The sequence below is a fragment of the Acidovorax sp. Root70 genome, assembly GCF_001428225.1.
In the GTDB taxonomy this organism is placed as follows: Bacteria; Pseudomonadota; Gammaproteobacteria; order Burkholderiales; family Burkholderiaceae_C; genus Acidovorax.
Genome location: NZ_LMHQ01000001.1, coordinates 57672 through 170022 on the forward strand (window position 1 = coordinate 57672; position 112351 = coordinate 170022).

111 protein-coding genes and 1 tRNA gene (2 of these 112 only partly in view) are annotated in these 112351 nt (G+C 66.2%); 45 read left to right on the forward strand and 67 right to left on the reverse strand.

Annotation, left to right across the window (positions count from 1 at the left end):
- From ASD94_RS00235 to ASD94_RS00260, 6 genes are all read left to right on the forward strand, one after another.
- Positions 1 to 156, forward strand: partial view of a 6-carboxytetrahydropterin synthase gene (locus ASD94_RS00235; RefSeq protein ID WP_056636973.1) — the 3' end only. 219 nt of this gene lie to the left of the window's left edge; only the last 156 of its 375 coding nucleotides appear in the window; the start codon falls outside the window, past its left edge; it ends in the stop codon at positions 154 to 156.
- 62 nt (positions 157 to 218) lie between these two features.
- On the forward strand, positions 219 to 599 hold the full coding sequence (gene panD / locus ASD94_RS00240) for an aspartate 1-decarboxylase (RefSeq protein WP_056636975.1): 381 nt from the start codon (positions 219 to 221) through the stop codon (positions 597 to 599).
- 2 nt (positions 600 to 601) lie between these two features.
- Positions 602 to 1927 (forward strand): adenosylmethionine--8-amino-7-oxononanoate transaminase, encoded by a 1326-nt coding sequence (gene bioA, locus ASD94_RS00245; RefSeq protein ID WP_056636978.1) that lies wholly within the window; start codon positions 602 to 604, stop codon positions 1925 to 1927.
- Positions 1927 to 2598 (forward strand): dethiobiotin synthase, encoded by a 672-nt coding sequence (gene bioD / locus ASD94_RS00250; RefSeq protein ID WP_056636980.1) that lies wholly within the window; start codon positions 1927 to 1929, stop codon positions 2596 to 2598. The genes bioA and bioD overlap by 1 nt, the downstream gene beginning before the upstream one ends.
- A complete protein-coding gene (gene bioF, locus ASD94_RS00255; RefSeq protein ID WP_056636984.1) occupies positions 2595 to 3815 on the forward strand; it encodes an 8-amino-7-oxononanoate synthase in 1221 nt (406 codons plus the stop codon). The genes bioD and bioF overlap by 4 nt, the downstream gene beginning before the upstream one ends.
- 76 nt (positions 3816 to 3891) lie before the next feature.
- Entirely contained in the window at positions 3892 to 4251 is a 360-nt protein-coding gene (locus ASD94_RS00260; RefSeq protein WP_015015454.1) for a 5-carboxymethyl-2-hydroxymuconate Delta-isomerase, read from the forward strand.
- A gap of 21 nt (positions 4252 to 4272) precedes the next feature.
- On the opposite strand, the gene ASD94_RS00265 is transcribed toward ASD94_RS00260, so the two are convergent.
- The 7 genes from ASD94_RS00265 to nadC all read right to left on the reverse strand — a co-directional run bounded on the left by ASD94_RS00265 (position 4273) and on the right by nadC (position 11445).
- Positions 4273 to 5346, reverse strand: a complete 1074-nt coding sequence (locus ASD94_RS00265; RefSeq protein WP_056636987.1) for an SDR family oxidoreductase — start codon at positions 5344 to 5346, stop codon at positions 4273 to 4275.
- Between the two features lie 75 nt (positions 5347 to 5421).
- A complete protein-coding gene (locus tag ASD94_RS00270; RefSeq protein ID WP_056636989.1) occupies positions 5422 to 5898 on the reverse strand; it encodes a CBS domain-containing protein in 477 nt (158 codons plus the stop codon).
- Positions 5899 to 6066: 168 nt separating this feature from the next.
- Positions 6067 to 6837, reverse strand: a complete 771-nt coding sequence (locus ASD94_RS00275; RefSeq protein ID WP_056636992.1) for a hypothetical protein — start codon at positions 6835 to 6837, stop codon at positions 6067 to 6069.
- A 134-nt stretch (positions 6838 to 6971) separates the two neighbouring features.
- Entirely contained in the window at positions 6972 to 7172 is a 201-nt protein-coding gene (locus tag ASD94_RS23430; protein ID WP_056636995.1) for a hypothetical protein, read from the reverse strand.
- Positions 7173 to 7586: 414 nt separating this feature from the next.
- Positions 7587 to 9392, reverse strand: a complete 1806-nt coding sequence (gene pabB, locus ASD94_RS00285) for an aminodeoxychorismate synthase component I (protein ID WP_056636997.1) — start codon at positions 9390 to 9392, stop codon at positions 7587 to 7589.
- 74 nt (positions 9393 to 9466) lie between these two features.
- On the reverse strand, positions 9467 to 10597 hold the full coding sequence (gene nadA / locus ASD94_RS00290) for a quinolinate synthase NadA (protein WP_056637000.1): 1131 nt from the start codon (positions 10595 to 10597) through the stop codon (positions 9467 to 9469).
- Positions 10594 to 11445 (reverse strand): carboxylating nicotinate-nucleotide diphosphorylase, encoded by an 852-nt coding sequence (gene nadC / locus ASD94_RS00295; protein ID WP_156391305.1) that lies wholly within the window; start codon positions 11443 to 11445, stop codon positions 10594 to 10596. The genes nadA and nadC overlap by 4 nt, the downstream gene beginning before the upstream one ends.
- Positions 11446 to 11611: 166 nt before the next feature.
- Between nadC and panB the strand changes: the two genes are divergently transcribed.
- The gene (gene panB / locus ASD94_RS00300) at positions 11612 to 12493 is read left to right on the forward strand and encodes a 3-methyl-2-oxobutanoate hydroxymethyltransferase (RefSeq protein WP_056637007.1); all 882 of its coding nucleotides are present in this window, start codon (positions 11612 to 11614) and stop codon (positions 12491 to 12493) included.
- Between the two features lie 46 nt (positions 12494 to 12539).
- Positions 12540 to 13379, forward strand: a complete 840-nt coding sequence (gene panC, locus ASD94_RS00305) for a pantoate--beta-alanine ligase (RefSeq protein ID WP_056637010.1) — start codon at positions 12540 to 12542, stop codon at positions 13377 to 13379.
- Positions 13380 to 13452: 73 nt separating this feature from the next.
- Here panC and ASD94_RS00310 read toward each other — a convergent pair whose 3' ends face one another.
- Positions 13453 to 14175 (reverse strand): alpha/beta fold hydrolase, encoded by a 723-nt coding sequence (locus ASD94_RS00310; protein ID WP_056637013.1) that lies wholly within the window; start codon positions 14173 to 14175, stop codon positions 13453 to 13455.
- A 162-nt stretch (positions 14176 to 14337) separates the two neighbouring features.
- On the opposite strand from ASD94_RS00310, the gene ASD94_RS00315 reads away from it, so the two are divergent.
- The 3 genes from ASD94_RS00315 to ASD94_RS00325 all read left to right on the forward strand — a co-directional run bounded on the left by ASD94_RS00315 (position 14338) and on the right by ASD94_RS00325 (position 21661).
- Complete coding sequence (locus tag ASD94_RS00315; RefSeq protein WP_056637015.1) at positions 14338 to 17835, forward strand: DUF2126 domain-containing protein; 3498 nt, start codon at positions 14338 to 14340, stop codon at positions 17833 to 17835.
- Positions 17836 to 18074: 239 nt separating this feature from the next.
- Positions 18075 to 20720, forward strand: a complete 2646-nt coding sequence (locus tag ASD94_RS00320) for a circularly permuted type 2 ATP-grasp protein (protein WP_056637018.1) — start codon at positions 18075 to 18077, stop codon at positions 20718 to 20720.
- A gap of 2 nt (positions 20721 to 20722) precedes the next feature.
- Positions 20723 to 21661, forward strand: coding sequence for a transglutaminase family protein (locus tag ASD94_RS00325; RefSeq protein WP_056637021.1), 939 nt, complete (start codon positions 20723 to 20725; stop codon positions 21659 to 21661).
- 110 nt (positions 21662 to 21771) lie between these two features.
- Here the strand turns inward: ASD94_RS00325 and ASD94_RS00330 are convergent, their stop codons facing one another.
- The 5 genes from ASD94_RS00330 to ASD94_RS00345 all read right to left on the reverse strand — a co-directional run bounded on the left by ASD94_RS00330 (position 21772) and on the right by ASD94_RS00345 (position 25985).
- Positions 21772 to 22932: a putative zinc-binding metallopeptidase gene (locus ASD94_RS00330; RefSeq protein ID WP_056637024.1), complete on the reverse strand. Its 1161-nt coding sequence runs from the start codon at positions 22930 to 22932 to the stop codon at positions 21772 to 21774.
- A gap of 190 nt (positions 22933 to 23122) precedes the next feature.
- Entirely contained in the window at positions 23123 to 23440 is a 318-nt protein-coding gene (locus tag ASD94_RS00335; RefSeq protein ID WP_056637624.1) for a BON domain-containing protein, read from the reverse strand.
- Between the two features lie 175 nt (positions 23441 to 23615).
- Entirely contained in the window at positions 23616 to 24008 is a 393-nt protein-coding gene (locus ASD94_RS00340) for a hypothetical protein (RefSeq protein ID WP_056637027.1), read from the reverse strand.
- An 81-nt stretch (positions 24009 to 24089) separates the two neighbouring features.
- Positions 24090 to 24254 (reverse strand): DUF1328 domain-containing protein, encoded by a 165-nt coding sequence (locus ASD94_RS22950; RefSeq protein WP_010463174.1) that lies wholly within the window; start codon positions 24252 to 24254, stop codon positions 24090 to 24092.
- A 324-nt stretch (positions 24255 to 24578) separates the two neighbouring features.
- Entirely contained in the window at positions 24579 to 25985 is a 1407-nt protein-coding gene (locus tag ASD94_RS00345; protein ID WP_056637030.1) for a CHASE3 domain-containing protein, read from the reverse strand.
- A 124-nt stretch (positions 25986 to 26109) separates the two neighbouring features.
- On the opposite strand from ASD94_RS00345, the gene ASD94_RS00350 reads away from it, so the two are divergent.
- On the forward strand, positions 26110 to 26742 hold the full coding sequence (locus ASD94_RS00350; RefSeq protein ID WP_015015475.1) for a response regulator transcription factor: 633 nt from the start codon (positions 26110 to 26112) through the stop codon (positions 26740 to 26742).
- A gap of 128 nt (positions 26743 to 26870) precedes the next feature.
- On the opposite strand, the gene ASD94_RS00355 is transcribed toward ASD94_RS00350, so the two are convergent.
- The 4 genes from ASD94_RS00355 to gpmA form a co-directional block, all read right to left on the reverse strand.
- Positions 26871 to 27308 carry a response regulator gene (locus ASD94_RS00355; protein WP_056637033.1) on the reverse strand — a complete coding sequence of 146 codons (438 nt, stop codon included), beginning with the start codon at positions 27306 to 27308 and terminating at the stop codon, positions 26871 to 26873.
- 111 nt (positions 27309 to 27419) lie between these two features.
- Positions 27420 to 28169: a HesA/MoeB/ThiF family protein gene (locus tag ASD94_RS00360; RefSeq protein ID WP_056637035.1), complete on the reverse strand. Its 750-nt coding sequence runs from the start codon at positions 28167 to 28169 to the stop codon at positions 27420 to 27422.
- A 105-nt stretch (positions 28170 to 28274) separates the two neighbouring features.
- Positions 28275 to 29711, reverse strand: a complete 1437-nt coding sequence (locus tag ASD94_RS00365) for a S41 family peptidase (RefSeq protein ID WP_056637038.1) — start codon at positions 29709 to 29711, stop codon at positions 28275 to 28277.
- A 122-nt stretch (positions 29712 to 29833) separates the two neighbouring features.
- A complete protein-coding gene (gene gpmA / locus ASD94_RS00370) occupies positions 29834 to 30577 on the reverse strand; it encodes a 2,3-diphosphoglycerate-dependent phosphoglycerate mutase (protein ID WP_015015479.1) in 744 nt (247 codons plus the stop codon).
- A gap of 86 nt (positions 30578 to 30663) precedes the next feature.
- Between gpmA and ASD94_RS00375 the strand changes: the two genes are divergently transcribed.
- The 4 genes from ASD94_RS00375 (at position 30664) to ASD94_RS00390 (ending at position 33043) form a co-directional block, all read left to right on the forward strand.
- Positions 30664 to 31071 (forward strand): rhodanese-like domain-containing protein, encoded by a 408-nt coding sequence (locus ASD94_RS00375; protein WP_056637041.1) that lies wholly within the window; start codon positions 30664 to 30666, stop codon positions 31069 to 31071.
- 78 nt (positions 31072 to 31149) lie between these two features.
- Positions 31150 to 31407: a glutaredoxin 3 gene (gene grxC / locus ASD94_RS00380; RefSeq protein WP_015015481.1), complete on the forward strand. Its 258-nt coding sequence runs from the start codon at positions 31150 to 31152 to the stop codon at positions 31405 to 31407.
- A 108-nt stretch (positions 31408 to 31515) separates the two neighbouring features.
- Entirely contained in the window at positions 31516 to 31974 is a 459-nt protein-coding gene (gene secB / locus ASD94_RS00385; RefSeq protein ID WP_056637043.1) for a protein-export chaperone SecB, read from the forward strand.
- A 52-nt stretch (positions 31975 to 32026) separates the two neighbouring features.
- Complete coding sequence (locus tag ASD94_RS00390) at positions 32027 to 33043, forward strand: NAD(P)H-dependent glycerol-3-phosphate dehydrogenase (protein WP_056637046.1); 1017 nt, start codon at positions 32027 to 32029, stop codon at positions 33041 to 33043.
- Positions 33044 to 33369: 326 nt separating this feature from the next.
- Here ASD94_RS00390 and lysA read toward each other — a convergent pair whose 3' ends face one another.
- Entirely contained in the window at positions 33370 to 34614 is a 1245-nt protein-coding gene (gene lysA, locus ASD94_RS00395) for a diaminopimelate decarboxylase (RefSeq protein ID WP_056637049.1), read from the reverse strand.
- A 113-nt stretch (positions 34615 to 34727) separates the two neighbouring features.
- Between lysA and ASD94_RS00400 the strand changes: the two genes are divergently transcribed.
- Entirely contained in the window at positions 34728 to 35699 is a 972-nt protein-coding gene (locus ASD94_RS00400) for a LysR family transcriptional regulator (protein ID WP_056637053.1), read from the forward strand.
- 111 nt (positions 35700 to 35810) lie between these two features.
- Here ASD94_RS00400 and coaD read toward each other — a convergent pair whose 3' ends face one another.
- The 4 genes from coaD to ASD94_RS00420 form a co-directional block, all read right to left on the reverse strand.
- Positions 35811 to 36317 (reverse strand): pantetheine-phosphate adenylyltransferase, encoded by a 507-nt coding sequence (gene coaD, locus ASD94_RS00405; protein ID WP_056637056.1) that lies wholly within the window; start codon positions 36315 to 36317, stop codon positions 35811 to 35813.
- A gap of 132 nt (positions 36318 to 36449) precedes the next feature.
- Positions 36450 to 37154, reverse strand: a complete 705-nt coding sequence (rsmD, locus tag ASD94_RS00410; RefSeq protein ID WP_056637058.1) for a 16S rRNA (guanine(966)-N(2))-methyltransferase RsmD — start codon at positions 37152 to 37154, stop codon at positions 36450 to 36452.
- A complete protein-coding gene (locus ASD94_RS00415; protein WP_056637061.1) occupies positions 37151 to 38509 on the reverse strand; it encodes a pitrilysin family protein in 1359 nt (452 codons plus the stop codon). Before ASD94_RS00415 ends, rsmD begins: the two co-directional genes overlap by 4 nt.
- 22 nt (positions 38510 to 38531) lie before the next feature.
- Positions 38532 to 39965 (reverse strand): pitrilysin family protein, encoded by a 1434-nt coding sequence (locus ASD94_RS00420; RefSeq protein WP_056637063.1) that lies wholly within the window; start codon positions 39963 to 39965, stop codon positions 38532 to 38534.
- Between the two features lie 28 nt (positions 39966 to 39993).
- On the opposite strand from ASD94_RS00420, the gene ftsY reads away from it, so the two are divergent.
- The 6 genes from ftsY (at position 39994) to ASD94_RS00450 (ending at position 48459) form a co-directional block, all read left to right on the forward strand.
- Positions 39994 to 41382 (forward strand): signal recognition particle-docking protein FtsY, encoded by a 1389-nt coding sequence (ftsY, locus tag ASD94_RS00425; protein WP_056637066.1) that lies wholly within the window; start codon positions 39994 to 39996, stop codon positions 41380 to 41382.
- 115 nt (positions 41383 to 41497) lie between these two features.
- Positions 41498 to 44146, forward strand: a complete 2649-nt coding sequence (locus ASD94_RS00430) for an EAL domain-containing protein (protein WP_056637068.1) — start codon at positions 41498 to 41500, stop codon at positions 44144 to 44146.
- Positions 44147 to 44261: 115 nt separating this feature from the next.
- Positions 44262 to 45335 carry a hypothetical protein gene (locus tag ASD94_RS00435; RefSeq protein ID WP_056637071.1) on the forward strand — a complete coding sequence of 358 codons (1074 nt, stop codon included), beginning with the start codon at positions 44262 to 44264 and terminating at the stop codon, positions 45333 to 45335.
- Positions 45336 to 45522: 187 nt separating this feature from the next.
- Positions 45523 to 46464, forward strand: coding sequence for an RNA polymerase sigma factor RpoH (gene rpoH / locus ASD94_RS00440; protein ID WP_056637076.1), 942 nt, complete (start codon positions 45523 to 45525; stop codon positions 46462 to 46464).
- Between the two features lie 114 nt (positions 46465 to 46578).
- Positions 46579 to 47616, forward strand: a complete 1038-nt coding sequence (locus tag ASD94_RS00445) for a tripartite tricarboxylate transporter substrate binding protein (RefSeq protein ID WP_056637079.1) — start codon at positions 46579 to 46581, stop codon at positions 47614 to 47616.
- A 138-nt stretch (positions 47617 to 47754) separates the two neighbouring features.
- On the forward strand, positions 47755 to 48459 hold the full coding sequence (locus ASD94_RS00450; RefSeq protein WP_056637082.1) for a Crp/Fnr family transcriptional regulator: 705 nt from the start codon (positions 47755 to 47757) through the stop codon (positions 48457 to 48459).
- Between the two features lie 22 nt (positions 48460 to 48481).
- On the opposite strand, the gene ASD94_RS00455 is transcribed toward ASD94_RS00450, so the two are convergent.
- The 7 genes from ASD94_RS00455 to ASD94_RS00485 form a co-directional block, all read right to left on the reverse strand.
- Entirely contained in the window at positions 48482 to 50281 is a 1800-nt protein-coding gene (locus tag ASD94_RS00455; RefSeq protein WP_082576693.1) for a bifunctional diguanylate cyclase/phosphodiesterase, read from the reverse strand.
- Positions 50278 to 51882, reverse strand: coding sequence for a PAS domain-containing methyl-accepting chemotaxis protein (locus ASD94_RS00460; protein WP_056637084.1), 1605 nt, complete (start codon positions 51880 to 51882; stop codon positions 50278 to 50280). Before ASD94_RS00460 ends, ASD94_RS00455 begins: the two co-directional genes overlap by 4 nt.
- 251 nt (positions 51883 to 52133) lie before the next feature.
- Positions 52134 to 52745 (reverse strand): SCO family protein, encoded by a 612-nt coding sequence (locus tag ASD94_RS00465; protein WP_056637631.1) that lies wholly within the window; start codon positions 52743 to 52745, stop codon positions 52134 to 52136.
- Between the two features lie 8 nt (positions 52746 to 52753).
- Complete coding sequence (gene cyoE, locus ASD94_RS00470; RefSeq protein ID WP_056637086.1) at positions 52754 to 53656, reverse strand: heme o synthase; 903 nt, start codon at positions 53654 to 53656, stop codon at positions 52754 to 52756.
- On the reverse strand, positions 53653 to 54834 hold the full coding sequence (locus ASD94_RS00475) for a heme A synthase (protein WP_056637090.1): 1182 nt from the start codon (positions 54832 to 54834) through the stop codon (positions 53653 to 53655). The genes cyoE and ASD94_RS00475 overlap by 4 nt, the downstream gene beginning before the upstream one ends.
- Positions 54831 to 55586: a hypothetical protein gene (locus ASD94_RS00480; protein ID WP_056637092.1), complete on the reverse strand. Its 756-nt coding sequence runs from the start codon at positions 55584 to 55586 to the stop codon at positions 54831 to 54833. The genes ASD94_RS00475 and ASD94_RS00480 overlap by 4 nt, the downstream gene beginning before the upstream one ends.
- The gene (locus tag ASD94_RS00485; protein ID WP_056637096.1) at positions 55528 to 56316 is read right to left on the reverse strand and encodes an SURF1 family protein; all 789 of its coding nucleotides are present in this window, start codon (positions 56314 to 56316) and stop codon (positions 55528 to 55530) included. The genes ASD94_RS00480 and ASD94_RS00485 overlap by 59 nt, the downstream gene beginning before the upstream one ends.
- Positions 56317 to 56331: 15 nt before the next feature.
- Here ASD94_RS00485 and ASD94_RS00490 point away from each other — a divergent pair, with 15 nt between their 5' ends.
- Complete coding sequence (locus ASD94_RS00490) at positions 56332 to 56553, forward strand: twin transmembrane helix small protein (RefSeq protein ID WP_056637099.1); 222 nt, start codon at positions 56332 to 56334, stop codon at positions 56551 to 56553.
- A 130-nt stretch (positions 56554 to 56683) separates the two neighbouring features.
- Here ASD94_RS00490 and ASD94_RS00495 read toward each other — a convergent pair whose 3' ends face one another.
- The 8 genes from ASD94_RS00495 to ASD94_RS00525 all read right to left on the reverse strand — a co-directional run bounded on the left by ASD94_RS00495 (position 56684) and on the right by ASD94_RS00525 (position 63054).
- On the reverse strand, positions 56684 to 57565 hold the full coding sequence (locus tag ASD94_RS00495; protein ID WP_056637102.1) for a cytochrome c oxidase subunit 3: 882 nt from the start codon (positions 57563 to 57565) through the stop codon (positions 56684 to 56686).
- Between the two features lie 65 nt (positions 57566 to 57630).
- Positions 57631 to 57858, reverse strand: a complete 228-nt coding sequence (locus tag ASD94_RS00500; protein WP_056637105.1) for a DUF2970 domain-containing protein — start codon at positions 57856 to 57858, stop codon at positions 57631 to 57633.
- Positions 57855 to 58493, reverse strand: coding sequence for a cytochrome c oxidase assembly protein (locus ASD94_RS00505; RefSeq protein ID WP_056637108.1), 639 nt, complete (start codon positions 58491 to 58493; stop codon positions 57855 to 57857). Before ASD94_RS00505 ends, ASD94_RS00500 begins: the two co-directional genes overlap by 4 nt.
- A 16-nt stretch (positions 58494 to 58509) precedes the next feature.
- Positions 58510 to 58620, reverse strand: a complete 111-nt coding sequence (locus ASD94_RS23925; RefSeq protein WP_225581085.1) for a cytochrome oxidase small assembly protein — start codon at positions 58618 to 58620, stop codon at positions 58510 to 58512.
- 11 nt (positions 58621 to 58631) lie between these two features.
- The gene (ctaD, locus tag ASD94_RS00510) at positions 58632 to 60263 is read right to left on the reverse strand and encodes a cytochrome c oxidase subunit I (RefSeq protein ID WP_056637110.1); all 1632 of its coding nucleotides are present in this window, start codon (positions 60261 to 60263) and stop codon (positions 58632 to 58634) included.
- Between the two features lie 30 nt (positions 60264 to 60293).
- Positions 60294 to 61463 carry a cytochrome c oxidase subunit II gene (gene coxB, locus ASD94_RS00515; protein WP_056637113.1) on the reverse strand — a complete coding sequence of 390 codons (1170 nt, stop codon included), beginning with the start codon at positions 61461 to 61463 and terminating at the stop codon, positions 60294 to 60296.
- 59 nt (positions 61464 to 61522) lie between these two features.
- Entirely contained in the window at positions 61523 to 61999 is a 477-nt protein-coding gene (locus ASD94_RS00520) for a DUF2244 domain-containing protein (protein WP_056637117.1), read from the reverse strand.
- Positions 62000 to 62151: 152 nt separating this feature from the next.
- A complete protein-coding gene (locus ASD94_RS00525; protein WP_056637119.1) occupies positions 62152 to 63054 on the reverse strand; it encodes a hypothetical protein in 903 nt (300 codons plus the stop codon).
- A gap of 35 nt (positions 63055 to 63089) precedes the next feature.
- On the opposite strand from ASD94_RS00525, the gene ASD94_RS00530 reads away from it, so the two are divergent.
- Entirely contained in the window at positions 63090 to 63812 is a 723-nt protein-coding gene (locus ASD94_RS00530) for a ComF family protein (protein ID WP_056637121.1), read from the forward strand.
- Between the two features lie 93 nt (positions 63813 to 63905).
- A complete protein-coding gene (gene trmL, locus ASD94_RS00535; RefSeq protein WP_056637124.1) occupies positions 63906 to 64433 on the forward strand; it encodes a tRNA (uridine(34)/cytosine(34)/5-carboxymethylaminomethyluridine(34)-2'-O)-methyltransferase TrmL in 528 nt (175 codons plus the stop codon).
- Here the strand turns inward: trmL and ASD94_RS00540 are convergent.
- The 4 genes from ASD94_RS00540 to ASD94_RS00555 all read right to left on the reverse strand — a co-directional run bounded on the left by ASD94_RS00540 (position 64426) and on the right by ASD94_RS00555 (position 67346).
- A complete protein-coding gene (locus ASD94_RS00540) occupies positions 64426 to 65367 on the reverse strand; it encodes a LysR family transcriptional regulator (protein WP_056637127.1) in 942 nt (313 codons plus the stop codon). The genes trmL and ASD94_RS00540 overlap by 8 nt on opposite strands.
- A gap of 32 nt (positions 65368 to 65399) precedes the next feature.
- Positions 65400 to 65864, reverse strand: a complete 465-nt coding sequence (locus tag ASD94_RS00545) for a MaoC family dehydratase (RefSeq protein WP_056637130.1) — start codon at positions 65862 to 65864, stop codon at positions 65400 to 65402.
- 96 nt (positions 65865 to 65960) lie between these two features.
- Positions 65961 to 66578 (reverse strand): ParA family protein, encoded by a 618-nt coding sequence (locus ASD94_RS00550; RefSeq protein ID WP_015015513.1) that lies wholly within the window; start codon positions 66576 to 66578, stop codon positions 65961 to 65963.
- A gap of 129 nt (positions 66579 to 66707) precedes the next feature.
- On the reverse strand, positions 66708 to 67346 hold the full coding sequence (locus ASD94_RS00555; RefSeq protein WP_056637133.1) for a LysE family translocator: 639 nt from the start codon (positions 67344 to 67346) through the stop codon (positions 66708 to 66710).
- A gap of 262 nt (positions 67347 to 67608) precedes the next feature.
- Here ASD94_RS00555 and kefC point away from each other — a divergent pair, with 262 nt between their 5' ends.
- From kefC to ASD94_RS00575, 4 genes are all read left to right on the forward strand, one after another.
- Positions 67609 to 69519, forward strand: a complete 1911-nt coding sequence (gene kefC / locus ASD94_RS00560; protein WP_056637136.1) for a glutathione-regulated potassium-efflux system protein KefC — start codon at positions 67609 to 67611, stop codon at positions 69517 to 69519.
- Positions 69520 to 69618: 99 nt separating this feature from the next.
- Positions 69619 to 70263 carry a trimeric intracellular cation channel family protein gene (locus tag ASD94_RS00565; protein ID WP_056637139.1) on the forward strand — a complete coding sequence of 215 codons (645 nt, stop codon included), beginning with the start codon at positions 69619 to 69621 and terminating at the stop codon, positions 70261 to 70263.
- A 104-nt stretch (positions 70264 to 70367) separates the two neighbouring features.
- Entirely contained in the window at positions 70368 to 71054 is a 687-nt protein-coding gene (locus ASD94_RS00570; protein WP_056637142.1) for a transglutaminase family protein, read from the forward strand.
- A complete protein-coding gene (locus ASD94_RS00575) occupies positions 71054 to 71515 on the forward strand; it encodes a PaaI family thioesterase (protein ID WP_056637146.1) in 462 nt (153 codons plus the stop codon). The genes ASD94_RS00570 and ASD94_RS00575 overlap by 1 nt, the downstream gene beginning before the upstream one ends.
- Positions 71516 to 71563: 48 nt before the next feature.
- Here ASD94_RS00575 and ASD94_RS00580 read toward each other — a convergent pair whose 3' ends face one another.
- The gene (locus tag ASD94_RS00580; RefSeq protein WP_056637149.1) at positions 71564 to 72451 is read right to left on the reverse strand and encodes a LysR family transcriptional regulator; all 888 of its coding nucleotides are present in this window, start codon (positions 72449 to 72451) and stop codon (positions 71564 to 71566) included.
- 131 nt (positions 72452 to 72582) lie between these two features.
- Between ASD94_RS00580 and ASD94_RS00585 the strand changes: the two genes are divergently transcribed.
- Positions 72583 to 73185 carry a short chain dehydrogenase gene (locus ASD94_RS00585; protein ID WP_056637635.1) on the forward strand — a complete coding sequence of 201 codons (603 nt, stop codon included), beginning with the start codon at positions 72583 to 72585 and terminating at the stop codon, positions 73183 to 73185.
- A 98-nt stretch (positions 73186 to 73283) separates the two neighbouring features.
- Here the strand turns inward: ASD94_RS00585 and ASD94_RS00590 are convergent, their stop codons facing one another.
- The 5 genes from ASD94_RS00590 to ASD94_RS00610 form a co-directional block, all read right to left on the reverse strand.
- On the reverse strand, positions 73284 to 74297 hold the full coding sequence (locus ASD94_RS00590) for a tripartite tricarboxylate transporter substrate binding protein (RefSeq protein WP_056637152.1): 1014 nt from the start codon (positions 74295 to 74297) through the stop codon (positions 73284 to 73286).
- 146 nt (positions 74298 to 74443) lie between these two features.
- Positions 74444 to 75187, reverse strand: coding sequence for an SDR family NAD(P)-dependent oxidoreductase (locus ASD94_RS00595; protein WP_056637154.1), 744 nt, complete (start codon positions 75185 to 75187; stop codon positions 74444 to 74446).
- Complete coding sequence (gene pcaF, locus ASD94_RS00600; RefSeq protein WP_056637157.1) at positions 75184 to 76392, reverse strand: 3-oxoadipyl-CoA thiolase; 1209 nt, start codon at positions 76390 to 76392, stop codon at positions 75184 to 75186. Before pcaF ends, ASD94_RS00595 begins: the two co-directional genes overlap by 4 nt.
- 43 nt (positions 76393 to 76435) lie before the next feature.
- Entirely contained in the window at positions 76436 to 77098 is a 663-nt protein-coding gene (locus tag ASD94_RS00605; protein WP_056637159.1) for a 3-oxoacid CoA-transferase subunit B, read from the reverse strand.
- Positions 77099 to 77127: 29 nt separating this feature from the next.
- Complete coding sequence (locus tag ASD94_RS00610; RefSeq protein ID WP_056637162.1) at positions 77128 to 77829, reverse strand: 3-oxoacid CoA-transferase subunit A; 702 nt, start codon at positions 77827 to 77829, stop codon at positions 77128 to 77130.
- A gap of 100 nt (positions 77830 to 77929) precedes the next feature.
- Here ASD94_RS00610 and ASD94_RS00615 point away from each other — a divergent pair, with 100 nt between their 5' ends.
- Positions 77930 to 78730: an IclR family transcriptional regulator C-terminal domain-containing protein gene (locus ASD94_RS00615; RefSeq protein WP_056637165.1), complete on the forward strand. Its 801-nt coding sequence runs from the start codon at positions 77930 to 77932 to the stop codon at positions 78728 to 78730.
- 149 nt (positions 78731 to 78879) lie between these two features.
- On the opposite strand, the gene ASD94_RS00620 is transcribed toward ASD94_RS00615, so the two are convergent.
- Positions 78880 to 79101 (reverse strand): hypothetical protein, encoded by a 222-nt coding sequence (locus tag ASD94_RS00620; protein ID WP_015015527.1) that lies wholly within the window; start codon positions 79099 to 79101, stop codon positions 78880 to 78882.
- 212 nt (positions 79102 to 79313) lie between these two features.
- On the opposite strand from ASD94_RS00620, the gene ASD94_RS00625 reads away from it, so the two are divergent.
- Positions 79314 to 79748, forward strand: a complete 435-nt coding sequence (locus tag ASD94_RS00625; protein WP_010459392.1) for a DUF1841 family protein — start codon at positions 79314 to 79316, stop codon at positions 79746 to 79748.
- Positions 79749 to 79862: 114 nt separating this feature from the next.
- On the opposite strand, the gene ASD94_RS00630 is transcribed toward ASD94_RS00625, so the two are convergent.
- The 8 genes from ASD94_RS00630 to ASD94_RS00665 form a co-directional block, all read right to left on the reverse strand.
- Positions 79863 to 80738: an oxaloacetate decarboxylase gene (locus ASD94_RS00630; RefSeq protein WP_056637168.1), complete on the reverse strand. Its 876-nt coding sequence runs from the start codon at positions 80736 to 80738 to the stop codon at positions 79863 to 79865.
- 10 nt (positions 80739 to 80748) lie between these two features.
- Entirely contained in the window at positions 80749 to 81960 is a 1212-nt protein-coding gene (locus ASD94_RS00635) for an ABC transporter substrate-binding protein (protein ID WP_056637171.1), read from the reverse strand.
- Positions 81961 to 82028: 68 nt separating this feature from the next.
- Positions 82029 to 82769, reverse strand: a complete 741-nt coding sequence (locus ASD94_RS00640) for an ABC transporter ATP-binding protein (protein WP_056637174.1) — start codon at positions 82767 to 82769, stop codon at positions 82029 to 82031.
- On the reverse strand, positions 82753 to 83601 hold the full coding sequence (locus ASD94_RS00645; protein WP_056637177.1) for an ABC transporter ATP-binding protein: 849 nt from the start codon (positions 83599 to 83601) through the stop codon (positions 82753 to 82755). The genes ASD94_RS00640 and ASD94_RS00645 overlap by 17 nt, the downstream gene beginning before the upstream one ends.
- A 5-nt stretch (positions 83602 to 83606) precedes the next feature.
- Entirely contained in the window at positions 83607 to 84578 is a 972-nt protein-coding gene (locus tag ASD94_RS00650) for a branched-chain amino acid ABC transporter permease (RefSeq protein ID WP_056637178.1), read from the reverse strand.
- Between the two features lie 9 nt (positions 84579 to 84587).
- Positions 84588 to 85451, reverse strand: coding sequence for a branched-chain amino acid ABC transporter permease (locus ASD94_RS00655; RefSeq protein ID WP_043566893.1), 864 nt, complete (start codon positions 85449 to 85451; stop codon positions 84588 to 84590).
- A gap of 16 nt (positions 85452 to 85467) precedes the next feature.
- Positions 85468 to 86001: a 3-isopropylmalate dehydratase gene (locus ASD94_RS00660; RefSeq protein WP_056637181.1), complete on the reverse strand. Its 534-nt coding sequence runs from the start codon at positions 85999 to 86001 to the stop codon at positions 85468 to 85470.
- On the reverse strand, positions 85998 to 87266 hold the full coding sequence (locus ASD94_RS00665; RefSeq protein ID WP_235510511.1) for an aconitase family protein: 1269 nt from the start codon (positions 87264 to 87266) through the stop codon (positions 85998 to 86000). The genes ASD94_RS00660 and ASD94_RS00665 overlap by 4 nt, the downstream gene beginning before the upstream one ends.
- Positions 87267 to 87413: 147 nt before the next feature.
- Between ASD94_RS00665 and ASD94_RS00670 the strand changes: the two genes are divergently transcribed.
- Positions 87414 to 88247, forward strand: a complete 834-nt coding sequence (locus ASD94_RS00670; protein ID WP_056637188.1) for an IclR family transcriptional regulator — start codon at positions 87414 to 87416, stop codon at positions 88245 to 88247.
- Between the two features lie 11 nt (positions 88248 to 88258).
- Here ASD94_RS00670 and ASD94_RS00675 read toward each other — a convergent pair whose 3' ends face one another.
- Positions 88259 to 89521: a putative Na+/H+ antiporter gene (locus ASD94_RS00675; protein ID WP_056637638.1), complete on the reverse strand. Its 1263-nt coding sequence runs from the start codon at positions 89519 to 89521 to the stop codon at positions 88259 to 88261.
- Positions 89522 to 89741: 220 nt separating this feature from the next.
- Between ASD94_RS00675 and ASD94_RS00680 the strand changes: the two genes are divergently transcribed.
- Complete coding sequence (locus ASD94_RS00680; protein WP_056637191.1) at positions 89742 to 90230, forward strand: DUF3429 domain-containing protein; 489 nt, start codon at positions 89742 to 89744, stop codon at positions 90228 to 90230.
- A gap of 68 nt (positions 90231 to 90298) precedes the next feature.
- Here ASD94_RS00680 and ASD94_RS00685 read toward each other — a convergent pair whose 3' ends face one another.
- Positions 90299 to 90961, reverse strand: a complete 663-nt coding sequence (locus ASD94_RS00685) for a cytochrome c (protein WP_056637194.1) — start codon at positions 90959 to 90961, stop codon at positions 90299 to 90301.
- Positions 90962 to 91067: 106 nt separating this feature from the next.
- On the opposite strand from ASD94_RS00685, the gene ASD94_RS00690 reads away from it, so the two are divergent.
- From ASD94_RS00690 to ASD94_RS00720, 7 genes are all read left to right on the forward strand, one after another.
- On the forward strand, positions 91068 to 91922 hold the full coding sequence (locus tag ASD94_RS00690; protein WP_055401588.1) for a MoxR family ATPase: 855 nt from the start codon (positions 91068 to 91070) through the stop codon (positions 91920 to 91922).
- On the forward strand, positions 91923 to 92186 hold the full coding sequence (locus ASD94_RS00695) for a hypothetical protein (protein WP_056637197.1): 264 nt from the start codon (positions 91923 to 91925) through the stop codon (positions 92184 to 92186).
- 20 nt (positions 92187 to 92206) lie between these two features.
- Positions 92207 to 92803, forward strand: a complete 597-nt coding sequence (locus ASD94_RS00700) for a GNAT family N-acetyltransferase (protein WP_056637200.1) — start codon at positions 92207 to 92209, stop codon at positions 92801 to 92803.
- Between the two features lie 24 nt (positions 92804 to 92827).
- Entirely contained in the window at positions 92828 to 94015 is a 1188-nt protein-coding gene (locus tag ASD94_RS00705; protein ID WP_056637203.1) for a VWA domain-containing protein, read from the forward strand.
- 140 nt (positions 94016 to 94155) lie between these two features.
- Positions 94156 to 96093, forward strand: a complete 1938-nt coding sequence (locus ASD94_RS00710) for an autotransporter assembly complex family protein (protein ID WP_235510513.1) — start codon at positions 94156 to 94158, stop codon at positions 96091 to 96093.
- Entirely contained in the window at positions 96093 to 100508 is a 4416-nt protein-coding gene (locus tag ASD94_RS00715) for a translocation/assembly module TamB domain-containing protein (RefSeq protein ID WP_082576695.1), read from the forward strand. The genes ASD94_RS00710 and ASD94_RS00715 overlap by 1 nt, the downstream gene beginning before the upstream one ends.
- Before the next feature lie 54 nt (positions 100509 to 100562).
- Positions 100563 to 100637: transfer RNA gene (locus ASD94_RS00720), tRNA-Arg, on the forward strand.
- Positions 100638 to 100735: 98 nt separating this feature from the next.
- Here ASD94_RS00720 and ASD94_RS00725 read toward each other — a convergent pair.
- The 3 genes from ASD94_RS00725 to ASD94_RS00735 form a co-directional block, all read right to left on the reverse strand.
- Positions 100736 to 101713 (reverse strand): HEPN domain-containing protein, encoded by a 978-nt coding sequence (locus tag ASD94_RS00725; RefSeq protein WP_056637209.1) that lies wholly within the window; start codon positions 101711 to 101713, stop codon positions 100736 to 100738.
- Positions 101714 to 102066: 353 nt separating this feature from the next.
- The gene (locus ASD94_RS00730) at positions 102067 to 102462 is read right to left on the reverse strand and encodes a hypothetical protein (RefSeq protein ID WP_056637645.1); all 396 of its coding nucleotides are present in this window, start codon (positions 102460 to 102462) and stop codon (positions 102067 to 102069) included.
- 169 nt (positions 102463 to 102631) lie between these two features.
- Positions 102632 to 103534 carry an EamA family transporter gene (locus tag ASD94_RS00735; RefSeq protein ID WP_056637211.1) on the reverse strand — a complete coding sequence of 301 codons (903 nt, stop codon included), beginning with the start codon at positions 103532 to 103534 and terminating at the stop codon, positions 102632 to 102634.
- Between the two features lie 99 nt (positions 103535 to 103633).
- Here ASD94_RS00735 and ASD94_RS00740 point away from each other — a divergent pair, with 99 nt between their 5' ends.
- On the forward strand, positions 103634 to 104125 hold the full coding sequence (locus ASD94_RS00740; protein WP_056637215.1) for an Lrp/AsnC family transcriptional regulator: 492 nt from the start codon (positions 103634 to 103636) through the stop codon (positions 104123 to 104125).
- Between the two features lie 20 nt (positions 104126 to 104145).
- On the opposite strand, the gene ASD94_RS00745 is transcribed toward ASD94_RS00740, so the two are convergent.
- From ASD94_RS00745 to ASD94_RS00755, 3 genes are all read right to left on the reverse strand, one after another.
- On the reverse strand, positions 104146 to 105138 hold the full coding sequence (locus ASD94_RS00745; RefSeq protein ID WP_056637218.1) for a 2-dehydropantoate 2-reductase: 993 nt from the start codon (positions 105136 to 105138) through the stop codon (positions 104146 to 104148).
- Positions 105139 to 105365: 227 nt separating this feature from the next.
- On the reverse strand, positions 105366 to 106715 hold the full coding sequence (locus ASD94_RS00750; protein WP_056637646.1) for an ATP-binding protein: 1350 nt from the start codon (positions 106713 to 106715) through the stop codon (positions 105366 to 105368).
- On the reverse strand, positions 106715 to 107374 hold the full coding sequence (locus tag ASD94_RS00755) for a response regulator transcription factor (protein WP_056637222.1): 660 nt from the start codon (positions 107372 to 107374) through the stop codon (positions 106715 to 106717). Before ASD94_RS00755 ends, ASD94_RS00750 begins: the two co-directional genes overlap by 1 nt.
- A gap of 203 nt (positions 107375 to 107577) precedes the next feature.
- On the opposite strand from ASD94_RS00755, the gene ASD94_RS00760 reads away from it, so the two are divergent.
- On the forward strand, positions 107578 to 108621 hold the full coding sequence (locus ASD94_RS00760) for an ABC transporter substrate-binding protein (RefSeq protein ID WP_015015553.1): 1044 nt from the start codon (positions 107578 to 107580) through the stop codon (positions 108619 to 108621).
- 51 nt (positions 108622 to 108672) lie between these two features.
- Here ASD94_RS00760 and ASD94_RS00765 read toward each other — a convergent pair whose 3' ends face one another.
- Together ASD94_RS00765 and ASD94_RS00770 are read right to left on the reverse strand one after the other, a co-directional pair.
- A complete protein-coding gene (locus tag ASD94_RS00765) occupies positions 108673 to 110196 on the reverse strand; it encodes a DegQ family serine endoprotease (RefSeq protein ID WP_056637225.1) in 1524 nt (507 codons plus the stop codon).
- Positions 110197 to 110348: 152 nt separating this feature from the next.
- On the reverse strand, positions 110349 to 111128 hold the full coding sequence (locus ASD94_RS00770; protein WP_056637228.1) for an SDR family NAD(P)-dependent oxidoreductase: 780 nt from the start codon (positions 111126 to 111128) through the stop codon (positions 110349 to 110351).
- A 137-nt stretch (positions 111129 to 111265) separates the two neighbouring features.
- On the opposite strand from ASD94_RS00770, the gene ASD94_RS00775 reads away from it, so the two are divergent.
- Positions 111266 to 112213 (forward strand): LysR family transcriptional regulator, encoded by a 948-nt coding sequence (locus ASD94_RS00775; RefSeq protein WP_200954169.1) that lies wholly within the window; start codon positions 111266 to 111268, stop codon positions 112211 to 112213.
- A gap of 67 nt (positions 112214 to 112280) precedes the next feature.
- On the opposite strand, the gene ASD94_RS00780 is transcribed toward ASD94_RS00775, so the two are convergent.
- On the reverse strand, positions 112281 to 112351 hold the 3' end of the coding sequence (locus ASD94_RS00780; protein ID WP_056637231.1) for an aldose epimerase family protein. The gene runs 1084 nt beyond the window's last position; only the last 71 of its 1155 coding nucleotides appear in the window; its start codon lies beyond the right edge, outside the window; it ends in the stop codon at positions 112281 to 112283.

The window sequence follows — 112351 nt, forward strand, 5'->3', positions numbered from 1 at the left end:
GACGAAGTGCCCGGCCTGGGCACGCCCACGCTGGAGAACCTGTGCCTGTTCATCGCCCAAGCACTGCCCGCCGACCTGCGCGCCAGCGTGAGCCGCGTGCGGGTGTGGCGCGAAGCCTTGGGCGACAGCTGCGCGCTGGACTTCTCCCAGCCCTGACCGGCCACGGCCCTGCCACCGGCAGGCCCTCCCCCATTCACAGACTTCACCCAAGGAAGCCGATGTTCCGCACCCTGCTCAAATCCAAGATCCACCGCGTGGCCGTGACACAGTGCGAGCTGCACTACGAAGGCTCTTGCGCCATCGACGAAGACCTGCTGGACGCCGCCAACATCGCCGAGAACGAGCAGATCCACATCTGGAACATCAACAACGGCGAGCGTTTTGTCACCTATGCCATCAAGGGCCAGCGCGGCAGCGGCATGATCTCGGTGAATGGCTCGGCCGCACGCCGCGCCTCGGCGGGCGACCTCATCATCATTGCGGCCTTTGCGCAGGTGCATGAAGACCAGGTGGGCACGCACCGGCCTCAATTGGTCTTCGTGGACGAGCACAACCGCCAGACCGCGCTGCGCCACGCCGTGCCCACCCAGGCCGTCTGACCATGCAGCCAAAGCACGACGGGCTGGTGGCCCGCAGCCTCACCAGCGTGTGGCATCCGTGCACGCAGATGAAGCGGCACGAGACCCAGCCGCCCGTGGCCATTGCCCGCGCCCAGGGCCCGTGGCTCTATGGCACCGACGGCCAGCGTTACCTGGACGGCATCAGCTCCTGGTGGGTCAACCTGTTTGGCCACAGCCACCCGCACATCCAGGCCGCGCTGGTGGACCAGCTGGGCCGGCTGGACCATGTGATGCTGGCGGGCTTCACCCATGCGCCCGTGGTCGAACTGTCGGAGCGCCTGGCCGCACTCACCGGCCTGGGCCATGCGTTCTACGGCAGCGACGGCGCGGCCGCCACCGAGATTGCGCTCAAGATGAGCGCGCACTACTGGCGCAACACCGGCCGCCCCGCCAAGAGCCGGTTTGTGGGCCTGGCAGGCGGCTACCACGGCGAAACCGTGGGCGCGCTGGCCGTGACCGACATCGCGATCTTCCGCGAGGCCTATGCGCCCCTGGTGCGCCTGGCCGACACCGTGCCCAGCCCCGATGCACGTGGCGCCGCTCCGGGCGAGACGGCGCAGGACGTGGCCCGGCGTGCTGCTGCGGCGCTGGAAGCCTGGCTGCAGGAACACCACGCCACCACGGCTGCGCTCATCGTCGAGCCCCTGGTGCAATGCGCAGCAGGCATGGCCATGCACGACCCCGAATACCTGCGCCTGGCTCGTGCGCTGTGCGACCGCTACGAGGTCCACTTGGTGGTCGATGAAATCGCCGTGGGCTTTGGCCGCACGGGCACCATGTTCGCGCATCAGCAAGCAGGCATCCGGCCGGATTTCATCTGCCTGTCCAAGGGCCTCACGGGCGGCACGCTGCCGCTGTCGGCCGTGCTGACGACGGACGCGGTGTATGCCGCTTTCTACGATGACGATGTGGCGCGCGGCTTTCTGCATTCGCACTCGTACACCGGCAACCCGCTGGCCTGCCGCGCCGCGCTGGCCACGCTGGAACTGTTTGAGCAGCTGGATGCGCTGAACGCCAACAAGGCGTTGGCGCAGCGCATCGACGCCGCCTGCGCATCGCTCAACCAGCACTCGCGCGTGCGCCACGCGCGGCGCGTGGGAATGATCTGGGCCTGGGATGTGGACACACCCCAGCCCGACTTTGCGCGCCGCTACCACCAGCACGCCATGGCGCGGGGACTGGTGCTGCGGCCGATTGGGAAAACGCTGTACGCCATGCCGCCCTATGCGCTCGACGACGAGGCTGTGCAATGCCTGGCCCATGGCGCGCTGGATGCGCTGAACGCCACCCTGCAGGAGGAAAGTTGATGATGGGATATTTTGTGACCGGCACCGACACCGGTGTCGGCAAGACGCTGGTGTCCGCCGGGCTGCTGCACGCGCTGGCGCGCCACTACCGCCGCGTGGTGGGCATGAAGCCCGTGGCGGCCGGCCTGGTGCCTTGGGGGGACGACTGGGCCAGTGAAGACGCGATCGCACTGCGCTCGGCCTCCACCCTGGCCGTGCCACCAGCGCTGGACAACCCTGTGCTGCTGCCCGACCCGCTCTCTCCCAACATCGCAGCGGCGCGGGCGGGCGTGCAGATCGACATCGACGCCATCGTGCGCAGCTACCAGGCACTTGCCGCGCAGGCCGACGCCGTGGTGGTGGAGGGTGCAGGGGGCTTTCATGTGCCGCTCACCGACACACTCACGGGCGCCGACCTCGCCCAGGCCCTGGCGCTGCCTGTGGTGCTGGTGGTGGGTTTGCGCCTGGGCTGCCTGAACCACGCCCTGCTCACGGCCGAGGCGATCCGCGCACGCGGCCTCACGCTGGCGGGCTGGGTGGCCAACCGCGTGGACCCCGACATGGAGGCGGTGGAAGACAACATCGCCTACCTGCGTGCACGGCTGAATGCACCACTGCTGGCCGATGTGCCGTACCAGGAACTGCCGGAACCCGGCAGCCTGGTGTTTGACCTGCCGAAGGACTGGCGATGACAAGCCCCACGGCGCCACAGTCGTCATGGCTCGACGAGATCCCTGCGCGCCTGGCAGACATTGAACGCGCCCACCTGCTGCGCCGCCGTCGCGTGGTCGAGCCCGCTGGCGGCGCCCGCCTGCGGGTGGACGGCCAGCCCATGCTGGCCTTTTGCAGCAACGACTACCTGGGCCTGGCCACCCACCCCGCACTGGCCCAGGCCGCTTGCGAGGCCACTGCGCACTTTGGTGTGGGCTCGGGCGGATCGCCCCTGGTCAGCGGGCACAGCGCCGCCAACGATGCGCTGGAGCACGACCTGGCCGCCTACGTGCAGCTGCCCCGCGCGCTGTACTTTTATGCGGGCTATGCCACCAACGCCGGCATCATCCCTGCGCTGGTGGGCGACGGCGATGCGCTGTTCTCCGATGCGCTCAACCATGCCTGCCTGATCGACGGCGCCCGCCTGTCGCGCGCCACCATCCACCGCTATCCGCATGCCGACCTGGCTGCGCTGGAAGCACAACTCGCCGCCAGCCCCGCACGGCGCAAGCTGGTCATCAGCGACGCCGTGTTCAGCATGGACGGTGACCTGATCGACATCCCGGCCCTGATGGCGCTGTGCGAGCGTTATGACGCCCTGCTGCTGCTGGACGATGCCCACGGCTTTGGCGTGCTGGGGCCGCAGGGGCGCGGAAGCCTGGCACAGGCCGGGCTGACGGGGCCCAACGCCTCGCGCCGCGTGCTGTACATGGCCACGCTGGGCAAAGCGGCGGGCGTGGCCGGTGCATTCGTAGCGGGGGATGCCGCGCTCATCGAATGGCTGCTGCAAAAAACGCGCACCTACATCTTTGCCACCGCCGCCCCGCCGCTGCTGGCGAGTGCGCTGCGCCAAAGCCTGCGGATCATGGAGACGGCCGACGACCGGCGCGCGCACCTGGACGGACTCATCGCACAGCTGCGCCAGGGCCTGGCCCCACTGCCCGCACCGCTGGGCTGGCACCTGCTGCCCTCGCACACGCCGGTGCAGGCGCTGGTGATTGGCAGCAATGAAGCCGCCCTGGCCTTGATGGAAGGCCTGCGCGCCCAAGGCCTGTGGGTGCCTGCCATCCGTCCGCCCACCGTGCCAGCAGGTACGGCGCGGCTGCGCATTGCGCTGTCGGCCGCGCACACCACCGACGACGTGGCGGAGTTGATAGAGGCGCTGCATGCGCTGGCAACGCTGTCACTCAGCCATTGATGCACCGCAGTACCATGCACAGCCCAGGCCACCTGCCTACGCAGGCCCTTCCCCATCCATCCAACGAGACGATTCCATGCCCCACCTGACCATCGAATACTCGGCCAACCTGCCCCACTACCCCGAGGCCGAAACGCTGACCGCCCTCAACGCCGCCCTGTGCGCCCATCCCCAGGTGCAGGACGAAGCCGATCTGAAGACGCGCTTCATCGTGGCCGACAGCTTCGAGATCGGCATTGCGCCTGCCAACCGCGCGTTTGTGCATGCCCAGTTGCGCTTGCTCGCCGGGCGCACGCCCGAGGCCAAGAAGGAACTGTCCGACCTCATTGCCGCAGTGCTTCGCGAGCGCACACCCCGGCCGCAGGGCGTGCTGGTGCAGCTGAGCGTGGAGATCGTCGATATGGACCGGGGTTCGTACGCCAAAGAACGGCTCTGACGCGGCCCGCGTTCACCGGCCTCAGGCCCCGTCGCCTGCGCTGCCGGTGATCGGCAGCACGATGCCCGTGATGTAGCTGGAGCAACACGGCGCCGCCAGGAACACATAGGCGGGCGAGATTTCCTCGGGTTGCGCCGGGCGGCCCAGGTGTGTTTTGGCACCAAAATTTTCCACCTCCCTGGCGGGGCGGTCTGCGGGGTTCAGCGGTGTCCACACCGGCCCCGGCGCCACCGCGTTCACGCGAATGCCCCGGTCGGCCAGGTTGTGCGCCAGCGCCTTGGTAAAGGCATGGATAGCGCCCTTGGTGGCCGAATAGTCCAGCAGCTCCTTGCTGCCGCGCAGGCCCGTGACCGAGCCGGTGTTGATGATCGAATCGCCGCGCTGCAGATGCGGCAGCGCCGCCTTGGCCATGTGGAAGTAGCCGTAGATGTTGGTGCGGAACGTTTCGTCAAACCGCTCCTCGGTCAATTCGTCGAGCGAAGCAGCATGCTCCTGGAACGCCGCGTTGTTGATCAGCACATTGAGCTTGCCAAACGCCTTCACGACCTGGGCGACCGCCTGGTTGCAGAAGTCCACTTCCTTCACGTCGCCCACCAGCGCCAGACTGCGACCGCCTTCGGCCTCGATCAGTTCACAGGTCTTTCGCGCGTCCTCGTGTTCATCCAGGTATGCAATGGCCACGTCCGCGCCTTCACGGGCACAAAGCACGGCCACCGCCCTGCCAATGCCGGAATCTCCCCCCGTGATCAGCACGGCCATGCCATCGAGCTTGCCGCTGCCCCGATAGTGCTGGGCCTGGTAGCGGGGTTTGAGCTGCATGTCGGCTTCGAGGCCGGGTTTGTCCAGATGCTGGCGCGGCAAGGGTGGGGTGGGCTCGTCATGGCCTGGCCCGGGCGCAGCGCGCCGAGTGCGGGCACGTGTGGTGGTCGCCGATGTTGCTTGGGCAGCAGCGGCCTTTCTCTGCGCGGCCTTGTCGTGGTCGCGCAGGTCCTGGCGGGCCTGGATCGCGCGGTGTTTGACTGCAGTCTCTTTCGCCGTGGCGCCGACAGCGGTTGCCCTGCGTGGGCGGGAACGCGGGAGGGTGGAGGTGGTCATGGCGTCATGTCTTTCTGCCGCAAGGAAGGCGTTGGGATAAGGGAATCAATACAAGCCAGGGCGCTGCGGGCAGCGTCAGTCCGTCTGCCGGCCACCCGCAGCACCACTGGCTGCGGACAGTCCGCCGCGATGGGGCTGCGACGGCTCGGAAATGCCACGCAGCGCGCTCGCTGTCCGGTCGTCCTCGTTACCCCGGGTGGCCAGGTCGCCCAGCGACACCATCCCCACCAGCCGCTGGTCCTTGTCCACCACCGGGAGTCGGCGCACCTGCTGGCTGCGCATCGACTCCAGCACGGCAGACACTGCGTCGTGCTCATGGCAATACAGCATGCCCTCAGACATCAGTTCACTCACCAGTGCATGCATGCGCTCCTGCGCCACGCCACGTACCACGATATCGCGGTCGGTCACCATGCCCACCAGCCGCACGCCGTCGCAGACCGGCAGGGCTCCCACGTCCAGTTCGCGCATCGCTTGCGCTGCCTGCGTCACGGTGTCGCTCGGAGCGACAGTGCGTATACCCCGGGTCATGACATCAGCGATGGTTTGCATGGGGACTCCTTGAAGCTGCTGTGGGATGAGGACGAAGGGAAAACAAAGAAAAGCCGTCGACCGGTAGGCGGGACCAACCCGCCCGGTGATCGGGCCGAGGGTCGCAAACGCATCCCCCGGCCCGAGAACCGGCATCCGCCCCCGTTCGGGCGGGGTCAGGCGCCACGGTCAAGTCGCGTCCTTGGATTTGGCGGTGTTGCCCTGAGAGCCGCTGGACGTGCCGCCGGAAGCGTTGTTCACGCCCGAGCCCTTCTGGTTGTGCTGGCCTTGCGACGACTGGCCCGATGTACCGGGGGTGCGGCTGGATCGCCACTGGCTGAAGTCATCGGAGAACTTCTGGTAACGCTCCTTGCGCCAACTGTCGTAGTCGTCATCCAGCATGCGCAGTTGCTCGTCGCGCCACTGCTGGTAGTCAGAATCGCGGTGGCCCCGGTTCTGCTGGGCAGGTGGCGCGTTGCGGGTGAAGCCGTAGGCATTGCCATGGGAGCCCTGGCCCCAGTCGCCCTCGCTATAGGGCGAAGCAAAACGACCTTCTGCGTCGCGAAAAGCCTGGCTCTCGTACGGCGCGGCCCACGCGCGCTGTGGGCGGTCAAGGTCCTGGTCATAGCCAGAGCGGCTCTGCGAGCCATACCAGCCGCCCGCATCGCGGCTGGCGCGCGAGGGGTACCCTTGTGATTCACTGCGGTAGGCCCCGCCACCGCCCCGGGTCAGGCCGTACTGGCCGTAGCGTTCCTGGCTGGCGCGTTCGTGGTCATACCGGTCGCTGCGATGATCGTTGCGGCCCTCGAACTCCTGGCGATAACCGCCAGGGCCGCCGCTACGGTGGTCGTCGCTGCCGTAGCCCTGGTGGTCACCGCGCTCGTTAAAGCGCATGTCATCGGCATCGCGGCCCATGCCGTGACGCGAAAAACTGCTGTCGTCGCTGTCTCTGTAGCCCATGGTGTTCTCCTTACGGTCAATGGGAAAAGTGAAATAGAAGAAAACTGGAGAAGGCGGAGGGAGGCCGCGTGGCGCGGAGCCGTGCCTTTAGGCAGGCCGCAATCACGTAGCCATCGCCGCCCTCCATCACGGCCTCAAGGCTGGCTTTTCTGCGAATCGCGGCCGCCCTGCTGCTTTTGGTCATGGCCTCGCTGTTGCGAGTCGACTTCGTTCTGGGCGCCTTGTTGGCGCTGGGAGTTGCTGCCCGTGCTCTGCTCTGCCTGGCGCTGCTCCGCCGGAGACTGGCGCTGAATGGAGGGCTTGCTTTGCGGGTTCTGCTGGTTCTGCTGAGACATGTTGGCTCCTGTTGAAGGGTTGAATGAAACGTTCCACACGAAGCCTTGGAGAGGCGCCGTGTGTAGGTTCATGTTCGCGGGGCACTAGAGCGCTTTTTGTAGGCCTTGTCCGATAGGCCTGTGGGTCTGGTGCGATGCGGTGTAAGCAGGCACACAGGAGGTAGCGGGATGCAAGCGAAGGGTTGCCAGACAGCGTCGCGGGGCCTGGCAAGGCGGCGGTCCGTGCAGCAATCTGCAGTGCCACAGCGGGCTTCGCTCGCCTGGGGAGGGCGCGCTACCTCCGCCACATCCTGGCGCCCTTGGGCGGGGCGCCGCGCCTGCGACCTGGGCGCATTCAGCCCCTCGGGTGAACCGCTCCGCCACCATCACCGAAGCCCTGGAAGCCAGCAGCGCGGTGGCGGGCGAAGGGCCGTCCTATGCGTCCAGCGTGGCGGCCAGCCAGCCGCGCAGGCTGTTGATGAACGCCCAGCCTTGCACGCGGGGCACATCGGCCACGCGCAGCACGGCCTCCGTCACCCGGCCCTCGCGCAGCGCCACGGCGCGGCCCACGCCGGGCAGCAGACCGCAGGACAGTGGCGGCGTCACCCAGCGCCCGTCGATGAGCGCAGCGATGTTGCCAAAGGTGCTCTCGGTGATCTCGCCTGCCGCGTTCCACAACACGGTGTCGAACACACCGGGCGTGGTGGGGGCAAGCGCCGCGTAGTGCGCGCGGCGCGTGGTCTTGTAGCGCACAAACTCGCTGTGTGCCTCGGCCAGCGGGCGCGGGGCTAGCTGCAGGCGCACGGGCTCGGCCGTAGGCAGCAGGGCAAAGGCCTCGGCCCGGGGCGTGCCCGTGGCGCCCAGCAGCAGGCGCACGCGCCATGCGCCTTCGGCGTGGCCTGCCGCCAGTGCCTGCAGGCATTGCGATACCGCCGCCGCATCCCAGGGCACACCGAAGTGCGCCGCCGCCGACTGCAGGCGTGCCAGGTGCTCATCCCGGTGCCGGAAGGTCCCGGCCTGCAGCGCCATGGTTTCGAGCAGGTCAAAGGGCTGGCTTGCGCGCTCGACAAACGCGCGCTTGTGCTGCCACTCATTCCACTCGGCATCGGCCAGCGCGCCCGATGTGATGCCACTACCGATGCCGCAGGTGGCGTGGGTCTGCGCCCCTTCGGCCCGCAGCACCACGGTGCGGATGGGGACGTTGAAGGTCGCGGCCACGGCATGCTGGCCCTGCGCATCGGGCAGCCCGGCCGGACGCACCACACCCACGGCGCCGCAGTACACCCCGCGCGGCGCGGGCTCCAGTGCGCGGATCGTCTGCATGGCGCGCACCTTGGGCGCCCCTGTGACAGAGCCGCAGGGGAACAGCGCCGCAAACATGTCCGTCAGCGTGGTGCCGGGCCGCGTGCGCGCCGTCACGTCCGAGGTCATCTGCCACACCGTGGGCAAGGCCTGCGTGGCAAACAGCGCGGGCACCTGCACGCTGTGCGGCAGCGCAATGCGCGACATGTCGTTGCGCAGCAAGTCCACGATCATCACGTTCTCGGCACGCTCCTTGGGCGCCGTGCGCAGGTGCTCGGCCTGCTGCGCGTCCTGCTCGGGGGTGGCGCCGCGCGGGGCCGTGCCCTTCATGGGGCGGGCCAGCAGGGTGCCGCCTTCCGGCGCGTCCTGCCAGTCAAAAAACAGCTCGGGCGACACTGACAGCACCTGCTCGTCACCCGCCTGCAGGTAGGCAGCATAGCCCCCGGGCTGGGCGCGCAGCAACGCAGAAAACAAGGCCTGAGGCGAACCCTGCAGCGTGCCGCGAAAGGGCGCGGTGTAGTTGACCTGGTACAGCTCGCCCGCTGCGATGGCCTGCTGGATTTGCGCCAGCGCGGCGTCAAACGCCTCGCGCTCGGGGCTGTCGTTCCACACCACCTGTGCAGGGGCAGCGGCCGCTGCAGCATCCGCCGCATTGTCTGCCCCGGGCTGGGGCGCGTCGTACACCGCAAACCAGGCCAGCGGGCCGTCGGCCGCGTGGGTCTGCAATGCGGCATCAAAGGCCGGCGCGGCCTCGTAACGCACATGGCCCACGCACCAGCGGCCCTGCTGGGCGGCGGCGAACACGGCGTCGAGCACACTGCGTACCTCGTGCAGTGCGTGGGCCACCAGCACCTCGCGCGGTGCCTCGAACCGGTGGCGCAGGCGCGCGGCTCCCGCAGTCAGCGGCTGGGTAAAGTCAATGCGGCAATTTATGGTCAAAACAGGCAATAGCGCAGATGAATCAAGCGCCAATAGCTATCAAAACATGAGCATTCAAAGCTTTCTGAGCAAACTCAGGCGGCACCCAGGTGGGGCATCAGCGCCCCCGTGGGTTGACCGTTCTTGAGCGCCGCTGTGAAGGCCAGCATGCGGTCAATCGGCTGGCGCGCACGCGGGATGAGCGCCGGGTCCACATGCACAGCGTTCGCACCGGTCTCCAGCACCCGCGCCACATCGGCCAGGCCGTTCATTGCCATCCAGGGGCAGTGCGCGCAGCTCTTGCAGGTGGCGCTGTTGCCCGCCGTGGGGGCTTCGTAAAACGCCTTGCCGGGGTTGAGCGTGCGCAGCTTGTGCATCATGCCGTTATCGGTGGCCACGATGAACTCGGTGGCATCCATCTCGCGCGCAGCCTTGAGGATGGCGCTGGTGGAGCCCACGGCATCGGCCAGGGCCACCACGTCGGCGGGGCTTTCGGGGTGGACCAGCACTTTGGCATGCGGGTGCTGCTTTTTCAGCAGCTCCAGCTCCAGCGCCTTGAACTCGTCGTGCACGATGCAGGCGCCGTTCCAGAACACCATGTCAGCGCCCGTTTCGCGCTGGATGTAGGCGCCCAGGTGGCGGTCGGGCGCCCACAAAATCTTCTGGCCTGCCGCCTTCAGGGCACTCACGATGTCGAGCGCGCAGCTCGATGTGACGAGCCAGTCCGCACGCGCCTTCACGGCCGCGCTGGTGTTGGCGTAGACGACCACGGTGCGATCAGGGTGCTGGTCGCAGAACGCGCTGAATTCGTCGATGGGGCAGCCCAGGTCCAGCGAGCAGGTGGCGTCCAGGTCGGGCATGAGCACGGTCTTTTCCGGGCTCAAAATCTTGGCCGTCTCGCCCATGAAACGCACGCCGCTCACCACCAGGGTCTGCGCCGCGTGGTCGCGGCCAAAGCGGGCCATCTCCAGCGAATCACTCACCAGGCCGCCGGTTTCCTCGGCCAGGTCCTGCAGGTCGGGGTGCACATAGTAGTGCGAGACCATGACCGCGTTTTTTTCCTTGAGCAGACGGCGGATCTTGTCTTTGAGCGCGACACGCTCAGCCTGTGTGGGCTCGGGCGGCACGCGCGCCCAGGCGTGTTTGGTGGAGCAGACGACGCCCGATGCCGCCTCGTCGGGCTGCTCGTATTCGACGTCGATGCGGTTCAGGGTTGCGGTGCTCATGCCAGCTCCTGCAGACGCATCGAAAAGTCGGTGGCCTTCACGTCCTTGGTCAGCGTGCCGATGGAGATGCGGTCCACGCCGGTCTCGGCCAGTTCGCGCAGGCCATCGAGCGTGACGCCGCCCGAGATTTCCAGAATCGCACGGTCCGCGTTGATGCGCACGGCCTCGCGCAGCATGGGCAGCGGCATGTTGTCCAGCAGCACCATCTTGACGCCCGCGTTCAGCGCCTCGGTCAGTTGCTGCAGGGTTTCGACTTCAATCTCGATGAATTGGGCTTGCGACGCCACCTGCTGTGCGGCGCGCAGCACGGCCGTCACGCCACCAGCGGCAGCAATGTGGTTCTCTTTGATCAATACCGCATCGTGCAGGCCAATGCGGTGGTTGGTGCCGCCGCCCACGCGCACGGCATATTTCTGCGCTAGGCGCAGGCCGGGGATGGTCTTGCGCGTGTCCACGATCTGGGCGCGCGTGCCAGCCACCACGTCCACATAAGTCCGGGTCTTGGTGGCCACGGCCGACAGCAGCTGCAGAAAGTTGAGTGCGGTGCGCTCGGCGCTCAGCAGTGCGCGGGCCTGACCTTCCAGCTCCAGCACCACCTGGTCGGGGGCGCAGCGCTGGCCTTCGGCCACATGCCAGGTGATCTGCACCGTGGGGTCGAGTGCGCGCAGGGCCGCTTCGGCCCAGGGGGCGCCGCAGATCACGGCGGCTTCGCGCGCCAGGATGCGCGCGCGGGCGCGGCGGGCGGGGTCGATCAGGCCGGCGGTGAGGTCGCCGGTGCCCACGTCTTCGGCCAGGGCGCGGGCCACATCGGCCTGGGCCAGGGCCTTCACATCGTCGTTGTCTCTCATAGTGCTTTTCGCGGGGGGCGTCGCTGCTGTCATGGGCCGCGAGCATACCGGGAACGCAAAGGCCACTGTGCCAGTGCAGGCCCGCCCTGCCCGCGCCGGAAACCAATAAGTACACCCAGTATTGGTCGCATAGACTCGCGGCAATTTTTTGGCACCACCGCGCTCCATGACCGCCACCAGCCCTGTTTCTGCCACGCCCTACGGCACGCTGCCGCCTGCATCGCCCCTGCCCCAGCGCCGCCCTGTGAGCCTGCCGCGCCTGGCGCAGATGCGCGCAGCGGGCGAGAAGATCACCATGCTGACCGCCTACGACGCCACCTTTGCGGCCGTGGCCGATGCGGCGGGGGTGGAATGCATCCTGGTGGGTGATTCGCTGGGCATGGTCTGCCAGGGCCTGCCCAGCACGGTGGGCGTGACGCTCGACACCATGGCCTACCACACGGCCAGCGTGGCGCGCGGCCTGCACCGCGTGCAGGGCACGGCCTGGCTGGTGGCCGACCTGCCCTACGGCACCTACGCCGAAAGCCGCGAGCAGGCGCTGCGCAGCGCCTGTGTGCTGATGCAGGCGGGGGCGCACATGGTCAAGCTCGAGGGCGGCGGCTGGACGGCGCCCACGGTGGAATTCTTGGTGCAACGCGGCGTGCCGGTGTGCGCCCACCTGGGGCTGACGCCACAGACGGTGCACGCCCTGGGCGGCTACCGCGTGCAGGGCAAGACCGACGATGCCGCCCGCACGCTGCGCAAGGAGGCGCACGAACTGCAAGACGCAGGCGCCGCCATGCTGGTGCTGGAGATGGTGCCCGCCGTGCTGGCTGCCGACCTCACGGCCGAACTGCCGCACTGCCACACCATCGGCATCGGCGCGGGCAACGGCACGGCCGGGCAGGTGCTGGTGTTGCACGACATGCTGGGCATGAACCTCGGGAAGATGCCGAAGTTTGTCCACAACTTTATGCAGGACGCGGGCAGCGTGCGCGGCGCCATGGAGGCGTATGTGCAGGCCGTGAAGCAAGGGCGCTTCCCGGACAACGCCCAGCACGCCTGGTGATCCCTTTTCCTATCTTCTTCTGCCCCCACCGACCCCATCCCACCCCATGCTGATTGCCCGCTCCGTTGCCGACCTGCGCCAGGCCCTGGCCCCTTACCGCCGCCCAGCCTTTGTACCCACCATGGGCAACCTGCACGACGGGCACATTACCCTGGTGCGCCAGGCCCAACCCCTGGGCGATGTGACCGTGGCCAGCATCTTTGTGAACCGCCTGCAGTTTTTGCCGCACGAGGACTTTGACAGCTACCCGCGCACCTGGGAGGCCGACTGCGCGCAGCTGCAGGCCGCCGGTTGCGATGTGCTGTTTGCCCCGCGCGAGACGGACCTGTACCCCGAGCCCCAGACCTTCAAGGTGCACCCCGACCCACAACTCGCCGACATGCTGGAGGGTCACTTCCGCCCCGGCTTTTTTGTGGGCGTGAGCACGGTGGTGATGAAGCTGTTTGCCTGCGTGCTGGGCGCCACCGGTGGCGTGGCCGTGTTTGGCAAAAAGGACTACCAGCAGCTCATGGTGATCCGCCACATGGTGCGGCAGTTTGTGCTGCCCATCGACATCGTGGCGGGCGAGACCTGCCGCGCGGCCGATGGCCTGGCGCTGAGCTCGCGCAACGGCTACCTGGGCCTGGAAGAGCGGCAAGAGGCCGTGGCCCTTTCGCAGGCCCTGAAGCGGCTGGCGCAGCAGTGGCTGGACGCCAGCGACCGCAGCGCGCTGGCGGCCCAGGCGCAAGACGCGCTGCGCGCCCGGGGCTGGGCGCCCGACTACCTCACGGTGCGCCGCCGGGCCGACCTGCTGCCCGCCACGGCTGACGATGCGGCGGGAACTCTGGTGGCGCTGGGTGCTGCGCGGCTGGGTAGCACGCGGTTGATTGACAACCTGGAGTTTTGATTAGCTATCAATTCAATAGCTATCAGCGCTTACCCATCGAGCGGTAGCGGCCAAAAAATCCTCAAACCCCAGATCAAATCCATCCATTGCGGGCCAGCCACTGCACCAGCAAGCCGGTCACCACCTCGGGCTGCTCCATGGTCAGCATGTGGCCGCTGTCGGGCAGCAGGTGGCGCTCGGCGCCGGGCACCAGCGCCGCGATCTCTGCCGAGCATTCCGGCGGCGTGAGCTGGTCGGCCGCGCCACACACCACCAGCACGGGGCAAGCCACCTGCGACAGGTGCACCCGCGCATCGGGCCGGTGGATCACGGCACGGTTCTGGCGCACCAGGTGGTCGGGGCCCGCGTCCAGCACAAAGTCCAGGTAGGCCTGCACCAGCTCCGCCTTGGCGGCGTTCACGGGGTGGAAGGCCAGGGCCACGTTGGGCTCGATGACCTCGCGCACCCTGCCCTGTTCAAACAGTTCGATGGCGCCTTCGCGCAGGGCGCGCATGTCGGGTGTCTCGGGCCGCGCCGTCGTGCCCAGCAGCGCCAGCCCTGCCACCCGCTGCGGCGCCTGGCGCGCGGCCTCCATGGCGATCATGCCGCCCATCGACGCACCGGCCAGCACCAGTGGCCCCGCGTGCTGTGCCAGCAGCCGTGCGGCAAAGTCCTCGATGCGGTGCAGGTTCATATCCTGGTGGGCGGTGGCGACCTCGGGGCGCAGCGCGGCGGGCAGCAGCGGCAGCACGCCGCGCCACATGCGTTCATCGGCGGCCAGGCCGGGCAGGAGCAGAAGTTGGGGGGAGTGGGACATGGGTAAAAAAAGGGCATCACCAAGTTGGTGCGCCATCGCAAGCATGCAGACAGCCCCGGCAGCGGGGCACGGACCGCACATTGTGAACAGCCGATGACCGCTTGTCACCGCCCCCGGAATAGTTGCCCGCGATGGCTCGGGACTTGCTAGCATGGTCTGCATATGCCCATCCACGCCGCGCTCCACCACGTCACGCATTACCAATACGACCGGCTGGTCGGCCTCGGGCCGCAGACCATCCGATTGCGGCCTGCGCCCCATTGCCGCAGCAATGTGATTTCGTACTCGCTCAAGGTCGAGCCCGCGCAGCACTTCATCAACTGGCAGCAGGACCCGTTTGCCAACTACCAGGCGCGGCTGGTGTTCCCCGAGAAGACGCGCGAGTTCAAGGTCACGGTGGACCTGGTGGTGGAAATGGCGGTCTACAACCCCTTCGACTTCTTCCTGGAGCCCGAGGCCGAGCACATCCCCTTCAACTACAGCAGCGATGTGCAGCAGGAGCTGGCGCCCTACCTGGCCACCGACGCGATGACGCCGCTGGTACAAAAGTACCTGGACAAGATCGACCGCAACAAGCAGCGCACCATCGACTTTCTGGTCCAGCTCAACCAGCAGGTGTCGCAGGACATTCGCTACCTGATCCGCCTGGAGCCCGGCGTGCAGACGCCCGAGGAGACGCTGCAAAAGGCCAGCGGCTCGTGCCGCGACTCGGGCTGGCTGCTGGTGCAGCTGCTGCGCCACCTGGGGCTGGCGGCACGGTTTGTGTCGGGCTACCTGATCCAGCTGACCCCCGATGTGAAGGCGCTGGATGGCCCCAGTGGCACCGACCACGACTTCACCGACCTGCACGCCTGGTGCGAGGTCTACCTGCCCGGCGCGGGCTGGATTGGCCTGGACGCCACCAGTGGCCTGATGGCGGGCGAAGGCCACATTCCGCTGGCCTGCACGCCACAGCCCTCGGGCGCAGCGCCGATTGAAGGCGGCGTGGACAAGGCCGAGGTGGAGTTCAGCCACGAGATGCGCGTGACGCGCATCTACGAATCGCCCCGCGTGACCAAGCCATATACCGAAGACCAGTGGCAGGCCGTGCTGGCCCTGGGCGAGCAGGTGGACGCCGACCTGGTGGCGGGCGACGTGCGGCTGACGATGGGCGGCGAGCCCACCTTTGTGGCCGTGGGCGACCGCGACGCGCCCGAGTGGAACACCGACGCGCTGGGCCCCACCAAACGCGGCTTTGCCACCCAACTCACGCACAAGCTGCGTGCCGAATATGGACAGGGCGGCTTCCTGCACTTTGGCCAGGGCAAGTGGTACCCGGGCGAGCAGCTGCCGCGCTGGGCACTGTCGATCTGCTGGCGCGCCGACGGCCAGCCCGCGTGGCAGAACCCCGCGCTGTTTGCCGACGAGCGTGACCCATCCCACTACACCAGCGCCGACGCCGAGCGTTTTGTGCGCACGCTCACACGCAAGCTGGGCATCACCGACCGCTACATCCAGCCCGGTTATGAAGACACTTTCTACTACCTGTGGCGCGAGCGCCGCCTGCCGGTCAACGTGGACCCGTTCGATGCGCGCCTGGACGACGAGCTGGAGCGCGCACGGCTGCGCCGCGTGTTCGAGCAAAAACTCGACAGCGTGGTGGGCTATGTGCTGCCGCTGCAGGCAGGGGAAGGCGCGGGCACGCTGGCGGGCAGCGTGTGGAGCACCGGGCCGTGGTTCTTCCGCGACGACCGCATGCTGCTCATCCCCGGCGATTCGCCCATGGGCTACCGCCTGCCGCTGGACGCCCTGCCCTGGGTGAAGGCATCGGACACCGAGCCCCTGATCCCGCAAGACCCCACCGCGCCGCAGGGCCCGCTGCCCGCTGCCACCACGCTGCGGGCGCGGTATTCCGTGCCCGCAGGCCCCGTCACCGGCGACCGCGACCTGCCCTACCTGGCAGGCGCCACCGCACCGGGCGAGGCCCGGCGCGTAACGCAGAGCACTGCGGGTGGTGACAATGCGCGCCTGACCGGGCAGCCCGATCCGCATGCAGGTACGCAGCCTCCAAGCAAGTTCCAGTCCGCCGCAGGCCTGTCGCGCACCGCCCTGTGCATGGAGGTGCGCGACCCGCGCCGCGCGAGCGGCCCGAAGGCCGAGAAGGTGGGCGAGAAGTACGGCGTGCTCTACGTCTTCATGCCCCCGCTGGAGCGTCTGGACGACTACCTGGACCTGCTGGCCGCCATCGAGGCCACGGCTGAAGAACTGGGCATGAAGATCGTGCTGGAAGGCTACCCGCCGCCGCGCGACGCACGCCTGAAGGTGCTGGCGGTGACGCCCGACCCCGGTGTGATCGAAGTGAACATCCACCCCGCCAGCCACTGGAAGGAGCTGGTGCAGCACACCGAGTTTCTGTACCAGGCGGCGTGGAAGACGCGCATGTCGGCCGAGAAGTTCATGACCGATGGCCGCCACACCGGCACCGGCGGCGGCAACCACTTTGTGATGGGCGGCGCCACACCGGCCGACTCGCCCTTCTTGCGCAAGCCCGAGCTGCTGGCCAGCCTGCTGCTGTACTGGCACAACCACCCCAGCCTGAGCTATCTGTTCAGCGGCCTGTTCATTGGCCCCACCAGCCAGTCGCCACGCGTGGACGAGGCGCGCAACGACCAGCTGTATGAGCTGGAGATCGCCCTGCGCGAGATAGAGGCCAACCGCGCCATCTACGGCCAGGACATGCCACCTTGGCTGGTGGACCGCACCTTGCGCAACATCCTGGTGGATGTGACCGGCAACACGCACCGCAGCGAATTCAGCATCGACAAGATGTTCTCGCCCGACAGCAGCACAGGCCGCCTCGGCCTGCTGGAGCTGCGCGCGTTCGAGATGCCGCCCCATGCCCACATGAGCGTGGTGCAACAGTTGCTGCTGCGCGCCCTGATCGCCCGCTTCTGGAAGACGCCCTACCGCGCGCCCGCCGCCCGCTGGGGCACCGAGCTGCACGACCGTTGGATGCTGCCCACCTTCATCCAGCAGGACATGCACGACGTGGTGGCCGAGATGAATGCGGCAGGCTATGCATTTGACGCGGCTTGGTTTGCGCCGCAGTTCGAGTTCCGCTTCCCCATGGTCGGCACCGTCCAATCGATGGGCGTGGAGCTGACCCTGCGCAACGCGCTGGAGCCCTGGCATGTGATGGGCGAGGAAGGCTCTGCGGGCGGCACCGTGCGCTATGTGGATTCGTCGCTGGAGCGCATCGAGGTGCGCGTGACGGGCATGAACGAAAGCCGCCATGTGGTCACCGTCAACGGCCAGCCGCTGCCGCTGCAAAGCACGGGCACGACCGGCGAATTTGTGGCGGGCGTGCGCTACAAGGCCTGGAACCCGCCCTCGGCCCTGCACCCGACCATTGGCGCCCATGCGCCACTCACGTTCGACATCGTGGACACCTGGATGAACCGCTCGCTGGGCGGCTGCCAGTACCACGTGGCACACCCGGGCGGGCGCAACTACGACACCTTCCCGGTCAACGCGTATGAGGCCGAAAGCCGCCGCCTCGCGCGGTTCTCGCGCATGGGCCACACGCCGGGCCGGCTGGCGGTGCCACCGGCGACCATCGAGCTGCCGGGCAGCCGGGAGTTTCCGTTCACGCTGGATCTGCGGCGAAAAATGAGGCCGTAGGAAAGCCCCCCTGAGTCGCCTGCGGCGCCTCGGTGCCCCCGCCAGAGGCGGCGGCTCTTCGGGCACGTCCAAGTCTGCGCAGGCAGGCTTGGAGCCGCGGCCCTCAGCCCCCAAAGAGGGACGACGCCCTCGCTGCGGGGCGGCCCTTGCTCGGCGTCACTGGCCTGGGCCGCGCCGGTTTTGAAGGCTGTGGGTTACCCGCAGAGTGTTGCTGACCAAATGCCCGAAAATCGAGCGCAGTGAACCACCTCAACGACAGCCTTCCATCCCCCGACCCTTCCGACAGCGCGGCCCAATGGGCGGCTGCGCTGGCGCCTGCTGCGGCGGCCGGGCATTTTGACGAGTTGCGGGGTGCCCGCGTGCCGGGCGCTCCCAGCACTGCAACCGCAGCATCAGCTCCTAAATCCATAGCAAACAACGCAGACGTTACTAGCGCCTGGGCCCAATTCTTTGATCAATTAGGCCCCGAAGGCTTCCAGGACCTGGACCGGCGCATGCAGAGCCTGCAGCGGCAGGTGCGCGACAACGGCATCACCTACAACGTCTATGCCGACGCCGACGGCCCGCAGCGGCCCTGGTCGGTGGACCTGTTTCCGCTGATCCTCTCGCAGGGCGACTGGGCGCACATCGAGCGCGGCGTGTTGCAACGCGCGCGCCTGCTCGACCGCGTGATGGCCGACGTGTATGGCCCGCAGGAGCTGCTGCGCAGCGGCCTGCTGCCCAGCGCCCTGGTGCAGGGGCACCCCGGCTACCTGCGCGCCATGCATGGCGTGCAGCCTGTGGGGGGCACGCATTTGCACATCGCCGCGTTCGACATGGCGCGCGATGGGCAGGGCGACTGGTGGGTGGTCACACAACGCACGCAAGCGCCCTCGGGCCTCGGGTATTTGCTGGAGAACCGGCTGCTCATCTCGCGCCTGTTCCCCGAGGCGTTCAGCCAGATGCATGTGCAGCGCCTCGCTGCCACCTACCGCGCGCTGCTCGATGGGCTGCGGCAGATGAGCCCGGCGGGGGCGGATGCGCGCATCGTGCTGCTCACGCCTGGCCCGTACAACGAGACCTACTTTGAGCACGCGTACCTGGCGCGCTACCTGGGCCTCACGCTGGTGGAGGGCAACGACCTCACGGTGCGCGATGCGCGCCTGTACCTCAAGACGCTGCACGGCCTGCAGCCCGTGCACGGCATCCTCAAGCGCCTGGACGACGAGTTTCTGGACCCGCTGGAGCTGCGCAGCGACTCACGCCTGGGCGTGCCCGGCCTGCTCCAGGCCCTCCGCGCGGGCAACGTGCTGGTGGCCAACGCACCCGGCTCGGCGTTCCTTGAATCGTCAGCGCTGCTGGGTTTCATGCCCGCGCTGTCGCGCCATCTGCTGGGTGAGGAGCTGGCCCTGCCGTCGCTGCCCACCTGGTGGTGCGGCGAGCACACAGCCATGCAGGCGGTGCTGCCGCAGCTGGCCCACAGCGTGATCCGGCCCACCTGGCCCATGGCGCAGCGCGTGCCCGTGCTGGGCGGCGCGCTGTCGGCGCCAGACCTGGCGCAGTGGTCCGCACGCATCGAAGCGCAGGGCGATGAATACACCGTGCAGGCCCACCTGCCGCTGTCGCAAATGCCCACCTGGCGCACCAAGGACACGGAGGATGCAGCGCCGGATAGCAGCCCCATCGCGCCCCGCTCGGTGATGCTGCGCGTGTTTGCGGTGTGCGATGGCCCCGGATCGTGGCGCGTGTTGCCGGGCGGGCTGGCACGCCTGGCCCAGGGCGACAGCGGCATCACATCCATGCAGCGCGGCGGCAGCAGTGCCGATGTGTGGGTGCAGACCGATGGCCCCGTGGACACCACCACGCTGCTGGCCCACAACCAGGCCGCGCCCGCCGTAGTGCACCGCAGCCGCCAAGTGACCAGCCGCGCGGCCGAAAACCTGTTCTGGCTGGGTCGCTACACCGAACGCACCGAGAACGTCACGCGCCTGGCGCGCACCACGCTGCAATGCCTGAACGGCGAGGACCAGACCTCGCAGCCACTACTGGCCTGGCTGAGCGCCATGGGCGTGAGCCAGGGGCTGGTGCTGCCCACGGTGCCCGCCGCGGGGCAGGCACGGCGCGTGTTCGAGCGCTCGCTGATCGCCGGGCTGACGCAGCCCGAGCAGGTGACCAGCGTGGGCTTCAACCTGCGCGGCATAGTAGGCGCCGCATCGGCTGTGCGCGACCGCCTGTCGCAAGAGCACTGGAACCTCATCGTGCGGGCCGAGGCGGAGTTTTTTGCACCCCGCACAGACGCCGAAGACGACGGCGACTATTCGCCGCTGGATGCGCTGCGCCAGCTGGAAGTGCTGAGCGGCCACACCGCCGCCATGACGGGCCAGCAGACCGACCGCATGACCCGCGACGACGGCTGGCGCCTGCTGTCCATAGGGCGGCATCTGGAGCGCCTGGGCTTTTTGGCCTCGGCACTGGAAAGCGGCCTGCAGACCGGCGCCGTGCACGATGAAGGCGGCTTTGAGGCCATGGTGGCGCTGTTTGACAGCACCATCACCTTCCACGCGCAGTACCAGCAGCGGCGCGACATGCCCGCCCTGCTGGACCTGCTGGTGATCGACCGCGACAACCCCCGCTCGCTGGCCTGGGTCGCGCAGACGCTGCGCGGGCGCATTGCCAAGATCGAAGCCGCTGCAGGTACGCCCGGCGAATCCGCCGCCACGGGCATTCCCGACGCGTCCGACCTGTCGCTGGCAGCCCTGTGCGCACAGGATGCCGACGGGCGCCATGCCGTGCTGGAACAGTACCTGCGTGGCTGTGTGCAGGGCGTGGTGGGACTGTCGGATGTACTGGCGACGCGGTATTTCACCCACTCTGCCGACGCGCTGCGGCACAGCGTTGGAGTTTGACCATGCGTCTGCGTGTCGTCCACGAAACGCTGTACCGCTACAACCCGGCGGTGCAGAACGCCCAGCACATGGCCCATCTGCGCCCACGCACCGGCCCCGTCCAGCGTGTGCTGACCCATGCACTGCAGATCGACCCCGCCCCCGCGCAGTGCGAGACCACGCAGGACGTGTTTGGCAATACCCGCGCATTCTTCAGCCTGCCGTTCACCCACGAGCAACTGCGCGTGCGCGCCGAGACCCTGCTGGACACCACGCCGCCGCCGCCCGCTCCGCCCGGCGAGCCCTGGGAGGCCGTGCGCGAACGCCTGGGCTACCGGCGCGGCCAGCCCTACCAAGACGCCACCGAGTTCAGCTTTGCCTCGCCCTACATCCCCCGGCACGCCGACTTTGTGGCCTATGCCGCCGCGAGCTTTGCGCCGGGCCGCCCGCTGATGCAGGCCTCCAGCCATCTGATGTCGCGCATCCATGCCGACTTTGCCTACACCGCCCACGCCACCGATGCGGGGACGCCCGCGCTCGAATCGCTGCGGCTGCGCCGGGGCGTGTGCCAGGACTTTGCCCACGTGATGATCGGCTGCCTGCGCAGCCTGGGCCTGGCAGCCCGGTATGTCAGCGGTTACCTGCTGACAGAGCCCCCACCCGGCCAGCCCCGGCTCGTGGGCGCCGACGCCTCGCATGCCTGGGTGTCGGTGTGGTCCCCCCCCCCCGCCGATGGGGGAGACCGACCGGGCCACGAGGAGTGGTTTGACCTGGACCCCACCAACGACCGCCCGGCGGGCGAGGACTACGTGACGCTGGCCATTGGCCGCGATTTTTCGGACGTATCGCCGCTGCGCGGCGTGATCCACGGCGGCGACCACCATGTGCTGCAGGTGGGGGTGACGGTGGAGCCCTTGCACAGGGAGCCCCACCCCGTGGCGGGATCAGAGCAACCGGGCTGAATCGCAGGCCGTGGCTACCCCTGGCGGGCAGCGACCCGCTCCATCAAAAGCCATGCACACTCCTCGGTGGCAAACTGCCCGATGCAGGGCCAGCGCAGCCCGCCGATCCGCTACTTCGCCGTCTTTTTACGGGCGCCTGGAGTCGCTTTCGCGGCAACTGGAGTCGGCATCGGAGCCACCGTAGCGACCGGGCGATGCGCCGCCGCGCGCACCAGGTCGTGCACAAAGCGCAGCTTGGCCAATACCTGCTCCGCCAGCGCAAACGGGTAGGCGTCCGGCTGCCCCAGGCTGCGCGTGAGGCTGTTGAGCAGCAGCGTCAGCGGCACCAGGTGCTGCACCATGGACTGAAAGTCGGGTGCCGGACTGGCAAAAGGGTCGATGGCGCTGCTGCGCTGTGCGCCGTAGATGCCGGGAATGGTGACCTCGGTGGCATAGCTGGCCGAGGTTTCCAGCAGGTCGATCATGTGCAGGTAATGGGCCCAGGTCTCGGCCCAGTCTTCCCACGGGTGGGCGGCTGCGTAGGCGCTCACGTGGTGGTCGGCCCAGTCGTTGCCCTCGTTGCCTTTGGCATAGTGCGCTTCCAGCGCCGCTGCGTAGTCCTGGCGTTCATCCCCAAACATCTGGCGGAAGTCGTCCAGCCGGTCGCCGTCGCGCACGAGCTGATCCCAATAGAAGTGGCCAGACTCATGACGCAAGTGGCCGATCAGCGTGCGGTAAGGCTCACCCAGCGCGATGCGTCGGCGCGCACGCTCGTCGTCGTCTGCCTCGGCCACGTTGAGGGTGATGGTGCCGTTGTTGTGGCCCGTCAATACGGGCGGACCGCCCGGCACCTCGGCCAAGAATTCAAACACCGGGCTCGTACCGCCGGGCGCGGGTTCCAGGCCCAGGCGGGCCAGGCTGTAGAACAGCCGCCGCTTGGCAGCCTCGATCTGCATCCAGCGCCCCATGTTCGCGGGTTCGGACAGGTCGGGCATCACACGGGTCTGGCGGCACGACACACACAGCTCTGTGAAATCGTGGACAGGTATCGCAAAGTTGCAGGCTTGGTGGTCCGTGTGGTTTCGGCACATGCGGTACAGGCGCCCGCTGGAATGGGCGCCGCCCTGCCTGCCCCTGCGGCGCCACAGGTCGGCACCATCCTGCGGCGCAGGGGTCAGTGCGGCCATCGTCAGCACATCGGGCAAAAACGCCAGCGCACTGCCGCAATGCAGGCACTGCACGCTGTCGAAAAACACCAGATGACCGCAATGGTCGCAATTGAATACCCGCATGGTGTGGAGCTTATACCCCGTGGGTCAGAAGAATGGTTGGAACATGGCGTGGGCCACTGCCACCGCAACACGCGGGGGTGGAGGCCCCATAAAAAAGCAGGCGCCAGGGCATGCCCGGTGCCTGCTTCGTGAGGGATGACCGCTGCGCCGGGGCACTCAACCCCAGGAGCGCAGCATCAACCCGCGCTGGTCAGGGACGCACAACAATGCTGTTGCGCACTTCGCGCACATGCTTGGTGTTGCGTGCAATGTTTTCAGCCTGGTTCTTTTCGGCTTGCGACTTGGCGAAGCCCGACAGCTGCACCGTGCCATTAAGCGTTTCCACGCTGATGGCCGTGGCCGACACGGTTTTGTCTTCGGCCATCTTGGCCTTCACGGCGGTGGTGATGCCTGCGTCATCGACGTAGGAACCAACGGTCTGTTGTTCGCGGGCGACCGAGCAGCCGGTGGCCGTGACGATGGTGATGCCGGCAACTGCGGCGAAGGCGAGGGCACGTGCGTATTTCATGGTGTTTTCCTTGTTCAAGAATGGTTTGGGAACGCGGGTGCTGGGACAGATTCAATCTACCGGTCTGTTGCACCCTCCGCGACCGGCGGACTGTGGGAAAAGGGGCAGCGCTGGGAGGGCATCAAAATGCCGCACTGCTGACAAGGCACCGGCGTGCGAACCGGTGCGCGAGCCGTCAGTATGCATTGCGTCGGCGGGACATCCACATCGCGACCGTCGCCAGCAAGGCGCCGGATGCGGCGGCAATCACCAGCGACTTGCCGGGTTGCTCGGCCACGTACTTGCCAGTGACTTCAGCGGCCTGCTGGATCTGTTTGCGGGCCCGCGCGCTGGTCTCTGCACAGTAGTCGATGCTTCGGGCAGCCAGGTCCTGGGCGCGCGCAGCCAGGTCGTCAATCGCAGGGTCGGCTTGGCGGCGCAAATTGCGCACGCCCGCTTCGGCTTTGTCCAGCGACTGGTCGGCTGCGGCGCGGGTGGTCTGCACGGCATCTTGGGCACTTTGCAGCACATCATCGGTCAGGTTACGGACGCCGTGGGTCACTTTGTCGGTTGCGGTCTGAAGGCTCATGGGGAAACTCCTTGGGGTACGGGTAAAGAGAATGCGCTTCGCTTGGGGCCAGAGGCGGTACGACGGGCTGTGCGGCCAGCCTCACCCCTTCTTGAGCAGCCCCAGCACAAAGGTGACCACGGCCATGATCACGAACACGAAGAACAGAATCTTCGCAATGCCCACGGCACCAGCAGCAATGCCGCCAAAACCGAAGAGGGCTGCAATCAGCGCGATCACCAGAAAAACAACTGCGTAGTGCAACATTTCCTTCTCCTTATGGGGGGCCGGCTTGCCGGCGGATCGGATGGCGCCAAAACCTCAACGCCTGGAGCTACTGTAGGCACCGCAAAGGCCGCCGAATGCCGGTGTCTGGCGCGCCCCCGTGTCGGCGGCGCAGTGGGCCCGTTGTAGGACGACACGCACGGGCCGATGCACAGCCCAGAACGCCGTCGCGCGCACTAGGCCAGCGCCGCAGGCAACACCCCACGGTGCACGAACACCAGGCGTTGGCCACCGCAACAGCCCGCACGCGGAGCGCCCCGCAATGCAGAGGATGGGAAGAGTGTGGGGAAAGAGGCGGCGTGCGCCTCACGCGTCGTGCGCGGCGGCGCTGAGGCGCGGCTCGGACGGCGTACGCGGCAACGGCAAGACGGCAGACAAGACCGTGCCATTGCCGGGTCGCGAGGTGAGCGTGAGACGCCCGCCAGCGGCCTCGACCCGGTGGCGCATGCCCGCCAGCCCGTGGGAGGTGGGTCGCACGGTGGCAGGGTCAAACCCTACGCCATCGTCGCGCACATGCACCGCCACGTGCGTGGGGTAGCCGTGCACCGATACCAGTACCTTGCTGGCCTTGGCATACTTGCCTACGTTGGTCAGAGCCTCCTGCACCATGCGGTACACCGTGAGCTGCACTGCATCGGGCAGCTGTACGGGCTCCAGGCTGGTCTCGACCTCGATGCCCGCGCGCTCGGCGTATTCACGCGTCAGGATCTCCAGCGCGGCCGTGAGCCCCAGGTTGGACAGGGACGACGGGCGCAGGTCTTCGATGATGCGGCGCTTGAGCGCAATGCCGCTGTTGAGTGTTTCCGTGAGGTGCTTGAGCCGTTCGGAAATATCGGGGGCAGTGGCGTCGATCTTGGACTTGAGGCGCGCCACATCGAGCTTGGCGGCCGTCAACAGAGCCCCCAGTTCGTCGTGCAGCTCACGGGCCAGATGGCCTCGCTCTTCTTCGCGCACCTGCTGCAAGTGGTTGGCCAATTCAGACAGCGTGGCCGTGCGGTCGCGCACCAGCCCCTCCAGGCGGTCGCGCTCGCGCTCGAGCACCTCCTGCTCGCGCAGGTTGACGGCCTGCACCGCCTGGGTCTGACGCAGGTACATGTAAAACGCCAGCAGGCCAATGGCGGTGACCGTGGCAATGCCGATGCGCGACAGCATCAGCGACTGCTCGATCTGTTCGCGGCCATGCTGCAGGCGCTGGTCGCTGCGGGCGATGAGCGCTTGGGCATGCTGCCGGATCGCCTCCATGTGCTCCTTGCCCACGTCCGTATTCAGGATGAACTTCCAGGCGTCTTCGTTGCCCTGGCGGCGCAGACGCAGGCTGAGCTCCATCTCAGCGAGCTTGCGCGAGATCTGCCGCGACAGCAAGGCAAACTCCTGCATGTCGTCAGGCGAAGCCATGAACTGGGTGCGCAGACGATCAAGGTTGGTCTGTACGGTCGCCACAGCCTTGTCGTAGGGCTCCAGGTAAGTCTCGTTGCCCGTGAGCAGATAGCCGCGCTGGCCAGTCTCTGCATCCAGCATGCTTTGCAGCAGCTTGTTCACATCCGCGCGGGTGGTGAGCCCCTGGGCCAATTGCTCCACCGCATCCTGCGATCGCATATGCCCGGTTTCATTGATGCCCACCAGCACCATGGCCGCCAGCAGCGCCATGGGCAGGCTCAACGCCATCTGGCGGACTTTTGGTAACCAGCGCCGGGTGTTTTCTTGGAGATTCATACGCATATTCTGGATAATGACCGACTACTGTTTTGACGCCCCGTGCCGTGCAGTGGCACGACGGGGCATCTGGACTTCAACACACACCGGCAGTCCCTGGGCAGCCGCCTCGAAAGAAGCATCAATGATCAAGATCGGCATTGTGGATGACCATGCGATTGTTCGTTCCGGACTCAAGCAGTTCCTGTCCGAGCATGTGGACCTGCGGGTGGAAGGTGAGGCCGCCAACGGCCGCGAGGCCATCGACCTGGTGCGCAACAAGGAAATCGATGTGCTGCTGATGGACCTGTCGATGCCCGGCCAAAGCGGGCTCGACGCCCTGGCCATGCTGCGCGCCAAAGCCCCCGACATGGGCATCCTGATCCTGAGCGGCTACCCCGAAGAACACTATGCGATCAACCTGATCCGCCAGGGCGCGAGCGGCTACCTGAACAAGGAGTGCGAGCCGTCGGAGATCGTGGAGGCCATCCGTACCATCGCGCTGGGCCGCCGCTACCTGACGCCCGCCGTCGCCGAGCTGCTGGCGCAGCAACTCAACCGCAAGGACGACGCGCCGCCGCACGAACAGCTGTCGGAGCGCGAGTTTCAGGTGTTTCTCAAGCTGGCCAAGGGAGAGACTGCGGGTGACATTGCCAAGTCGCTGTCGTTGAGCGTGAAGACGGTGAGCACCTACCGTACACGCCTGATGGAAAAGATGAGCCTGTCGTCCAACAGCGACCTGACCTACTACGCGCTCAAGAACCGCCTGATCGACTGACATTGCGAGCCCTGCTTGCGCCCGGCGGTGCCGGGTCCGGGCAGGCCTGGCCGCAACGCTCGCTACAACGGAAAAAGGAAATAAAGAGCCCCGACTGCCGCACGCGCCCGCAGCGGCGGCGGGTGGAGTCACTGGGGAGCGCCCGATGAAGCGGCCGATGCACCGCCACCGCTGGCGGGCTCCATCCCGTGGGACGGACTGCTGTGTTGCACGCAGTAATCCACCAGCGCGTCGATCTCGTTGGATTTGTCAAACACCGCATCCACACCCAGCTGCGCACAGCGCATGCGCACGTCCGGTGTGGCGTAATTGCTCAGCACCACCATTTTTTGCCCCGGGCGCCGCGTGCGGCAGGCAGCCAGCACGCCCAAGCCGCTGCCTTGGCGCAAGAACAGATCAACGATGGCCAGGTCCCATTCCTCGGGATGCGTGGACAACCAATGGGTGCCCTCGTCTTCGGTTTCTGCCACCCCCACCGCTTCCACAGACGCCAGCTCCTCCAGAGTTCCGATGAGGTTCTCGCGGATGGTCGCGTTGTCTTCAACAATGTAGGTGCGCAGTTTCACGGGCGGGGTCCAGTGTGCGGACAGTGTGGGGCCGCTGTCCTAGCCTTGAATTTAAGGCTTTCATGGGCCGGATTCTGCCAGCCGCCACACGCTGGCCACGTAGGAAAAATCCTACCCCGCAACACACACCGCACAGTCGGTATGGCGCTGCACGCGCAGGGTGCTCCACTCCATGGCCCGACCATCGAGCATCAGCAGCCGCCCGGCCAGCGACTGCCCCACCCCAGCCATCAGCTTGAGCGCCTCGGCCGCCTGCATGGCGCCCACCACCCCCACCAGCGGGGCGAACACACCCATCGTGGAGCAGCGTGCCTCTTCAAACTCCGCATCGGGCGGAAAGATGCAGGCGTAGCACGGGGACTGCGCATCGCGCGGGTCCACCACCGTGATCTGCCCATCAAACTGGATCACCGCGCCCGCCACCAGTGGCCTGGCATGGCGCACGCAAGCGGCGTTGACAGCCTGGCGGGTGGCGTAGTTGTCGCTGCAGTCGAGCACCACCGTGGCGTCCTGCACCAGCTGGTCCAGCGCTGCAGGATCCACCCGGGTTTTCAGCGCCGTCACGCGCACTTCGGGATTGATGGCGGCCATGGCCTCAGCCGCCGAAGTGACCTTGGGGCTGCCCACCCTTGCGGTGGTGTGCGCGATCTGGCGCTGCAGGTTGGTCAGGTCCACCACATCGTCATCGACCAGCGTGATATGGCCCACACCGGCGGACGCAAGGTACAGCGCGGCGGGCGACCCCAGGCCCCCGGCACCGATGATGAGGGCGTGCGCCGCCAGCACGCGCTCCTGCCCCTCAATGCCCACCTCGTCGAGCAGGATGTGGCGGGAATAGCGCAGGAGCTGGTCATCGGTCATGGGAGGGCTGGTCTGTAGCAACCAGAAAATCAGCGGTGAAATAAGCCGAAAAGAAAAAGGCTGGATTCCTCGCGAAATCCAGCCTGGGGTCGGAGCGCGAAGGGCTCAATTCTCTTTCTTTTCTTCCTTGCGTTCTGTCAGGGTCTTGCTGACCAGCACCGGGCGGCCCTTGAGCTGGTTGAGTGCCTGCACCAGCTGGAAGTCCTTGTCCGAACCGAACTCGGGCACTTTGCGATCCGCAGCCGGCTTCTTGGCCTCGTCTTCCATGCGTTTGCGGGCTTCCTCGCGGGCCTTTTCACGGGCTTCGTCCTTCTTCTCTTCACCCTGGCCACTGTTCAGGTGCTTGTCCAAGTCGGCCTCGCGCATGCGCAGGGCGGCAAAGATGTTGCCCTCTTCCGACTCATCGATCATCACGTCGGGCACGATGCCCTTGGCCTGGATCGACTTGCCGCTGGGGGTGTAGTAGCGGGCCGTGGTCAGCTTGATGCCGGTGTCAGGGCCCAAGGGCCGCACGGTCTGCACCGAGCCCTTGCCGAAGGTCTGGCTGCCCATGACCGTAGCACGCTTGTGGTCCTGCAGCGCGCCCGCCACGATCTCGCTGGCAGAGGCAGAGCCTTCGTTCACCAGCACCACCAGCGGCACTGCCTTCAGGGATGCAGGCAGGCGTTTGAGCGGATCACCGCCTCCCCGGCGCTGGTAGTAGTCAGGGGCGGCCTTGTAGGTGGCCTTGCTGTCGGCCAGCTGGCCATTGGTGGTCACCACCGTCACGTTCTCGGGCAGGAAGGCCGCAGAGATCGCCACGGCCGCATCCAGCAAGCCGCCCGGGTCGTTGCGCAGATCGAGCACCAGGCCCTTGAGGTTGGGTTCCTGCTTGTAGACCTCTTCCACCTTGCGCACAAAGTCGTCCACCGTGCGCTCCTGGAACTGGGACAGGCGGATCCACGCGTAGCCGGGCTCGATCACCTTGCCTTTGACGGACTGGGTCTTGATCTCTTCGCGCGTGATGGTGACGGGGAAGGTGCGGTTCTCGTCCTTGCGGAAGATGGTGAGCGTGACCTTGGTGCTGGGCTCGCCACGCATGCGCTTGACGGCGTCGTTGAGCGCCAGGCCCTTGACGGCGGTTTCGTCGATCTTGGTGATCAGGTCGTTGGTCTTGAGGCCGGCACGGAAGGCGGGAGAGCCCTCGATGGGCGACACGATCTTGATCAGGCCGTCTTCCTGCGTGATCTCGATGCCCACGCCCACGAAGCGGCCCGAGGTGCCTTCACGAAATTCCTTGAAGGACTTCTTGTCGAAATACTGGGAATGCGGATCCAGACTGGAGACCATGCCGGAGATGGCGTCGGTGATGAGCTTCTTGTCGTCCACCGGCTCGACGTAATCGGTCTTGACCAGACCGAACACGGCAGACAGCTGCTGGATTTCTTCGAGCGGCAGCGGGGTCATGGCACCGCGCGCCACCGTTTGCAGTGACACCGTGGTGAGCGCACCCGCCACCACGCCTACCGACACCCATCCCGCAATCTTGAGTTTCTGGCCCATACAACACCTTTTACCGCTTCAAAACCAATATACACCTTGGAAGGGCCAAACCCGCCGCAGTTCCGCTTGGATGCTCACTTTGGCAGGGATAAGCGGGGTTTTCCCCGCTCTTTACCTGCAATTTACGCTTTGCCCTGCGACGCCACGGCGGCTGCGGCCTTAGCCGCCGCTTCGGCATCGCCCAAATAGTAGTGACGGATGGGCTTGAGGTCGGCATCAAGCTCATATACCAGTGGAATCCCGTTGGGAATGTTCAGGCCCACGATGTCAGTCTCGGAGATGTTGTCCAGGTACTTCACCAGCGCGCGGATGGAGTTGCCGTGCGCAGCCACCACCACCCGCTTGCCCGACCGGATGGCGGGCGCCATGGCCTCGTTCCAGAACGGCAGCACGCGGGCCACGGTGTCTTTCAGGCACTCGGTCAGGGGCACGTTCTCGGCCGCCACACCGGCGTAGCGGCGGTCGCCGCGTTCGCTGCGGGGGTCGGTGGCTTCCAGCGCTGGCGGGGGCGTGTCATAGCTGCGGCGCCACACCAGCACCTGCTCGTCGCCGTACTGCTTGGCCATGTCGGCCTTGTTCAGGCCCTGCAGGGCACCATAGTGGCGCTCGTTCAGGCGCCAGTCCTTGACCACCGGCAGCCAGGTGCAGTCCATTTCGTCCAGCGTGTACCACAGGGTGTGGATGGCACGCTTGAGCACGCTGGTGAACGCCAGGTCGAACTCGTAGCCCTCGGCCTTGAGCAGCTTGCCGGCCGACATGGCCTGGGAAACGCCAGTGGGCGTGAGGTCCACATCGGTCCAGCCGGTGAAGCGGTTTTCAAGGTTCCAGGTGGATTCGCCGTGGCGGATCAGAACGAGCTTGTACATGGTTTCCCCAGGAAAGGCAGGTCAAAAAATGCGGGCCAAAACCCAGCATTCTAGAATTACGCTGTTCGCCAACCCAAGGAAGCTTCGTGAAATTCATTATTGATAACTGGTATCTGTTCCTCGTTGCACTGGCTTCGGGCAGCATGTTGCTGTGGCCGGTCCTCAAGAACGCCAGTGGCGGCTCGCTGACGCCAGCGCTCGCCGTTCAGCTCATCAACCGCGAAAAAGCGGTGGTCATCGACGTGTGCGAGGCCGAGGAATTTGCCGCTGGCCACGTGAACGGCGCCAAGAACGTGCCCCTCTCCCAGCTCGAGGAGCGCCTGCCCACCGTGGTCAAAAACAAGGCCCTGCCCGTGGTGCTGGTCTGCGCCAGCGGTGCCCGCTCCAACCGCGCCGTCGCCATTGCCAAGAAGCTGGGCTATGAAAACGCCCAATCCCTGGCCGGCGGCCTCAAGGCCTGGCGCGAGGCCAGCCTGCCTGTGGAAAAAGCCTGATCCGCCCCCAGTTATTCGGTCAGCGCTAGTCTTGCGACTGGTTTTTCAGTCCCACAGGAAGAAAGAGGAAGGTTCGCCATGCAACCCGTGAAGATGTACACCACCGCCGTCTGCCCCTATTGCATCCGGGCCAAGCAGATCCTGAAGTCCAAGGGCGTGGAGCAGATCGAGGAGATCCGCATCGACACCGACCCCGCCGCGCGCAGCCACATGATGGAGATCACCGGCCGCCGCACGGTGCCCCAGATCTACATCGGCGACACCCATGTGGGTGGCCACGACGATCTGGTGGCGCTGGACAGCCGTGGCGAGCTGATGCCGCTGCTGGGCGCCTGACCTCCTCTTCGGGCGCTGCATAATGCAGCCCCATGTGCCCGCTGCGGGAGCTGCTCCCCGGCGGGTTTTGTTTTGCTAGCAATTTCGTAAGAGCAAAGAGACTTCACCATGGCCGACCAAGAAAACCCCGTGTTCCAGATCCAGCGCGTCTACCTGAAGGACCTGTCGCTGGAGCAGCCCAACTCCCCCGCCATCCTGCTCGAACAAGAGCAGCCCAGCGTGGACATCCAGCTGGGCGTGGAAGCCACCCCCGTGGCCGAAGGCATCTTTGAAGTGGCCGTCACGGCCACCGTGCAGACCAAGATCAAGGACAAGACCGTGTTCCTGGTCGAGGCCAAGCAAGCCGGCATCTTCGAAATCCGCAACGTGCCCGAAGACCAGATGGGCCCCATCATGGGCATCGCCTGCCCCCAGATCGTGTACCCCTACCTGCGTGGCAACGTGGCCGACGTGATCAACCGCGCTGGCTTCCCGCCCGTGCACCTGGCTGAAATCAACTTCCAGGGCATGTACGAGCAACAGCAAGCCCAGGCCGCCGGCCAGGCTTCGCCCATCATCACGCAGTAAGCATTCACAGGCATTTGTGCCTGTAGTGCTGGATGAATAAGCGCAGACAGCTATGAAAATCATAGTATTGGGCGCTGGGGCCTGGGGGACGGCGGTGGCCATGAGTGCCGCCCAGCACCCCGCAGGCCATGCAGTCACCTTGTGGGCGCGCGATGCCGCCCAGGCGGCCCAGATGCAGACGCAGCGGCAGAACGCGCGTTACCTGCCCGGCATCACCCTCCCCCCCTCCCTCACGCTGGCCCATGGCGACTTTGCTGCGCTGTGGACCGAGGCCGACCTCGTCATCGTGGCCACACCCATGGCGGCTTTGCGCGGCATGCTGCAGGCCCTGCACGGCTGCGCCGCGCCCGTGGCCTGGTTGTGCAAAGGCTTTGAGGCTGTGCCTGCGGGTGCCGAATCGGCGTCTTTTGGGCTGCTGGCGCACGAAGTACAGGCCCTGGTAGCTCCTGGGCTGATGGCAGGCGTATTCAGCGGCCCCAGCTTTGCGCAAGAAGTGGCGCTGGGCCAGCCCACCGCCCTGGTGGCTGCCAGCCCCCATGCGCAGGTGCGCGATGCGCTGGTCAGCGCCTTCCACAGCCCCAGCGTGCGCGTGTATGCCAACGAAGACATCGTGGGCGTGGAGGTGGGTGGCGCGGTGAAGAACGTGCTGGCCATTGCCACCGGCCTGTGCGATGGACTGGCGCTGGGGCTGAACGCCCGCGCCGCACTCATCACGCGCGGCCTGGCCGAGATGACGCGGCTGGGCCTGGCGCTGGGCGCGCGGCCCGATACCTTCATGGGCCTGTCGGGCCTGGGCGACTTGGTGCTGACCGCCACGGGCGACCTGTCGCGCAACCGGCGCGTGGGGATGCTGCTGGCCGAGGGCAAAACCCTGCCGCAGGCCGTCGAGTCGCTGGGCCATGTGGCCGAGGGCGTTTACAGCGCGCGCACCGTGGCGCAGCGGGCGGCAGCGCTCGGGGTGGACATGCCCATCACCCGCGCGGTGGTGGCGCTGCTGGATGGCCAGCTCACCCCAGCCGACGCGGTCGTCACCCTCATGGGGCGCGGGCCCGCATCCGAGCTGATGTAAGCACATCGCGTACCATCAAAACAAAAGGCCCCTGTGGAATTCCGCAGGGGCCTTTTTTGCGGCGCTGATGCAGCGCGCCGAGGTGTGGGTTCAGAACACCCCAAACAACATCAGCAGCAGCACAACCGACAGTGGGACGCCAAGTAGCCAGGCAATGAGAGGCATGGGGAACTCCTTGAAAGGGTGAGAAGGTCAGGTGGTTTCACTGTATTTCTCACCCCCGCCGGCCCTTGTCCGGCTTTGCACCCCAAACCCGTAGGCCCTCACCTACCTGGACCTGTGGCAGATCCCCCCCTCAGCGTAGGAGGCCAGCGCTGCGGCCTGGTTTACAGCCCCAGCTCCAGCGCCAGCAGCTCGTCCACCGTCTGGCGGCGGCGGATCAGGCGGGCCTGGCCGCCGTCCACCAGCACCTCGGCAATCAAGGGCCGCGTGTTGTAGTTGGAGGACATGCTGGCGCCGTACGCGCCCGTATCGTGGATCACCAGCAGGTCACCCACCTGGGCGGCGGGCAGGTCGCGCGGCAGCACCACGCCGCCGTCGCCCTGGGTGAACACGTCGCCCGACTCGCACAGTGGGCCTGCCACCACCGTGGGCTGCTCGGCCGCCGTGGAGCCGTCGCGGCGCAGCACGCTCATGGCGTGGTAGCTGCCGTACATGGACGGGCGCATGAGTTCGTTGAAGCCGGTATCGACCAGTACAAAGTGGTTATTGCCCGCGTTCTTGGTGGCGCGCACCTGGCCCAGCAGCACGCCCGATTCGGCCACCAGGAAGCGGCCGGGCTCGATCTCCAGGCCGAGCTTGTGACCCACGATGGCCTCGGCCTGCTGGCGCGCGGCGTCCCACAGGCCGTGGTAATGCTGCGTGTCCACCACCGGGTCACCGCTGCGATAGGGAATGGACAGGCCACCACCGGCCGAGATGGCGTGCAGGTCATGCCCCGCCGCATGCGCCGTGCGCACCAGATTGACCATGGCGCCGCACACTTCCTGCAAGTGGCTGTAGTCCACGCCCGAACCGATGTGCATGTGCAGGCCCACCAGCTTCAGGCCGTGCTGCGCAATCGCCGCCAGCGCCGCAGGCAGGTCGGTGTGCCAGATGCCGTGCTTGCTGTGCTCGCCGCCCGTGTTGGTCTTGTTGCTGTGGCCGTGGCCAAAGCCGGGGTTGATGCGCAGCCACACCGCATGGCCCGGCGAGCGCGCGCCCAGCTGGTGCAGCATGTCGATGGAACCCGCGTTGACGGGCACGCCATGCTCCACCACGCAATCGAGCGTGGCGGCGTCGAACAGGTCGGCGGTAAAGACGATCTCCGACGGTTCACCACCCGCCACATAGCCCGCCGCCAGCGCGCGCAGGATCTCGCCGCGCGAGACGGCATCCACCTTCACGCCCTGCTCGCGCATGAGCTTCAGGATGTGGATGTTGGAGCAGGCCTTTTGCGCAAAGCGGATGGTCTCGAAGTTGGACACCTGCGCGATGCGCTGGCGGATGGTGGCCGCGTCATACACCCACAGCGGGGTGCCAAACTGGTCGGCCAGTGCCCAGAGCTGGGCGGGGGAAAAAGGGTTGGACATGGGGAGGCTCCAAGGACACAAAGCGTGAACGATGCGCGGATGATGCCGCTATCCGCGTATTCAGTCGAATGCTTTGATTTACGCCATCCATTCAATATGGATATGCTCTGTGCATGACTGGCACGACCGAGCCCCCACTGAATCACCGCACCACCCACCGCATCACCCACCGCCACATCGAGGTCTTCCGTGCGGTGATGACCGCAGGCAGCGCCACCGGCGCGGCCAACCTGCTGCACAGCTCGCAACCGACTGTGAGCCGCGAACTCGCGCGGCTCGAATCGCTGCTGGGTTACGACCTGTTCGAGCGCGTACAAGGCCGCCTGCGTCCCAACGCGAGGGCGCTGGCGCTGTGGGACGAGGTACAGCGGTCCTGGCAGGGGCTGGAGCGCGTGGTGGACCGGGCCGTGGCCCTGGGCCGGTCAGGTGCGGTGCAGTTGTCGGTGCTGTGTCTGCCCGCGCTGGCCCACGCGCTGCTGCCGGGTGCGGCGGCGCGGCTGATGCAGTCGCACCCCGAGGCACACTCCACAACCAGCTTATCCGTCACGCCACAGGAATCGCCCCTGCTCGAAGAATGGATGAGTGCCCAGCGGTTTGACCTGGGCCTGTGCGAGCAGACCACCGCCCCACCCGGCACGCGCGCCGAAGTGCTGCTGACGCTGGACGAGGTGGCCGTACTGCCCGCAGGCCACGCACTGGCGCACCAGCCGGTGCTGAACCTGGCCGACTTTGCCGGCGAGTTTTTTGTGAGCCTGTCGGCCGACGACCCTTATCGACGGCTGATCGACGCCCGGTTTGGAGAAGCGGGTGTGGAGCGCACGCTGCGCGTGGAAACCCACAGCGCCGCCGCAGTGTGCGCCATGGTCGAGCAGGGCCTGGGCATTGCCATCGTCAACCCCGTTACCGCCTTGGCTGCGGCCAGCGAGCGGCTGGTGCTGCGGCGCCTGGCGTTTTCCATCCCGTTCAGCGTGACGGCGCTGCTGCCGCTGTACCGCCCACCCCTGCCTGAGGTGGCGCCCATGCTGGACGCCCTGCGCATGCAGGCCCAGGCCATTGCGGCGACGCTGCCGCTCGCCATGGACTGAGGCCACAGGATATAAAACTACTATTTTGATAGCAGCCCGGGCATATTGCACTAGCGCTATCGGCACAAAAGAGCCACAACCGGAGCTCTTGGTGCATTTCGGGCAGTGTCCTCAGCCCCCCGGCGCTGCTAGGCTGCGCACCTTGACAGCCAGCCGCTCTTCCACCGAGGGTGACACGAACTTGGTCACCTCGCCGCCCAGCACCGCGATCTCGCGCACAAAGGTGCTGCTGATGAACTGGTACTTGTCGCTGGGGGTCAAGAACACGGTTTCCACCTGCGGCATCAGGCTGCGGTTCATGCCGGCCAGCTGGAACTCGTAGTCAAAGTCGGTCACGGCGCGCAGGCCGCGCACCATGGCCTTGCCACCGCGCGACACCACAAAATCGCGCAGCAGGCCCGAGAAGGGCTCGACCTGCACCTGGGGATACATCTTCACGGCATCGCGCACCATGTCGATGCGCTCTTCCAGCGAAAACAGGGTCTTCTTGTGGTGCCCCGCCGCCACCGCCACGATCACACGTTCAAACAACTGGGTGGCTCTGCGCACCACATCTTCATGGCCCAGGGTGATGGGGTCGAAGGTTCCGGGGTACACGGCGAGCACGTTCTGGGCCATGGCTGGTTGTCTCCTGTCTGGCTGTATGGACGTTGGCCCGGGCCCGGGGAGCGGGTGAATCACCCGTTCTGCGGGGCCTGCGGGCCGCGTGCGCGCATTATGCAGTGCAGTGCAACATGAACCGGTGTGGGCTCAGGCGGCGGCCACCACGGGGCGCAGCAGGTGCGCGTGCACAGCGCCCGCCTTCAGATGCCGGTACACGGCCAGGCCGTTCGCGGCCAGTTCGTCGTCCGTCCAAGCGCGGGGGGCTTCGAGGTAGATGAAGCCTTGAGCGGCCACAGCCTGGGCCGCCGCCTGCAGCGCGGGCGCAAACAGGTCACCATCGAACGGCGGGTCCAGCAGCACCAGGTCCAGGCTGGCGGGTGCGGCCTGCTTCAGCGCAGACACGCCGTCACCGCGCTGCACGCGCACGGCGCTCGCCTGCAGCTTAGCCTGCAGCACCTGCAACTGGGCCACCAGCGCTGCGTCGCTCTCCACCAACTGCACCGACGCGGCGCCGCGCGAGGCGGCTTCGAGCCCCAGCGCGCCCGTGCCAGCAAACGCGTCCAGGCAGCGCCAGCCCGCCAGGTCCTGGCCCAGCCAGTTGAACAGGGTTTCGCGCACGCGGTCGGGCGTGGGGCGCAGACCGGGGCGCTGGGCCACGGGCAGGCGGGAGCGCTTCCATTGCCCGCCGATGATGCGGATTTCGCCCGCGCCCTGGGGGACGGCCGCCGCCGCAGCTTTGTCCTTGGCGTTTTTCTTGGCGGCTTTGGGGTCCACAGGGGCTGCAGCGGCGGCGGCTTGAGCCTTGCGGATTTCGGCGGTGATGGCGCTGCCGCGCAGGGTGGATCGGCTCATGGCTGCTTGCCTCCCACCACCACGGTCACCATGCGGTCGGGCTGCAGCTTTTGGGCCATGGCGGTGCGCACGTCGGCCACCGTCAGGGCCTCGACCTTTTTGGCCCACTGGTCCAGGTAGTCCAGCGGCAGGTCGTTCCAGGCGATGTTGGCCACGTTACCCAGCAGCTTCTTGTTGCTGTCGATGCGCAGCGCAAAGCCGCCGATGAGGTTGTCCTTGGCGGCGCGCAGCTCGGCCTCGGAGGGGCCTTCGGCCACAAAGCGGGCGATCACGTCGCGCGAGACCTGCACCGCCTGCGCAGCCTGGTCGGGGCGCGTCTGCAGGCCCACGGTGAAGGCCCCGGCGTGCAGGCCGGGGGCAAAGTAGCTGTAGACGCTGTAGCTCAGGCCGCGCTTTTCGCGCACCTCGTGGGTCAGGCGCGAGACAAAACCGCCGCCGCCCAGGATGTGGTTGCCCACGAGCAGCGCGAGGAAATCCGGGTCGCGGCGCTGGAAGCCCGGCTGACCGATCAGCACGTGGGCCTGGGCCGATGCGAACGGGATGGTCTTCTCGGCAGGGGCCGTCAGGGCCGCCACCTCGCCCACGGGCTGCAGCGGTGCGCAGCCTTCAGTGGCAGGCAGGCGCGACAGCAGCGTGGCCACCAGCGTCTGCGCCTGGGCGCGCGACACAGCCCCCACGATGCTGACCTTGGCGCGGCAAGCGGCAACGTACTGCGCGTGAAAGGCCTGCATGTCGGCCACGCCGATGCGGGCCAGCGTCTCTTCGGTGGTGCGCACGCCGTAAGGGTGGCTTCCATACACCGCAGCGGCAAACGCGTGGTTGGCCACGGTGGCGGGGCGTGTGTTGGCTTCCTTCAGGCTGGCGCTCCAGCGGGCGCGGTCGCGTTGCCAGACATCTTCGGTCGTCACGGGCTCGGCAATCTGGCGGGCTGCCAGGCGTGCGGCGCGTTCCAGCAGCGGCGGGTCGGTCAGCGAGCGCAGCACGTAGTGCAGCGTGTCGTTGTCGGCATTGGCTTCAAAGCTGGCGCCCAGGTCGGCCCAGGCCTCACCCAAGCCGTTTTCGTCCAGCCCGGGCTCGGCACTCGCGTCGCGCCCGGCCTTGACGCCCTTGCTCGCCATGGCGGCCACCGCGTTGGCCAGGCCTGACTGGCCCGCCGGGTCGCGGCGCGTGCCGGCGTCAAAGTCGATCTGCACATCCACCATGGGGATGACCGGGCTTTCGACCAGGTAGACCTTGGCCCCATTGGGCTCCGTCCAGTGCTGGATGGGCAGCAGCGCCCAGGCAGAATTGGAAGAAAAAAGGGCGATAGCGCCAGTGCATAAAGCACGGGCAGCTATGTTTTTGATAGTAATCATGGGCAGTTTCCGCAGGGCGGGTTCAGCGGATGGCAGCGCCCGGAGGCAGCTGGGGACGGGGGCGGGGGGCGTCCAGGGGCTGGGGCAGCAGCGTGGCCACGGTGAGCTGGTCGTCGCCGAAATACTTGGCAGCCACGGCCTGCACCTGCGCCGGGGTCACGGTGCGCAGCAGGGCCAGCAGGCGCTCGTTGGCGTCCAGCGGAAAGCCCTGCACCCAGTTGCCGCCCAGCTCTTGCGCCTGGCTCATCACCGAGTCGCGCTCGTACACGGTGGAGGCGATCCATTGCGTCTTGACGCGGTTCAGTTCGGCCTCGCTCACACCATCCTTCGCCACCCGGGTCACCTCGGCGCGCAGCGCGTCTTCGACCTGCTGGGCCGTCTTGCCCGCAGCGGGCACGCCGCTGAGCATGAACAGGCTGGGGCCGCGCCCCGTGACCATGGCGGAGCTGCTGGCGCTGTCGGCCACGCGGTTGGGGCCCTGGGTCAGTGCGCGGTCCAGCCGGGCACCGTCGTAGCCGTTGAACACGGCCGACAGCACCATCAGCGCGAGGGCGTCACGGTCTTCGTCGGTGAGGTTGTCCACGCGGTCCAGACTGGGCGCGCGGAAGGCCAGGGCCACATAGGACTGCTCGGCCGGAGCCTTGACGGCAATGCGGCGCAGGCCCTTTTGCTCGGGCTCGGTACGCGGTTTGCGCGCGGGCAGCGCGTGCACGGGCAGGCTGCCGTAGTACTTCTCGGCCAGCACACGCACCTGGGCTACATCCACGTCGCCCGCCACCACGACGGCGGCGTTGGTCGGGGTGTACCACTGGCGGTGGAAGGCGCGCACGTCGTCGGGCGTCATCGCGTCCAGGTCGCTCATCCAGCCCACGATGGGGCGGCGGTAGGGCGACGCGTTGAAGGTGGCGGCAAACAGTTGCTCGGCCAGTACGGCGCGGGGCTGGTCTTCGGTGCGCAGGCGGCGCTCTTCCTTGACGACCTCGATCTCTTTCTTGAACTCCTCGTCGGGCCAGTGATTGTTGGCAAACCGGTCCGATTCGAGCTTCATCACATCTTCCAGCCGGTTGGACGGGATCTGCTGGTAGTAGCCGGTGTAGTCCCGGCTGGTGAATGCGTTCTCCCGCCCACCCAGTGCCGCCACGCGGCGCGAGAACTCGCCCGGCGGCAAGGTCTTGGTGCCCTTGAACATCATGTGCTCCAGCGCATGGGCCACGCCCGAGGTGCCGTCCACCTCGTCCATCGAGCCCACACGCACCCAGACCATGTGCACCGCCGTCGGGGCACGCCGGTCGGGCTGCACGATGAGCTGCATGCCGTTCTTGAGCGTGAACTGCTGCGCACCGGAGGCCGTAGCAGACGGCGCGCTGGAGGGTTGAGACACCGGGGTGGTGGCCGCAAAGGCAGCCCCGGACGAGAGGCAGGCCAGCAGGCCCAGAAGGGTGAAAGCGCGTTTCATAGAATGGGGAGATTCTAAGAACCCGCCAATGTTCAGTTTTTTCAAGAAAAAGCCCGCTCCTTCGCCCGCCCCCACCGATGCGCCCGCCCCGGCCCAGCCGGTAGGCGCACCGGCGCCCGCTGTGGATGCGCCCATGGCGCCGCCCCCGCCCGCCACGCCGCCCGTGGCTACCCCCATCGCACCTGCGCCGATCCCAGCGGCTCCCGCTGCAGCACCTGCCCCGGCAGGCTTTGGCTGGCTGCGCAACCCGTTTGGCAGCAAAGCTCCGGAGCCCGCTGCGCCGCCACCCGCGGCACCGGCGCCCACCATCGAGCCCGCTCCGGCGCCCGTAGCGATGCCACCGGTGGCGCCGGTCGTCACACCGCCCTCTGCCGCACCCGTTGCTGCGCCGGTGGCCGCAAGCCCTGCACTACTCCCTGCTGCGCCCCCGGTTCCCGTTGCCGCCCCCACGCCGGTGACTCCACCCGCGCCCATGGCGACACCCGTGGTCTCGGCTGCGCCCCCCGCCCCGGCGCCTGAGCGCAAAGGCTGGCTCGACCGCCTCAAGGCCGGCCTGCGCAAGACCGGCACCAGCATTGCTACCGTCTTCACCGGTACCCAGATTGACGACGCGCTGTATGAAGAGCTGGAAGAGGCCCTGCTGATGGCCGACACCGGTGTGAAAGCCACCACGCACCTGCTGGCCGACCTCAAGCGCCGCGTCAAGGACAGCAAGACCACCGACCCTGCGGCCGTCAAGGGCCTGCTGGCCGATTCGCTGGCCGACCTGCTGCGCCCGCTCGAAAAAGCCCTGGTCATTGGCGAGCACACGCCCACCGTGATCATGGTGGCGGGCGTCAACGGTGCGGGCAAGACCACGTCGATCGGCAAGCTCACCAAACACCTGGCAGACGAAGGTGCCGCCGTGCTGTTAGCGGCGGCAGACACCTTCCGCGCCGCTGCGCGCGAGCAGCTGGGCGTGTGGGCCGACCGCAACACGGTCGAGATCGTGAGCCAGGAAGGCGGCGACCCCGCTGCCGTGAGCTTTGACGCCGTCACCGCTGGCAAGGCGCGCGGCAAGGACGTCGTGCTGGTGGACACCGCCGGCCGCCTGCCCACGCAGCTGCACTTGATGGAAGAGCTGAAGAAGATCCGCCGCGTGGTGACCAAGGCCGACGCCACAGCCCCCCACGAGGTGCTGCTGGTGATCGACGGCAACACCGGCCAGAACGCACTGGCCCAGGTGCGCGCATTCGACGACGCGCTGCAGCTCACCGGCCTCATCGTGACCAAGCTCGACGGCACGGCCAAGGGCGGCGTGCTGGCCGCCATCGCGCAAGAGCGCCCCATTCCGGTGTATTTCATCGGTGTGGGCGAAAAGCTCGAAGACCTGGAAACCTTCAGCGCCCGCGAATTCGCCCAGGCTTTGCTGAGCTGAGCCGCAGCGGCACAGCCTTCCCCTCAGAAATGGCCCCATCCGGGGCCATTTACACATTTACGGATCGCAACGTTTCCTCCATCATGGGCTTTCCCCTGGAAATGCACGGAGGCCCATGTTCATTGAGCTGGTCAAAGGCGTTGCGCTGCTGCTGGCGCTGTGCTTTCTGCATGGTTTCAACATCCGCGTCTGGCGCCAGCACCCGTGGGTGGGCCAGGTCTTTTCAGGGCTGATCTTCGGCGGCATCTGCGTGGTGGGCATGCTCATCCCCGTGGTGCTGATGCCGGGTGTGATCTTCGATGCGCGCTCGGTGGTGCTAAGCATGGCAGGCCTGTTCGGCGGCCCGCTGGTGGCGGGCATTGCCGCGCTGATGGCGGCCACCGGCCGCCTCTGGCTGGGTGGCGCGGGCGCCGAGGTGGGCCTGATGGTGATCGGCCTGTGCACCGCGCTCGGGCTGGTGTACCGCGAAGGCCGCGCCCGGGGGCGGCTGGGGGTGGAACCCGTTGCCCTTGCGCTGTTTGGGCTGCTGCTGCACACGGCAGTGATTGCGCTGTTTCAGCTACTGCCTACCGAAGTGGCGCAGCGCATCAACCAGACGCTGGCCCTGCCCTACCTGCTGACCTTCACCCCGGCCACCGTGGTACTGGGCCTGCTGCTGCACGATGTGGAGCAGCGCATGGCCACCGAACGCGCATTGATCGGCACTGCCGCGCGCCTGCGCGCCATCACGCAGGCCATCCCGGATGTGCTGCTGGTGCTGGACGCCCAGGGCCGCTATGTGGAGGTGCTGTCCCCCGACGACGACGCGCTGGCCGCCAGCGCACCGGTGCTGGTGGGCAAGCGGCTGCACGACGTGCTGCCCGCTGAGCAGGCCGAACGGTTCATGGCGCTCATCCGCGACACGCTGCAGTCCGGCCAGACCCACAGCGTGGAATACGAGATGCAGACCCTGTCGGGACTGCGCCAGTTTGAAGGGCGCACCCAGCCCCTGGGCGTGCAGGTGGGCGGCCAGGCGGCCGTGGTGTTCCTGGCCCGGGACATCACCAACCGCAAGCAGGCAGAGAGTGCGCTGCGCGAATCCGAACTCCGCTTTCGCTCGCTGCTGCGCAATATCCCGTCCATCTCGGTACAGGGTTACCTGCAGGACGGCACCACCAGCTACTGGAACCAGGCGTCCGAACAACTGTACGGCTACACCGCCGAAGAAGCCCTGGGCGGCAACCTGCTCGACCTCATCATCCCCCCGCCCATGCGCGACGACGTGCGGGCCCACATGCAGCACATGTTCGCCACCGGCGAGGTGATTCCGGCCGGTGAGCTGCAATTGCGGCGCAAGGACGGCACGCCGGTGCATGTGTTCTCCAGCCACGCCTACATCCAGGTGCCCGGCCACCCCCCGGAGATGTTCTGCATCGACATCGACATCTCGGGCCGCAAGGCCGCCGAGGACGAGGCACGCTACCTGGCGTTCTACGACGCACTCACGCAACTGCCCAACCGCCGCCTGCTGGTGGACCGGCTGCAGCAGGTGCTGGCCAACGGCGCACGCTCGGGTCTGACCACGGCCGTGCTGTTTGTGGACCTGGACAACTTCAAGACCTTGAACGACACCCGGGGGCACGAGGTGGGCGACCTGCTGCTCAAGGACGTCGCCCAGCGCCTGCGCAGCTGCGTGCGCGAGCAGGACACCGTGGCCCGCCTGGGGGGTGACGAGTTTGTGGTGGTGCTGCAGAACCTGAGCAGCGACGCCCCCGAGGCCGCCGCGCAGGCGCGCACGCTGGGCGAGCTGATCCTGGCGCAGCTGCGCCAGCCGTATGAGCTGGCGGGGCACGAACACCACTTCACGGCCAGCATTGGGGTGACGCTGCTCACCCACCAGCGCGACTCGGTGGACGAGGTGCTCAAGCAGGCCGACATGGCCATGTACCGCGCCAAGGACGCCGGGCGCAACACGCTGCGCTTTTTTGACCCGGATATGCAGCAGGCCGTGAACCGCCGCGCCCTGCTGGAGACCGAGCTGCACAACGGCTTGCGGCACGCGCAGTTCCTGCTGCTGTACCAGCCTCAGGTGGACAGCCAGGGGCAAGTGACCGGCGCCGAGGCCCTGGTGCGCTGGCAGCACCCGGTGCAGGGCATGGTGCCGCCCTCGGAGTTCATCCCGCTGGCCGAAGAATCGGGCCTGATCCTGCCGCTGGGCCACTGGGTCATGGAAACCGCACTGCGCCAGCAAGCCCGTTGGCAGCACGACCCGCTGTTTGCACACCTGAGCCTGGCCATCAACGTGAGCGCGCGCCAGTTTCTGCAGGACGATTTTGTGACGCAGGTATTGGCACTGGTGCGACAGACCGGTGCCAACCCTGCGCAGATCAAGCTGGAGCTGACCGAAAGCCTGCTGCTGGACAACGTGGACAGCGTGATCGCCACCATGCGCGCCCTGAAGGCCCATGGCCTGGGGTTTTCGCTGGACGACTTTGGCACGGGTTACTCGTCGCTCAGCTACCTCAAGCGCCTGCCGCTCGACCAGATCAAGATCGACCAGGGCTTTGTGCGCGACGTGCTGCTGGACGCCAGCGACGCAGCCATCGCCCGGTCCATCATTGCGCTGGCCGGCAGCCTTGGCCTGTCCGTGATTGCCGAAGGGGTGGAGACCACCGCCCACCACCAGTTTCTGCTGGCCCATGGCTGTCAGGCCTTCCAGGGCTATCTGTTTGGCCGCCCGCTCACGCTGGAAGACTTTGAAAGCCGGGTGCGGCAGGGCGTGTAGCTGGGGTTGGCGCCGCCCCTGCTCTGTCCATTGGGCCACGGCAACAGGAAAAGCAGGATTCAAGTTCTGGGCCCAGGGCGTCGATATCTCTCTGTGGAAACCGTGGAGGTGTCCCATGAAGATTGAATCGTCCGCCCTGCAGATGCAGGCCCAGCATGTGGCCAGCCGCGTGCACACCCAAAGCAGCCGCGTCGAAGCCTGGGTGGGCGATCGCCGCCCCGCCAGCGCCCCTGGCCTCGCCCGAGCGGCCCCGGCGGTACAGATCTCCAGCGCCGCGCGCCTGGCCCGCGCCGCCCAGGAGGCCGCCGCCCCCACCCCGGCCGCAGATGCCGTGTCCAGTAGCAGCCCGGACGACGGCCTGACGCCCCAACTGGCCATGATCCGCGATCTGATCGCTCGCATGACGGGCGTGCAGGTGCAGGTGTACACCGGCCAGACGGAACCAGCTCCATCAGGATCCGCCACACCCGCGAACCGCCCACCCACACCGCGGCCCGCCGATGCTGGCCGCCCCCGTGCCGGATGGGGCCTGGTGGTGGAGCAACGCGAGGTGGTCGTAGAAACCGAAAACACCCAGTTTGCCGCCGAGGGCACCGTGCGCACTGCCGATGGGCAGGAAATCCGCTTCAGCCTGCAGCTGGACATGCAGCGCAGCTACCGCCAGGAATCGTCATTCAGCCTGCGCCTGGGCGATGCCGCGGCGGTCGACCCGCTGGTCATCAACTTCGACGGATCGGCTGCGCAGCTGCAAAATCTGCGCTTTGCGTTCGACCTAGACAGCGACGGCCAGACCGAAAACGTGCCCCTGCTGGCAGGCAACCGGGGCTACCTGGCTCTGGACCTGAACCACAACGGCCGCATCGACAACGGCCAGGAGCTGTTTGGCCCCGGCACCGGCAACGGCTTTGCCGAACTGGCCGTACACGACAGCGACGGCAACGGCTGGATTGACGAGGCGGACCCGGTGTTCCAGCAGCTGCAGGTATGGACGCCTGAGGCCGAGGGAGCCGGCAACCTGCGTACCCTGGCCGACGCAGGCGTGGGCGCACTGTCCACCCGTGCCGTAGCCACCCCGTTTGCCCTGCGTACCGCCGACAACGCCAGTCTGGGCACGGTGCGGTCCACCAGCGCCTACCTACGGGAAAACGGCGGCGCAGGCACGGTGCAGCAGGTGGATCTGACTGTCTAAAAGAGGTGGCGGGGTGGTCGTTTACTATAATTTTTATAGCTACAAAGACATGATTCACTAGCACTTGATGGCGATTTTGCTCAAATTATGTCAAAGGGTTTCGATGAGCAACCCGACGGGAACTCCGGGCTTAGCACTCAATCACAGAGAGTGCTAACATCATGGCTTAGAGGAAAGGATTCCCGGAATGAACATTCAATCTGGAACCGCGACGATGTCTCTGGCACCCGCCAATCCGTGGGCGCTGGTGCCCCCCTTGGGCAACCTGGACGCCTATATTTCGGCCGTCAACCGCCTGCCCCTGCTCACGCACGAAGAAGAGCAGACCTACGCACGCCAGCTCAAGGACAACAACGACCTGGACGCCGCCGGCCGGCTGGTGATGTCGCACCTGCGCCTCGTGGTTTCGATTGCACGCCAGTACCTGGGTTACGGTCTGCCCCACGGCGACTTGATCCAGGAAGGCAACGTGGGCCTCATGAAAGCCGTCAAGCGCTTCGACCCCGATCAGGGCGTGCGGCTGGTGAGCTATGCCATGCACTGGATCAAGGCCGAGATCCATGAATACATCCTGAAGAACTGGCGCATGGTCAAGGTGGCGACCACCAAGGCGCAGCGCAAGCTGTTCTTCAACCTGCGGTCCATGAAGCAGGGCTTCAAGGCCGACGCCTCGGCCGCCGACGCTGCCACCCACCGCGACACCTTGTCCGACCACGAGATCAGCGCCGTGGCCGCGCAGCTCAATGTGAAGCGCGAAGAAGTCATCGAGATGGAAACCCGCATGGCGGGTGGCGATGTGTTGCTGGACCCGGCCCCGGCCGATGACGGCGAGCAGGCGTTTGGCCCCATTGCCTACCTGGCAGATGCGTCGCACGAGCCCACCGCCATGATCGAGTCGCGCCAGCGCGACGCCCTGGCCACCGACGGCATTGCCAACGCCCTGGCCAGCCTGGACGACCGCAGCCGCCGCATCGTGGAAGAGCGCTGGCTCAAGGTCAACGACGATGGCTCCGGCGGCATGACGCTGCACGACCTGGCCGCCGTGTACGGCGTGAGCGCCGAGCGCATCCGCCAGATCGAAGTGGCCGCCATGAAGAAGATGAAGAAGGCGCTGGCCGAATACGCCTGAGTCGGACAGGCAGCGGGGTTAACATCCCCGGCTGCAGAAGTTGCCTCGCGGGGCCCCAGTTCTGGGGCCCCGCGTCGTTTGGCCCCCCGAATATTCTCAAGGAGATTGCACCCTATGCCGTCACGTCCCGCCCTTTCTGGCCGTGTGTCCCGCCGCGCTTCGCTGCTGATTGCGCTGGCTGCCGCATCCCCGTGGGCCCTTGCGCAGAACACCGGCAAGACCGCCGCAGCGCCCGCCCCGCTGGCGTGGCCGACCAAGCCCCTGAAGATCATCGTGGGCTTTCCGGCAGGCTCGTCGCCCGACCTGACCGCACGCACGTTCTCTGAGCCCCTGTCCAAGGCTTTGGGCCAGCCCGTCATCGTGGAGAACAAGGTGGGCGCGGGCGGCAACATTGGTGCCGACGCGGTGGCCAAGGCCCGTGACGACCACACCATCGGGCTGATGATCAATGGCAACATGACGATTGCCAGGCTGCTGAACCCGGCCGTGCCGTACGACCCGATCAAGGACTTGGCCCCTCTCAGCCTCATTGGCACCTCGCCGCTGATTCTGACCGCCCCCATCAGCCAGCCTGGCGTGCCCGCCAACAGCAGCGCCCGCGACTTCTTCGTGGCCGCGCGCAATGGCGGCGACAAATGGAGCTACGGGACGCCCGGCGTGGGCACGGTGGGCCATATCGGCACCGAACTGCTCAAGGCGCGCAGCAACATCAACCCCGTGCATGTGCCCTACCCCGGTTATCCGCAGGTGGCCAATGCCATGCTGGGTGGCCAGCTGCAGATGGCGCTGATGCCTCCAGCGCTGGCCCAAGCCCAAATGCGTGCGGGCAAGCTGCGCGCGATTGGCGTGACGTCCTCGGGGCGCAGCCCGCTGGCGCCCGAGGTCCCCAGCCTGGCCGAGGCAGGCATCACCAACTTCAACCTGGAGATCTGGAACGCCTTTGCAGCACCCGCCACCATGCCCAAGCCCATCCAGGCCAAGCTGGCTGCGCTGATCAGCGAGATCGCACGCAGCGAGGACGTGCGCAGCAAGCTGTTCCAGCAAGGGTGGCAAACGGTGGGGTCGTCACCCGAGGGCCTGGCCAACCGCATCAAGGCCGACACCAACCTGCTGGGCGGGGTGATTGCGATGCGCGGCATCAAGGTGGAGTAAGCCACCGCTGAGGTCTGCGACATACATTTTGTTGCAGTGCGCCAAAAACCCGGGTAAGGTCCAAACACCTTCCCGGGTTTTTTCATTCCGGGTGCCCTGAATGCCCCTTACCCGGTCAATGCCCCTTGCCACTGCTCCATGAAATCTGAACCTCTCGCCCGCAGCGGCGGGTGCGCGCTGTGCGCAGGGCAACAGCAATGCCTGCTGGGACGACAAAACGAAGAGTGCCGCAGCCAATGGATGCCTTTGGTGGTGGAGCGACCCATGTGCAAAGGGGAGCTGCTTTTGCGGCAAGGTGAACTGCCCCATACCTTCAGGATAGTCAAAACAGGTACCGTCATGCTGTTGTGCAGCGGCGAAGACCGTGTGGAGCGGCCCGTCGGGCTGTTTGGCCCCGGACAGCCCGTGGGCACCACCGGGCTGGTGCAGCAAACGGCAGCAGTATCCTGCCGCGCGCTGACGGCGGGGCGGCTGTGCGAAGTACAGATCGCGGCCGCCAGCCAGCGCGGCCTGCTTGACGAGGCATTTCTGCGGGGACTCGCGCAAAGCTACGCACAAACCAATGCCTGGCTCGCCGAGTGGGCCCGCATCGTGCGTATCCGGGGCGTGGCGGGCCAGTTGGCCGCCACCTTGCTGCAACTGGCTCGCATACAGCGCAGCACCCTGGTGCGCCTGCCCAGCCACGTGGTTCTGGCGGACCTGCTCTCGACCACGCGTGAAACCATTGCCCGTGCCCTGCGCCAGTTGGCACAACACCAGGGGCTGGTGCGCCATGACCGCTGGCATTGCGAGATCCAGCGCGAGGTGTTGCTCGGCCTGGCCGGGGGACACCGGCCGTCGTAGGACGGGACAGCCGTCCCGCCCATCAGACGGATACGACGGTGGCCGGCCCGCGCAAAGCATCCTCCCCTGCAGGCATGGCCGTCGCCTGCGCTGCCTGCAGCAGCGCCGCCACGTGGCCAGGGGGCACCGCCCTGGAAAACAGCCAGCCCTGGTAGGCATCACACCCGAAGTCGGTCAGCAGGTGCAGTTGCTCGGCAGACTCCACCCCTTCCGCCACCACATGAAGGCCCAGGGTTTGCGCCAGCACGACGATGGCCTGCACCAGCGTGGCATCGGCGCTGGTGCGCAGTAGCGGGCGCACAAACTCACGGTCAATCTTGATGCGGGAGACCGGCAACTGCTTGAGATAGGCGAGCGAAGAATGGCCGGTGCCGAAGTCATCGAGCGCAATGCGGACGCCCAGCGCCTGCAGGCCGCACAACACACGCCGGGCCTGCTCAGGGTCTGCCATGGCCTCGGATTCGGTCACCTCGATCTCCAGCAGGTCAGCCGGTGCTCCGTGCAGCGACAGGCTGCGCTCGATCTGCTCGACCAGGTCCGTCTGCCGCAATTGCTGCGCAGACAGGTTCACTGCCACCCGCAGCGGCATGCCCGCCCCCGCCCAGGCTGCGATCTGCCGGCAGGCGGTGTCCAGCACCCAGGCGCCCAGCGCAAGGATCAGGCCGGTGGCCTCGGCCACGGGCACAAAGCGGTCAGGGGGTATCTCACCGAGCTGCGGGTCGGTCCAGCGCAGCAGGGCCTCGACCCCGTGCACGCAGCCGGATCTCACATCCACCTGGGGCTGGTAATGCAAGGCCAGCCCCCCGTAGGCCAGTGCCATCTTCAGGCGTTCATGCAACTGCAGCTTCTCCGCCATGCGAATGCCCAGCGGGGGGGCATAAAAGGCGTAATGCGCGCGCCCCGATTCCTTGGCGTGGTACATGGCCATGTCGGCGTAGCGCATCAGCGTGGCCGCGTCCTGCGCGTCGTTGGGGTACAGGGCGATTCCCAGGCTCGCACCGAAGTCCAGCTCGAAGCCATGCATCTGGTAGGGGCGGCACAGCACATCCAGCAGCTTGGCAGCGGTCTGCTCGGCATCCTGCGCTTGCGCAATGTGCGGCAGCAGCACGGTGAACTCATCACCGCCCAGCCGGGCCAGCGCGTCACCTGCGCGCAGCGCGCTCTTGAGCCTGCGCGCCACTTCCAGCAGTACCTGGTCGCCAGCGGCATGGCCATAGCCGTCGTTCACCGCCTTGAAGTCATCCAGATCCAGCAGCAGCAATGCAAAAGACTGGCCGGAGCGCGCCGACTCGGCAATCGCCTGTTCGAGCCGCTGGCCGAACTGCCAGCGGTTGATCAGACCGGTCAACGTGTCGTGGGTGGCCTGGAAATGCATCCGAGCCTCCAGCCGCCGCACCTCCGAGATGTCGCGCACAAAGGCCACCGCCGTGCCGCCCTGTGCGTCCGTGTGCCCCAACGCAATGTCCACCGGAACGGAGCTGCCGTCCTTGCGCATGATCCAGAGGTCCCGTCCCATGCCCATGGGCCGGCGCGATGGGGCTCGGAAATAGCCCTCCAGGTGCTGGGCATGCGCATCGCGCAGGGCGGGGGGCAGGAAGATGCCGACCGAGCGGCCGCACAACTCGTCGGCCGAGTAGCCGGACAGGCTCTCCATCGCGGCGTTGACCATCACGATGCAGCCGGCGCGGTCCACGAGCAGGATACCGTCCGGTGCCGCATTCATGGCCGCCAGGATCAGGGAGCCACCGCCCCCGCTGCGCGGCGCCTGCTCCGACGAAGACGATGCGGCAGGCAGGTCGGGCCCGAGGCCAGCGGACCTCATCGCACAGTGCCCCGTGGCTGGAACACAGAGGCGGCTTCGTCCAGATGCCGCGCCTGCTGCGCCAGCGAACCACTGAGTTCAGCGCTGCGGCGCACCAGCGTGGCGTTTTGTTGCGTCATCTGCTCCAGCTGGGCCACCGCGCTGTTGATCTGCCCCACGCCCAGTGCCTGCTCGTGGCTGGCCTGCTGGATGTCCTGCACCAGCTCGCTGAGCCCGTGCACGGACCGCACCGCGCTGTCCATGGTCTGCGCTGCAGCGACCGCAGCGTCGGTGCCACTGCGCACTTCGGCCAGTGAGGCATCGATCAACGCCTTGATGTCGCGCGCAGCTCGGGCACTTTTTTGCGACAGCGCCCGCACCTCGGTCGCCACCACGGCAAAGCCCTTGCCATGCTCCCCGGCCCGCGCAGCCTCCACGGCTGCGTTGAGCGCCAGCAGATTGGTCTGGAACGCAATGCCGTCGATCAACGTGCTGATCTCTGCCACGCGCTGGCTGGCGCTGGCAATGCCTTGCATGGTGTGCTGCACACGCTGCACGGTGTCAGCGCCCAGCGCGGCGGCCTGCGCCCCCAGGCCGGCGCGCTGCGCGGCCAGTGCGGCCTTGTCGCTGTTGGCACGGATGGCGGCTGTTAGCTCGTCCAGCGCGGTGGCAGCCTCTTCCAGGCTGCTGGCTGCTTCTTCGGTGCGCTCTGACAAATGCGTGTTGCCGTCCTGCAACTCCGTGGCGCACTCGCGCACCTGCAGGGCTTTGCCCTGGATATCGCTCACCAGGGACATCATGTTGAGCCCGGCCTGCTGCACGCTGCGCATGAGCCCACCGATCTCATCCACGCGCTGCAGCATCAGGGGTTCGGCCTTCTGGCCGCTCGCAACGGCTCGCGCCTGCGCCAGCACCTCGCGCAGCGGCGTCACCACCCCGGTCTGCAGCCACCAGGCTGCCGCAGCACCGGCCGCACACCAGGCCACTAAACCCGCCAGCCACCAGCCTGCCCCGGCGGCCTGGCCGCCCGCACTGGCATTGGCACCCACGCTTGCGCTGCCACCAGCCACCAAAGCCAGTGCGCCTCCCAGCAGCAACGCGCCCAGGGCGCCGTGCAATCGCACCCCCAACGACAGAAACCGCAGGCGCGCCCACGCGGCAGCCAACCCCTGCACGCCCACCACAAAGCCGCGGTACACCCGCAGATGCCGGGCCCCTGCATTGATGCGCTGGTACAGCGTTTCGTGCGTGCGAATCTCGTCGTCCGATGCCTTGGTGCGTACCGACAGAAAGCCCACCACGGTGCCGTCCTGCCGGATGGGGCTGGCATTGGCACGCACCCAGTAATGGTCGCCGTCCTTGCGCCGGTTCTTGACCAGCGATGACCACGGCAACCCTCCGCGTATCGTGGCCCACATGTCCTCGAATGCAGCGGCAGGCATGTCGGGGTGGCGCACCACGTTGTGGGCCTTGCCATACAGCTCCTCGCGCCCAAAGCCGCTGACCTTGATGAAGGCATCGTTGGCATAGACGATGCGCCCCTTGAGATCGGTGGTGGAGAGCAGGGTGTCACCCTCGGACAGCGGGTAGTCGCGCTGGGTTACGTACACGTTCGAGCGCATGGAGGGCTGGTTCCTTCACAGAGTGGTGTGATCGAGGCGCAGATGCTGCTTGCGGCCGCATCAGCGCAAAGAAAACGCCACCGCCCGGCGCACCGCAGCAGATGGCTGTAACCACTCTAGGGAATCAGACCAGGATAGGCATCAAGGACGCCCCGGCATGTGCTGGCAACTTGGTGCCAATGTGATGCACCGCGCATTCTTGCCTACCCCAGTGAGGCAAATCTGCGACAGCCCAAGGGCCTGTAAAAGGCTCAGCCCGCTTCGCTCAGCAGGGCTTTGACATCGGCGGCCAGGGCCTGCGCACCGCTGCCGTAGCGGTTGTACACCCGCAGGCGACCCGCAGGGTCGTACACGTAGCTGCCGGCCGAATGGTCCATGGTGTAGCTCGTGGGCGTCTTGCCATCGACCTTCTTGTAGTAGATCTTGAAGTCCTTGGCGACGGCGGCCAGCTGTTCGGGCGTGCCGTACAGCGCCAGAAAGCTCGGGTCAAAGTTGGCCATGTAGGCCTTGAGCACCTCGGGCGTATCGCGCTCAGGGTCCACCGTCACAAAAACGCCCTGCAGCCGGTCGCCGTCCTTGCCCAGCATCTGCTTGACCTCGGCCAGCTCCTGCATCGAGGTGGGACACACGTCGGGGCACTGGGTGTAGCCGAAGAACACCACCACCACCTTGCCGGCAAAGTCCTTGATGTGACGCGGCTGGCCGTTGTGGTCGGTCAGGGGAATGTCGCGGGCGTACTCGGCGCCGGTGACGTCCACCCCCCTAAACTCGGCCTTTTTCTCGGAACATGCGCCCAAAAGGCCTGTAGCGCAGACAGATAGTGCACCAGCAGCTATCAATTGAAGAGCGTTTCGTTTCTGCATGGAGGTCATCACAGCACATAGTGGTCCACCAGCAGTGCCGCAAACAGCACGCTCAGGTGGATGAGAGAAAAACGGAAGGTCTTGCGGGCCAGAGCGTCCGAATAATTGCGCCACAGCGCGAACGCATACCCGCAGAAGCCCAGACTGAGGAGCACGGCAGCGACCAGATAGATCCAGGAACTCATGCCGTAGATGAACGGCATCATGCACCCGGCCAGAAGGATCAGGGTGTACAGGAACACCTGCAACCGCGTGAACTCGTTGCCGTGCGTGACAGGCAGCATGGGCAGGCCGGACTTGCGGTAGTCCTCCACCCGGTACAGGGCCAGCGCCCAGAAGTGCGGTGGGGTCCACAGAAAGATGATGAGGAAGAGGATGAGCGCCTCGGGCCCCACATCGTTGGTCATGGCCGCCCAGCCCAGCACCGGAGGCATGGCACCCGAGGCGCCGCCGATCACGATGTTCTGGGGCGTCAGGGGCTTGAGGATCACGGTGTAGACCACCGCGTAACCCACAAAGGTGGCAAAGGTCAGCCACATGGTCAGCGGGTTGACCCACACATACAGCAGCACGGAGCCTGCGGCACACAGCACGGCCGAAAAGAGCAGGGTCTGCGCGTTGGACAGCTCGCCCTTGGCGGTGGGGCGCCAGGCGGTGCGCTTCATCTTGGCGTCGATGCCTTGCTCGACGATGCAGTTGAACGCGGCAGCGGCACCCGCCACCAGCCACACGCCCACGCTGGCCAGGACCATGTGGCCGAGTTGCGCAGCGCTGGGCAGGCCGGGCACGGCCAGCACCATGCCGATCAGTGCACAAAAAACGATGAGCTGCACCACACGGGGCTTGGTCAGTGCATAAAACTGCTGGAACCGCGAAGGCGGCGCAGCAACGACGGGGGGGGCAACACTCATGCAGATACTCTCGATGCGCCCGTGGGCGCAGAAAACTCGCGGGGCGCAGTCGCCGCGCGGCTGGACACCAGGGCCCAGGTCAACACCACCACCAGGGCTGCAGCACCTCCGGTGTGCAGCACTGCAGCCACCAGAGGCCAATCCAGCACCACGTTGGACAAGCCCGTCACCAGTTGCAGCAAAGCCAGCCCGGCGAACCAACGTGTCTGCGCGGGCAACACGCCCCGGCGGTGAAAACGCCAGGCCACCAGGCCCAATGCGAGCAGCACCACGTAGGCCATCAGGCGGTGCACATAGTGGATGGCGGTGAGCGCGGCAAAACTAATGTGGCTGCCATCTTGCAGCATGCCCAGCTTGCGCCAGATTTGAAAACCCTGGGCGAAGTCCATCGCGGGCCACCAGCTGCCCTGGCAGGTGGGGAAGGTGGTGCATGCCAGCACCGCGTAGTTGGTACTGACCCAGCCTCCCAGCACCACCTGGAACGCCAGCAACAGACCGGTCACCAACAGCGCCCAGCGCAGAGCGGGCGGCAGGGTCACCGGTGCACGCCCCTGGGCGCTTTCGGTATGGCGTACCGCCTGTACGCACAGCAGTGCCAGCAGCACCAGGCCGCCGATCAGGTGCAGGGTAACGATGGCGGGAAAGAGCTTCATGGTCACGGTGAGCGCACCAAACGCACCCTGCAGGCACACCCACAACAAGGTCACCGTGGGCCACCAGGGGCTCAGCGGAGGCGCTGGCACGGCATCACGCCGGGCGCGGCGCTGCTGCACCCAGGACGACACCGTGAGCACAATGATCAGCACCCCCACTCCCGTGGCGAGGTAGCGGTGGATCATCTCGATCCAGGCCTTGCCATGGGTCACCGGGCCCGTGGGCATGGCCTCTTGGGCCGCCGCAATCTCGGCCCGGGCCCCTACAGGGCTGGAACTGCCGTAGCAGCCCGGCCAGTCGGGACAACCGAGGCCCGAATCCGTCAGGCGCGTGAAGGCGCCGAAAAGCACCAGATCAAACGTGAGGAACAACGTCAGCACCGTGAGTGCCTGCAGGCGCCGCATGGGCGAGCTGCGGCGGTTGCGCGCCCACACCCAGGTCAGCGGCCCCAGCGCAATCACCAGGCCCAGCAGCATCAGCTCGAGCACGGGAGCGAGGTCGTACAGCGGTTGGGCGTTGGTCATGGCTTGATTGGCCGCCCCGGCTCGTCCCACGAAGACGAAGCGCGCAGCAGGCGCTCCAGGTCGCGCTTGGCCTTGGCGGCGCCGTCTGTGTCCATGGCCGCCGGAAAGCGCATCATCCAGTTGCCCATGGGGTCCACGACATAGATATGGTCGGCCAGCTGCTGGCCTGGTGCGGGCTCGATCCAGGCCTTGAGTGCATCGGGCTCCACCCGCAACACGGTCGCCTGTTGCAGGGCGGTGGCCAATGACGCCGGCGGCTGGGCGTTGTCGCTGACGAGCCAGACCCAGTCCACGCGGTCTTTTTCCTTGCCCAGGCTTTCGCGCAGCTGGCGCTGCAGGTACAAGTGCTTCTGGCAGGCCGCGTCGCAGTTGCCTCCGGCCACGCTGACCAGCAACCACTGGCCCTTGAGCGACTCCAGCCGCGTGGCCTCGCCGCTGAGCGTGGCCGCCGTGAGCGCCGGCACCGTGCGCTGGGGGTTGATCAGCTCGCCATAGTTGCGCCGCCCCTCGGGGCGGATCACGTAGTAGGTGAAATACGACGCAACCACCGGCGCTGCGCAGATCAGCAACACACCCAGCATCTTCCAGCGCCCGTAGCGTGCACGTTGCACGGTGGCGACGGCATCACCCGCCTCGGGCAGGGTGTGCACGGTCAGCCCCAGGGGATGCTCCGCACGGGCCCCAGGCTGAAAATCAGGCGGCTGGCTGGCTGCGCGGGCGAATGAACCGTCGGACGATTTGGAACCAGACATAAAGGAGTGCTATCAGGCCACAGAGCCCGAACCATTGAAATGCGTAACCGTAGTGCTTTTCGACGCCTGCGCCGACCACGGGCCAGTCGCGTTGCAGGCCATCGCCCGCTTCGCCCGCTGGGCCCGTCTGCAACACAGTGAGGGGGGCGAGCGCCAGACCGGTTTCGGTCCGGTACGCCGCCAGGTCGAGATTTTGCCGGATGCGGGAAGACCCCTGCGCGCTATTGCCCCCCTGGAACTCGTACAGCCGCGAAGGCGCGGCGGCCACGCGGCCCTGCACCCGCACATCCGCACCCATGGGCGTCTTGACCGGGGGCAGCTGCGTGCGGTCCTGAAAATTGCGTGCCACCCAGCCACGCTGCACCAGCACCACCCCGGCACCCGGCCCGGCGAGCTGCAGCGGCGTGAGCACAAAGAAGCCAGGGCGACCCTGCATCTGGCGGTTATCCAGATATACCGTGTGCTCTGGCAACCAGCGCCCCTGCAGCTCCACGGCGCGGTGAACCAGGGCCTGTTGTGCCTCGGGCGCCGTACTGGCAGGGTCCGTCAGCGTGCGCCCATCGATGGCAGGCAGAGCGCCACGGGCATCCAGCATCGCCTGCAGCGACTCTTTCTGTGCGGCGCGCGACAGCTGCCAACGCCCCAGCGAGGCGGTGACCAGCATGCCCACCACGGCAGCCAGGGTAATCAGCCAAAAACGCAGGCCCACAGGACGGCGAAGGGGGGTCACGGGATAATGCGCTCCATGAAATACCTCGTAGTGCTGGCGTTCATCGCCATTGTGGCCAGCTTGGCATCGGCCCTGTTCTTCATGATGCGCAATGGGCGCGACGACAAGAGCAAGGGCAGCCACATGGCCAAAGCGCTGGCAGTGCGCGTCGGGTTGTCGATCGTGCTGTTCTTGTGCATTCTGGTGGCCTGGCAACTGGGTTATATCCAACCCACAGGCCTGCCCGCCACGCGTTGATCTGTCCGGCGATCCGCGCACCGTGCCTGCGCCAGGGCCTCCAGCAGGCCACACCAGATCGCCTGCCTGCGCCAGGAGAGAATAAAAAAAGCGCCGCGAGGCGCTTTTTTCATGGCGTCCGGGGCCTGGCTTACATCCAGTACACCAGCACGTACAGGCCCAGCCACACGACGTCCACAAAGTGCCAGTACCAGGCGGCACCTTCAAAGCCAAAGTGTTTGTCGGCCGTGAAGTGACCCTTTTGCAGGCGCAGCGTAATCACCAGCAGCATCAGCATGCCCAAGAACACGTGGAAGCCGTGGAAGCCCGTCAGCATGAAGAACGTGGAACCGAACACACCCGAGCTCAACTTGAGGTTCAAGTCGGTGTACAGGTGGAAATATTCGTAGCCCTGCACCAGCAGGAACACGAAGCCCAGCAGCACGGTGGCCCACATGAAACCGATGGTCTTGCCACGGTGGTTTTCACGCAGAGCGTGGTGAGCAATGGTCAGCGTCACGCCGGACGTCAGCAGCAGCGCCGTGTTGATGGTGGGCAACCAGAAGGGGCCCACGGTCTGGAAGGGCTCAATGATGCCTGCAGGCGAAGCAGTGACGCCAGCGGCCATGCTGGGCCACACTGCCTTGAAGTCGGGCCACAGCAGCGCATTGTCCAGGCTGCCCAGCGCTGGCACCGAGTGCGAGCGCGCCCACCACAAAGCCGTGAAGAAAGCGCCGAAGAACATCACCTCGGAGAAGATGAACCAGCTCATGCTCCAGCGGTACGACAGATCGATCTTGTGACCGTACAGGCCACCCTCGCTCTCGCGCACTGCATCGCCAAACCATTGGTATAGCGTGAACAGCCACCACACCAGCCCCACGGCCAGGGAGTATTTGCCCCAATCGTGGCCGTTGATCCACTGGGCTGCGCCCAGGATCACAAAGAACAGGCCGGCAGCGGCCATGACCGGGTGACGGGACTCGGCGGGCACATAGTAGTACGGGGTTCCGCCGTGGGTTGATGCACTCATTTCAGCTCCTGACTCTCAAAATCTTTGTTTTCAGTATTTGTTCGCACGAACCAGTCAACACACATTCACACTATCCAGTTCACCAGCCCGATCAGGCCCATCACCAGCAGAAAGACAGCGATCAATCCCACCACAATGATGTGAATCGGGTTGAGCTTTTCGACATCTTGCTGGTACTCGCTGCCTTTGCGCAAGCCAATCAGCGACCATGCCACTGCGCGCACCGTGCGCAGCAGCGAGCCCTTGCGGTGCACTGGCTTGATGTCCGAAGGCTGATCGAGCGGCGCACTCATGAGCCCGCTCCTTGCGTGCCACCTGCAGACGTCGACCCAGGCAGCACCACAGCCGCCGTCGATTCGGGCGCCGCCGGGGTCTTGCCACCCACCTCGAAGAAGGTGTACGACAGCGTGATGGTGGTGACGTCTTTGGACAATTTAGGATCAATCACAAACGCCACGGGCCAGGTTTTCTTTTCACCGGGCTCCAGGGTGTATTGGTTGAAGCAAAAACATTCCAGCTTGTTGAAATGCGCAGCGGCCTGGCGAGGCGCATAACTGGGAATCGCCTGGGCGGCCATGCGGCGGTTCTGTACGTTCTGGAATTCGTACATCACCGTCGTCAGTTCACCGGGGTGGACCTGCACGGAACGCTGCGCGGGCTTGAAGTCCCACGGGCCGCGAGAGTTCGCATCGAACTCCACGGTGATAGTGCGCGACTTGTCCACCTGGGTGTTGGCAGGCACGCGCACATCCTTGCCCGCCACGCCGTTGCCTGGCACTTGCCGCTCGGCCAGCGACAAGATGTTGATGCCCGTCATTTCGCAGATGTGCTTGTAGATAGGGATCAGCACATAGCCGAAGGCGAACATGCCAGCCGCGATCACGACCAGCTTTCCGACCATCTTGGCGTTTTCGCGGTGCAGGCTCATGGGGTGGTCAGTGGCTTCAGCGGGACAGCAGCACTACCTTGACCATGAACCCGACAAAGAACACCACCGCCACAGACGCCAGGATCAGCGCCAGCCGCAGGTTGCTCTTTTTTTGTTCGGGGGTCATGGGCATGGTGTTCAGCCAATCACGCGGGTTGCGGTGGCATCCAGCTTGGGAGGATTTTCAAACGTGTGGAAAGGCGCGGGGGAAGGCACTTCCCATTCCAGGCCCTCGGCACCGTCCCATGGCTTGGCGGGGGCCTTGGCACCCTTGCCACGCATGGCGGGAATGACCACCGCCACGAAGAAGTACACCTGCGCTAGGCCAAAGCCGAACGCCCCCACCGAGGCGATGGCGTTGAAGTCGGCAAACTGCATGGGGTAGTCTGCGTAGCGACGTGGCATGCCGGCCAGGCCCAGGAAGTGCATCGGGAAGAAGGTGATGTTGAAGAAGATCAACGACGCCCAGAAGTGAATCTGGCCGCGTGTTTCGGAATACATCACGCCCGTCCACTTGGGCAGCCAGTAGTAAACGCCAGCGAACATGGAGAACAGCGAACCGGCCACCAGCACATAGTGGAAGTGAGCCACCACGTAGTAGGTGTCTTGCAGCTGGATGTCGATGGGCGCCATGGCCAGGATCAGGCCGGTGAAACCCCCCATGGTGAACACAAAGATGAAGCCCACCGCAAACAGCATGGGGGTCTCAAACGTCATGGAGCCGCGCCACATGGTGGCAATCCAGTTGAAGATCTTCACGGCCGTGGGCACGGAGATCAGCATGGTGGCGTACATGAAGAACAGCTGGCCGGTCACGGGCATGCCGGTCGTGAACATGTGGTGAGCCCACACGATGAACGACAGGATGGCGATGGACGAGGTGGCATACACCATGGAGGCGTAGCCAAACAGCTTCTTGCGGCTGAACGCGGGCACGATCTGGCTGATGATGCCGAAGGCCGGCAAGATCATGATGTACACCTCGGGGTGACCGAAGAACCAGAAGATGTGCTGGTACATCACCGGGTCGCCGCCACCGGCGGGGTTGAAGAAGCTGGTGCCGAAGTGGCGGTCCGTCAGCGTCATGGTGATCGCGCCAGCCAGCACAGGCATCACGGCGATCAGCAGGTAGGCGGTGATGAGCCAAGTCCAGGCGAACATGGGCATCTTCATCAGCGTCATGCCGGGGGCGCGCATGTTCAGGATGGTCACGATGATGTTGATCGAACCCATGATGGACGAGGCACCCAGGATGTGCATCGCGAAGATGCCGGCATCCATGGAGGGGCCCATCTGCAGGGTCAGTGGTGCATACAGCGTCCAGCCCGCAGCGGGCGCACCGCCAGGCATGAAGAACGAGCTGACCAGCATGGCTGCGGCAGGAATCATCAGCCAGAAGCTGAAGTTGTTCATGCGTGCGAAGGCCATGTCGGATGCGCCGATCTGCAACGGGATCATCCAGTTCGCAAAGCCCACGAAGGCCGGCATGATCGCGCCGAACACCATGATCAGGCCGTGCATGGTGGTGAGCTGGTTGAACAGCTCGGGGTTCACCAGTTGCAAGCCGGGCTGGAACAGCTCGGCACGGATCAGCAGTGCCAGGATACCGCCCACCATCAGCATGGTGAACGAGAACAGCAGGTACAGCGTACCGATGTCTTTGTGGTTGGTGGCAAACACCCAGCGGCGCCAGCCGGTGGGGCCATGGTGGCCGTGGCCGTCGTGTGCGTGGTCGCCAGCGTGCCCGTGGTTGTCGAGTACTGCGCTCATTGTGAATTCCTCAATACGATGGGGCGATGATTACTTGCCACGCTGGGCCACAACTTCAGCTGGCTGTACCAGCTGGCCGGTCTTGTTGGACCAGTTGTTCTTGGTATAGGTGACCACGGCGGCGATGTCGGTGTCGCTCAGCTGTGCCCATGCGGGCATGGCACCGTTGTTCTGCCCCTTGAGCAGCACCTGGATCTGCTTGGCATGGTCGGCATCCAGCACCACGGCAGCGCCGTCCAGAGGTTTGATGGGGCCAGCGCCCTTGCCGTTGGCCTGGTGGCAGGCTGCGCAGTTGGCTGCGTACACCTTTTCGCCACGCTTGAGAATGTCGTCCAGCGCCCACACCTTGGTGGGGTCGTCCAGCTTGGCGGCGGCCTTCTTCTTCCGCTCGCCCACCCAGGCGGTGTAGTCCTCGGCAGACACGACCTTCACGTGGATGGGCATGTAGGCGTGCTCCTTGCCGCACAACTCGGCGCACTGGCCGTAGTAGTCGCCAATCTTCTCTGCGCGGAACCACGTGTCACGCACAAAGCCAGGGATCGCGTCCTGCTTGATACCGAAGGCAGGCACCATGAAGGCGTGGATCACGTCGTTGGCCGTGGTGATGATGCGAATCTTCTTGTTGACCGGCACCACCATAGGGTTATCCACCTTGAGCAGGTAGTTGGCGGGCGCGTCCTTGACGTTGCCGCTGTCGGACATCACGCGGTGGCTGCTGTCCAGCGTGGAGATAAACGCCAGGCCTTCGCCTTCGCCAGTGATGTAGTCATAACCCCACTTCCACTGGTAGCCCGTGGTCTTGATGGTGAGGTCGGCATTGGTGGTGTCCTTCTGGGCCACCAGCACCTTGGTGGCGGGCAAGGCCATGAGGATCACGATGATGAACGGAACGATGGTCCAGACCACTTCGACCGTCACCGACTCGTGGAAGTTGGCAGCCTTCGCGCCCTTGGAGCGGCGATGCTTCCAGATCGAGTAGAACATCACGGAGAACACTGCAACAAAGATCACCGTGCAGATGATCAGCATCATCCAGTGCAGGAAGTGCTGCTCTTCTGCGATCTTGGTGACGGGCGGCGCCAGGTTCAGCTGGTTGACTGCAGGGCCGCCAGGCAGGTCCTGAACGGCATGGGCTGCGGAGCCCACCCATGCACCGGCAATCAGCAGCAGAGAAGCCAGCTTGTTGGAAATGCTCTTCATAGTTCTCACTTACTTCTAAGCCTCAATTTAACCAATCCCTTTCGCGCGCCTGCGTGGGGTCAGGCAGCGCGCAAGGCCATGCGGATCTCCGATGCCAGGGCCGGTCGAAGCTCGGGACGCATGTAGCGCCCCACCTCCACCGAACGGCCCTGTGCAGACAGCGTGATCAGCGAATGGTCTCCCGTCTTGGGCTCTACGCGAACCCGGCTCCGGTCAAACTCCGCGCGCTCCAGCCTGCCTGCTGTCTCCAGCTCCACCACAAGGCGCGAGCCCTGCAATGAAATCCTCTCGCCATCCGCCGCATGGCGACCGTACATGGCGAACGCAATCCCTACTGCCAAGATTTCGAGCCACGCGAAGGGCATCACCAAGTGGGCGCCAAGCATCCAGAAGCCCGTCGCGATCCCCAGGGACACCACACACAGCGACAGATACATCCAGCCCAATTGCGTCGGAGTGACCGAGCAATTGCGAACCAGACGCCAGTCAATGCGTTGACCCGACACTGTGGCAAAACGAAAAACCAAGCCCGTCACCGTGAGTGCTCACAAGACTGCCGACTGCAGCACACGTTGCGCCTTGGGCACAACAGGCACAGCCTGCCAAATTGCGCGGGAAGATGCCCGAAATCTCAATAACCAAGAATTGTAGCGTGCCTTGTTCCAAGTCATTGACAGGCCGTTACAGGTTAGTTCTCTTTGCCGCCCTTACGCAACATGGCGCGCATGTCCTGCAGCGAAACAGCGCTGCTGGGGCTGACACGCACCCGGGGTGCAGGCTTGAAGGCATGGCCATAGATGATTTCAAAAGTCAGTGCGAGCTGACCACCTTGACCAGGATCAACCAGGCGCTCAGACAGCACTTGGTAGAGCTTGTCGCGCCAACGCCGTCCGCGCAATGAGGGAAAGCGATCAGGGTGCAAATTGACACCGAGCTCGCGCAGCTCTTGAACCAGCCGCTCGGGTGTGGCAAACGTGAGCGTGATGCGCTCCATGTCCATCACCGGCTCGGCAAAACCCGCGTGCACCAGCATGTCGCCCCAGTCATGCATGTCGGTAAACGCGTGGCCCGCCGGTGGCCAGCCCATGGCGGCATACACGCCATGCAACTCACGCAGCGTGTCCGGTCCGAGACACGAGAACATCAGGTAGCCATCCACCGCCAGGGCGCGGTGCCAGCGACCGATCAGGTCTTGGGGGTCGGCCGCCATGTGCAGCGCCATGTTGGACCACAGCATGTGCACACTGGCATCGGCCGGCGCGCCCATCTGCAGGGCCCCTGCAGACCAACGGGCAGGGCTCCACCACGGTTTGGCCAAGGCCTGCCGCGCGACGGGTTCGCCATGGGCGCTGGTTTCGTACACCTGGCAACGCGCCTGTGGGTAGCGGGCACTCACCAACCCATGCGCCTGCAAACCGCCACGCACCGGGTCCCAATGGCACCAGGAAGCCGGGGCCTGGCGAATCCACTGCAGGCGGTCCTCCATGCGGCGGGCCACTTCTTCATGAAGCCAGGGAGACACGGCGGGTGCCGCAGCGTGCCAGCGGGCTGCGGCAACAGGATCAATGGTGGGGGGACGCTCGGAGGACATGGGCGGGGCAGAAGGACGCGCGAGTATATTGATTCATGCTTTTTTCGGGTTTGCCAGGGATTTCACGCCGCCTCCACAGGTGGGTGGACAAAGTGCCCAGCCAGTGCGCGGTCTGCCACGCCTGGCCATCGCAACGCGTCTGCAACGGCTGCGTGGCGCGGTTCGCCCAGCCTGCCACGCGCTGCCAGCGCTGTGCACTGCGAGTACCAGCAGGGGTGGCGGTCTGTGGCGCCTGCCTGCAGAACCCGCCCGGCTTCGATGCCTGCATTGCCGCCGTGGACTATGCTTACCCGTGGGCCGACGCACTGGCGCAATTCAAGTTTCGCGGCGATCCGGGGTGGGCCAGGGCCTTGGCCACGCTCATGCGCAGCACGCCGTGGATGGAGCCTGCGCTGGAAGCTGCCGACCGCGTGCTGGCGGTACCCCTGTCCACCGATCGCCTGCGCGAGCGCGGCTTCAACCAAGCGGCCCTGCTGGCCAGGCACTTGGCGGCCGCCAAGGCCGACCACCAGAGCCTGCTGCGCCTGCACGCCACCGAGGCACAAAGCGGCCTGCCCAGGGCCGAGCGGCTGCGCAACCTGCGCGGTGCGTTCGCCATCGAGCCCGCCCGCGCGGCTGCCCTGCGCGGCCAGCGGGTGGTGCTGATCGACGATGTGATGACCACCGGTGCAACGCTGCACGCAGCCACCCTGGCGCTGCGCGAGGCGGGCGTAGCCCATGTCACTGCCGCGGTGCTGGCGCGGACGGGGCGGGACTGAAAACCGCCAAAAAGGTACCGAACAGGTACCAAAGGGATACTTTTGATTACGAGCGGTTGCTCAACTCACAGGTGCAACGATGACAATGCAGGCATGTTCCATATCGTCCTCGTCGAACCGGAGATCCCGCCCAACACCGGCAACGTGATTCGCCTGGCGGCCAACACGGGTTGCACGCTGCACCTGATCGAGCCCCTGGGTTTCTCGATGGAAGACCGGCAGATGCGGCGCGCGGGACTGGACTACCACGAATACGCGCAGGTGCAACGCCACAGTGGCTGGACAGCCTTTCTGCGGGATGCGCAGCCCGACCCGACACGCATGTTTGCAATGACGACGCACGGCTCGCAGCCCGTGCACTCGACCTGCTTCCTTCCCGGCGACTGGCTGGTGTTTGGGGCCGAAACCCGAGGCCTCCCGGCCGAGCTGCGCGAGAGCTTTCCACCCGCCCAGCGCCTGCGTCTGCCCATGGTGCCGGGGCAACGCAGCCTGAACCTGTCCAACGCCGTGGCCGTGACTGTGTTCGAGGCCTGGCGCCAGAACAGCTTTGCCATGCCCGACGGGCAGGTGGTGGTCGAGCCCGAAGGCACGATCATCAGCGGCTTTGCACAACTCAGCTGAACTGGCCGGACTTTTGCGCCACGGCGCGGGGCACGTGTTCGGTCAGGAAATCCAGAAACACCCGCGTGCGGGCCGGCAACATGCGGCCTGAAGGCAGTGCCGCGTAGATGGTGTAGCGCGAGAAGATCCAGCCCGGCAGGATGTGCACCAGCTCGCCACGGGCCAGGTGCTCCTCGGCCAGCAGGCGCGAGGTAACAGCCACGCCGGCCCCATCCACCGCGGCACGCATCAGCAGTTCGGTGCTCACGGATTGCAGCACGGCTGGTACATCCACTTCCTCATCGGGCACGCCAGGCTGCAGCGACTGCAAGCGCAGCTTGCGCCCCGGCCCCGACTGCAGGCGCACTGGCGCACTGGAGTCGCGCAGGTGGTCGTGGTGCACCAGGTCCTGCGGTTCGCGCGGAATGCCCCGGCGCTCCAGGTAGTCGGGTGACGCCACCACGATGGCTTCGCCCTGCACCAGCGAGCGCGCGACGATGTTGGCGTCGAAGTCTTCGCCCGCGACCATGATGGTCACATCGAACTCATCCACCCGGCTGGCGGCATAGGCGTCCATGCTGATGTCCAGCATGAGCTTGGGGTAGTGCGCGTGCCACAGCGCCACCATGGGCGCCAGGAAGTTGGTCGCCAGCACAGGCGCCGCCACGATGCGGATGGTGCCACGCAGGTCGCGCGTACTGGCGGCAGCCGCCGCCTCGGCATCGTCGATCTCGTGCAGGATGGCGCGCACGCGCTGCAGGTACGACTCGCCCGCATCGGTCAGTGCCAGCTTGCGGGTGGTGCGCTGCAGCAGGCGCGTGCCCAGGTGCTGCTCCAGCTCGGCCACCATGCGGGTGACCACGGGGGGCGACATGTCCATGGCGCGGGCGGCGGCGGCAAAGCCGCCCTCCTCCACCACACGCTCGAAGATTTTCATGGCTTGCAGGCGGTCCATGGTTCAGACCTCCTGCCCGAAGGCGACCCGGCTCAGGCCGGGGCGCCGAAGTTGCGCGCCAGCGATTCGGCCACGCACACCGGCTTGTCGCTGCCCTCGCGCTCCACGGTCACCAGCCAGGTCATCTGCATGCCATCGGGCGCCACGGGCTCGGCAGCCTGCAGCGTAAGGCGCGCGCGCAAGCGGCTGCCCACTGGCACCGGCGCCGTGAAGCGCACCTTGTTGAGCCCGTAGTTCACGCCCATGCGGGCCCCCTCGATCGTGAGGCCCACCTCGAAGAACTTGGGAATCAGCGACAGCGTGAGAAACCCGTGCGCAATGGGCGCGCCAAACGGCCCGGCCTTGGCACGCTCGGGGTCCACATGGATCCACTGGTGGTCGCCCGTGGCCTGGGCAAACAGGTTGACCTGTTCCTGCGTGATGGTGATCCAGTCGGTCACAGCGACCTCTTGCCCCACGCAGGCGCTGACTTCGGAATAAGAGCGGAAGATTTTCATCGTTGCAATGTAGCCCCGCGCTCTGGCGCGCCTTGTCTGCCGGGTGACAGGTGTTTTCCCGGGGGAATGGATGTACGTCGTGCTTCACGCTGTCCTTCAAGAATTGAGCCACGTGCAGATCCCTTGCCACTGCTCCAGGTCGCGCGCCACGCGGCCGGGGGCCACGTCAAACAGCGTGAGGCCGTGCGCTGCCAGGTGGATGTAGTTTTGCGTGTCGCGCAGATAGCCCAGCACTGGGAACCCCAGGCTGTCCACAAAGTGGTGCAGCTGCTCAGCCGCCTTGGTGCGCGCGTCCACCCGCATGCCAACGATGCCCACGGGCACCCCGGCGGCGTGGCGGTGCTCGGCCAGCTGGTCCAGAAAGGCCCGCGTGGCGAAGATGTCAAACACGCTGGGCTGCAGCGGCACGATGACCTTGTCGGCCAGCTTGAGCACATCGTTCAGGCGCCAGCCGTGCAGGCCGGCGGGCGTGTCGAGCACCGCATGCGTCGTGCCCTTGGGCGGGCGGCTGATGACGTCCGAGCTGGTGTCCCAACTACCAATGGGGCGCGCAGCGGGCGGGCGCAGGCCCAGCCACAGCCGGGCGGACTGCTGCCGGTCGGTGTCGCCCAGGATCACGGGATGCCCCTGGCTGGCAAAGTAGCCCGCGATGTTGGTGGACAGCGTGGACTTGCCCACTCCGCCCTTCGGGTTGGCGACAACAACTACTGGCATGACAAGCTCCTTGGAATCTGCAGGTCCATGAAAATACAAGCCAAATCAGCCTCAAGCGCAATAATCATATGCGCTAGCAGCTATCAAATGAGAAGCACCCTCTGACACCCCAGCGGTGCCGCAGCCGCCTCAGGCGTGCTGACCGCCGCGCTTGACGAAGAACAGCCCCGCCCCCACCGCCATCAGCAACCCGCCGAACACGCGGTTCTGCGCCCGCACCGCCCGCGCACTGCGCATCAGGCGGCGCAGAGCACTCGCCCCCGCAGCGTAGCCGTGCATGACCACCACGTCCACCGTCACGGTGGTGGCGGCCATCACCAGCAGCTGCGTCCACAGCGGGCGCGCGTCGGTCATGAACTGGGGCAGCACGGCCACCATGAAAATGATGCCCTTGGGGTTGGTGGCGTTGGTCAGAAAGCCCGTGAGGCAGCGTTTTTGCCAGGTGCCAGCCGGGGTCTCCTCGTCGCCTTGCACCGGCGATTTGTCGCCCGCGCGCCACTGCGCAAAACCCACATAGATCAGATAGCAGGCCCCCAGCACCTTGACGATGCTGAACGCCACCTCGGACGCCAGCAGGAGCGAGCCCACACCCGCCCCAGCGATCAGCAAAATCAGCAGCAGCCCCAGCTGCAGGCCCAGGATGGTGGCGCCCGTCTTGCGCACGCCGAACGACAACCCATGGCTCATCGACAGCACGGCCCCGGAGCCCGGAGACACCGCAATCAGGCAAGACGCCGCAAAAAAAGCCAGCCAAGTCTGCAAATCCATGGGTCACCGTGCCTGTGTGCGAAGAAGGGCCCGCATCTTAGCAACGCAGGGCCTCATGCACCACGATTGGCACAAAAACAGCCGCATGCGCTAGATAATCATGCCTGCAGAGCTATCAAATTAAGAGCGCCACGCATCCAACACACGGCAACCGCCCCGAGGCCTTGCTGCGGTGCCAGAATCTGCAGCGCAGGCCCACGCCCATTCGGGCGCACGGTGCCCCTCTCCCGCCCCACGACGATCCCACAGCGCACACGCCTCCATGGAACACGCCCCCACCTGGCTCACCTACGGTTTTCTGTACCTCACCGCCGCCGTACTGGCCGTGCCCATTGCCAAGGCGCTGGGCCTGGGCGCCATCATTGGCTACCTGGCGGCAGGCATCGCCATCGGCCCCTGGGGCCTGGGCCTGGTGAGCAACGTGCAGGACATCCTGCATTTCGCCGAATTCGGCGTGGTGCTCATGCTCTTTCTGGTCGGGCTGGAACTGCAGCCCAGTCGGCTGTGGGCGCTTCGCCGGCCCATCTTCGGAACCGGTACCGCGCAGGTGCTGGGCTGCGCAGCCATTCTGTTTGCGCTGGGCGCACTGGCCGGCCTGCCCTGGCGCGTGAGCCTGGTGGGCGCTTTGGGCCTGGCGCTGTCGTCCACCGCCATTGCGCTGCAGGTGCTGGCCGAGCGTAACCTCATGCGCACCAGCAGCGGGCAAGCAGGCTTCTCCATCCTGCTGTTCCAGGACGTGGCGGCCATCCCCATCCTTGCCATGCTGCCGGTGCTGGGCGCCGCTGCCGGTGAAGGCGCGGGCCACACGCCCGCCGATGTGGCACTGGAGGCGCTCAAGATCGTGGGCGTGATCGCAGCCATCATCCTCGGCGGGCGCCTGCTGCTGCGCCCCGTGCTGCGCTGGATCGCCAAGAGCAACACCCCCGAAATCTTCACCGCCGCCGCGCTGCTGCTGGTGGTGGGCATTGCCTACCTGATGGTGCTGGTGGGCCTGTCGATGGCGCTGGGCGCCTTCCTTGCCGGCGTGCTGCTGGCCGACAGCGAATACCGGCGCGAGCTGGAGGCCGACATCGAGCCCTTCAAGGGCCTGCTGCTCGGGCTGTTCTTCATCGCCGTGGGCATGAGCATCGACTTCGGCGTGATCCTGCGTTCGCCCGGGCTCATGGCCGCCATCCTGGTCGGCTTTCTGGCGGCCAAGGCGGTCGTTATCTACGCCCTGGCCAAGGTGGTCGATATTCCTTACCAGGAACGCCCCGTCTTCACCCTGCTGCTGGCCCAGGGCGGAGAGTTTGCATTTGTGGTGTTCCAGGCCGCTGCGGGCGCCAGCGTGTTCCCGGCCGAGACCGCCTCGCTGCTGATTGGCGCCGTGGCGCTGTCGATGCTGATCAGCCCGCTGCTGCTGGTGCTGCTGGATCGCGTGCTGCTGCGCCGCTACGCCCAGCTCAAGACCGCCAAGCCCCAGGCCGAAGAAATCTCCGAGCCGCAAGAGGCGCCCATCATCATCGCGGGCTTCGGCCGCTACGGGCAGATCGTCTCGCGCGTGCTGCTGGCCCAGGGCATTTCGACCACCGTGCTGGACCACAGCGTGGACATGCTGGAGGTGGCACGCACCTTTGGCTACCGCGTGTTCTACGGCGACGCCACCCGGCTCGACCTGCTGCGCATCGCCGGGGCCGAACACGCGCGCATCCTGGTGGTGGCCGTGGACGATGCCGAGCAGTCCCTGCAGATCGCCAAGCTGGCGCGCGAGCACTTCCCGCACCTGCAAATCGTGGCCCGCGCACGGGATGTGACCCACTGGAACAAGCTGCGCGACCTGGGCGTGACACTGGTGCAGCGCGAGCTGTTCGAGTCCAGCCTGCAAAGCGCCCACACCGTGCTGGAGCTGATGGGCCTCCCCCCCGCGCAAGCCACCGCCATCACCCAGCGCTTTCGCACCCACAACATCGCGCTGGCCGACCGCATGTACCCGCACCACAAGGACCGCGCCAAGTTCATCGCCGTGGCGCGCGAAGGCCGCAACCAGTTTGCGGAGCAGATGGCGCGAGAGCGGCAGGAGAGTGCGGCACTGGGAGCCGTCGAGGGGCAGTACCCGGGATATGGCGGGGTGGCAGAGGGCGAGGGGGTAGACAAAGCGGTCAGCGCCCGAGATTTGGACAAAAAAGGCTCCTAGTGCCTGAAAAACATTGATTGATAGCTATATTTTTAATAGCAAAATCATCAAGCAACTGTCACTCGCCGCCCTTCGCACTACACCGTCCCACCAGCGCCCATGACCCTGCCACTCGACGCCCCTTGGATTCACACCCTGCGCTTTGTGCTCGAAGTGGCCGCCACCGTGGCGTTCGCGTTGTCGGGCGTGATAGCGGCTGCGCGCAAGCAGCTGGATGCCGTGGGCGTGTGCGTGGTGGCCTTTGTGGCCGCGTTTGGCGGGGGCACACTGCGCGACCTGCTGCTGGACCAGCGGCCTTTTTTCTGGATTCGCCACACCGAATTTGTCTGGGGCATTCTGGCGCTGTGCATTGGCGCCATGCTGTTCATGCGCCAGCGGCACTTTGAGCCCACCGAACGCGCCATGCTGCTGCCCGATGCCATCGGCCTGGGCCTGTTTGCCGCTGTGGGCGTGGACATTGCTACCGCCATCGGCATGCCGCCCCTCATCGGCGTGATGATGGGTGTGATCACCGGCGTATTTGGCGGTGTGCTGCGCGACGTGCTGTGCAACGAGGTGCCCCAGGCGTTCAGCGACCACAGGCCGTATGCGCTGTGCGCTTTTGCGGGCGGCTGGGCCGATGTGGCCCTGCGCCAGGTGCAGGCGCCCGACTGGGCGCCGCTGGTGGTCTGCGTGCTGCTCACCGCCGGGCTGCGCGGGCTGGCGGTGTGGCGCAACTGGGAGCTGCCCGCGTGGCGGGTGTGATGGGGTCATGCGCATTCCACAGCAGAAGCTGGCGCACCCGTGACAGCCTCCCGCGCACAGAAGCCACACACTGATTCCCGACAGACTGCAGGAGACTCCCGCCCATGACCAGCATCCCCACGCCCGCCCACCTGCGTGCCACGGCCCTCATCGACAGCGACGCCCCCGCCGTCCAGGCCTTTGCTGCCCAACACGCGCGCGGCACCACCGACCGCGAACGCGCCGTCGCCCTGTACCTCGCCGTGCGCGACGGTTTTCGCTACGACCCCTACCGCATCGACCTGTCGCCCCAGGGCATGACCGCCAGCACCGTGCTGGCCAACGGCTACGGCTGGTGCGTGCCCAAGGCCGCGCTACTCACCGCTGTGTGCCGCGCGGCGGGCATCCCGGCCCGCATGGGATTTGCCGACGTGCGCAACCACCTCAGCACCGAGCGCATGCGCGAGACCATGAAGACCGACCTCTTCATCTGGCACGGCTACACCGACATCTGGCTCGATGGCGCCTGGCGCAAGGCAACGCCCGCGTTCAACATCGAGCTGTGCGAGCGCTTTGGCCTGCTGCCGCTTGAGTTCGACGGCGAGAACGACTCGATCTACCACCCGTTTGACAAGTCGGGCGCACGCCACATGGAATACGTGCACCAGCGCGGCGCGTTTGACGACATGCCGCTCGCGCAGATCGTGGCCGACTTTCGTACGGTGTACAGCGGCTGGCTGCAGGGCGACGCCACCCGCAGCAGCCTGCAGGACGCCAGTTTTGCCAACGACATTGAAAAGGAAGCCCGCTGATGAGCCACGCCCCCGAGAACACCACCACCGCCCCCATTCCCGAGGGCTTTGCCCCGCTGGTGGCGGGCGGCCCTTACATCCAGCACAACGGCCCGCTGTATGTGCTGCACCAGGGCAACGTGGTGAAGTTCGGCTTTCGCGTGGAGCCGCGCCACACAAACCCCATGGGCAACCTGCACGGCGGCATGATGGCCACGTTCTGCGACATGCTGGTACCGCTGTCGGTGCACCGTAAAAGCGACCAGGTGTCGGACCGTTTCCTGCCCACCATCAGCCTGCAGATCGACTACCTGGCCCCTGCCCCGCTGGGGGCCTGGGTGGAGGGTGAGGCCGAGCCGCTGCGCATCACACGCTCGCTGGTGTTTGCGCAGGGTCTGGTCACCGCCGATGGCGTGCCGTGTGCGCGGGTGAGCGGGGTGTTCAAGATCGGGCCTGCGGTGCCCAGCAACGCAGTGGAGTGAGCGGCCCTGGGCCGCAGGCCCCAGTAGTCCAAACCTGATCCGCACCGCTCAGGCGGTGCCCAACGCTCCGACCACGTATTCCACAAACCGCGCCAGCTTGGGCAGCTGCCGCCGGTCGGGCGCATACACCAGATGCACGGGTCGCGGCGCGGGCAGGCAGTGCGGCATCACCGGCACCAGCGCACCGCTGGCCAGGTCGTCGGCCAATAGCACCTCGGGCTGCATGATGAGCCCCAGGCCACGCAGCGCAGCCTGGCGCAAGCCGTCGCCCTGGTTGCACATAAAACGCGCGTTCTCGGGCCAGAAGAAGTCCTCCTTGCCGTCGCGCAGCGTCCACTCCACCCGGCGCTGCCACACCGAGTGGCTCAGGCATTGGTGCCGCACCAGGTCGGCCGCGCGCTCGGGCGTGCCATGGCGCTGCAGGTAGGCAGGGGCTGCGGCAATCACCATGCGGTAGGGGCGCAGCGGGCGAGCCACCAGGCCCTCGTTCACCACCTGACCAATGCGCACGGCCACGTCAAAGCCCTCGCCTGCCAGGTCCACCACGCTGTCGGTCAGCTGCAGGTCCACACGCACCTGGTCATGCCGCTGCAGAAAGTCGGCCACCAGCGGCGCGATCACGTGATTACCCAGCGTGAACGGAGCACTCACCCGCAGCATGCCCTGGGGCACGGCGCGGCTGCGCTCCACGGCTGACTCGGCCCAGCGCACCTGCTCCAGCACACGTTTGCTGTCTTCGTAGAACGCGGCGCCCACCTCGGTCAGGCTGTTCTGGCGCGTGCTGCGCTGGAACAGGCGTGCGCCCAGGTGGGTCTCCAACTGCTGGATATGTTTGCCCACCATCACGGCCGATATCTGCAGCTGGCGCGCAGCGGCGGCAAAGCTGCCCGCCTCCACCACCGCCACCATGACTTCCATGTTGCGCAGCTTGTCCATGGCAACCCCTCAATTACTAATCAATAGTTAGTTCAAGCATAACCTGAAGGCACTTTATGCATTGATTGATTAGCAAAAGAATCGGGCTGTCAGTTCCTCATCAACCCCTTTTGACACCCAAGGAAAACACCATGTCCAAGATTCTTCTCATCGGCGCCAGCGGCACCATCGGCCAGGCTGTGCTGGCCAACCTGGGCACACGCCACGACGTGATCACCGTGGGCCGCAGCAGCGGCGAGCACCGCGCAGACTTCTCGCAGCCGGGCGCGGTCGCCCAACTGTTCGAGGCGGTGGGCAAGGTGGACGCCATCGTGAGCACGGCGGGCAACTTGCACTTTGGCCCGCTGGCAGAGATGACGGCCGAGCAGTTCAACATCGGCCTGCAAGACAAATTGCTGGGCCAGGTGCAGCTGGCGCTGGTCGGCCAGAAGTATTTGAACGACGGCGGCTCCATCACGCTGACGGCGGGCATCCTGTCGATCGAGCCCATCCGCAACGGTGCCAATGCCACGGCGGTGAACGCGGCCATCGAAGGCTTTGTGGCCGCCGCCGCCATCGAGCTGCCGCGCGGCCTGCGCATCAACGCCGTGAGCCCCACCATCCTCACCGAATCGGTGGGTGTGTACGGCCCTTTCTTCCCGGGGTTTGACACGGTGTCTGCCGAGCGCGCCGCGCGTGGCTACCAACGCAGCGTGGAGGGCGGGCAGACCGGGCGCGTGTACCGGGTGCAGTGAGCCCAGCGGCCTGATATGAAATAAAAATAGCTGCTACCGCTTGATGTACATGCGGTAGCAGCTATCAATTTGGTAGCTGCAGAACGTCTGGACGGTGCTCAGTCCAAACTCGCTCCTGACTCCTTGACGACCTTGCCCCACTTCACCGACTCGGCCTGGATGAAGGCAGCAAACTGCTCGGGCGTTTCGCTGTAGGTTTCAGCGCCCTGTTCGTTGATCTTCTTCTTCACGTCGGCCTGGTTCAGTACCTTCACCAGAGCAGTATTGAGTTTGGCCAGCACCGGCGCAGGCGTGCCCGCGGGTGCAAACATGCCAAACCACGAGGTGGCCTCGTAGCCGGGCACGCCGGCTTCGGCGATGGTGGGCACATTGGGCAGCTCGGGCGAGCGCTTGGCGGTGGTCACGGCAATGGGCACCAGCTTGCCGCTGCGCACATGCTGGATGGCCGAGGGCATGTTGTCGAACATGATGCCGATCTGGTTGCCCAGCAGGTCGGTCACGGCCGGGGCGCTGCCCTTGTAGGGCACGTGCACCATGTCCACCTTGGCAAGGCTCTTGAACAGCTCGCCCGACAGGTGGATGGAGCTGCCGTTACCCGAGGAGCCAAAGTTGACCTTGCCGGGGTTGGCCTTGGCGTAGGCGATCAGTTCCTTCACCGTCTTGTAGGGCTGCGCGGGGTTGGCCACCAGCAGGTTGGGCACATTGGCCACGCGCGTCAGCGGCGCGAAGTCCTTGATGGGGTCGAAGGGCATTTTCTTGTACAGGCTGGCGTTGATGGCGTGGGTGCCCACCGTGCCCATGAACAGGGTGTAGCCATCCGCCGGTGCCTTGGACGCCATGGCGCCGCCGATGTTGCCGCCCGCGCCCGCGCGGTTGTCCACGATGACCGACTGGCCCAGCTCGGTGGTCAGCGCCTGGCCGATGATGCGGGCCAGGATGTCGGTGGTGCCGCCTGCGGCGAAGGGCACGACGATGGTGACGGGCTTGCTCGGGTAGGCCTGGGCCAGTGCAGCGCTGCTGCCCAGCAGGCCCGCACCTGCGATAGCGGCAATGCCCGCGCAGGCTGCAGCCGACAGCGCGAAGCGGCGGGTGGTGTGGATGGAACGGGTCATGGTTTGTCTCCTTCAAGAAGGTGGATGAAATGGGTCTCACGGACGCGGCATCCGGCCGCGCCGTGGCCTCAACCGGGCGCCGAGGCCTCCGGGTGAGAACAGGGGTGCGCCCCTTGCGGGGCGGCGGGGAAGATCAGTTCAGATTGCTAAACAGGCGCCACTCCCAGCGTGGTGCCGCCGCACACGTACAACACCTGCCCGGTCACGAAGCCGTTGTCGGACGAGAGGAAAAACAGCGCCGCGCGCGCCACGTCATCGGGCGTGCCCATGCGGCCTACGGCGATGCTGTTCAGGATGCGCTGGGTCTGCGGTGCACCGTCCGGGTTGCTCTGGCGGAACAATTCAGTGGCAATCGGCCCGGGGCCAATCGCGTTGACGGTGATGCCGTCACGCCCCAGCTCCATGGCCAGCGTGCGCGTCATGCCGATCATTCCGGCCTTGGTGGCTGAGTAGACGATGCGCTCGCCCTTGCCCAGCGCCGCACGCGACGACATGTTGACGATACGGCCCTGCCCGCAGGCGCGCAGCGTGGGCAAGAATGCTTGCAACAGCAGCATGGGGGCCCGCAGGTGCAGGCCCACCACGTCATCCAGCTGCGCGGTGGTCGCGGTGTCGATGGTGCCGGGGCGCGTGGCGCCCGCGTTGTTCACCAGCGCCGTGACGTTGTGCTTGGCCGCAATCTCGGCCGCACGTTCGCGGGTCGATGCCTCGTCGGTCAGGTCGCCCTGGTACGAGGTGAGTTGCGGGTGGCTCCAGGTGGGCAGCACGTAGTCCAGGTTGACCACCGCGTGGCCCTGGGCAAGCACGGCTTCGGCAATCGCGCGACCGATGCCGTTGCTGGCACCGGTGATGACGGTGACCGGGGTGGGGTTGCGCTCAATCACGGTCACACGCGCTCCAGGATGATGGCAATGCCCTGTCCCACGCCAATGCACATGGTGCACAGCGCGTACTTTCCGGCGTGCTCGTGCAGGCGGTTGACGGCGGTGGTGACCAGGCGCGCGCCGCTGGCGCCCAGTGGGTGGCCCAGCGCAATGGCGCCGCCCCAGGCGTTCACGCGCGCGTCGTCGTCCTTGATGCCCAGCGCGCGCAGCACGGCCAGGCCTTGCGCGGCAAAGGCTTCGTTGAGTTCGATCACGTCCATGTGGTCGATGGTCAGGCCCGTCTGCGCCAGTACCTTCAGCGTCGCGGGTGTGGGGCCAAAGCCCATGATGCGCGGCGCCACACCGGCCACGGCCATGCCCACCACGCGGGCGCGGGGCTTGAGGCCGTACTTGGCGGCGTTGGCTTCATCGGCCAGCAGCAGCGCGCAGGCGCCGTCGTTCACACCACTGGCGTTGCCCGCCGTCACCGTGCCATCGGGCCGCACCACGCCCTTGAGCTTGGCCAGCGCTTCCAGGCTGGTCTCGCGGGGGTGTTCGTCCTGGCTAACGATGATGGCGTCGCCCTTTTTCTGCGGGATGTGCACGGGCACGATCTCGCGCGCCAGGTGGCCGGCCTTGATGGCGGCCACGGCGTTGAGCTGGCTGCGCAGGGCCATCTGGTCCTGGGCTTCGCGCTCAATCTTGAAGTCCGTCGCCACGTTCTCGGCGGTTTCGGGCATCGAATCCACGCCGTACTTTTCCTTCATCAGCTTGTTGATGAAGCGCCAGCCGATGGTGGTGTCATACACCGCGTTGTTGCGGCTGAAGGCCGACTCGGCCTTGGGCATGACGAAGGGCGCACGGCTCATGCTCTCCACGCCGCCCGCAATCATCAGGCCTGCCTCGCCCGCCTTGATGGCGCGTGCGGCGGTGCCTACGGCATCCAGGCCCGAACCGCACAGGCGGTTGATGGTGGCGCCGGGCACGTCGATGGGCAGGCCTGCCAGCAGGCTGCTCATGTGGGCCACGTTGCGGTTGTCTTCGCCGGCCTGGTTGGCGCAGCCGTACAGCACGTCGGTCACCGCCGCCCAGTCCACGCCAGGGTTCCGGTCCATCAGCGCCTTGATGGGAATGGCGCCCAGGTCGTCCGTGCGCACGCTGGAAAGCGCACCGCCGTAGCGGCCGAAGGGGGTGCGGATGGCGTCGCAGATGAAGGCTTGGCGGGTCGTCATGGTTTTTGTCTCCTCGGTTCTCGGGTGGGTTTGATAGGTGCGGTCAGGCCGCCGTGGTCTGCGGGGCCTGGATGGGCAGGCCCACCAGTTGCTCCAGCTCGGCCAGCGACAGCCCGGGCACGGTGTCGATGAGCTGCAGCCCGGCGGGCGTGCAGGCCAGTGTGCACAGATCGGTGTAGATGCGCTTCACGCAGGCGACACCGGTGAGCGGGTAGGTGCATTGCGTGACGATCTTGCTCATGCCCTGCTTGGTCAGCAGGTCCATCATCACCCAGGTCTGCTTGGCCCCGATGGCCAGGTCCATCGCGCCGCCCACGGCGGGGATGGCGCCGGGCTCGCCCGTGCTCCAGTTGGCCAGGTCGCCCGTGGCAGACACCTGGAACGCGCCCAGCACGCAGATGTCGAGGTGGCCGCCGCGCATCATCGCGAAGCTGTCGGCGTGATGGAAGTACGCGCCGCCGGGCAGCAAGGTCACGGGCTGCTTGCCCGCGTTGATGAGGTCATAGTCCTCCAGCCCCGCAGCGGGCGCGGGGCCCATGCCCAGGATGCCGTTTTCGCTTTGCAGGATGACCTCGCGGCCGGCAGGAATGTGGTTGGCCACCAGGGTGGGTTGGCCGATGCCCAGGTTGACGTAGGCGCCGTCGTGGATGTCTTGTGCCACGCGTTTCGCCAACTCGTCTTTACTACGCTTTTGATAGCTGCTCATGCTTATTCTTTCTGCGCTTGCGGCCGATATCACGCGGATTTCTTGAATCCGCCCGCCTGCGTGGCTGTGCGGTCGATCTTCACGACATGGGTCACGTAGATGCCGGGGGTTACGATGGCCTCCGGGTCCAGCGCGCCGAGCGTGACCACCTCGTGCACGGTGGCAATCGTGGTCTTGGCGGCGGTGGCCATCACGGGGCCAAAGTTGCGCGCCGACATGCGGTAGGTGAGGTTGCCCCAGCGGTCGCCCTTTTCGGCTTTGATCAGGGCCACGTCGCCATAGATGGGGTACTCCAGCACGTAGTGTTTGCCGTTGATCTCGCGCGTTTCCTTGCCAGCAGCCAGCTCGGTGCCATGCGCCGTGGGGCAGAAGAAGGCGCCGATGCCCGCACCCGCCGCGCGCAGGCGCTCGGCCAGATTGCCCTGGGGCACGAGTTCCAGCTCCAGCTTGCCGCTGCGATACAGCTCGTCGAACACATAGCTATCGACCTGGCGCGGAAAGCTGCAGATGATCTTGCGCACCTGCCCGGCCTTGAGCAGCGCGGCCAGGCCCTGGTCGGCATTGCCAGCGTTGTTGTTGACCACAGTGAGGTCACGCGCACCCTGGGCGATGAGGCCGTCGATCAGCTCGCCCGGAATGCCGGCCGTGCCGAACCCGCCTATCAACACCGTGGCACCATCCTTCACCCCCGCAAGGGCCTGGGCCACCGAGTCCGCCAGTTTGTTGATCATTGCAACGCTTTCTTGGTTTGCTTGTTTGCTGTCTCGTCTCTCCGAAATTTGTTCGTATATAGAACAAATGTTCGCTTAAAGAATTATAGTTGGCATACGTATGAATTCCCAAAGCCCTGAAGCCAAAGACCCCAAACCGAGCGACAGCTATGTGCAGTCATTCGCGCGCGGGCTGGAGGTGATCCGCTCGTTCAGCGCGGCCACACCGCAGCAGACCTTGAGCGAAGTGGCGGCGCAAACCGGCCTGACCCGCGCAGGCGCGCGCCGCATCCTGCTCACGCTGCAGACGCTGGGCTATGTGGAGACGGACGGCAAGCTGTTTCGCCTGAGCCCGCGCATCCTGGACCTGGGGTTTGCGTACCTGTCCTCGCTGCCCATCTGGAACCTGGCCGAGCCGGTGATGGAAGACCTGGTGGAAGAGGTGCGCGAGTCGTCATCGGCCGCCGTGCTCGACGGCCTGGACATCGTTTACGTGCTGCGCGTGCCCACGCACAAGATCATGCGCACCACGCTGGGCGTGGGCTCGCGCCTGCCCGCGTGCTGGACCTCCATGGGCCGCATGCTGCTGGCAGGGTTGCCAGACGACGAACTGCAGGCCCGGCTGCAGGGCCACCCCCTGCAGCGCTTTACCGCGCACACCACCACGGATATGGAGGCGCTGCTGGCTCACATCCGTCAGGCGCGACAGCAAGGCTGGTGCCTAGTGAACCAGGAGCTGGAAGAGGGATTGATTTCGATTGCCGCGCCGCTGACCAACCGCACGGGGCAGACGGTGGCGGCGCTCAACATCAGCGGTCAGGCCAACCGTACGAGTGCGGCCATGATGCAGGAGAGCCTGTTGCCCGCGCTGCTGAGTGCGGCGCGGACCATTTCGCGCATGATGGGAGCGCCAAGGGGGTAGGAGTCCTGGAGAAAGCAGGACGACGCCCGGCGAACTTTGGGGATCACCCATCGCAACGAGCGCCTAGAGATGAACCTCAGACACTCGTCTTACGTGGATAGGGCAAGAGCCGGAGTCGCAGCCCCAGTCGCTCGCCACGACGGGTGAAATTAGTTCTTGCGAAAACCCAGCACCAACACCACGCCGCCCAGCACCATCGCGCCCAGGCTCATCCACTGCGGAATGTTGACGGACTCTTTTTCCTTCACAGTGAGCTCCAGCGGCCCCAGCTTGGCCTGCGTGGTGTCCTTGGTAAAACTGAAGCCACCGGTCAAAAACCCGGCCAGCCCCAGCACCAGCAACAGCACACCCACAATTCGCATTGCCTTCATGACAGTTCTCCCAATGCCGGGTTTTGAGGACTGCGACAAAGGGGACCCGGCTCCCTGCCTTTGCGCCAGCCCAATGTAGGTGCGCGCGCCCGCCGCCCGCGTAGGACGCCGCCCCGGCGCCGCGTAGCGGGCGGGCGCGACCCGCACGGCCGTATCGGTCCACGCTCCCCTGCGCATGCCGGCTTGTGGCCTGCGTGCTACCCTCACGTCCCATGTTCAGCCCCTCTCAAGCCGATGTGCGCCGCTTTCTGTGCGGCGTGCACGCCAAGACCCAGAGCGGCGCCCCCATGGAAGCCATCGAAACGCTGGCCAGCCTGTGGATCGCCGAGCACCCCGAATACCACGCCGACCTGTCCGACGCCGACGCGGCCGTGGCGCGCAACTACGACGAAACGCCGGGGCAGACCAATCCGTTTCTGCACCTGTCGATGCACCTGTCGATCAGCGAGCAGTGCAGCATCGACCAGCCCCGCGGCATCCGCCAGGCGGTCGAGCTGCTGACCGCGCGGCTCGACTCGCTGCACGACGCACACCACGCCGCCATGGACTGCCTGGGCGAGATGCTGTGGGAAAGCCAGCGTGCAGGCCGCCCGCCCGACGGCGACGCCTACATCGCCTGCGTGCAGCGGCGCGCCACGCGCGACTGAGACCACAGCCCGGCGCCCCACTACCAGCCCCCAGCAACAAAAAAAGGCCAGCACCCACCCGGGGTGCTGGCCTTACTTTTCATGAACACTGCGCCGCACTCGGGCGCGTGCAATTCAACCGGCTTCGTAGTGCGCCTGGCGCTCTTCCATGGCCTTCCAGCCAATCACTTCCTTGAAGTCGGCCATGCTGGTCTGTCCACAGGGCAAACCGTCTACATCGCCCGTGCGGCGCGCCGACAGCGTGGCCAGGTTCTTTTGCAAGGCATGCACCGTGCTCATCAGCGTCACCACCGGGTAGGTGGCAAAGGCTGCCACCTCTTCGATCTGCGAGCGCGTCAGACGCGACATCCAGAGCCCCTGCATGAGCTGCAGCGACAGTCGGCGGCCCGAGGCATCGCGCAAGCGCACCAAGTCTTCATAGCCCTTGAAGGTGCGCGAGATGGGCTGGATCAGGTCCGCACCAGCCTCGGCAAAGCGCACGGCACGCTCAATGGCCTCCTCGGGGTCGGCCACATCGGTGCGGGCCACGATCAGGAGGTCCGGGTCCCGACGGGCATCCACCGCCGCCTTGATGCGCGCCACGGCGTCGGGGATGGACACCACGGGCGTCACGGCCGCGGCCGCCGGGCAGCGCTTGGGGCTGATCTGGTCTTCGATCGAGATGGCCGCCACACCGGCCTTCTCAAACTCGCGCACCGTGCGGGCCACGTTGATCACGTTGCCGTAGCCGGTGTCGGCATCAGCAAACACGGGCTTCCTCACCACGTTGACGATGTGGTGCACCACACCCACGTTCTCGCTGAGTGTGTAGACCTCCATGTCCGGCTGCCCCAGCAGCGATGCCGAGATGCCGAAGCCCGTTGTGAAGATGCCGTCAAAGTCCGACTGGTCCACCAGCAGGGCCGACAGGGCGTCTTGCGCGCCCGCCATCCAGAAGGTCGGGCCTGACTGGATGCGCGCGCGCAGCTGTTGTCGCAAGCTCTTGGTCATGGTCAGGTCCTCAGCGCTTCACAGGGTCGATATAGCTGCCCATGGACACGAACTTCTGGTCCTTGAGCTCCATCAGCGCCACGCCTGTCTGGCCGCGCCGCGCATAGCCACCAGCACTGATAGGCTGGAAGGTGATCTTGGGGCCAATCTTCTGGTCAAAGTCCTTCATGCCATCCAGCTCGGCCACCACCTTGGCACGGCTGGGCTCGGCACCGGCACGCTTCAAAGCCTCGACCGTCACAGCGGCTGACGAATAGCCCATCAGCGCCATCGACGTGGGCGCCGACTTGGGGTACAGCTTGGCGTAGCGCTGGAAGAACGACTGGATGGCCGGGTTGTTGCCGTCCACGGCGTCGTAGTACGAAGCCACGTACAGCTTGGACTGCGTCTTGCCCAGCAGCTCGATGAATTTGGGGTCGTTGAGCCCGCCCGCACCGAACACCGTAGGCTTCCAGCCCAGTTTTTCGGCACCGCGGAAGAACTGCACGGCCTCCTGACCCAGCGCGTAGACGATGACTACATCGGGCTCGGCCTGCTTGAGCTTGAACACCTGCGAGGTGAGGTCGGTCGCAAACCGCTCGAAGGTCTGCGCCTCCACCAGCTTCAGGCCGTGCTTTTCCATGCGCTGGACGGCAATGTCGTAGGCTGGCTTGCCCCAGCCGTCGTTCTGGTAAAGCATCGCGATCTTCTTGGCCTTGAGCACCTCGACCGCATGGTCGATGTAGGCCGCCGTCTCGGTGGATTGGGGCGATGGCAGCACGTACAGCAGGTCGCGCGGCGGGTTGGAGGTCAGGTCCGAGATGCTCAGCGCGCCAATGGTGGGCACCTTCTTGGTGGAGCTGTATTCGTAGGCACTGATGTTGGTGGCGTGGCCGATGTTGCCCACCATGGCAAACACCTTGTCGCGCTCGACCAGCAGCTTCGCATTGGCCACCGACTTGGCGGGCTTGAGCTCGTCGTCATAGGTAATGAGCTTGATCTTGCGGCCGTTGACGCCGCCTTGCTCGTTGACCATGTCGAAGTACGTGCGCATGCCTTCGTCCACGGCCTTGCCCATGTAGGCCAGCGTGCCCGACAGCGGTTGCGAGGAGCCCAGAACGATCTCCTGGGTCAGCACACCTTCGTCCTTGTTCTCGAAAGCCTGCACGCCCAGCGTGGTCGCCATCAGGCAGCTTGCTGCAGCGGCAGCCAGCAGCGTACGGCGTGGAATGAAGTGACTCATGGTTTGTCTCCTGTGTTTATCGGTGGGAAGGGAACATGGGAAAGGAACTTGGGGGTTTGGGCCAGCGATCAGCCACCCAGGTAGGCGCGGCGGATGTCCTCATTGCCCGCCAGCTCGGCGGCCGGGCCTTGCATCACCACGCGGCCGGTCTCGATGACGTAGCCTTCATCGGAGATGTCGAGCGCAATGTCGGCGTCCTGCTCCACGATGAGCAGCGTGAGGTTTTCACGATCGCGGATGTCGCGCAGCGTCTCGAAGATCGCGTCCTTCAGGATGGGCGCAACGCCCATCGAAGGCTCGTCCAGCATCAGCAGGCGCGGCTTGGCCAGCAGGCCCCGGGCAATGGCCAGCATCTGCTGCTCGCCGCCCGACAGGGTGCCGGCGCGCGAGGTGATGCGCTCCTTGAGCCGGGGGAAATAGCCCAGCACACGGTCGATGTCGTCGCGCACCTCGGCGGCGGGGCGGGTGTAGCCGCCCAGCACCAGGTTGTCGCGTACGGTGAGCTGCGCAAACACCATGCGGCCTTGCGGCACATGGGCAATGCCGCGGCGCACCAGTGCTTCGGCAGGCACGTTGGCAATGGACTGGCCATCAAAAATAGCCTGACCCTCGCTGACCGGCAACAGGCCCGAGAGCGCACGCATCAACGTGGTCTTGCCAGCCCCATTGGCGCCCAGCACGCACACGATGCGGGCCTGCGGCACACGCAGGCTCACGCCGTGCAGCGCGCGGATCTTGCCGTAGCCCGCGCTCAGGTTGTCCACGCTCAGCAGTGCCGGTGCACTGGATGTCTCAACGCCGTTTGCCACTCTTGCCTCCTCCGAGATACGCCTCGACCACGGCGGGATGGTTTTCGATTTCTCTGGGTGTGCCCTGTGCCAGGAAGGCGCCGTTGTGCATCACGGTGATCGTGTCCGAGATGGACATCACCAGCGGCATGCTGTGCTCGATGAGCAGCAGCGTCGCTTGCGCGCTGGCCTGCAGCCGCTTGAGCGTTTCGCCCAGGGCATCGATCTCGCGGTTATTCATGCCGGCAGCGGGCTCGTCCAGCAACATCAGGCGTGGCTCCAGCGCCATGGCACGGGCCAGCTCCACCAGCTTTTGCGTGCCATAGGGCAGGTCGCGCACCACCGCATGCGCATGGGCCTGCAGGTTGAGCCCTTCGAGCACAGCCTCCACGCGCTCGCGTTCCGCGCACTCCTCGCGGCGCTGGCGTGGCAGGCCCAGCAAGGCCTCCACCAGCGTCGCACGCATGGCCATCGACCGCGCAATGAGCACGTTGTCAAACACCGTCAGCTCTGCAAACAGCTCTAGGTTCTGGAACGTGCGGGCAATCCCCAGGCGCGCCACCTGGTGGGCCTTGCAGCCCAGCAGCTCCATGTCACCGGAGGCTGTGCGATAGCGCATGGCGCCTTGCTGGGGCGTGTAGAAGCGGCTGATGCAATTGAGCATCGTCGTCTTGCCAGCGCCGTTGGGTCCGATGAGTGCGTGCACCGTGCCGGGCATCACGTCGAAGCTCACGTCCTGCACGGCTACGATGCCACCAAACGCCATGCGCACACCCTGGATGCTCAGCAAAGGCGCAGCCCGGCCGGGAACTGCCACCACAGGCGCCTGCGACGGCAAGGTCTTGTCGTCCATCACTCTCATCGCACACCCCCGCTCTGCGCTGCATCTGCACCGGGCAAACGCTTGCGCTTGAAGAGGCTGGCCAACCCGTCGGGCAGGAACATCAGCGCCAGGATCATCGCCACGCCATACAGCGCGCGCTGGAACTGATCGAACCCCAGGTACGTGAGCAACTGCGGCGCACCGATGACGAACACTGCGCCCAGCACCGAGCCCAGGATGGAGCCCAGCCCGCCTACGATGACCATCGAGACGAAGCTGATCGACACCATGATGCTGAAGAGCGATGGGTCGATAAAGCGCACCAGTGGCGCGTACAGCGCGCCCGACAGGCCCGTGTAGAACGCGCATACGCCAAACGCCACCAGTTTGAGCGCCGTGGTGTTCAGGCCCAGCGCCCTCGCAGCCGTCTCGCTGCCCTTGATGGCCAGAAAACCCCGCCCAAACCGGCTACGCGCCAGATTGCGCGCCACCCATAGCGCGCCCGCCAGCACGACGGCAGTGAACACGTGGTACGCGCGCTCGTCCAGCGCCCAGCCAAACAAGGTGGGGCCAGGTGCGCCCATTCCGTTCTCGCCGCCCGACATGTCACCGCTGGACTTGGCGATCTCCACCGAGATCATCACGAACCCCAGCGTGGCAATGGCCAGAAACACCTCTTCCAGACGCAGCACGGGCAGCGCCAACAACAGGCCCACCACGGTGGCGATGCCGGCGGCAATGAACATCGACAGCACCAGCGGCACGCCAAAGTGCGTGGTGAGGATGGCCGAGCCATAGGCACCGATGCCGAAGAACACGGCACCCGCCATGGAGATCAGGTTGGTGTAGCCCGTGAGGATGTTGGTGCCGAACGAAGCCAGCGTGTAGATGATGACGAGCGTGAAGATGTACAGCACGTAACCACCGGGCACCAGCGGCGCCAGCACGAAGGCCAGCACAAACAGCACTGGGCCGAGCCAGGGGTAGGTGTCAAAGACTTTGGTCATGGCGGCTCCTTAGACCTTCTTGATCTGGGCGCGGGCCAGCAAACCGTGGGGACGCAGGATCAGGATGACCAGCATCACGATGAAGGGCACGGCGTCCTTCCAGGCCGAGGACACATAGGCGCCAGTGAGGTTTGACGACACACCAATGATCACGCCGCCCAAGAGCGCGCCTGGCATGCTGCCAATGCCACCCAGCACGGCAGCAGCGAACGCGAAGTGAAGTGCGTGCTGCATCATCGAAAAGTGCACGAAAGTCAGCGGCGCAATCAGCAAGCCCGCGGTGGCTGCGATCACGTGCGACAGCGCCCAGGCCAACGCATAGATGCGCTTGATCGGAATGCCCATGAGGCGCGCAGCCGTGGGGTTTTCCATCGTCGCCTGCATGGCAATACCGAGGCGCGTGAAGCGGAAGAACGCAAACAGCAGGGCGGCCAGCGTGGCGCACACGGCCACAATGCCCAGGTCAATGCCCGAAACGATCACGCCCCCGATGTCGATGGGCGCGGCCGGGAAGATGCTGGGCAGCTCCTGCGTGTCCTTGCCCCACACCCAGATGGCCAGATCGCCAAACACCAGGAACAGCCCCAGCGTGCAGATCGCAGACGACAGCAGCGCCTTGCCAATGAAGCGGCGAATGATGAACCGCTCGATCGCCATGCCCAGCGCCGCGCCAAAGAGCAGCGTGAGCGGCACCACAGCCCACAGCGGCAGGCCCAGCTTGAACAGCGTGTAGGCCACGAAGGCCGAGAGCATGGCTGCTTCGCCATGCGCGAAATTGAGGATTCCCGTCGCCTTGAACACCATCACGATGCCCAGGGCGATGAGCCCGTAGATGGCGCCCAGGGCGACGCCGCTGACAATCATCTGCAACATGGTGTGCCCCTGCCCGTCACGCCGCCGCAGCGGCAGCACGCTCGCGTGCCAGCCGGGCCTTGAGATAGGGCGTGAACCCACCCGCCTCGATCGTGGCGCGCTCGGTGGACGACCAGGGCTCGAACGGCAGTGCCTGCCCCGTGCGCTGGTTAACTACCACGCCGCGCTCCCAATCCACCTGCAGGGTGTCCCACCGCTGCGTCGCCGCGCGGATGCCCGGGCAGGTGATCAGCGGGAACCCCATGCTGATCTCGCCCCGGAAGAAACCGGGAGAGAACGACTCGGCAATCACGCCTGCCACGCCCAAGTGGCGCATGGCACGCATGGCCGGGTAATGAGGATGGCCATAGCCAAAGTTTTGGCCGCCCACCAGCAAATCCCCCTTAGTGACCGACTTGGCAAAGTCGGCGTCGTAGCTGGTCATGGTGACCGCTGCCAGCTCGTTGATGTCGGTGATCTTGATGTTCTTGATGCCGACGATCAGGTCGATGTCGTAGTCGTCTTCCGTAAAGACCCAGGCCGCGCGGCCGTGCAAGGTGGGCAGAGTCATGCTGCACTCCCTTCGGTGTTGGAGAGGTAAGGCCGGGGATCGGTGATGCAGCCCTCCAGGGCCGATGCAGCCACCACGGCGGCGTTGCAGATGAAGATTTCAGAATCGGCACTGCCCATGCGGCCGGGCGTGTTGAGCGTGCCGGTGGAGACAGCGCGCTGACCATCCGTCATGGTGGCAATGCGGCCATAGCAGTAGTCGCAGCTCGACGAGCTGATGAACGCACCGGCATCTACCAGGGTCGAGATCAGGCCTTCGCCGGCGGCCTGCGACATGATGGCCTGCGAGGTGGGCACCACATGCAGCTGGAAGCCCGGCTTGATCTTGCGGCCCTTGAGCACCTGCGCTGCAACGCGCAGATCCTCCAGCCGGCCGCTGGCACAGCTGCCCAGATACCCCATGTGCACTTCCAGGCCCGCGTATTCGGTCAGGTCCCGCGTGTTGGCGGGGCTGGGTGGTGCCACCACGATGGGGGCCAGGTTGCTCACATCCACCGTCACCACGCGGTCGTAGTGCGCGTCGGCATCGGGGTAAACCGGGTCCAGGGCGATCTTGGCGCGGCCCTTGGCATATTCGAGCGTCTTGGCATCGGGGGCGATCAGCATCGTCGTCGCGCCCAAGAACATGGCCTGGCCGCAGATCGTCTGGCGGCCTTCGATGCTCATGGCGTCAATCACAGGGCCGCACAGCTCCACCACCTTGAAGCGGCAGGAAGAAGGCCCCATCACCCGCACCAGGTGGTGGAAGATGTCCCGCGCCATCACGCCGGGCTGCACCGTACCGGTGACTTCGATCTTGACCGTGCCGGGCACCACGAGCGCCATGCGCTCGGAGACAAAGGTCTCCAGCACGCTCTTGCGGGCGCCCATCGCCAGGGTACCAAACGCGCCCAGCTGGCTCACATGCCCGTCAAAGTGCACTGCAAAGGCACCCGGCGTGGCGTAACCCAGCTCGGCCGACACCTGGTGGCCGATGCCCTCGCGCTCATGCACGGGCACGCCTTGCTCCTTGCCCCAGGCACGGGTGATCTTGTGGAGTTCTTCCTCTTTGGGGGCAGCAGCCGGGACCATGTGGTCGATGAACAGCACAAAGCGCTCAGGGCTTGGCACCTTGTCCACACCGAACTCCTCCTTGGCCTCCTTGAAGAACACATCGGTGTAGCCCGGAAAGTCGTAGGCAATCACGAAATCCGGCCGCGCCAGGATCTCGTCGCCCGCCCTGACGGCAGGCACCCCTGCAACCCGGGCGAGGATTTTTTCAGTCATCGTGTAAGACATGCGGCTTTACCCAGTTATCCACCATGTGGAAGTTGAACAAATCGTTTGATCACTTATTAAAAAATCAAACACCAGCTCAACTGCCTGGGTAAACCCTATATTGCCCACCATGTGGATACAAACTACAAACACAATATGAATAAAAACACTACAACAGTCCCCTTTGAGACAAAAGAATCGCCACATAGTGGAAATTCAAAAACTGGCACCCAGAGCATTGAGCGCGTGGTGCAGATGCTCCGTATCGTGGCGTCTCGTGGAAAAGGCGGCATGCGCATCGGCGAGATCGCCACCACCAGCGGTCTGCCGCAATCGACCTGCTTTCGCATGCTCCACCGGTTGGAAGCCGAGGGCCTGCTGAACCGGGATACGCACACGCGCAAGTACTACCTCGGCCCCTTGCTGTACGAGCTGGGCCTGCTCGCGCGGCCACGCTACCGGCTATCGGAACTGTGTGACGGTGCGCTGCAGAAACTGGCCGAAGTCACGCAGGACACCATCTACCTGAGCGAACGCAGCGGGCTGGAGGCGGTGTGCACCCACCGCGCACTGGGCGACTACCCCATCAAGTCATTGGCGCTGGATGTGGGCATTCGCCGCCCGCTGGGCGTCGGTGCGGGCGGGCTGGCCATCTTGTGCGCCCTGCCGCCGGACGAGGCAGAGTCCATCATCGAAGCCAATGCTCCCAAGTACGAGAAGTACGGATTCGTCACAGCCCCCTACCTGCGCGAAGCGATCAAGGTAGGGCGCGAGAAGGGTTACGCGTTTCTGGACAGCGTGGTCACGCCGGGCACAGCCGCCATTGGCATTGCCTTTCCGCCGGACAATCCCATCGCCGCCATCAGCGTGGCCGCCATTTCAGGGAGGCTCGAATCGCACCGGCGTGATGAGGTGGCCCGGCTGATGCGCCCTCAGATCCGATCCATCTGCGAGGCCATGACCAACCAGGCGGTGCTGGCTGATCGCTGACCGCCCAGCAACTACAACACCCGAAACGCGATCACCGCCACCAGCGTAGGCGGCAAGGCCCCCAGCAGCAGGCCCAGCGGGTTGATGACGCCGTCCGAAAACTTCTCCTTCAGGATGGATGCCCCGGCCGGGTTGGGCGCATTGGCAATCACCGTCAGGCCACCCCCCGTGACGGCGCCCGCCACCAGGGCCACCTTGAACTCGTCGCTCAGGCCTTCGACCAGCGAGCCCAGGTAGGTCAGCGCAGCGTTATCGGTGAACGCGGTGAGCGCCGCGGCGCCAAAAAACACAGCGTTGGCATCCATCTTCATGAGCACGGGCTGCAGCCACCATTGCTGCAAGCCGCCCAGCACCACCAGCCCAGCCAGGAAGAACGCCACCAGCAGCGCCTCGCGCAGGATCAGCGGACTTTGGTAGCGCTGGTACGCCGTGGTGAACCCCATGAAGAACAGGAACAGTCCCAGGAACACGGCGGGATGGTGGGCAAACACCACCACCAGCACCAGGAAGGCAAGGTGCACGCCCGTCACGGTCCACGGCACGGGGGACTCGGCGGCGGGAATCTTGCGGCCCATGTGGCCCAGCTGGTTGCGGAAGATCAGCATCACGATGGCCGCATTGATGAGCACGGCCACTGCCGCCTTCCAGCCGAAGTTGGACAGCATGAACCAGATGTCCCAGTTCCACTTGGCAGCCACCATCAGCACGGGAGGCGCCGCAAAGGAAGTGAGCGTTCCACCAATCGAAATGTTCACGAACAGCACACCGATGGTCGAATACTTGAGCCGACTGGAGATGGGGTGAGAGAACAGCGTGTCCCGAAGCATCAGCGCGGCCAGCGTCATCGCCGCCGGCTCGGTGATGAACGACCCGAGCAAGGGCACGAACGCCAGGACCACAAAGTACATGGCCATGCCGCGCTGCACTGGCAACAAGGCGGCGAGCGCCCGGACTAGCGCCCCAGACAGTTCCAGGATGGGCCTGGTGGCGGCTATCACCATGATCGCGAACACGAACAACGGTTCGGTGAAATTGCGAGAGTCCAGATAGGCGGTGGCCTCCTGCTTGCCGCCAATGGCAAACATGAACAGCATGAGCACCATCGCCCAGAAGCCGAAGACGACCTCTACCTCGCCCAGCAGATGCCAGATGCCCGCATGCCGGGGCTGCGTGTGCGCAAGGTGCTCGAAATACTTGGTGGAGAAGGTGTGAAGAATGGCCAGGCCGAACAGGACGGCGCCAACCACCTGGATCAAGGTGGGGAAGGAGTTCATGGGTCGCAGAAAAACCGCGCGGCGGCCCGACCAGCGCATGAACCTGCCGGGCCACCCTGGCGCCGACACCCAGTTCCTATTTTAACGGGCGATACCGGAGAGCTCTGTAGGCGCAGGGCTTGAGACTTTCGCGAAGCGCCGGGTGGGTGGCACACAACCATGCATGGCACTCGGGAGTCCCGGTTTCCAGACAATGCGAGCACCCTATCTGGAGGCCTCCATGTCGACTCACATCCACCGGTCCACACAACCTTTGCCTTCGCCCTCCTCTGCCCCCACCCCGCCGGTTGTAGCCTGGCTGGGATACGGCGGCCTGCTGCCGTTCCTGGCGCTGGCAGCGGTGGGCCTGTGGGCGCCGGGCACACCGTGGTGGAGCGCAGCGCTGCTGGCCTACGGCGCGGTGATTTTGAGTTTTGTGGGTGCGCTGCACTGGGGCTTTGCCATGGCACAAAGCGGGATGAGCGCCCCAGAGCGCACACGCTGCTTTGTGTGGAGCGTGGTGCCATCGCTGATGGCCTGGCCTGCCACGCTATTGCCCCCTGCAGCAGGGGCCGTGCTGTTGATCGCAGGCTTTGCAGCACACCTGGTACAAGACCATCGGCTGGCTGCGCGTACCTCGCTTCCCGCGTGGTACTTGCCGCTGCGATGGCGCCTGACGGTCACGGCGTGCGTGTGTCTGGCGGTTGGTGCGTGGGCCGCCAGCCGTTGAGAATTCAATCGCCCAGCAAAAAGCCCGCCGAAGCGGGCTTTTCATGTTGTGGTCAGCGCGGCTGCTGATCAACGGAAGCGCGACTGCGGCACCGTGTGCAGTTCGCTGTCCAGGCCGCTCACGTAATTGGCCAGCGCCTTCAGTTCGGCATTGGTGAACTGCTTGGCCACACCACCCATGATGGCGTTTCCACGGCCCACGTTGGCGTTCTTTTCGACCTTGTAGGACTTGAGGGCCACAAACAGGTAGTCAGCGTGCTGGCCTGCAATCTTGGGGTAGGACGGGTCGATGGGCTTGGAGAAGTTGTCGCCGTGGCAAGACACGCAGGCGCCCTTCTTCAGCAGCTCGGCCACTTGCACGCTGGGTTCACGCGAGGGCTTGGCGGGCAGCTCGGCGCCGGTCTTGCCGTGTTGTTCGTAATAGGCCGACACGTCAGCGATGTCCTTCTCGGACAGCGACTCGGCGATGCCGCGCATGGTGGGGTGCTTGCGCTCACCCTTCTGGTAGGCGACCAGCGCTGCCGAAATGTACTTGGCGCTCTGGCCCGAGATCATGGGCACCTTGTGCACCTCGGGGAAGCTGGCCTGGTAGCCGACGATGCCGTGGCACCCAATGCACATGGCAATCTTTTGCTTGCCGGCTTCCACGTCGCCCTTGGCTTCCTGGGCGTGGGACAAGGCGGTCACGGAAGCGACAGCCAGGGCAAATAGCGTGGTCAACGTTTTGTTCATTTTGCGCGCACAATCTCGTGGAAGTTCAGCTCTGGGCTCTGATCAGCCGTCGATTATAGCCAGCGCCCTGTCAAGCCCATTCATCAACGATCCGGTGTTTTCCCCCATGAAATTCCAAGGCTCCCAGAACTACGTCGCTACCCAAGACCTGATGCTTGCCGTGAATGCCGCCATCACGCTGCAACGGCCGTTGCTGATCAAGGGCGAGCCCGGCACGGGCAAGACGATGCTGGCCGAGGAAGTGGCGCAGGCGCTGGACATGCCACTGTTGCAATGGCACATCAAATCCACCACCAAGGCCCAGCAGGGCCTGTATGAATACGACGCGGTGAGTCGCTTGCGGGACAGCCAGCTCAACGACGGTGACAGCGCCGAGCGCGTGAAGAACATCCGCAACTACATCATCCAGGGCGTGCTGTGGCAGGCCTTCACAGCCGACCGCCCCGTGGCGCTCTTGATCGACGAGATCGACAAGGCCGACATTGAATTCCCGAACGACCTGCTGCGCGAGATCGACCGCATGGAGTTCTACTGCTACGAAACGCGCGAACTCATCAAGGCCAAGCACCGCCCACTGGTGTTCATCACCTCGAACAACGAAAAGGAACTGCCCGACGCTTTCCTGCGCCGCTGCTTTTTCCACTTCATCAAGTTCCCCGAGGCCGACACCATGCGGCAGATCATCAACGTGCACTTCCCCACACTCAAGAGCGAGCTGCTCAGCGTGGCGATGAAGACGTTCTATGACGTACGCAACCTGCCCGGCCTGAAAAAGAAGCCCTCGACCAGCGAGCTGATCGACTGGCTCAAGCTGCTGGTGGCCGAAGACATCCCGCTCACCGCCCTGCAAAGCGCAGACAACAAGGTGGCCGTACCCCCGCTGGTGGGCGCGCTGCTCAAGAACGAACAGGACGTGAGCCTGTTTGAAAAGCTGGTGTTCATGAACCAGAGGAACCGCTGAGTGAGCCACGGCAACAGCAACAGCAACGGCAACGACGACACCCGCCAGCTGCTGGTCAACGGCGTCGCAGATGCCGTTGGCTTTGTGGGGGGTGCGCTGCTGGGCTTCTGGCTCGGCCAGCTGCTCGGGCTCGACATCTTCGCGCCCGGCTACGGCACCGGCAGCCTGGTGGGCATTGCCCTGGTGGGCCTCGGTGGTGGCCTGGGACTGCACGGGGCCCGGCGCTGGCAGAACAGCCGCCGCAGCCAGCCGTCCCAGGATTGATGATCAAAGGGTAGAGACCCATGGCTTTTGTAGAACCTGTCACGCTGCGGGATCGCGGCGTCCGCCTGGAGCCCCTGGCTCTGACCCACGAAGAAGGCTTGCGCGCCGCTGCCTCCGATGGCGAGCTGTGGAAGCTGCGCATCACCTCGGTGCCCGAGCCGCAGGACACGCGTGCGTACATCGAAGCCGCGCTCAAGATGCGCGAAGACGGCAACCGCTTTGCTTTTGCCGTGGTGGAAGACGCCACCGGCACGGTGCTGGGCACCACGAGCTACCACGACATAGTGCCCGCCGTGAAGCGTGTGGAAATCGGGTGGACCTGGTACCGCCACAGCGTGCAGCGCACCCACGTCAACACCACGGCCAAGCTGCTGATGATGGGCCACGCGTTCGACACGCTGGACTGCCATGTGGTGGGCTGGCGCACCGACAACTACAACTTTGCGTCGCAACGCGCCATCGAGCGCCTGGGCGCCAAGAAGGACGGCGTGCTGCGCGGCCACGCGCTGCGCCGCGACGGCACCATCCGCGATACGGTGATGTACAGCATGCGTGCTGGCGAATGGCCGGAGGCCAAGGCACAGTTGCTATATCTTTTAGAGCGTCACGCGCAATAACTACTAGCGCTGGAGGCCCAAATCATGCTCATCGACTTCTTCTACACCCTGCGCTCGGCCAAGCTGCCCGTGTCGGTCAAGGAATACCTCACCCTGCTCGAAGCCCTGCAGGCCGGTGTGGTGGGCCCCAAGTCGGATGACGCCTGGAGCCTGGACGACTTCTACAACCTCTCGCGCCTCACGCTGGTCAAGGACGAGAAGCACTACGACAAGTTCGACCGGGCCTTCGGCGCCTACTTCAAGGGCGTCGAAATGGTGGCCGACTTCACCAAGCAGATCCCGGCCGACTGGCTGCGCAAGATCCTGGAGAACGAACTCACGCCCGAGCAGAAAGCCGCCATCGAGAAGATGGGCTGGGACGAACTCATGGAGACGCTGAAGAAGCGCCTCGAAGAACAGAAGGAGCGCCACGAGGGTGGCAACAAGTGGATCGGCACCGGCGGCACCAGCCCGTTCGGCCACGGCGGCTACAACCCGCAGGGCGTGCGCATTGGCGGTGCAGGCAAGAACAAGAGCGCGGTGAAGGTGTGGGAGCAGCGCGCCTACAAAGACTACGACGACCAACAGGAGCTGGGCACGCGCAACATCAAGGTCGCGCTGCGCCGCCTGCGCAAGTTTGCGCGCGAAGGGCATGAGCTGGAGCTGGACCTGCCCGACACCATCCGCAGCACGGCAGCCAACGCAGGCTACCTGGACATCAAGATGGTGCCCGAACGGCACAACAACGTGAAGGTGCTGCTGCTCATGGACGTGGGCGGCACCATGGACGAACACATCCAGCGGGTGGAAGAACTGTTCAGCGCCGTGAAGAGCGAGTTCAAGCACCTGGAGTTCTATTACTTCCACAACTGCGTCTATGACTTCATGTGGAAGAACAACCGCCGCCGCTTTGCCGAGAAGTTCCCGACGTGGGACATCATCCGCAAGTACAACAAGGACTACAAGCTGATCTTTGTGGGCGACGCGACCATGAGCCCGTACGAGATCCTGCAGCCCGGCGGCAGCGTGGAATACAACAACGAAGAGCCGGGTGCCGAGTGGATCCAGCGCCTGACCCACGCCTTCCCCAAGTTTGCGTGGATCAACCCTGAGCCACAGGGCGTGTGGCAGTACCGCCAAAGCATCAGCATCATCCAGCAGCTCATCGGCAACCGCATGTACCCGCTGTCGCTCAAGGGCCTGGAAGAAACCATGCGGCTGCTGTCCAAGTAGCCCCTGCGGCGGGGCCAGATGCCTTGCGAGCATCTGTCCGACAGGGGGCGCTCCCGTTTCAGGGCATAGTCGGGGATGCATCGGGCGGGCTGACAGGCTTGCCCTCCCCCACACGATCCCCTGACACATCCTCCCGCACCGTGCCCCTCCGCGTTTTGCGTCCCGCCACTGTTAGTACCCCAACGCCGGCCCTGTGGTCGGCGTTGCTGCTTTCCGGCGCGCTGTGCCTGAGCGGCTGCAGCCTGCTGCCGCGTGCCGATGAGCCCACGACCGGCGACACCCGCAGCGACCTGATCAGCCCCGAAGCCAGCAGTGGCGCCCCATCGTTTGACGTGGTGGTACGCGCCCCCGACGCGGTGCGCGAGACGCTGGAGCGCCACCTGGAGCTGCAGCGCTTTCGCCAGCTGCCCGACCTGCAGGCCAACGAGCTGCAGCGCCTGCTGGGCGCCACCGACGCCAATTCGCGCGAACTGCTGGGCACCCTGGGCTACTTCGCGCCCACCATCACCGTGGAGCTGACCGAGGCACAAGAGACTGCGGGCACCCGCAAGGGCGCACCCCGCACCGTCACGGTCACCGTGGAGCCCGGCCCCCAAACCCGCATTGCCCGTGCCGACATCACCGTGGCGGGCACCGACGAGGCCGACAAAGACAACCTGGCGCGACGGCAGCAACGCCTGCAGCGCAACTGGTCCCTCGCCCCCGGGCAGCCCTTCACCCAGTCGGCCTGGGACAGCGCCAAGACCGACGGGCTACGCCAGCTGCAGGCCCGGCGCTACCCCACGGCCCGCATCGCCAACAGCCGGGCCGAGATCGATGCCGACCGGCACGAAGCCCAGCTGGGCGTGAGCTACGACCCCGGCCCCGCCTACCGCTTTGGCCCCTTGCGCGTGCAGGGCAGCCAGCGCTACGACAGCGACGGTGCGCGGCGCCTGGCACGACTGCCCACGGGCGCCGTGTATGACGAGGCCGACATGCTGGACGCCCAGCTGCGCCTGGCCAGCAGCGGCTACTACGACGCCGTGTTCCTCACGCTCGACACCGAAGGCACCGACCCACAGGCCGCCCCCGTCGTGGCCCAGGTGCGTGAGGCCCCGATGCAAAAGCTGGTCTTTGGCCCGGGCTTCTCGACCGACAGCGGCGCACGCCTGTCCCTGGAACATATCCACAACCAGATGCCCGTGCTGGGCTGGCGCGCGGTGACCAAACTCGCGCTCGACCGCGAAACCAAGCTCGCCAACACCGAATGGACGGACCTGCCCAACGACAACGGCTGGCGCTGGTTTGCGGGCGGCCAGTTGCTGCGCGAGGCCACGGGCGACTACGACGTGAACAGCGGCCGCTTGCGCGCAGGCCGCAGCAAAAGCACCAAATCCATCGACCGCAATTATTTTTTGCAGTATGACTACGCCCACAGCCAGGGACTGACCGACAACACGCGGTCGCCCTCCGACACCAGCACGGCCCTGAGCATCAACTACGGGTGGACGGGCCGCTACTTCAACAGCCTGACCGCCCCCACGCGGGGACATGGCCTGGCGGTGGAGCTGGGCCTGGGCACCACGCTGCGACCCGAGCGCGACCCGTTTGTGCGCACCCTGGTGCGGTGGCAGTCCTTCATCCCCGCAGGGCGCGTGCAGGACGACGCAGGCATCGGGCGCAATGCCCGTGTGGCCCTGCGGGCCGAGGCAGGCGCAGTGCTGGCGCGCGAGGGGGCGCAGATCCCCGTCACGCAGCTGTTTGTGACGGGCGGCGACACCACCGTGCGCGGCTACGGCTACCGCAGCATCGGCGCGCGCACCGACAACGGTCAGCTGTACGGGGGCCGCTACCTGGCCGTGGGCAGCGTGGAGTGGCAACGCCCCATCGTCTACAAGGGGGCGATGACCGACTGGGAAAGCACGCTGTTTGTGGATGCCGGTGCCGTGGCCGACAAGGTGGGTGACCTGAGCCCGCGTGTGGGCGTGGGTGCCGGTGTGCGCTGGCGCAGCCCCGTGGGCCCGCTGCAGGCCGACCTGGCCTATGGCGTCAAGACCAAAGAGGTGCGGCTGCACCTGCGCCTGGGGTTCAGCTTCTGATGGCGATGAACGACGCCCCCCACACTCCCAAGCCGCGCGCCCGCGCGTCGGACTTCAGCGCCGGGTCGTCCTCGGCACCCCGCCCTCACCCCCCCCGCGCGCCGCGCTGGCTCCGAGCCGTGGGCTGGCTGCTGGTAACGCTGCTGGCCTTGCTGCTAGCGGCCAGCGCGCTGCTGTGGTGGTGGGCGGGCAGCGGCACGTCGCTGGCCACCACGCTGGCCCGTGCAGCGCAATACCTGCCCGCCAACCAGCAGCTGGAGAGCCGCGATGTCAGTGGCTCGCTGCGCAGCGGCGGGCACATTGGCTGGCTGCGCTGGAGCAGTCCTACCCTGGCGGTGGAAGTGACCGACATCCGCCTGGGCTGGCAGCTGGCCCCCTTGCTGCAGCGCCGCCTGGAGCTGGGCGAGGTGCATGCCGCCCGCGTGGCGATCACCCCCCAGCCCAAACCCACTGAGACACCCGAGCCTCCACCCACGCCCCTTACCAGCCTGGTGCTGCCGCTGCAGCTGGGCGTGCCGTTCCGGGTCAACCAGCTGCTGTGGGCCGGGTCACCCGCCGTGGAAGCCCAAGACCTGGTGGGTGACTACCGGTTTGATGGCCGCCAGCACCGCCTGAACATCGGCGCGGTGGAGCTGGCCCAGGGCCAGTACAGCGCCCGCGCCACGCTGGACGCACAAGCCCCCATGGCGCTGGACGCCACCGTGGATGGCACCGTGCGCACCGCCGTGCCCGGGGGCGGCGCTGCGCTGCAGGTGGGCGCCCACGCCACGCTGCAGGGCACACTGGCCACCGCAGCCGCCCAGCTGCAACTGCAGGCACGCCTGAAGCCCGAGCCGACCAGCGAAGCCGCCACACCACCCGCAGCCGCGCCCGCCAGCAAACCAGGCGCATCAAAACCTCCTACCCCACGCACAACCCCTGCGCCCACTGCCGACCCCATGCAGGCCGATCTGGCCGCCACGCTGGCACCCTGGGCGCAGCAACCCCTGCAGTCCGCCAACGCCACGTTGCGCGCCGTCAACCTGGCGGCCCTGTGGCCGCAGGCACCGGTCACGCAGCTGCACGGCACGCTGCAAGCCGGGCCCACATCCGGCGGCGCAGGCACGGCAGGCACAGCAGGCTGGAGTCTGCAGGCCGCGTTGCGCAACGACCTGCCCGGCCCCTGGGACACCACCCGCCTGCCCCTGACCGCGTTGGACGCCAGCGCAAGCTACGACGGCACCCGCTGGACCGTGCCCAGCGCCACCCTGCAGGCGGGCACGGGCAACATCACCGCACAGGGCCACTACACCCCCGCCACCCACGTACTGGAAGGCCAGGCCACCCTGCGCGCGCTGCGCCCCGACGCCCTGCACACGCTGCTGGCCGCCGCCCCGCTCTCCGGCCGCGTCACCGCACAAACGCAAGGAGAGGCCGTGCGCTTCAGTGCCGATGTGCGGGCAGCCACCGGCACGGCGGCGCGCGCAGCAACCGTCAAGACCCCGGGTGCAGCGGGCGCACCGCTGCGCATCAATACCTTCAGCACACAAGGCACCTGGCAGGCCACCGACGGCGGCACGGTGCGGCTGGACCGCCTGCTGCTGGACGCATTGCAGGCCCGCGTGGAAGCCACCGGGCTGCAGGTCGCACTGGGCACGCAGTCTGCACAGGGCAAGGTCACCCTGGCAGTGCCCGGCGCCACCGCACAGGCACAAGGCACGCTGGCCCCGCGCAGCGGCGCGGGCGACCTGCAGGGGCAGTGGGCCGACGCCGCGCTCACGCAGCGCTGGCTGGCGAGCCTGCCGGTGGTGGGCACCGCCGTGCAGCGCGCGCTGCAAGGGGCCAGCGCGCAGGGCACCGCACAGATCACCGCGCGGTGGAAGGGCGGCTGGCAGACGCTGACGGAGCAACCTCAGACTGCCACCGCCCACAGCGCAGCCGCCCGCAACCCCGACCGTTTTGATCTGCAAGCCACGCTGAACACCCCCCAGCTGGACCTGACACTCCCGGCCAGCACCAACGCCAGCGGCGGCACCTCCGCCGGGCAAGCCTTGCAACTGCGGGCCTTCAAGGCCGAACTGGGTGGCAACCTGGCACAGGCCTCTCTGGCGCTGACCGGCGAGGTCCGCACACCCGCGCCCCAGGCCACGCAGACCACGTTGCAGACACGCCTTGCCAGCACGATGGTGGGTGCGGGGCAATGGCAACTGCAAGTCAGCGAACTGCGCCTGCAAGCCCAGGCCGCCCAGCGCCCCGGGCCGTGGATGCTGCAACTGGCAGAGCCCCTGGGCCTGACCATGCGCACCGGCGCACCTACCCCCAGCGCCCCCCAGTCCCCGGCCAGCGGGCGGGCGGCACCATCAACCACCACCAAATCCCTCAGCCTGCAGGCATCGGCCGGCCAGGCCCGCGTCACCGGCCCCTTGCCGGGCACCGTCACCCTGCGCTGGTCGCCGATGCAATGGTCAGCAGCGACGGCACCCGGCGCCCTCGCGCGATTGCAAACGCAGGGCACGCTGCAGGGCCTGCCTATGGCCTGGGTGGATGCGCTGGGGCTGGGCGAAACGCCTGCCGCCGCTGGCCGGCCCGCACAGCCGCTACTTGCGCGCATGGGCCTGTCCAGCAGCATCGTGCTCGACGGGCACTGGAGTGTGGACACCACGGGCGACGCCCTGCGCGCCAGCGCCAGCCTGCGCCGTGCCAGTGGCGACCTGCGCATCCTGGCGGGCGATGCCACAGCCGTCACAGCAGTGCAAAGCAGCGGCCAGGGCACCGGTGCAGGTGCCACCACCGTGCTGGCCACTGCAGCCACACCGCCTGCAGGTGCATCAGGTGCAGCAAGCGCATCGAGCGCCCCGGGCACGCCCGCCGGTGTGCGCCAGGCAGAAATCACGGTCACCGCCGAAGGCGACACGCTGCGCGCGCGCCTGCTCTGGGCCAGCGACCGCGCGGGCGAGATCGACGCCACCGCCAGCACACGCCTGTCCGCGGCCAACGCCGGTGCCCCGATCACCTGGCCTGCCGACGCACCACTGGCCGGCACCTTGCGCGCCCGCCTGCCCGACGTGGGCGTGTGGTCTGCGCTGGCGCCGCCCGGCTGGCGCGTGCGCGGCACGCTGGACGCCAGTGCGACCTTGTCGGGCACGCGCGATGCGCCGCGCTGGGCGGGCACCCTGGGGGCCGACGACATGGCAGTGAGATCGGTGGTGGACGGCGTGGACCTGCAAGGTGGCCGCCTGCGCGCCACGCTACAGGGCAACCAGCTCAACATCACCGAGTTCCGCCTGCAAGGTGGTCGGGGCAGCAGCGCGCGCATCGCAGGCTTTAGCGGCAACCGCACGGCCGCAGCGCAAGACGGCGGCACGCTGACTGCTACGGGCCGCGTGGCCTGGGGCGACAGCGCCACGGCAGCCACCGGCCTGTCAGGCATCACCATGTCCCTGCAGGCCGAGGCCAAGGCCCTGCAAGTGCTCGTACGGGCCGACCGCCAGGTCAGCGTGTCGGGCCAGTTGCAGGCCCAGTTGCAGCAGGGCCAGATCAGCCTGCGCGGCAAGCTCACCACCGACCGCGCCACCATCATCCTGCCCGATGAATCCGCACCGCGACTGGGCTCGGACGTGGTCGTGCGCTCTGCCGCCAAGGACCGCGAAGACCAGGCCAAGGCCCAGGCCGCCGCCAAGGCCAACCAGGTGGCCGCGCAGGCAGAGACCGCCAAGCCGCCCGACATCGCCATCACCCTCAACCTGGGGCGCGACTTTGCGCTGCAAGGCCAGGGCATCACCACCCGGCTGACGGGCGAGGTGGACATCCGCAGCAGCGCCGTGCCCGGCGCCCCGCCCCGCGTGACTGGCGAGGTGCGCACCGATCAGGGCCGCTACCGCGCCTGGGGCCAGATGCTGGACGTGGAGACGGGCCTCATCCGCTTCAACGGCCCGTACAACAACCCCTCGCTCGACATCCTGGCGCTGCGCCCCAACATCAGCGTGCGCGCCGGAGTGCAGGTCACGGGCAGCGTGCAGGCGCCGCGCGTCACGCTGTACTCCGACCCGGAACTGCCCGATGCCGAAAAACTGTCGTGGGTGGTGCTGGGCCGCAATGCCTCGGCCGGAGGCGCCGAAGCGGCCGTGCTGCAACAAGCCGCGCTGGCCCTGCTGGGCCGCAACGGCGGCCAAAGCCCCACGGCCAACGCCGCCAGTCGCCTGGGACTGGACGAAATCGGTTTTCGCGGCGCCACCACGGGCGAAGACGCCAGCGCCGCCGCCCTCACCTTCGGCAAGCGCCTGTCCAAAGACCTGTACGTGACCTATGAGCGCAGCCTGTCGGGCACGCTGGGCACGCTGTACATCTTCTACGACCTCTCCCGCCGCCTCACGCTGCGCGGGCAGACCGGCGAGAAAAGCGCGGTGGACATCATCTACACCGTGAAGTACGACTGAGGGCCAGGCGGCCAGGAAGGCACCCGCGCGCCACTACAATGCGCGGCTGCCTTGCTCCTCGTAGTTCAATGGATAGAACGAGTGCCTCCTAAGCGCTAGATACAGGTTCGATCCCTGTCGAGGGGACCATAAGTCCTTGATTTCAAAAGAGAAATATTTCGACCGGGACAAAAATCGGGTCGCTCGTCCATGTACAACGCATGCGCATCAACAACATCGATGCGCAATCAGCAACTCTTCAAGTCACGAAACAACGCTGGCTCAGTCACGGCCTGCAGAATTAACTTCCGGACGACCGCACGGAGAAATCGGCAGACTGCTTTGTGGCTTTCAAGTACTTGTAACTCACCAGAAAACTCAAGCGCCGATCCATGCGCTACTTTGCTCCTGTAAGCATAGAGCTTAGAGACCACCTTTTTGAAGTCCATCCCTTCGGTCTGGGGCAGATGATCCTTGAGGACAAGGGGCTCGGCGAAACGATTCCCGAGCAGCGTCAACTTTTCCTTCAGTTGATGGCTTAACGAGTTCTCGGTGGTTTTATCCTGCTGAGTGGTCAGCAACATCTCGATGATTGAGAACAAACCGACGACGTATATTGGCATCCTCGCTGGTACACGCTTTAAATCCACGAAGTCCTGAATTGCCTTCTTAATGAATTGGTACGAAGGCTCATCCTGACTTTCAAAGGCGATGAGAAGCTGCCAAGCACGTTCAACACCTACGAGATCGGTTGAACCTATGTGACGTGTTTCCGCCACCAGATTTTCTTCAAGCCAATTCAAGATCGCGTGAGCGTTGACAGACCCCGACGGACGCTGAAGGGGAGAAGTCAGGGACATCAGCGGCGTGAGCCCAGGATCAGCAAGCTCCAGTGCATGTTCAAGCTGCAGGTCGAACCACCGACGCCAGTGCTGAACGATCCAATAGTGATGCTGCGAAGGATCAGCAATTGGCCTGATTTCAACCCCCTGGTCATTTGGGACTCCTTCAGACTCCCAAGGGTTGATGTGCAGCATGAGTCGTGTCTTTGTGTGGGGTTCCAAAATACGGCTTAGCTCAGCACGAACGTCAGAATGAGCGCGCATCAGTCTGGCCTCTGCACCGATCATCACAGGATCTTCAAGCCCACACAGATTGATCGACTCAGCCAGAAAAATGACACCGGGGCGATCCACCTCACCTGCGAAATCGGACAACTTCGACAAACTCGTCTCCGTTAATTGGTTGACTTCGATTCTGCCCTACGCCTTAGATTGAGCTGTCAACCTCTCCCCGCCGAGCGCAGCACAATCGCCCTAATAGACCGGGACAAAAAACGGGACAGGGACAAAGAATTAGGCTGAATTTGGCAGCACGGTTTATGCGCGCCTCGAAGAAAGAAGTGCGCCAAATTCGGTCACTTTCAGTGATTCTTAGGTTCGATTCCTGTCGAGGGACCAGCTTCATAGCCAAAATGGCCACAAGCGCTAGTGAAATATGCGCTGGCAGCTATCAAATTTGAAGCATCCGCACGCAATACGCGCACTGCCCCAATCAGCGCGTAGCCGCCTTGGCGGCCTTACTTCGAGTCCGTCTTGCCTGCTGGCCCTCGCGCAGACTGCGCAGGGTGATCGCCTTCCACAGCATCGGCCAAAGGCTCGTCCGGGCTGACCATGGTGCCCGCAGCGGCACCTCCCAGCGCACCGGCAATGCCGCCCAAGGTGCTGCCGACCACAACACCCACCGGGCCCGCAACGGCCACGCCCACGGCGGCACCGGCTGCGGCACCGGCCATCATGCCGCCGCCCATCAGGGCGGAGTGGGCTTCGCGCTCTGCGTCTTCAGGCTCCAGCGCGGTCTGGGCGCCGGTTCGGGGGTCTTGCGACGGAATGCCGTAGCCGGGGCGCGCTTGCTCGGCCAGGTCTTCGTCCACGGGTGCGGTGACCGCAGTGGAAGGGGTGGTAGAGGGAATCATGATGGGCTCCTTGGACATGGGACGACGGCGCCAAGGGGGTGCCGTCACAGTCCTTTTTTAGCCCTGCAACCCAACCGATCAAGCCAGCCTGCAGACCGCGCTGCTGTCAGGCAATGCGCCGTGCCACGGCACCGCCCGCTTGGCAGCACCGCTCCGCCAGCACGCACCTTCAGGCCGCTTGCGGCGCCGTGTGGGCGACAGCAGCGGGCCGCGCAGCCGTCATGGCACTGCCCATCGACGCGGCCATGATGCAGCCAATGGCCAGCCACTGCACCGCGCTCAGGTGCTCGCCCAGCAGCGCCATGGCCACCAGTGCTGCCACGGCGGGCTCCATGCTGATCATGATGCCGAAGGCCTCTTTGGGCAGGCGCTTCAGGGCCATCATCTCCAGCGAGATCGGGATGGCGCTGGACACCGCCGCCACCGCCACGCCAATGAGCAGCACTGTGGGCGACAGCAGCGCAGCGCCCGCATGCGCCACGCCCACGGGCACCACCACCAACGCGGCCACCAGCAGGCCCAGCGATACCGAATGCCCCGCGTGCAGGTGCCCGGCGCGCTTGCCGAACACGATGTACAGCCCCCAGAAAACGGCCGCGCCCAGAGCGTAGAAGACGCCCACTGGATCCAGCGTGCTGCCGTTGAGCCCCAGCGGCAGCAGCATGCCCAGGCCGGCGATGGCCAGCGCCACCCACACAAAATCCACCGCGCGGCGCGATGACCAGATGGCCACCGCCAGCGGCCCCGCGAACTCGATGGCCACTGCCAGGCCAAACGGCAGGGTGCGCAGCGACATGTAGAACATGAGGTTCATGCCGCCCAGCGCCGCGCCGTACAGCATGACGGCCCGCGCGTCCTTGCGCGACAAGTGCCAACGCCAGGGCCGCCACAGCAGCAACACCAGCAGTGCCGAAAAGCCCACGCGCACGGTGGTGGTGCCCTGCGCCCCCACCACCGGGAACAGCCAGTGCTTGGCCCATGAGGTACCAATGCCCAGGGCAGTGACGGAGCCCAGTACGGCCAGGAAGGGGAAGAAGCGGTGCAGAAGAGAACGGAGAGGGGAAGCGCTCATGGGCTGAAAATATAGTGCGACCCCAGCGTGCTTTTGGCTCGAATTTCGGGGCTTGCGCGCAACTTTCGCTCACCCTGAGACCCTGTTCCGAGGAGACCCATGACCACTCCGGCAGCACTTGACCGCTTTGACCTCGCGATCCTCGACATCCTGCAGGCCGACAACACCACGCCCCAGCGCGCGATTGCGCAAGCCGTCAACCTGTCGGCGCCTGCGGTGCAGCGGCGCATTCAGCGGCTCAAGGACAGCGGCGTGATCCGCGCCAACGTGGCCGTGCTGGACCCGGTGAAGGTAGGCAAGCCGCTGACCATCATGTTAGAGGTGCACCTGGACAACGAGCGCCCCGACCGCACCGCCCCGCTGCGCGCGCGCATTGCGGCCGAAGACGCGGTGCAGCAGTGCTACAGCGTGACGGGCGAGGCAGACTACCTGCTGGTGGTGAATGTGGCGTCGATGGCGGACTACGAGGCGCTGACGCGGCGGCTGTTTGAGGGGGACGACAACATCAAGCGCTTTCGGACCTCGGTGGCGCTGGCCAGCCTCAAAACCGGGCTGCGCGTGCCGCTGGACAGCGCAGCAACCGTGGCCTGATCACGAAGCCACAGCCGCAATCACAGCCCCAGAACCTGGCGCAACTGTTTGCCCGTGAGGCGCTGGCGCGGCCCGCCCAGCAGCTCGCACATGCGCGCATTGAGCGGCGCTGCCATGCCCAGTGCCGCCGCCAGCCGCACCACGGCGCCGCACAGCGCGTCGATCTCCGTCACGCGCCCGGCTTCCAGGTCGTCCCACATCGACGAGCGGGCCGTGGCGTCGATCTGCAGCATGCGCTTGGCCAGCCGGGTGAACAGCCAGTTGGGCAGGCGCAGCACATGGGGCAGCAGCGTGGGCGACACGGCAGTGACCTGGGCGGGGGTGATGCCCGCGCGCGCCATCACGCGCAGCGCCTCGGTCTGCAGCGCGGCAAAGACGCGGCGGCAGTCGCGGTCCAGCAGCTCTTGTCGCAGGGGCAGGTCGGACAGCGCGTTGACCGGGTTGTTGAGGTTGAGCAGCAGCTTGCCCCACTGCACGGCGCGGATGTCTGGCGGCAGCGTGGTGGCCAGGCCGGCGGCATTGAACAGCGGAGCGATGCGCTCGGTGACCGCGTCACGCTGCAGCTGCAAATGGCCTGCGGTGGCGCGGTGTACGTGCGCGCCACGCAGCACCACGTTGTAGGGCACCATGCCAGCCAGCACGTTCAGGCCGGGCGCCAGGGCTGCGATGCGGGCCACGTTGTCCACGCCGTTTTGCAGCGAGATCACCGGCGTGCCGGGCGCACAGGCCGCCGCCAGCTCGCGCGCGGCCGACTCGGTGGCACCGCTTTTGACGCACAGCAGGATGACGCTGTCGGCACTGGGCGCAGCATCGGCCAGCGTGGGGGCCAGTTGCAATGAGGACGCGGGCACGGTGCGGTCAAAGCCGTCCAGGTCGGTGACCTTCAGGCCGTGCAGCGCGATGGGCTCCAGCGCATGCGGGCGGCCCACCAGGCACACGGGCTGGCCGTGCGCGGCCAGGCGCCCACCCACATAACAACCAATGGCGCCTGCGCCCAAAACGATGAAGTTCATGCCGATGCGTGTGTGCTGAGGTGGAAGTGGGTGCAGGCAGATCGGGAACTGACACAGCCTGCGCGCTACCCCCGCATTGTGCGGGGCAGGCCTCTGGCGGCGTGGCGCACACGTGACGAGGCGTTTTGAAGCACTCTGCGGGTGCTTTTGAGGGATTTTTGGCTGGTAGCGCTAGTGCAATATGCCTGACCAGCTATCCAATTAATAGCAATCAGTCATCACACAGCTCAAGGCTTGGCGGCCGCAAACCGAACAGTCACCCGCAAGCCGCCCAGGCGCGGCGAGCTGTCCAGCGCCACGGTGGCGCCATGGCCCTGTGCAATGGCCTGCACGATGGCCAGGCCCAGGCCGCTGCCGGGGGCACCGTCGGCGGTGACGCGCACAAACCGCTGCATGGCCCGCTCACGGTGCTCGGAGGCGATGCCGGGGCCGCTGTCTTCCACGGTGAGCACGGCGTGGTCGCCCTCGCGGCGCACCTGCAGGTCCACCTGGCCGCCGGGAGGGCTGTATTTGATGGCGTTGTCCAGCAGATTGCGGGCCAGCATGCGCAGGGCCTCGGCGTTGCCGGTAACGGTGGCAGCGTCAGAGTCCAGCAGGCCCACATCCATGCTGCGCGCCTGGGCGGCGGGGGCCACATCGGCCAGCGCCAGCTGCGCCGTGGCGCGCAGGTCCACAGGGTCATTCACGGCCGTGCTGGCCTCTTGCCGCGCCAGGGTGAGCAGCTGCTCGACCAGCCGCGTGGCGCGCTCGATGCCGGCCGACAGGCGTTCGACGGCGGCCGCCCGCGCGGCATCGTCGCCCGCACGCTGCAGGCCTTGCAGTTGCAGGCGCAGTGCGGCCAGGGGGGAGCGCAGCTCGTGCGCGGCGTCGGCCACAAAATGCTGCTGGGCCTCGAACGCGTGCTGCACACGCTCGAACAGCAGGTTGAGTTCGCTCACCAGCGGCTGCACCTCATCGGGCAGCTGCGCATCGCTCACGGGGGAGAGGTCGTCGGCCTGGCGCTTTGCCAGCTGGCGGCGCACGCGCTCCACCGGGGCCAGCGACCGGCTCACGCCCCACCACACGGCCAGCACCAGCAGCGGCGCCATGATGGCCAGCGGCGCCAGCGTGCGCAGTGCCAGGCTACGGGCCATGTCGCGCCGCGCGGCCATGTTCTGCGCCACCTGGATGACCTGCGAGCGGGTCTGCATCGAGAACACCCGGTAGGTGCCGCCGCGCGCCTGCACGTTGGTGAAGCCCAGCACGGCAATCTGCGGCAGGGCGGCGCCCACGGCGGATTCAAAAATGCGCAGGCCCTCGTTGGTCCACACCTGCACGATGAATTCGTGGTTTTCGTCCTCCGGGTCCAGCCCGGGGCCCAGGCCCTGGGCATCCACCGGCAGGCCCGAGCGCAGGGCCAGCGCGGTCTGCTGCATGTGGTAGTCGAACAGCGCATCGGCTTCTTCCAACGCGCCCCGGTAGGCCAGTGCGCCCTGCACCGCCCCGGCCAGCACGATGGCCGCGAGCAGAAAAACCAGCAGCCGCATGCGCAAGGAGCGCGGGAGCAGGGCGTGAAAGCTGCGAGAGATTTTTTCCATCACATCTTCGGTACCAGATACCCGACACCCCGCACGTTCAGCACCAGCTCAGGCCCCAGCTTCTTGCGCAGGCCGTGGATATAGACCTCCACCGCGTTGCTGCTCACCTCGTCGCCCCAGCCGTAGAGCTTGTCCTCCAGCTGCTGGCGCGACAGCACCATGCCGGGCCGCGCAATGAGCGGTTCCAGCACCGCCCATTCGCGCCCCGATAGCACCACCGGTGTGCCTCGCACCGTCACCTCGCGCGTGGCGGGGTTGATGCTGACGCCCTGGTGCTCGTACACCGGCTCGGCCCGGCCCGCTGCGCGGCGCAGCAGGGCGCGGATGCGGGCCAGCAGCTCGTCCAGGTCGTAGGGCTTGAGCACGTAGTCGTCGGCCCCGGCATCCAGCCCCTCGATGCGCTGCGCCACGGCATCGCGCGCGGTGGTCACAAGCACGGGGGTGCGGTTCTTGCGGGCGCGCAGGTCGCGCAGCACGGCCAGGCCGTCGCGTTTGGGCAGGCCCAGGTCCAGCAGCACCAGGTCGTACGCCTGGGTGCGCAAGGCCGTGTCGGCTGCATCGCCATCGCGCGCCCAGTCCACCGCGTACTGCTCGGCGCGCAGCAGGTCCAGCACGGCTTCGCCGATCATGGAATCGTCTTCAACAAGCAGCAGGCGCATGGCAAGGGGGCAGAAAGGTCGGTCAGTCAGGAGTGCAGGAAAAGGGCTGGCTGCCAAGGATAGCGGCGGCACGGCCGCTGACGCAGCACCGGGCTGAAAGAACGACTTAAATTTGACACATCACTGTCACAATGAAAGCGCCACGCGCACACCGCCCGCCCCAGGGGCCGGGCCATTACGACAAAAGACAAGGAGCAAGACCGATGGCAATTCCAATCACATTTCCCCCTCTCCACCACGTTGCTGCGGCCGTTGCGCTGGCGGCACTGTCTGCCACGGGCGCCCAGGCGCAGGGTGTGGTCAACGCGCTGTGCAGCACCGACGCGCCCTGGTGCGAAGCAGCTGCCAAGGAATTCACCCGCAAGACGGGCATCAAGGTGAACCAGGCCCACAAGGGCACGGGCGAGATTGCCGCGCAGCTGCGCGCCGAGGCCAACAACCCCAAGACCGACATCTGGTGGGGCGGCACGGGCGACCCCTTCTTGCAGGCGGCCGAGCAGGGCCTGCTGGCCGAATACCGCCCCGCGTATCTGCACGACCTGCACAGCTGGAGCGTGCGCCAGTACGCCATGTCGGGCCACCAGGTGGGGGGCTTTTACAGCTCGGCCATCGGCTTTGGCTACAACACCGAAACGCTCAAGAAGAAAAAGCTGCCTGAGCCGCAGTGCTGGTCCGACGTGATCAAGCCCGCCTACAAAGGCGAGGTCGAAATCTCGCACCCCGCCTCCAGCGGCACGGCCTACACCGTGATTGCAGGGCTGGTGCAATTGATGGGCGAAGACAAGGCGTTCGACTACCTCAAGGCGCTGCACAAGAACACCACCACCTACACCCGCAGCGGCCAGGCGCAGGCGCCCAATGTGGCCAAGGGCGAGGTGGGTGTGGGCATCACCTTCATGTTCAACTTTGAAAAATGGAAGGCCGACAAGTACCCGGTGAAAACCCAGGCGCCTTGTGAAGGCACCAGCTACGAGGTGGGCGGCATTGCGCTGGTCAAGGGCGCGCGCAACATGGACAACGCCAAAAAATATTACGACTGGCTGATGAGCCCCGAAGGCCAGGCCGTGGGCGCCCAGGTGGGCAGCTACCAGGTGCCCGCCAACAAGACCTTCAAGATGGACCCGCGCATCCCGACGCTGGACAACGTGAAGCTCATAAAATACGACTTCGAGAAATACGGCAAGGCCGCCGAGCGCCGGCGCCTGATCGACCGCTGGACAAAGGAAGTGGAGCCCCTGCCGCGCTGATGCGCAGCGCCCGCCGCAGGCCCCCAACCGACGGCGGGCGCAGGCCATGGATCAGCCCAGGCGCACGGGCACAAAGATCTTGTCGCCGTCGCGCTCAATCAGCAGCGCCACCGACTTGCCCGCCTTGGCCATGGCGGCACGCACCTGCGTGATGTCCTTGATGGGCGCGCCATTGATGGCCAGCAGCACGTCGCCCGGCTGCACGCCGGCCGCAGCGGCGGGGCCGCGCGCCTGCTCGATGACCAGGCCTTCATTCAAGCCCGCCGCGCGCCGCTCCTGCGGGTCCAGCGGGCGCAATGACAGACCCAGTTGGCCCTTGCCCACGGCGTCATCGTTGCGCGCCTGCTTGATTGCCTTGTCGCTGGCGTCGCCCAGGGTGGCAGTCAGCTCCAGCGGCTTGCCCTGGCGCCACACCGACAACTTGGCCTGCTGGCCCGGCTGCGCCTGGCCCACCCAGGCGGGCAGGTCGCCCGAAGCGACGATGGGCTGGCCGTCCACCTGGCGGATCACGTCGCCCGCCTGCAGGCCGGCCTTCTCGGCCGGGCTGCCCTTGCTGACGCTGGCCACCAGTGCGCCTTCGGGCTTGTCGAGGTTGAACGACTCGGCAAACGCCTGGTTCACCTCCTGCACGGCCACGCCCAGCTGGGCGTGGCGCACCTTGCCGGTGGCAACGATCTGGTCCTTGATCTTGGCGGCCAACTCGATGGGGATGGAGAACGACACGCCCTGGTAGCCGCCCGAGCGGCTGTAGATTTGCGAATTGATGCCCACCACCTCGCCGCGCGCGTTGAACAGCGGTCCGCCCGAGTTGCCGGGGTTCACCGCCACATCGGTCTGGATGAAGGGCACCAGGCTGTCGTCGGGCAGCGACCGGCCCTTGGCACTGACTACGCCGGCCGTCACGCTGTTTTCAAAGCCAAAGGGTGAGCCGATGGCCAGCACCCATTCACCCACCTGCAGGTCGCGGGTGCTGCCCAGGCGCACGGTGGGCAGGTTCTTGGCGTCAATCTTGAGCACCGCCACATCGGTCTTAGGGTCGGAGCCCAGCACCTTGGCGCGGAACTCGCGCCGGTCGGTGAGCTTGACGATGACTTCGCTGGCACCCTTGACCACATGGGCGTTGGTCAGCACCAAGCCATCGGGGCTGACGATGAAGCCCGAGCCCTGGCCGTGCGTGGGCACGTTGGGCTGGGCCTGCGGCCCCATGCCGCCCGGAAAGCCGAACTGCCGGAAGAACTGGTAGAACGGATCGTTCGGGTCCATCTGCGGCGCCCGGCCCTGGCGCGCGGCGGGCTGGCCCTCGTCTTCGCCGTCGTCATCGGCCACCGCGGCCTTGGTGCTGCCTGTCACGCTGATGTTGACCACTGCCGGGCCGTTTTGCGCAGTGATCTGCGCGAAGCTGGGCAAGGCCCCGCCAGGGGCGGCGGGCGTCTGGGCCACGATGGCGGGGGGCGGGGTCAGGGCGCGGGCCTGGTGCCCGGTGATGAGGCCTGCGCCCGTGGCACCCACCGCACCGGCGGCCACCAGGGCCAGGATGAGGCGGCGGGGGGTAGATGTGAGCGTTGTCGTGTTCATGGTGTGGTGCCTTTGCCATCGGAGTTGCGATGGAGGGCAGTGTGGGCACCAACACTTAGACGAAACTTAGACCCCGATGGCCCCCGGCGCCCGGCGCCCCCGCCAGGCCACACCACCGCCACCGCCACCGCCACCCCCAGCTTGGCGCCGCATCACAGGAACATGCCGCCCGATGCTTCGATGCGCTGCGCGTTCACCCAGCGTGTGGCGGGCTGCAGCAGCGCTGCAACCAAGGGGCCGATGTCCTCGGTCACGCCCACGCGGCCCAGCGCGGTCTGGCTGGCGACAAAGGCGTTGAGCTGTGCGTTGTCGCGCACGGCGCCGCCGCCAAAATCCGTCTCGATGGCGCCCGGAGCCACCACGTTCACGGCGATGCCGCGCGGTCCCAGCTCCTTGGCAAGGTAGCGGCTGAGCACCTCGATGGCGCCCTTCATCGCCGCGTAGGCCGCATAGCCTGGCAGGGCGAAGCGAGCCAGGCCCGACGACAGGTTGAGGATGCGGCCGCCGTCATTCATCAACGGCAGCAGGCGCTGCGTGAGGAAGAACACGCCCTTCAGGTGCACATTGACCAGCGCGTCGAACTGCGCCTCGGTGGTCTCGGCAAAGGGTGCGTGCACGCCCATGCCCGCGTTGTTGACCAGAAAGTCCAGACGATCACGCTGCCAGCCGGACTGCAGGGACTGCGACAGCCGGCCGGCAAACGCCTCGAAGCTGCTGACGTCGCCCACATCGAGCGGCAGCGCCACGGCGCGGCGGCCCAGGGTTTCGATCTCGGCCACCACCGCCTGGGCCTCGGCGGCCTGCTGGCGGTAGGTCAGCACCACATCGATGCCGCTCTTCGCAGCCGCCAGCGCGGCGCTGCGGCCCAGGCCCCGGCTGCCGCCGGTGATGAGAACGATGGGGGTGGAGTGAGTGTTGGCGGGTGCGGTCATGGCAAGGTCCTCGGTGTGGGGCTTGGGCGCCTGCCGCAGGGTGCGGCGGGCATGGGGAGAACTTTATTGACTCCCAAGAAAAACATAAACCATGCAAAATTGAATTGATTGTTCAAACCAAACAACCAATCCAAGCCATGAACCCCCTGGACCGCATGCAGATCTTTGCCCACGTGGCCGAACTGGCCAGCTTCACGCAGGCGGCCCAGGTGCTGGGCATCCCCAAGGCCAATGCCTCGCTGGCCGTCCAGCAACTGGAGGCGCAGCTGGGCACGCGCCTGCTGCACCGCACGACGCGGCGCGTGCAGCTGACGCAGGACGGGCAGGTGTACTACGAGCGCTGCAAGGACCTGCTGGACGACGTGGAGGAGCTGCAGACCCTGTTCGCCCACCCCGAGGGCGCCGACCTGCGCGGGCGCGTGCGCATCGACATGTCCACCGGCATCGCGCGCCAGCTGGTGCTGCCGCGCCTGCCCGAGCTGCTGCAGCGCCACGCGCAGCTGCAGGTGGAGCTGAGCAGCACCGACCGCCGCGTGGATCTGGTGCGCGAGGGTTTTGACTGCGTGATCCGCGTGGGGCCGGTGGCCGAGCCCGGCCTGGTGGCGCGCCCGCTGGGCGTGGTGCGCGTGGCCACCTGCGCCAGCCCCGACTACCTGGCGAAGAAGGGCACGCCCCGCACGCTGGCAGACCTGGCGCAGCACGACCTGGTGCACTACGTGAGCACGCTGGGCACGCGCTCGGCGGGGTTCGAGACCGCAGAGGCGGGTGGCGCGCCCCAGTTTCACGCGATGGGCGGGCGCGTCACCGTCAACAGCGCCGAGGCCTACCTGGGTGCCTGCGCCGCCGGGCTGGGGCTGATCCAGGCACCGCTGCTGGGCGTGCGCGAGCTGATCGACAAGGGGCTGCTGGTGGAGGTGCTGCAGGACCACCCTGCCCCGCCCATGCCCGTGACGCTGCTGTACGCCCACCGGCGCCACCTGCCGCAACGCGTGCGCGTGGTGATGGACTGGCTGGCTGCCGTGGTACGGGACCACCTCCTGCGTGAAGCCGCTGCAATCCAGCAAGTCACGCTATCAATTGAGTAGCTACCAGCGCTTGTGAAACAAGCACCAGGTGCCAAAACCTTCCAAAATCAAACGCTCGGTAAAAGAATCAGCCGGTGAAGCGATAGACGATGGCCCCGCGCACCACCTCGCCCGGCTGCCACCAGCGGGCTTTGAAGC

Bases quoted from the DNA above. Each gene is read 5' to 3' on its own strand.
- ASD94_RS00750 (WP_056637646.1), bottom strand. From the start codon at position 106,715: ATGGAAAAAATCTCTCGCAGCTTTCACGCCCTGCTCCCGCGCTCCTTG.
- ASD94_RS00430 (WP_056637068.1), top strand. From the start codon at position 41,498: ATGTTCATTGAGCTGGTCAAAGGCGTTGCGCTGCTGCTGGCGCTGTGC.
- ASD94_RS00655 (WP_043566893.1), bottom strand. From the start codon at position 85,451: ATGTTGCAGATGATTGTCAGCGGCGTCGCCCTGGGCGCCATCTACGGG.
- ASD94_RS00705 (WP_056637203.1), top strand. From the start codon at position 92,828: ATGCTCATCGACTTCTTCTACACCCTGCGCTCGGCCAAGCTGCCCGTG.
- ASD94_RS00675 (WP_056637638.1), bottom strand. From the start codon at position 89,521: ATGAACTCCTTCCCCACCTTGATCCAGGTGGTTGGCGCCGTCCTGTTC.
- kefC (WP_056637136.1), top strand. From the start codon at position 67,609: ATGGAACACGCCCCCACCTGGCTCACCTACGGTTTTCTGTACCTCACC.
- ASD94_RS00480 (WP_056637092.1), bottom strand. From the start codon at position 55,586: ATGTCTGGTTCCAAATCGTCCGACGGTTCATTCGCCCGCGCAGCCAGC.
- grxC (WP_015015481.1), top strand. From the start codon at position 31,150: ATGCAACCCGTGAAGATGTACACCACCGCCGTCTGCCCCTATTGCATC.
- ASD94_RS00525 (WP_056637119.1), bottom strand. From the start codon at position 63,054: ATGTCCTCCGAGCGTCCCCCCACCATTGATCCTGTTGCCGCAGCCCGC.
- pcaF (WP_056637157.1), bottom strand. From the start codon at position 76,392: ATGACGACCCGCCAAGCCTTCATCTGCGACGCCATCCGCACCCCCTTC.
- ASD94_RS00460 (WP_056637084.1), bottom strand. From the start codon at position 51,882: ATGCGCTCGAACGTGTACGTAACCCAGCGCGACTACCCGCTGTCCGAG.
- ASD94_RS23430 (WP_056636995.1), bottom strand. From the start codon at position 7,172: ATGTCTCAGCAGAACCAGCAGAACCCGCAAAGCAAGCCCTCCATTCAG.
- ASD94_RS00555 (WP_056637133.1), bottom strand. From the start codon at position 67,346: ATGGATTTGCAGACTTGGCTGGCTTTTTTTGCGGCGTCTTGCCTGATT.
- ASD94_RS00350 (WP_015015475.1), top strand. From the start codon at position 26,110: ATGATCAAGATCGGCATTGTGGATGACCATGCGATTGTTCGTTCCGGA.
- ASD94_RS00505 (WP_056637108.1), bottom strand. From the start codon at position 58,493: ATGAGCCTGCACCGCGAAAACGCCAAGATGGTCGGAAAGCTGGTCGTG.
- ASD94_RS00270 (WP_056636989.1), bottom strand. From the start codon at position 5,898: ATGCAAACCATCGCTGATGTCATGACCCGGGGTATACGCACTGTCGCT.
- ASD94_RS00715 (WP_082576695.1), top strand. From the start codon at position 96,093: ATGGCGATGAACGACGCCCCCCACACTCCCAAGCCGCGCGCCCGCGCG.
- ASD94_RS00465 (WP_056637631.1), bottom strand. From the start codon at position 52,745: ATGCAGAAACGAAACGCTCTTCAATTGATAGCTGCTGGTGCACTATCT.
- ASD94_RS00775 (WP_200954169.1), top strand. From the start codon at position 111,266: ATGAACCCCCTGGACCGCATGCAGATCTTTGCCCACGTGGCCGAACTG.
- ASD94_RS00650 (WP_056637178.1), bottom strand. From the start codon at position 84,578: ATGACCAAAGTCTTTGACACCTACCCCTGGCTCGGCCCAGTGCTGTTT.
- ASD94_RS00690 (WP_055401588.1), top strand. From the start codon at position 91,068: ATGAAATTCCAAGGCTCCCAGAACTACGTCGCTACCCAAGACCTGATG.
- ASD94_RS00415 (WP_056637061.1), bottom strand. From the start codon at position 38,509: ATGATTACTATCAAAAACATAGCTGCCCGTGCTTTATGCACTGGCGCT.
- nadC (WP_156391305.1), bottom strand. From the start codon at position 11,445: ATGAGAGACAACGACGATGTGAAGGCCCTGGCCCAGGCCGATGTGGCC.
- ASD94_RS00325 (WP_056637021.1), top strand. From the start codon at position 20,723: ATGCGTCTGCGTGTCGTCCACGAAACGCTGTACCGCTACAACCCGGCG.
- ASD94_RS00340 (WP_056637027.1), bottom strand. From the start codon at position 24,008: ATGAGCCTTCAGACCGCAACCGACAAAGTGACCCACGGCGTCCGTAAC.
- ASD94_RS00685 (WP_056637194.1), bottom strand. From the start codon at position 90,961: ATGAACAAAACGTTGACCACGCTATTTGCCCTGGCTGTCGCTTCCGTG.
- ASD94_RS00455 (WP_082576693.1), bottom strand. From the start codon at position 50,281: ATGAGGTCCGCTGGCCTCGGGCCCGACCTGCCTGCCGCATCGTCTTCG.
- ASD94_RS00635 (WP_056637171.1), bottom strand. From the start codon at position 81,960: ATGAGTCACTTCATTCCACGCCGTACGCTGCTGGCTGCCGCTGCAGCA.
- ASD94_RS00540 (WP_056637127.1), bottom strand. From the start codon at position 65,367: ATGGACCGCCTGCAAGCCATGAAAATCTTCGAGCGTGTGGTGGAGGAG.
- ASD94_RS23925 (WP_225581085.1), bottom strand. From the start codon at position 58,620: ATGACCCCCGAACAAAAAAAGAGCAACCTGCGGCTGGCGCTGATCCTG.
- ASD94_RS00315 (WP_056637015.1), top strand. From the start codon at position 14,338: ATGCCCATCCACGCCGCGCTCCACCACGTCACGCATTACCAATACGAC.
- ASD94_RS00345 (WP_056637030.1), bottom strand. From the start codon at position 25,985: ATGAATCTCCAAGAAAACACCCGGCGCTGGTTACCAAAAGTCCGCCAG.
- ASD94_RS22950 (WP_010463174.1), bottom strand. From the start codon at position 24,254: ATGTTGCACTACGCAGTTGTTTTTCTGGTGATCGCGCTGATTGCAGCC.
- ASD94_RS00615 (WP_056637165.1), top strand. From the start codon at position 77,930: ATGAATTCCCAAAGCCCTGAAGCCAAAGACCCCAAACCGAGCGACAGC.
- ASD94_RS00735 (WP_056637211.1), bottom strand. From the start codon at position 103,534: ATGAGCGCTTCCCCTCTCCGTTCTCTTCTGCACCGCTTCTTCCCCTTC.
- bioF (WP_056636984.1), top strand. From the start codon at position 2,595: ATGACAAGCCCCACGGCGCCACAGTCGTCATGGCTCGACGAGATCCCT.
- ASD94_RS00360 (WP_056637035.1), bottom strand. From the start codon at position 28,169: ATGACCGATGACCAGCTCCTGCGCTATTCCCGCCACATCCTGCTCGAC.
- ASD94_RS00580 (WP_056637149.1), bottom strand. From the start codon at position 72,451: ATGGACAAGCTGCGCAACATGGAAGTCATGGTGGCGGTGGTGGAGGCG.
- secB (WP_056637043.1), top strand. From the start codon at position 31,516: ATGGCCGACCAAGAAAACCCCGTGTTCCAGATCCAGCGCGTCTACCTG.
- ASD94_RS00630 (WP_056637168.1), bottom strand. From the start codon at position 80,738: ATGACCAAGAGCTTGCGACAACAGCTGCGCGCGCGCATCCAGTCAGGC.
- ASD94_RS00365 (WP_056637038.1), bottom strand. From the start codon at position 29,711: ATGGGCCAGAAACTCAAGATTGCGGGATGGGTGTCGGTAGGCGTGGTG.
- ASD94_RS00260 (WP_015015454.1), top strand. From the start codon at position 3,892: ATGCCCCACCTGACCATCGAATACTCGGCCAACCTGCCCCACTACCCC.
- ASD94_RS00740 (WP_056637215.1), top strand. From the start codon at position 103,634: ATGACCACTCCGGCAGCACTTGACCGCTTTGACCTCGCGATCCTCGAC.
- ASD94_RS00545 (WP_056637130.1), bottom strand. From the start codon at position 65,864: ATGAAAATCTTCCGCTCTTATTCCGAAGTCAGCGCCTGCGTGGGGCAA.
- ctaD (WP_056637110.1), bottom strand. From the start codon at position 60,263: ATGAGCGCAGTACTCGACAACCACGGGCACGCTGGCGACCACGCACAC.
- ASD94_RS00610 (WP_056637162.1), bottom strand. From the start codon at position 77,829: ATGATCAACAAACTGGCGGACTCGGTGGCCCAGGCCCTTGCGGGGGTG.
- ASD94_RS00770 (WP_056637228.1), bottom strand. From the start codon at position 111,128: ATGACCGCACCCGCCAACACTCACTCCACCCCCATCGTTCTCATCACC.
- ASD94_RS00680 (WP_056637191.1), top strand. From the start codon at position 89,742: ATGTCGACTCACATCCACCGGTCCACACAACCTTTGCCTTCGCCCTCC.
- ASD94_RS00565 (WP_056637139.1), top strand. From the start codon at position 69,619: ATGACCCTGCCACTCGACGCCCCTTGGATTCACACCCTGCGCTTTGTG.
- ASD94_RS00745 (WP_056637218.1), bottom strand. From the start codon at position 105,138: ATGAACTTCATCGTTTTGGGCGCAGGCGCCATTGGTTGTTATGTGGGT.
- ASD94_RS00265 (WP_056636987.1), bottom strand. From the start codon at position 5,346: ATGACCACCTCCACCCTCCCGCGTTCCCGCCCACGCAGGGCAACCGCT.
- ASD94_RS00445 (WP_056637079.1), top strand. From the start codon at position 46,579: ATGCCGTCACGTCCCGCCCTTTCTGGCCGTGTGTCCCGCCGCGCTTCG.
- ASD94_RS00450 (WP_056637082.1), top strand. From the start codon at position 47,755: ATGAAATCTGAACCTCTCGCCCGCAGCGGCGGGTGCGCGCTGTGCGCA.
- ASD94_RS00575 (WP_056637146.1), top strand. From the start codon at position 71,054: ATGAGCCACGCCCCCGAGAACACCACCACCGCCCCCATTCCCGAGGGC.
- ASD94_RS00755 (WP_056637222.1), bottom strand. From the start codon at position 107,374: ATGCGCCTGCTGCTTGTTGAAGACGATTCCATGATCGGCGAAGCCGTG.
- panC (WP_056637010.1), top strand. From the start codon at position 12,540: ATGCTGATTGCCCGCTCCGTTGCCGACCTGCGCCAGGCCCTGGCCCCT.
- ASD94_RS00620 (WP_015015527.1), bottom strand. From the start codon at position 79,101: ATGAAGGCAATGCGAATTGTGGGTGTGCTGTTGCTGGTGCTGGGGCTG.
- cyoE (WP_056637086.1), bottom strand. From the start codon at position 53,656: ATGAGTGTTGCCCCCCCCGTCGTTGCTGCGCCGCCTTCGCGGTTCCAG.
- bioA (WP_056636978.1), top strand. From the start codon at position 602: ATGCAGCCAAAGCACGACGGGCTGGTGGCCCGCAGCCTCACCAGCGTG.
- coaD (WP_056637056.1), bottom strand. From the start codon at position 36,317: ATGGCCCAGAACGTGCTCGCCGTGTACCCCGGAACCTTCGACCCCATC.
- ASD94_RS00330 (WP_056637024.1), bottom strand. From the start codon at position 22,932: ATGCGGGTATTCAATTGCGACCATTGCGGTCATCTGGTGTTTTTCGAC.
- ASD94_RS00625 (WP_010459392.1), top strand. From the start codon at position 79,314: ATGTTCAGCCCCTCTCAAGCCGATGTGCGCCGCTTTCTGTGCGGCGTG.
- ASD94_RS00670 (WP_056637188.1), top strand. From the start codon at position 87,414: ATGAATAAAAACACTACAACAGTCCCCTTTGAGACAAAAGAATCGCCA.
- ASD94_RS00400 (WP_056637053.1), top strand. From the start codon at position 34,728: ATGACTGGCACGACCGAGCCCCCACTGAATCACCGCACCACCCACCGC.
- ASD94_RS00700 (WP_056637200.1), top strand. From the start codon at position 92,207: ATGGCTTTTGTAGAACCTGTCACGCTGCGGGATCGCGGCGTCCGCCTG.
- bioD (WP_056636980.1), top strand. From the start codon at position 1,927: ATGATGGGATATTTTGTGACCGGCACCGACACCGGTGTCGGCAAGACG.
- panB (WP_056637007.1), top strand. From the start codon at position 11,612: ATGACCGCCACCAGCCCTGTTTCTGCCACGCCCTACGGCACGCTGCCG.
- ASD94_RS00765 (WP_056637225.1), bottom strand. From the start codon at position 110,196: ATGAACACGACAACGCTCACATCTACCCCCCGCCGCCTCATCCTGGCC.
- ASD94_RS00495 (WP_056637102.1), bottom strand. From the start codon at position 57,565: ATGAGTGCATCAACCCACGGCGGAACCCCGTACTACTATGTGCCCGCC.
- ASD94_RS00310 (WP_056637013.1), bottom strand. From the start codon at position 14,175: ATGTCCCACTCCCCCCAACTTCTGCTCCTGCCCGGCCTGGCCGCCGAT.
- nadA (WP_056637000.1), bottom strand. From the start codon at position 10,597: ATGAGCACCGCAACCCTGAACCGCATCGACGTCGAATACGAGCAGCCC.
- trmL (WP_056637124.1), top strand. From the start codon at position 63,906: ATGTTCCATATCGTCCTCGTCGAACCGGAGATCCCGCCCAACACCGGC.
- ASD94_RS00585 (WP_056637635.1), top strand. From the start codon at position 72,583: ATGTCCAAGATTCTTCTCATCGGCGCCAGCGGCACCATCGGCCAGGCT.
- ASD94_RS00665 (WP_235510511.1), bottom strand. From the start codon at position 87,266: ATGACTGAAAAAATCCTCGCCCGGGTTGCAGGGGTGCCTGCCGTCAGG.
- ASD94_RS00590 (WP_056637152.1), bottom strand. From the start codon at position 74,297: ATGACCCGTTCCATCCACACCACCCGCCGCTTCGCGCTGTCGGCTGCA.
- panD (WP_056636975.1), top strand. From the start codon at position 219: ATGTTCCGCACCCTGCTCAAATCCAAGATCCACCGCGTGGCCGTGACA.
- ASD94_RS00435 (WP_056637071.1), top strand. From the start codon at position 44,262: ATGAAGATTGAATCGTCCGCCCTGCAGATGCAGGCCCAGCATGTGGCC.
- coxB (WP_056637113.1), bottom strand. From the start codon at position 61,463: ATGAAGAGCATTTCCAACAAGCTGGCTTCTCTGCTGCTGATTGCCGGT.
- ASD94_RS00390 (WP_056637046.1), top strand. From the start codon at position 32,027: ATGAAAATCATAGTATTGGGCGCTGGGGCCTGGGGGACGGCGGTGGCC.
- ASD94_RS00730 (WP_056637645.1), bottom strand. From the start codon at position 102,462: ATGATTCCCTCTACCACCCCTTCCACTGCGGTCACCGCACCCGTGGAC.
- ASD94_RS00475 (WP_056637090.1), bottom strand. From the start codon at position 54,834: ATGACCAACGCCCAACCGCTGTACGACCTCGCTCCCGTGCTCGAGCTG.
- lysA (WP_056637049.1), bottom strand. From the start codon at position 34,614: ATGTCCAACCCTTTTTCCCCCGCCCAGCTCTGGGCACTGGCCGACCAG.
- ASD94_RS00490 (WP_056637099.1), top strand. From the start codon at position 56,332: ATGAAATACCTCGTAGTGCTGGCGTTCATCGCCATTGTGGCCAGCTTG.
- ASD94_RS00335 (WP_056637624.1), bottom strand. From the start codon at position 23,440: ATGAAATACGCACGTGCCCTCGCCTTCGCCGCAGTTGCCGGCATCACC.
- rpoH (WP_056637076.1), top strand. From the start codon at position 45,523: ATGAACATTCAATCTGGAACCGCGACGATGTCTCTGGCACCCGCCAAT.
- ASD94_RS00760 (WP_015015553.1), top strand. From the start codon at position 107,578: ATGGCAATTCCAATCACATTTCCCCCTCTCCACCACGTTGCTGCGGCC.
- ASD94_RS00420 (WP_056637063.1), bottom strand. From the start codon at position 39,965: ATGAAACGCGCTTTCACCCTTCTGGGCCTGCTGGCCTGCCTCTCGTCC.
- ASD94_RS00550 (WP_015015513.1), bottom strand. From the start codon at position 66,578: ATGCCAGTAGTTGTTGTCGCCAACCCGAAGGGCGGAGTGGGCAAGTCC.
- ASD94_RS00605 (WP_056637159.1), bottom strand. From the start codon at position 77,098: ATGAGCAGCTATCAAAAGCGTAGTAAAGACGAGTTGGCGAAACGCGTG.
- ASD94_RS00570 (WP_056637142.1), top strand. From the start codon at position 70,368: ATGACCAGCATCCCCACGCCCGCCCACCTGCGTGCCACGGCCCTCATC.
- ASD94_RS00275 (WP_056636992.1), bottom strand. From the start codon at position 6,837: ATGGGCTACAGAGACAGCGACGACAGCAGTTTTTCGCGTCACGGCATG.
- ASD94_RS00530 (WP_056637121.1), top strand. From the start codon at position 63,090: ATGCTTTTTTCGGGTTTGCCAGGGATTTCACGCCGCCTCCACAGGTGG.
- ftsY (WP_056637066.1), top strand. From the start codon at position 39,994: ATGTTCAGTTTTTTCAAGAAAAAGCCCGCTCCTTCGCCCGCCCCCACC.
- rsmD (WP_056637058.1), bottom strand. From the start codon at position 37,154: ATGAGCCGATCCACCCTGCGCGGCAGCGCCATCACCGCCGAAATCCGC.
- ASD94_RS00500 (WP_056637105.1), bottom strand. From the start codon at position 57,858: ATGAGTGCGCCGCTCGATCAGCCTTCGGACATCAAGCCAGTGCACCGC.
- ASD94_RS00660 (WP_056637181.1), bottom strand. From the start codon at position 86,001: ATGACTCTGCCCACCTTGCACGGCCGCGCGGCCTGGGTCTTTACGGAA.
- ASD94_RS00645 (WP_056637177.1), bottom strand. From the start codon at position 83,601: ATGGACGACAAGACCTTGCCGTCGCAGGCGCCTGTGGTGGCAGTTCCC.
- gpmA (WP_015015479.1), bottom strand. From the start codon at position 30,577: ATGTACAAGCTCGTTCTGATCCGCCACGGCGAATCCACCTGGAACCTT.